This is a genomic window from Streptomyces sp. MI02-7b (assembly GCF_033793585.1).
Taxonomy (GTDB): domain Bacteria; phylum Actinomycetota; class Actinomycetes; order Streptomycetales; family Streptomycetaceae; genus Actinacidiphila.
Map to the genome: position 1 here is coordinate 227,641 of NZ_JARAWX010000002.1, position 112,484 is coordinate 340,124.

Sequence of the window (112,484 nt, forward strand, 5' to 3'; positions counted from 1 at the left end):
GGGCAACTACAAGAAGCTGCTCGTCGACAGCGGTTACATCAAGACCTCCGACTTGAAGTGACCCACGACGAGGGGCCGGGCGGAACACAATGTTCCGCCCGGCCCTCGTTGTTTTCCGTTGTGGGCGAGTGTCAGAAGATCACGTTGAGCAGACCGAAGTTCGAGAAGCCGCGGCCGTAGCCGAAGCCACCGCCGAAGCCACCGCCGTAGCCGCCACCGTGGCCGCCGAACTTGTGGCCCTTGCCGCCACCGTGGCCGCCGTGGCCACCGCGACCGCCCTCGCCGAAGCCGCCGCCGCCGAAGCCGCGGCCACCCTCGCCGAAGCCGCCGAAGCCGAAGCCACGACCGAGGCCCAGACCGCCGAAGCCGAAGCCGCGGCCGAGGCCGAGGCCGCCGAAGCCGAAGCCACGGTTCAGGCCGAGACCGCCGAAGCCGAAGCCGCCGCGACCGCCGAAGCCACCGAAGCCGAACCCGCGGCCGAAGCCGTTGCCAAAGCCATAGTCGTCAATGCGGATCACGCTGTACCCGAAGCCGTTGTTCCTGCCGTGACCACCACCCTTGCCGCCGAAGCCGCCACGGCCGCCTTCGCCGAAGCCGCCGCCGAAGCCGCCGAAGCCGCCGAAGTTGCCGCTGCCGATGTTCCCGCGGCCGAAGTTGCCGCTGCCGATGTTCCCGCGGCCGAAGTTGCCGGCACCCAGGTTGCCGCCGCCGAAGTTGCCGGCGCCGATGTTCCCGCCGCCGAAGCCGCCACGGCCGCCCTCGCCGAAGCCGCCGCCGCCGAAGCCGCCGCCGCCGTTACCGCCGCCGAAGCCGCCGCCGTTACCGCCGCCGAAGCCCTCGCCGCCGCCGCCGAAGCCGCCGCCGTTACCGCCGCCGCCGAAGCCGCCGCCGTTACCGCCGCCGAAGCCGCCGCCGTTGCCGCCGCCGAAGCCGCCGCTGAAGCCCTCGCCGCCGCCGTTGCCGCCGCCGAAGCCGCCGCTGAAGCCCTCGCCGCCGCCGTTGCCGCCGCCGAAGCCCTCGCCGCCGAGGTCGCCGCCGTCACGGGCGCCGAGGTCGTCGCCGCCGTTGTCGACCCCGTTGTCGGCGGGGTCGTCGCCGGCGAGGGTGTTGTCGGCCGGGTCCAGGTTGCCGCCGTTGTCGGCGGGGTCGAGGTTGCTGCCGTTGTCGGCCGGGTCCGCGGCCGGGTCGGCGGCCGGGTCCGCGGCGTCGAGGTTGCCGCCGTTGTCGACCGAGTTGTCGGCGGGGTCGACGTTCCCGCCGTTGTCCACCGCGTTGTCGGCCGGGCCGTCGCCGGCGAGGGTGCCGCTGTTGTCGGCCGGGTCGACATTGCCGCCGTTGTCCACCGAGTTGTCGGCGGCGTCGTCGTTCCCGCCGTTGTCGTCATCCTCGTCGAGCAGCCGCGTCTGGCTGCTGCTGTCGCGGAGCACCGTGTGGCCGGCGGCGGCGGCCGAGCCGGCGCTCGCGGCGATCAGGCCGGTGGCCAGGAGTCCGGTGGCGACACCGAGAGCGGTGCGGCGCGTCAGACTGGTTCGCATGAGGGTCCTCTCCTCGGACGCGTGGTCGGCGGCGGTCGCCGCCTCTGCGATCAGTCGTACGTCCCCCCGCCGGAGCCCGCCCGTCGAGCGGAGCGTCCGGGCGACAACGTGGCCAAGGAAGTGACGCACTGCCACGAGACGGAAGGAGCCTTCCTGACTCGGTGACAGCCTGGCACCGGCGCGGCTTGCCGCCCCGGCTCTCGGGGTCAACTGCCCTTCGTGCGAGGCGTACTGGACCTGCGGAACCGGCGTCAGGTCCGACGGCCGCCTCCCCCGTCCGGCGGCATGAGGGACCGTCTGTGCGATCAGCGGCCGCGCGCCGCGCCCCGCCGCAGCCGGCCGGTGATGGCACGGGCCCGTCGGTGGACCCGGGCGGACATCCCCTTCGAGGAGGGGGCGGCGGCGACCAACTGCTCCGACAGCCACCGGGAGCGCTGCTCTAGGTCCAGCTCGTTCAGCAGCCGGTCGATGTTGGCCAGCAGCGCCCCGTGCAGATCCCAGTTCTCCCAGCGCCGTTCGGTCTCCGCCCACAGCAGTGCCGCGATCCGGTCGCGCTCCTCCCGGCCGCGTCGCAAGGCGTCCTCCAGCCGTGCTTCCGCCTGCTCGGCGCCCGCGGTCACCTGGGCCGCGATCAGCCGGCCGTAGCTGTCGACGGCATCGGCCATGTCGGCGAAGAGTTCGTCCATCCCGTCGGCGAGTTCCTGGGAGAACAGCGGCTCCCGCGGCCCGCGCTCCCGCTCCATCTCGGTCAGGGAGCGGCACAGCGTCCGCATCAGGACCGTCGAGACCTCCAGGGTGTCCAGGCCGCTGCGCAGGATCAGCCGGGCCATCGCGCCCTCCGCCGGCCTGACCCGGGGGTTGAGCCGGGTGCCTTCCTCCGCCCGGCGCAGCGACGCGTCGAAGCGGGCGATCTCGTTGTCCAGCCGCCGGGCCTCCATCAGCCATGTACGGGCCCGTTCGGCGGTCGCGCCGGCGCGCAGTTCGCCACCCATACGGACCATCAGCAGCCGCATGTGCTCGGCCAGCTCGCGCACCGCCTCACCGGCCGGCTCGACGAACGCCGGCGGGGGCACGACCACGTTCAGCAGCACGCCCACGGCCGCCCCGACCAGCGTCTCCATGACACGGTCCACGGCTTCCCCGGACGGGGCCGGCACCGCCAGGATCAGCATCGCGCTGATCGCCACCTCGGCCACGAACTCGTCCACCCGGATGAAGTGCCCGGTCACCAGCGAGGCCAGGATGATCAGCCCGAGGCTCCACCACGTGAGCCCGATGAGCTCGCTGAAGCCCACCGCGATCAGCACGCCCGCCACCACGCTGAGCACCCGGCGGATGCCCGTCGTCACAGTCGTGTAGAGAGTGACCTGGACGACCAGCAACGCCGTCAGCGGGGCCGTCAGCGGCGCCGGGTTGGGCAGCACCCAGACGGCCACGGCGTACGACAGGACCGCGGCCACCGTCGAGCGCACCGTCTGCACGGCGATCGGGTCGCTGTTGAGCCGCACGAGGTCGGCGGCGCGTGGGGGGAGGCCGGCGGGCACACAGCCACTATCCCCGGCCGCACGGCCCGGGCAGCGGAGCGCGGACGGTGCGCCAGCGCGTGTTTCGAAAGTGCCGCCTCGAAGGGCGGCGGCGGCCGGGGCGGTCCGGCGTGGGCGCGTCCTCGGCCTTGTCGTCACCTTCCCTCCCCCGGCTGCCGCTGGGAGGTGCCCCCACCCCGCTGCGCCTGGCACGGCACTGCCCCGGCCGCCGGCCCGGGGGAGTTGCCGCACCGTCCGAGCGGCCCACGACGAGGGCGACTCTCCGCCGTGCGATGCACCGCACCCGGGGGCACCTCCCGGGGGTGGCCGGGAGACCCGCGGGGCCCGCCCTCCGGGCAGCCGGCGCCCATGTGACGACCGGGCCTAGCCCGCCGGTGTGAATCCCGTCCCCGACACGCCTTGGGAGCCGGGTCCCCGCCCCGGCACGGAGCTTCATGGTGCGGCGCGGAAGTTGTCCGATCCCGGCGAGCGAGGTGCAGGTGCCCATGGCGCGAGCGGTACGGCCGGTGCGCGGGAGCGGAGTTCTCGCCGCGGCGCGGGAGTTGTGCGCCGCGGGGGCCGGGTGCGGGGCCAAGACGGCCGTCCGTGCCGCCGTGCGGTGAAGGCGGGCGTCCCGCCTCCGCTGCCCGGGCCGCTGGCCGATCTGACGCCGCTGCTGGACGACTACGGCTACCTGGCGGTCGGCGTGCTCGTGCTCCTCGACAACTGCGGCGTCCCCGTGCCGGGCCAGACGATCCTGGTGGTCGCCGCCGCCTACGCGGGCACCGGGCGGATGGACCTCGCGGGCGTCGTCGCGGTCGCCGCGGCCGCCGCCGTGCTGGGCGACTGCCTGGGCTACCTGATCGGACGCAGCGGCGGGCGGGCCTTCGTGCACCGTTGGGGCCGCTACGTGCTGCTGACGCCGGCACGCTTCGCGCGCGGAGAGGCGTTCTTCGCCCGCCGCGCCGACCTTGTGATCGTCTTCGCGCGCTTCGTGGACGTCCTGCGGCAGACGAAGGGCATCATCGCCGGCACCGCGGGCATGCCCTGGTGGCGGTTCCTCGGCTGCACGACGCTGGGGGCCCTGCTGTGGGTCGGCGCCTGGGCGGGCATCGGCTTCGCGGCGGGCACCCGGCTCGGGTCGGTCTACTCCTGGGTCACCCGTTCGCAGGTGTACCTGCTGATCGCCCTGGGCGTGCTGCTCGCCGCCCTCGTGGCCCGCCGGCTCTGGCGCCGCCGTCGCGACGGCGGCCGGTGAACTCACCCCACGTCCGGGGGGAATTGCCCGGGGGTGGCTCAGACGACGCAGAACTCGTTGCCCTCGGGGTCCCGCAGCACCACCCCGTAGTGGTCCATCCCCGGCGTGGACAGCAGCCGCATCCGGGAGGCGCCCGCCGCGAGCAGCCGCTCCACCTCGGCGTCGACGCGCTCCTTGCGGGTCGCCAAGGGGACGTCCTCCCGGCGCCCGCCCACCTTCACGTCCAGATGCAGCCGGTTCTTCCCGGACTTGCCCTCGGGCACCTGCTGGAACCAGATCCGCGGGCCGGCCCCCTCCGGATCCACGATCGAGTCGCAGCAGTCGGAGTCGCCCAGCTCCTCCTCGGGGACGCCGATGCTCAGCCAGTACTCCCGCCAGGTGGGGAAGCCGGCGGGAGCGTCCTCCGGCTTGTACCGCAGCGCCGCGGCCCAGAAGCGCACCTGTGCCGCGGGGTCGGCGCAGTCGATCGTGAGCTGGAACGCGACCATGAACGGTCCCTCCCTGGAAGGCGACCGGCCCGAGCTGGTACCGGCACCCGCCATGTTGCCCCAGGGGACTGACAACGGCCGCCGGCGCCGGCGGGTCAGCCGGCGGACTCCAGGCGGAAACCGACCTTCAGCCCGACCTGGAAGTGGCCGACCTGCCCGTTCTCGAAGTGGCCGCGGATCTGGGTGACCTCGAACCAGTCCAGATTGCGCAGCGTCTCCGATGCCCGGGCGAGCCCGTTGCGAATGGCCGCGTCGACGCTCTCGTCCGACGAGCCGACGATCTCGGTCACCCGGTAGGTGTGGTCGGTCATGACGGTCTCCCTGGGCCGTGGGCGGATGGTTCCGGCTTCCTCCACCGTGCCTCACGGCCCGTCCCGCCGCGAGGGGAAGGACAGTGCCCGCGGGTTAGCCCGCGGCGGCGGCCGGGAAGGCGCCCTGCATGGCCAGGGCCAACGACGAGGTCGAAGCCCTGCTCCAGGAGTACGCCGACCTCGTCAGGATCACCGGTGGCGACGCCTTCAAGGCACGCGCCTACGAGAAGGCCGCCCGCGCCATCGGCGGCCACCACGAGGACGTCTCCCGGCTCGACGGCAAGGCGCTGCGCGAGATCCCCGGTGTCGGCAGGTCCGTCGCCGACAAGGTCGCCGAGTACCTGGGCACCGGCAAGGTCGCGGCCGTGGAGGGACTGCGCGCCAGGATCCCGGCGGGCGTCCGGGAGATGACCGCGATCCCGATGCTCGGCCCCAAGCGCGCGATGACCCTCTACAAGGAGCTGCACATCGCCTCCGTACCCGAACTGGCCGAGGCCATCGAGCAGGAGCGGCTGCGCGGCCTGCCCGGCTTCGGCCCCCGGACCGAGGAGAACATCCTGCACGGCATCGGCCTGATGCGGTCCTCCGGCGGCCGGGTGTCCCTGAACGTCGCCACCGGGCTCGCCGAGGAGGTCGTCGCGGCCCTGTCGGAGGTCCCCGCGTGCCGGCGCTGTGCCTACGCGGGCTCCCTGCGCCGTATGCGCGAGACGATCGGCGACGTGGACGTCCTCGTCGCCGCCGAGCGGTCCGCCCCCTTCATGGAGGCGTTCACCCGTCTGCCGTACGCCGCCGGGACCATCGCGCGCGGGGAGAAGAAGACCTCGATCCGTACGACCCGAGGCCTGCAGGTGGACCTGCGGGTGGTGCCGCCGGACTCCTGGGGCGCCGCGATGCAGTACTTCACCGGCTCCAAGGCGCACAACATCCGCACCCGTGCGCTCGCCGTGCACCACCGGCTCAAGCTCTCCGAGTACGGGCTCTTCGACGCGGGGACCGGCGAGCTGATCGTCTCCCGCACCGAGGAGGAGGTCTACGCGCGGCTCGGCCTGCCCTGGATACCGCCCACCCTGCGCGAGGACCGCGGGGAGATCGAGGAGGGGCTGGCGGGCGGGCTCCCCGAGCCGGTCGCCGAGCGGGACATCCGCGGCGACCTGCACACCCACACCGACCTCACCGACGGAGTGTCCGGCCTGGAGGAGATGGTCGAGGCCGCCGCGCGCCGCGGCTACGCGTACTACGCCGTCACCGACCACGCGCCCGACCTGTACATGCAGCGGATGACGGACGAGAAGATCCTCGCCCAGCGCGAACGCGTCCGGGCCCTGGACCGCGCCCACCGCGGCATGCGCGTCCTGCACGGCACCGAGCTCAACATCGGCCCGGACGGCGGCCTGGACTGGCCCGACGCCTTCCTTTCGGGCTTCGACCTGTGCGTCGCCTCGATCCACTCGCACTTCCACCAGGACCGCGCCGCGCTCACCCGGCGGCTGGTGCGGGCCGCGGAGAACCCCCACGTCCACATCATCGGCCACCCCACCACCCGGATGCTGGGCAGGCGCCCGGCCGTCGACGCGGACTTCGACGAGGTCTTCGCCGCCTGCGCGCGAACCGGCACCGCGCTGGAGGTCAACGCCCAGCCCGACCGGCTGGACCTCGGTGACGAGCTCATCCTGCGTGCCCGCCGGCACGGCGTGCGGTTCGCCGTGGACAGCGACGCCCACTCCACCCTCCACCTGGACTTCATGCGCTACGGCGTCGGCACCGCCCAGCGCGGCCGGCTCACCAAGGACGACGTGATCAACACCTGGCCCCTCACCCGGCTGCGCCGTTTCCTGCGCAAGAACGGCGATAGGCATCCGTGACCCCGCTCGGGGTAGGCGACGGACAACGGACCAGAACCACGGCCAGGACATCGAGGAGAGCACGATGCTGCTGCTGGGACTTCTGCTGATGGGCGCGACAGCCGCCTTCACCGGGCTCCTGATCTCGGACAACCTTTCCGGAGGGCCCGACTACACCGTGACGATGTTCGGAACCGACATCGCCACCCTGAACACCCTCGGCGTCTTCCTCGCCGGTATCGCCCTCGGCCTGGTGTTCTGCGTGGCCGCGGGCATGGCGATGGCGGGCGCCGGACGCTCGCGCAGCCGCCGTGCCGAGCTGCGCGCCCTGCGCCGGCGCGCGCGGGCGCACGAGGCCGCCGCGGCGACCCCGGCCGGCACCACGGACGCCGGGACCGCCGACACCACCACGACCACCACCGGGAAGACCACCACCGCTGTGCCCTCGCGCCGCAGTCGAATGCACCTGTTCGGGCACTGAGCCCGGCGCGCCGTCCGCGCGGCAGCCTCCGTGCGGCGGGCCCGTCGAAGATGCCCACCTGACCCGCTGCCCCCATCCTTGGAACGGGCGACGATCAAGGAGGCCAGGACGTGTCCACCACGAAGATCTGCTGCGTGGCCGGCGCACCCTGCTGGGTCAGTCTGATGGCGCGCGACCTGGACGTGGCGAAGGCGTTCTACGGGCCGCTGCTCGGGTGGACCTTCGAACCGGGCCCGTCGCGCTGGGGACCGTACGAACGGGCGATGATCGACGGCACCGAGGTCGCGGGCATCGGGGCCATCGCCCGCGACTGGGAGACCTCGGTCGCGTGGACGACCTACTTCGGCGTGGAGAGCGCGGACGCCACCGCCTCCGACATCCGCGATCGCGGCGGCACGGTCGCCGTCGGCCCGCTGGACTTCGACGCCGGGCGCCTGGCGCTCGTCGCCGACTCCATGGGCGCGGCGTTCGGCATCTGGGAGGGCGAGCAGGGCCCGCCGCGCAAGCTGCGCATGCACGGGGCGCCCACCTGGATCGAGCTGCGCACCCGCGACGCCTTTGCGGCCGCCCTCTTCTACGGCGAGGTCTTCCACTGGGACCGGCGCGGCCCTCGCTACATGGTGGAGTGGGAGAACGACCGCGTCGTGCTGTACGTGGACGGCCACAGCGTGGCGGGCATCCGCGGCGGCGGGGTCGAGGCGGCGGCCGACCCGAAGGTGCGGCCGCGCTGGCACGTCTTCTTCGCCGTCGACGACGTCGACGCGGCCGTCACCCGCGCCAAGGAACTGGGCGCCGAGATCACCGGCGAGCCCATCGACAGCGCCTACGGGCGCGTCGCCGGCATCCGCGATCCCGAGGGCGGGCTGCTGTCGCTGATCAGCGATCACCCCTGACCGGCCGGGAGCGCCATGGAGTGGTTCACGGCTCCCGAGTACTGGCTGAGCCGCGTCGTCATCCAGCGCGGCCTGGCCGTGCTGTACTTCGTCGCCTTCGCGGGCGCCGCGCACCAGTTCCGCGCCCTCATCGGTGAGCACGGCCTGCTGCCCGTGCCCCGGTTCACCGCCCGGGTCCCCTTCTCCCACGCGCCGAGCCTGTTCCACTGGCGGTACTCCGACCGCCTCTTCGCGACCGTCGCCTGGGGCGGTGCCGCGCTGTCCGCCGCCGTCGCCGCCGGGGCGGCCGACCTCGTGCCGCTCTGGGCGGCCATGCTGATGTGGACCGCGCTGTGGCTGCTCTACCTGTCCATCGTCAACGTCGGACAGACCTGGTACGCGTTCGGCTGGGAGTCCCTGCTGCTGGAGGCCGGCTTCCTCGCCGTCTTCCTCGGCAACGACGACACCGGCCCCCCGGTGCTCGTCCTGTGGCTGATGCGCTGGCTGCTCTTCCGCGTCGAGTTCGGCGCGGGCCTGATCAAGATGCGCGGCGACGCCTGCTGGCGCGACCTGACCTGCCTGGACTACCACCACGAGACGCAGCCGATGCCCGGCCCGCTCAGCTGGTTCTTCCACCGGCTGCCCCGGCCGGTGCACCGCGTGGAGACGGCGGCCAACCACTTCGCGCAACTCGTCGTCCCGGTCGCGCTGTTCACACCGCAACCGGTGGCGAGCATCGCCGCCGCGATCGTGATCGGCACCCAGCTCTGGCTGGTCGTGTCCGGCAACTTCGCCTGGCTGAACTGGCTCACCATCGTGCTCGCCGTCTCCGCCGTCGACGGCTCCCTGCTCGCCGCGCCCCCCGCGCGCGCCGCCGCCCCCGCGCCCGGCTGGTACGAGGGCCTGGTGCTGGCCGCCACGGCGCTGGTCGTCCTGCTCAGCTGGTGGCCCGCACGCAACCTGGTCTCGCGCGGCCAGATGATGAACGTGTCCTTCAACCGGCTGCACCTGGTGAACTCCTACGGCGCCTTCGGCAGCGTCAACCGCGTCCGCATGGAGGTCGTCGTCGAGGGCACCGACGCCGCGGAGCTCGGACCCGGCACCGTCTGGAAGGAGTACGGCTTCAAGGGCAAGCCCACCGATCCCCGCCGGATGCCCCGCCAGTTCGCCCCGTTCCACCTGCGCCTGGACTGGCTCATGTGGTTCGCCGGGATCTCCTCGGCCTACGCCTGGCCCTGGTTCCTGCCGTTCGTCGGCAAGCTGCTCGACAACGACCCCGGCACCCTGCGGCTGCTGCGCAGCAACCCGTTCCCGCACGCCCCGCCCACCCACGTGCGGGCCCGGCTCTACCACTACCGCTTCACCGACTGGCACACCCTGCGCACCACGGGCGCCTGGTGGGACCGCACCCTGGTGCGCGACTACCTCCCGCCGGTCGACCGCGACAGCCTCGGCCGCCACGGGTAGCGGCGCAGCCGTCAGCGGATCCGGACGCCCGCGCGGAAGACGGCGCGCACGTCGCGGAGCGCGGCGAGTCCGGCGAGGGGGTCGCCGCCGACGGCGAGGAAGTCGGCGTCGCTACCGGCCCGGATGCGGCCCTTGCGGCCGCCGACCCCGCACAGGGCCGCCGCCCGGCTGGTGACGGCCTTGAGGGCTTCCAGCGGGGACGCGCCGAGCGCGGTCAGTTGCAGCGGCGCGTACGGCAGGCTGTCGTGCGGCCGGTTGCACGCCGTGCCCGCGTCCGAGCCCACGGCGATCCGGGCGCCGAGCCGGATCAGGGCACGGTAGGCCGCGTGGACGGTGTCGGCGTACGCCCCCGGCTCCCTGACCGGCGTCATGCTGACGAAGGTCCCGCTCCCCGCGACGAGGGCCTGCAGCCGCAGTTCCTCGACCGCCCCGTGGCCGCCGAGGAACGACGCGTGCTCCAGGCTGTCCACTCCCGCGGCCAGCGCGTCCTCGATCGCCACCACGCCGTGGGCGTGCGCCGCCACCGGGAGGCCGAGGCGATGGGCCTCGTCGGCCACGGTCCGCAGTTCGTCGCGCGTGTACTGTGCACGACGCGGGTCCGAGCCCGGCGTGCGGACGTCCCCGCTCGCGACGATCGTCACCAGGGAGCACCCCCGGGCATGGCGCTCCCGCACGGCCTCGACCAGCGCGCGCGTGCCCACCGCCGCGCCGCCCAGGGCATGACCGTGGCCCCCGGGTGTGGTGATCGGCGGCCCCGCGGCGAGGATCTCGGGCCCCAGGCCGGGATCGGCGGCGGTCCGCTCCGCCAGGGCCGAGGCGAGGAAGCCGCGGTCCCCGACGTCCCTGACCGTGGTGACCCCCGCGTGCAGCGCCGTGCGGGCCGCTACGCGCATGCGCGCCAGCAGCCGCTCGTCGTCCGCCGCGACGAGCGAGCCCACCGGGTCCGGCCCCGCGTCCAACGCCAGGTGGGCGCGCACGTCGACCAGTCCGGGCAGGAGGCACACGTCGTCGCCCAGGTCGACCAGCGGCACGCCGGGCGGGACCGAGCCCGTCCGGTCCACGGCGAGGACCCGGTCGCGCCGGACCCGCACGGTCACCGGGCCGGACAGCGTGAAGCCGTCGAACATCCTTCCCGCGCGGAGGGCGTACGTGGCGGCCGGGGCGTCGGCACCGGTCCGGGGCCGTGCCGGGGAGGCCGGGGACAGGGGCAGGGTCATGTCGCCCCCTGCGTGCGGTGGTTCATGGAGTGGGGGGCCTCGCTTGCCTCGCGCACGAGGGCTGCCCCGCGCGGATTCGGATCCTGTTCGCCTGCCCTGTCGATGCTGACAGGAGCCGGGGCCCGCGGGCATCGGGAGGATGACCCATATTTTCCCGGCCCAGGAAGCCCGGGGCCGGGCCGCGGCTGAGGAGAAGTACCGACGCCCCGCGGGCCGCGCGCCCGCCCCGCGATCCACCGCGCGAAAATCCCCTGGAACGCGCCGCCCCGATCACCGAGGATGACAGCGACGGCCGGACGACCAGGGAGGGCGCGGTGACGACGGTTCCCGTCCTGGAGATCGCCTGCGACGAATCCGGGTCGGACGGCGAGAACCTCATCGGCGGCAACACCGACGTGTTCGCCCACGCGGGCGTACGGCTGGACCCCGCGGAGGCACACGCCTGCCTGCGCGTGATGCGCGACCGGATCCGCTCCCCGGCCGTGGAGTACAAGGCCAACCACCTGCTGCGCGAGAAGCACCGGCCCGTCCTGGAGTGGTTCCTCGGCCCGTCCGGACCGCTCCCGCCCGACGCCCGGGTCCACCTCACCGACAAGGCGTTCTTCGTCGTCCGCCGCGTCGCCGACGTACTGCTCGACGACCGGGACCAGGCCGCGCCGCTCTACGTCGAGGGCCGCCGCGCGCTCCCGGCCGCGCGGTGGCGCGCGTTCCTGGAGTCGGCCAACGACCTCGTCCGCACCCGCAACCGGGACGCCGGGCCGGCGCCCGTCGACGCCTTCTTCCGTACCCTCGACACCCTGCCCGGCACCGCCCTGGCCGCGCGGCTGCGGCACACCCGCCCCCGCGCCGAGGCGTTCCGGGCCCGCGTCCTGGAGGGGTCGCCGTCGGTGCCGGAACTGGACCCGCTGCTCCCGTCCCTGGCCCGTACCGTCGCGCACTTCGGCCGGTACGGACACCCCGTGTCCGTCGTCCACGACCGCCAGAACACGCTCACCGCCGAACGCGTCCGCCGGCTGGTGGCGATCCTGCCGCCGCCGTCCCGGCTCGCGTCGCTCACCCTCGTCGAGTCCCGGTCCGACCCGCGGGTGCAGCTCGCCGACTTCCTCGCCGGAGTGGCGCGCAAGATCGCCTCGGACGCCCTCAACGACCGCGCCGACGGCCCGCTCACCGATCTGCTCCGCCCGCACGTGGACCCGCACTCCCTCTGGGCCGACGAGCCCAGCCGGTCGCTGCTGCTCAGTCGCGCCACGGAGTCGGGCGGATCTCGAAACCCGTGAGGCCCTCGGGTTCCTCCTCGTGGACGCGGACCCGGTCGACGATCGCCAGGGGAGACCCTTCGTGGGCCCACTCCACCATCCGCCCGACCGCCTCGGCGGAGCCCTCGAAGACCGATTCCACCGAGCCGTCGGGCAGGTTGCGCACCCAGCCGCTCACCCCCTCCTCCAGCGCGGTGCGCCGGCAGGTGTCGCGGAAGAACACGCCCTGCACGTCGCCGGAGACGATCACACTGCGCCGGATCACGACGGCTCCACCCCGGAGACCGCCGCGGTGAAAGCGTCGGCGTCCAGGACCGCCGCGCCGCCCGGATCGTTGTTGAAGTAGACGAACACGTCGGAGTCCTTCGGCCAGGTGTCCGCGATGCGGTGGGCCCAGGTGGTGAGGGCCCGCGCCCCGTATCGCGGCCAGGGACGGGCGATGCCCTCATGGAACCGCACGTAGCCCCAGTCCGCCGTGCGCCACAGTGGCGTCGCCGGACGGGCCCGCCAGTCGGCCCAGCACAGGGCGACGCCGCGCCGCTCCAGCAGGGCCCGGATCTCCGGCATCCACCACGAGGGATGCCGCGGTTCGAGTGCCACCCGCACCTCCCGCGGGAAGCACCGCAGGCACCCGTCGAGCACCCGCCCGTCCGCGCGCAGGTTCGGCGGCAGCTGGAGCAGTACGGGCCCCAGCCGGTCGCCGAGCCCCTCGGCGTGCGTCAGCAGCCGGCGCACCGGCTCCTCGGGATCGCGCAGCCGCTTCATGTGGGTCAGGTACCGGCTGGCCTTGACCGCCATGACGAACCCGTCGGGGGTGTGCTCGCGCCAGGCGGCGAAGGTCTCCCGGGACGGCAGCCGGTAGAAGGCGTTGTTGCTCTCCACCGTCGGGAAGTGCCGGGCGTACTCCTCCAGCCACAGCCGCTGCGGGACCTCCGGCGGGTACAGGACCTCTCGCCAGTCCTTGTACTGCCACCCGGACGTTCCGACGAGCACGGGCATCGCGCGGTCCCTGCCGTTTGCTTGCTGGACACTATTCAGGGTAGGCCGTAAGGAGTCCCGCATGTCCCGCTCGCGGGGGTGAACCATGCACTTCACAGATCGCGCGGATGCCGGACGGCAGCTGGCCGGGCGGCTGCGGCATCTGGAGGACGACAACCCCGTCGTGCTCGGCCTGCCACGCGGTGGCGTCGTCGTCGCCTACGAGGTGGCGCAGGTCCTGCACGCCCCCCTGGACGTCATCGTCGTCCGCAAACTCGGCGTCCCCTACCACCGGGAGCTCGGCTTCGGCGCCATCGGCGAGGACGGCGCCCGGGTGCTCAGCGACGACATCGTGCAGATGAGCCATGTCTCCCCGGACGACATCGACACCGTCGAGCGGCACGAGGAGGCCGAGCTGTCCCGGCAGGCGCACCGCTTCCGCGACGGGCGGCCGCGCACCGAGCTGGCCGGCCGCACGGTCGTCCTCGTGGACGACGGCGTCGCGACGGGCGCCACCGCGCTGGCCGCCTGCGAGGTGGCGCGCGCCCGGGGCGCCGCCCGTGTCGTGCTGGCCGTGCCGGTGGCCGCGCCGCAAGCGATGCCCGCGCTGCGGGCCGCGGCCGACGACGTGGTGTGCCTGTCGGTGCCGGCCGTGTTCTTCGCGGTGGGGGAGTGGTACCACGACTTCTCGCAGACCGCCGACGACGAGGTCTCCGGGCTGCTGAAGCAGGCCGTGGCCAGAGGTCCGCGGACCACTGACGTCGAGGTGGAGACCGCCGGGGTCCGGCTGGCCGGCACCCTCACCATGCCCGCCGACGCCCGCGCGGTGGTGGTCTTCGCCCACGGCACGGGCAGCGGCCGCCACAGCCCCCGCAACCGCGCGGTGGCCGCCGCCCTGAACCAGGCCGGGCTCGGCACGCTGCTGTTCGACCTGCTGACCCCCGCGGAGGAGACCGACCGCGCCAACGTCTTCGACGTGGAACTGCTGGCCGACCGTCTCGCCGGGGTCACCCGCTGGGCCCGCCGGGAGAACCTGCCCGTCGCCTACTTCGGCGCGAGCACCGGCGCCGCCGCCGCGCTGCGGGCGGCCGCCCGGCCGGGGGCGGAGGTCTCCTCGGTGGTCTCCCGCGGCGGCCGGCCGGATCTGGCCGGCCCCGACCTCCGCACGGTGCGCGCACCCACCCTGCTGATCGTGGGCGGACGCGACGACGTGGTCCTGGAGCTGAACCGGCGCGCCCAGGCGGAGCTGACCTGCCCCAGCCTGCTGCACGTGGTGCCGGGCGCCACGCACCTGTTCGAGGAACCAGGCGCACTCGACGAGGTCGCACACCTGGCGCGCGACTGGTTCTCCGGTCACCTGCCTGCGACGCCGGGCCCGTGACCGTAGTCTGATGTGCAGGACTCGGGACGGCACGGGAGGACGCCCATGAGCAGTACGGTCACGATGCTGGACTCACTGCCGATCCACCACCGCCGAGTCTTCCTGGAGCACGCCAAGCGGGTGAGCTTCCCGCAGAGCTGGCGGATCTTCGACGAGGGCAGGTTCGCGGACCGCTTCTGGGTGGTGGAGTCCGGCGCCGTCTCCCTCGACATGGAGGTTCCCGGTCGCGGCCCGGTCTCCGTGGACACCCTCGGCCCCGGTGAACTGGTCGGCTGGTCATGGCTGTTCCCGCCCTACCGCTGGCAGCTCGCCGCGCACGCGCTGGGCACGGTCGGCGCCTACGAGTTCGTCGCGGCCGAGGTCCGGGAGCTGTTCAAGGACGACCCGGTGCTCGGCCAGGCCGTCGTGCTCGCCGCCGCCCAGACCATCGCGCAACGGCTGGGCGCGGCGCGCGCCCGGATGGTCGACCTGTACGGGCCCCGGCTGCAGGAGCACTCCTGAGCGCGTACCCGCGGTTCCCGCCGGAGCCCTGAGGGCACCGGAGGATCGGGGCCGTCCCGGACGCTCCGGCACGGGGGCGGACGTCCGGGTTCCGTATCGGCGCGCCCCGTGCGGTGCGGACGGCGCGGACGCGGGCCCGGCCCCTGGAGGGGCGGTCCCGCCGAGTCGCGATCCGGGGCGTTCCGGACGGGCGGGGCGTGCCGCGGCTGCATAGCCTGGCAGCGTGAGCCGCCATGAAGTCCCCGCCTCCCGCCCCGTCCTCGGGCCGGCGCGGGGCTGGCTGCACGCGCTCGGCGTCGTCGTCGCCGGCTTCGCGGTCATGCTGGTCGTCGCCGCGCTCGGGCTGTGGCTCGCCGGGGCCTCGGAGTTGCCGCAGGGCGCCTTCGTCCCGGTCATAGCGGCGACCGTGGTCATGGCGGTCGGCGGCCGGGTCGCCCTGGACGGCGGCGCGGGCTTCATCGCCGAGACACAGGCGGCCGTCGTCGTGGTCCCGCTGTCCGTGGCGCTGGCGGGGGCCCTGGTCGCGGCCTACGCGTTCCTGCGGCCCCTGCGGTCCCACGCCGTGCTGTCCGGCGGGCATCTGCTGCGCATCGTCCTGCGGACGGCCCTGTTGTGGGTCCTCGCCCTCCTGCTGATCGTCTACGGCGCCCGGCACAGCTTCACCCTCAGCGCGGGCAACGCGTACCTCGACGAGATCGCCCAGTTGCTGGGCACCACCCCGACCGTCGGCTTCCACGCCCTGGTCGGTACCACCGTGGGCCTCGGGCTGCTGTGGCTGCTGGTCGTCCTCCTGATCGCGCTGGCCGTCTCCCGGCGGGTCCCGCTGCCGCTGCGGCTCGCGCCGGCGCACGCCACGGTGCGGCCCGCCGTCCGCGCCATGGTCGCCGTGCTCCTGGTGTACGTCATCGCGGCGGCGATCGTCGCCCTCGTCACGGCCGACACCCGGATGGACGCCGGGGACACCCTCGCCGTCGTCTTCCTCGGGCTGCCGAACCTCGCCTGGCTCGCCTTCGGACTGGGCCTGGGCGCCAGTTGGCACGGCCATGTGAAGGGCGCCGTCGGACTGCCGATGCCGGAGCCGCTCGCGCGGGTCCTGCGCACCGGCGGCGACGGCGACGTCACCCTCGACCTCGCCTCCCTCACCCGGCAGGACGGCCGTGCCTGGTGGCTCCTCGTGGCCGCGGCCGTCGCCATGCTCGCTGCCGGATGGGCCGCGGCCCGCCGCGCCCCGCCGGGTGCCGGGCATCTCCGCAACGCGGTCCGCCTGGCGCTGACGGCCGCGGCCGCCATGCTGCTGATCGGCCTCCTCACCTGGATCGACGCCCACTACGGCCTGTCCCTCTTCGGTATCGGCGACCCCTCGGACACCGGCGGCCTCGGCGGCTCCGTCGTCCTCGTCCCGGACCTGGCCGCCGCCGTCGGCCTCGCCGCGGGCTGGGGCGCCGTCACGGGTCTCCTCGGCAGTCTCGTGGCCCGGCCGCGCCGTCGACGGGTCGGGTCGAACGGGGTCGGCGTGGCGCCTGGCCCGCCCGGCGGGCGGTCTTCGTGAGGCGGCTCACCGTCGCATGACGGCCGGTTCCTGCTGCCGCAGCAGTCGTACGACGATGTACGCCATGACCGCGGACAGGGCGGCCATCGCGCCCATGTCCAGCGCCCACACCCAGGGCTCGGGCCGGAACAGCGGGTCGGAGGTGATGCGTCCCGGCACCAGGGCGCCCAGATCGAGCGTGGCCGCCATCGCGGCCAGCCCCCAGCGCGCCGGCACCAGCCAGGAGAACTGCTCCAGTCCCGGTACCCCGTGCAGCTTCAGCAGCGCGCCGCAGAAGACGACCTGCACCAGGGCGACGAGCACCAGCAGCGGCATGGTCACCTCCTCCTTGCGCACCAGCGCCGAGACCACCAGCCCGAGCATCATCGAGGTGAAGGCCAGCAGCGCCGCGGCCAGGGTGAGCTCCAGCAGCGGGCTGGTGAACACCCCGCTGCCGCCGCCGGGTCTCAGCCGGACCCCGACGAGCGCGACCATCGTCAGGACGACCGCCTGGACGACCGTGATCGCGCCCAACACCGCGATCTTGGAGCAGAGATAGGCCGACCGGGACAGGCCGACGGCACGCTCGCGACGGTAGATCACCCGCTCCTTGACCAGTTCGCGCACCGCGTTGGCGGCACCCGTCAGCACCGAGCCGACGCACAGGATCAGCAGCACGTTGAGCGTGTTCTGCTGCGTCAGCGCGCCGCCGGCCAGGGCGCGCGCCATGCCGCCCATGACGAACGGCAGCGCGACCATGATCGCCAGGAAGGTGCGGTCGGCCGCGAGCGACGCCGAGTAGCGGCGCACCAGCGTCCACCACTGGCCGCGCCAGTGCTGGGGTTTGGGCGGCACCAGGGCCGGGCGCGGGGCGGGACCCGGCGGTTCCAGCTGGTCCATCGCGTCGGTGACGTACTCGTCGTGCAGCGCGGAGGACTCGTACTGGCCCGCCCAGTCCCGGCGCCGCTCGTTCTCGAACGCCTCGAAGGCCTCCGGCCACTGCCGGAAGCCGAAGAACGGCAGGGTCTCGTCCGGCGGTCCGTAGTACGCCATGCGCCCGCCCGGCGCCATGACCAGCAGCCGGTCGCAGACCTCCAGGCTGAGCACGCTGTGGGTCACCACGACCACCGTGCGGCCGTCGTCGGCGAGGCCGCGCAGCATCGTCATCACCGAGCGGTCCATGCCCGGGTCCAGGCCCGAGGTCGGTTCGTCGAGGAAGAGCAGGGACGGCTTGGTCAGCAGCTCCAGTGCCACGCTCACGCGCTTGCGCTGGCCGCCGGAGAGGGTGTGGACGGGCTGGCCCGCGCGGGCCTGCAGCCCGAGTTCCGCGATCACCTCGTCGACCCGGGCCTCCCGCTCCCGCTGCGCGGTGTCACTGGGGAAGCGCAGTTCGGCGGCGTACAACAGGGCCCGGCGAACGGGTAGTTGGAGGTGAAGGATGTCGTCCTGCGGCACGAGGCCGATGCGCTGCCGCAGGTCCGCGTACTCGCGGTAGAGGTCACGGCCGTCGTAGAGCACCGTGCCCTGGTCCGCGGGGCGCAGCCCGGTCAGCGCGTTGAGCAGCGTCGACTTGCCGGAGCCGCTCGGGCCCACCACGGCCAGCAGGCTCTTCTCGCCGACGGGGAAGGAGATGTCGTCCAGCAGCGTCTTGCCGCCGTCCTCCACCGTCACCGACAGATCGCGGACGCACAGCGCCACTTCACCGGTGTCGGTGAACAGCTGCAGCTTGTCGCCGACCAGCCGGAAGACCGTGTGGCCGACGTCGATGATGTCGCCCTGGTGCACCGTCGCCCGCTCCACCGGCTGGCCGTCCAGGTAGGTGCCGTTGTGGCTGTGCAGGTCGACGATCTCGTAGCCGCCGCCGGCCAGCGCCCGCAGTTCGGCGTGGTGCTGGGAGACCAGCAGGTCCTCGACGACCAGGTCGTTGTCGGCCGCGCGCCCGATGTGGATCGTGTGGTCGGGCAGCGGCCGCACCGACGTCGGCCGGCGGAAGGTCCCGGTGGCCAGCGGCGAGGCGATCGGCGGCGGCCGGTAGACCGGTGCGGCCGAGGCCCGGGTCAGCCGGGCCCAGGGGCCGGTCAGCGGATGCCCGAAGCGGACCACGCTGCCCGCACCCACGCCCCACTGGCGGACGTTCCTGCCGTCCGCGAAGGTGCCGTTGGTGCTCCCGGCGTCCTCCAGGACCCACTGCCCGGCGACCGTGCGAAGGACGGCGTGATGCCACGAGACCCGGGGGTCGTCGAGGACGATCTCGCCGTCCGGGTCACGGCCGACGCGGTACATCCTGCCCGGGACCAGGACCAGGCTGTCCCCGGCGGTCTCCAGCACGAGTTCGGGCGCGGAGGGCGCGAGTCGGCGCTCAGCCACACCGTCGATCGTAGTCGCGCCCGGCCCGTCGCGCCCGGCCGTACGGCCTCACCAGTCGGTCGGCGCGTAGTCCTTGAGGAAGACGCCGTGCAGGTCCTCGCCCAGTTCGCCGCGGACGATGGGGTCGTAGACCCGGGCCGCGCCGTCGATGAGGTCGAGCGGGGCGTGGAAGCCCTCGTCGGCGAGCCGGGACTTCTCCGGGTGCGGACGTTCGTCGGTGATCCACCCGGTGTCGACGCTGGTCATCAGGATGCCGTCGGTCTCCAGCATCTCCCGCGCGCTGGTACGGGTCAGCATGTTGAGGGCGGCCTTGGCCATGTTGGTGTGCGGGTGGCCGGGGCCCTTGTAGCCGCGGCTGAACTTGCCCTCCATGGCGGAGACGTTCACCACGTAGGTGCGGCGCGCGGGGGAGGCGGCCATGGCCGGGCGCAACCTGCTGACCAGGATGAACGGGGCGGTCTCGTTGCACAGCTGCACTTCGAGCATCTCGACCGGGTCGACCTCGCCGATCCCGCGGCTCCAGCTGTTCTCCGGGTCCAGGTCGGGCACCAGGCCGCCGGCGTCGATCGCGGTGCCCGCCTCGATCCGGGCGAGCGAGGCCGAACCGCTGACCAGTGCCAGTTCGGTCACCTCCTGGGCGCGCGCCGCGCTCTCCTGGCGCGGGCCGGGCAGGGCCGGCTGGGCGCCGCTCCCGAAGGTGCCGAAGACCTCGGAGGCGGGCAGCTCGCCGGCCGGCAGCGGCGCGGACTCCGCGGCCACCAACTCGGCGTACGCCTGCGGCGAGCGGCGCACGGTCTGCGCCGCGTTGTTGATCAGGACGTCGAGCGGGCCCTCGGCGGCGACCGCGTCGGCCAGCGCCACGACCTGGGCCGGGTCGCGCAGGTCGATGCCGACGACCTTGAGCCGGTGGATCCACTCGTCGCTGTCGGGCATCGCCTTGAAGCGGCGGATCGCGTCGGCGGGGAAGCGGGTGGTGATCGTCGTGTGCGCGCCGTCGCGCAGCAGGCGCAGCGCGATGTACATGCCGATCTTGGCCCGGCCGCCGGTCAGCAGCGCGCGCCGCCCGGTCAGGTCGGTGCGGGCGTCGCGCCGGGCGCGGTTGAAGGCGGCGCACGACTGGCACAGCTGGTGGTAGAAGGCGTCCACCTCGACGTAGCGCTGCTTGCACACGTAGCAGGAGCGCGGCCGCTGCAGGACGCCGGCGATCTCGCCGAGCACCGACGAGGAGGGCAGCAGGCCCTGCGTCTCGTCGTCGATCCGCTCCGCGGAGCCGGTCGCGGTGGCCTCGGTGACGAACTTGTCGTGGGCCGTCTTGGACGCCCGCCGCTCCTGGCGGCGGCGCTGCTTCACGGTCCGGTAGATGCCCGCCGTGGCCTTGCGGACGGTGATCGCGTCCGGGTGGTCCACGGGCAGCTCGTCCAGCTCCCGGAGGACGCTGAGGCACAGCTCCAGGCGTGCCGGGTCGATGCCCGGGACGCCCTCCCACGCCGTTGCCGTGCCTTGCTCGTTCTCGGTCGCCGTCATGCCCGCCGTCGTTCCCTGGTTCGTGTGTTCCCGCTGCTTCCTGGGGAACTGTACGAAACCTGGCGGCGCACGGCCAAAAAGGCGGCGGAACCGAGGACTTTGGTCCCGGGCTCCCGTCCCGTGCGGTCGCTGCGCGTGACCGCGCGCGGCCGGTGCGCGGCGGTCACTCCAGGGGCGCGGTGGCCTCGCTCTCGTACGCGTAGTCCCAGGGCTCGTCGGCCATGTGCTCCAGGCGCTTGTAGTACGCCGCGCTGTCCGGCCACGCCTGGTGCAGTCCCGCGTCCTGCACGGTGATCGCCATCGGGTCGTACAGGATGCCCTCGGGGGGCTGCCCCCCGGCTACCAGGGCGATGCCGAGTGTCAGACCGTCCCCGGGGCCGCCGTGGAGTCGGATCCTGGTGGTCATGGAGGTCACCTCCTCATCCCATGATCTCTCGTGATCGGCCGGCGGGGGAGGTTTGGTGAAGAAGCCCCGTCCCGACCGGCTGCGGGCGGACAGTGCGTGAAAGATCCGTTACCTTACGCTCCGGCCCGCTCCAACCCCCACGAGGAGCTCGCGTGCGCGCCTTCAGTCTGCCCGCGCTGGTGCCCGCGACCCATGTCGGCGGGCTCGCCGACGTGCTGTTCGAGGACGCGGCGCGGACGCCGGACGCGGTGCGGCTGGGCCGCAAGGCGGACGGGCGGTGGGTGGATGTGACCGCCGCCACGTTCCGTGACGAGGTGATGGCGCTGGCGCGGGGGCTGCTGGCGCACGGCGTACGGTTCGGGGACCGGATAGCGATCATGTCGCGGACCCGGTACGAGTGGACCCTCTTCGATTTCGCCCTGTGGACCATCGGGGCGCAGCCGGTCCCGGTCTACCCGACCTCCTCGGCCGAGCAGCTGCGCTGGATCCTGCACGACACGGGGGCGGTCGGCTGCGTGCTGGAGCACGAGGACCACGCGATGACCCTCGGCTCGGTGATCGAGCACCTGCCGGCCGTGACCCGGGTCTGGCAACTGGACGACGGCGCCGTCAAGCAGCTCATGGCGGACGGCGAGCGGGTCGCCGAGGACGTGGTGCACCGGCACCGCCTGGCGGTCACCCCGGACGCGGTCGCCACGGTGATCTACACCTCCGGGACGACCGGCCGCCCGCGCGGCTGCGTTCTCACCCACGGCAACTTCATGGCCGAGTGCGACAACGTGATCGCCCAGTGGCGGCCGATCTTCGAGACCGGCACCGCGGAGCCGCCGTCGGTGCTGCTCTTCCTGCCGCTGTCGCACGTGTTCGGCCGCATGATCCAGGTCTGCGCGGTCCGGGCCGGGGCGCGGCTGGGCCACCAGCCGGACATGTCGGCCGCGGCGCTGCTGCCGGATCTCGCCGAGTTCCGGCCGACCTTCCTGCTGGCCGTCCCGTACGTCTTCGAGAAGGTCTTCGACGCCGCGCGGGGCAAAGCCGAGGAGGGCGGCAACCTCGGTGCCTTCGACCGGGCCGTCGACGTCGCCGTGCGCTTCGCCGAGGCCCGCGAACGGCGCGCCCTGGGCACCGGTCCCGGGCCGAGCGCGGCACTGCGTGTGCTGCACCGGCTCTACGACCGGCTGGTGTACGCCAAGGTGCGCGAGGCGCTGGGCGGCCGGGTCCGCAACGCGGTCAGCGGCGGCTCGACGATGGGGCGGCGGCTGGGACTGTTCTACGAGGGCGCCGGCGTGACGGTCTACGAGGGGTACGGCCTCACCGAGTCCACCTCCGCCGCCACCGCGAACCCGCCCGGGAAGGTGCGTTACGGCACCGTCGGGCATCCGGTGCCCGGCACCTCGGTGCTGATCTCCGAGGAGGGCGAGATCCTGCTGCAGGGCCCGACCGTGTTCTCGGGCTACCTCGGCGACCCGCAGGGCACCGACGAGGCGTTGCGCGAGGGCTGGCTCGCCACCGGCGACCTCGGTTTTCTGGACGAGCACGGCTATCTGACCATCACCGGCCGCAAGAAGGAGATCATCGTCACGACCAGCGGCAAGAACCTCTCGCCCGCCGTCCTGGAGGAGCGCGTCCGCGAGCACCCGCTGATCGAGCACTGCCTGGTCATAGGCAACGACCGCCCCTTCGTCACCGCCCTGGTGACGCTCGACGGCGATGCGGCGGCGCGCTGGCTGCGGTTGCGCGGCAGGCCCCCGGCCGGGCTGCGGGAGTTGGTGCGCGACCCGGAGGTGGAGGCGGAGGTGCGGCGCGCGGTGTCGGCGGCCAACACGCGGGTGTCGAAGGCGGAGTCGATCCGCGCCTTCCGCGTGCTGGCCGCCTGTTTCACCGAGGAGGAGGGGCTGGTCACCCCGTCGCGCAAGCTCGTCCGCCGGGCCGTCGAGGAGGCCTACGCGGCCGAGATCGACGCGATGTACCAGCGTTGAGCGGCGCCCGGCATCACGGTTTGGGGAGCGTGCACCCCGCGAGGCCGAGGTCGAACTGGTTCCCGGTGGTCACGCACGCGCCGATGCCGTACGTCTCCTCGGCGTAGTTGATGCCCTGACGGACCGTCACGGTGCCGTTCTGGTCGACCTCGCAGGGGTTGTTGAGGGTGCACCGCGCACCGTCCTCGTTGCCCGTGTTGTTGATCGCCACGACCTTGCCGGTCGAGGTGTCGATCACGGGCGAACCGGAGGTGCCGCCGATGGTGTTGCACGCGGAGGTGTAGCGGACCGAGTCCTTCCAGGTCCAGTCGCCCTCCTTGAGCCGGTACACGAAGCCGTCGATGGCGCAGGTGTAGATGGTCTTCCAGTAGCCGGAGACCACCTTGATCGCGGCGCCCTGCACGGGATGGGCGGCGGAGAGCTCCAGTGCGGAGATCCCGTACGAGGACTGGATCTGCGCGTAGGTGCGGTTGAGCTGGTAGACCGATATGTCGGTGTCGGTCATCGTCGCGTAGGCGAGCTTGGTGGCCCGCAGCGTGGCGACGTTGCGGCCCGAGGCGTTGAGCAGTCCGAAGGTGCGGGTCGAGGACTGGTTGAGCAGCACCTCGCCGGGGTCCAGGAAGCCGCTGGTGAGGCAGTGACCGTTGGACAGCACCAGTGCGGGGTCGCTGGAGGCCGAGGCCGGGAAGCGGATGAGCGAGCCGGAGCAGTTGCTGAGCGACACCGTGCCGGCGAAGTTCACGGTGACCGCGGCGGGGGCCGCGGTCCGCACACCGGTGGCGTCCCGGCTCGTGGCCGAGGCGGGCGCGGTGGACAACCCGAGGCCGGCGACTGCCGCGAGAGCGGTCAGGACAGCCGCCAAGGCACCTCTGAGAGGTCGTTTCATGTGGGGGGTCCTCTCGAGACCGAAGTTCTTTCGGTTTTGGCATGCACATTGTCATGACTCGAGAGGGCCCGTACAAGAGGGCATGGCACGGCGGCGCCGCGGCGACGGACCTGCCGTCGCCGCGGCCCGGCAGCGCGGTCAGCGGCAGGTGTTGGGGTGGCCGAAGTCGACGACGAACCGCTCGGGGCCGTGCAGCCGCTTCGTGGTCCAGGACGGCTTCGAGGTGAACGAGGTGCCGAACGTGACGACGCCCTCGAAGTCACCTGTCAGGGCGAGGCCCTTGAGCTTCGGCAGCCTCAGGGCCGTCAGCCGGGGCCCCTTGTAGGTGTTCCCGCCCGCCGCGTTGTGGGCGGCGGCCGGCGACAGCTTGATCTCGACGAAGTACGTGCCCGCGAGCGGCACTTTCCTCCCCGAGTCGTCGTAGCGCAGTCGCGTGACGCGCTTGACGGTGGTGGGCGGCAGGGCGCCCTTGGCGTCGATCACGAGCCGGTCGTACGTGCAGTGCGTGGCCGTCCGGGCGTTCGTGATCCGGGTCGTGGCGTTCGTGGCGTTCGTGGCCTTCACGGCCGTGGTGCCGGAAGCGGCCGGGGCCGCCCCCGCCGAGGCGGAGGCGGGCACCGCGGCCACGGCACCGGTGAGCAGAGCCAGACCCGCGGCGGCTGCCGCGAGTCGGTGGTGTCGGCGCATGGCGTCCCCCATGGGAGCGACGGTTCCGGGAACCGGTTGTCGCTAGGGAAGACTCGCGGCCGGCTCGCTCGGTTGCACGACGGGGGAGGGGATGACGACCGGGGCCGTCACCTCGACCAGTTCGATCACCTCGACGGGTTGTGCCGATGCGACCGGTGCGAGCGGCGCGGGCTGCCGCGCGGCGGGCACCTCGGCCCGGTGCGCCGCGCCGTGCGCCGCCCGGGCGAGCGCACGCCGGTCGTGCCAGGTGCCCGCGGTGATCGGCGCGAGCACCGCCACCTCCGCGGTCAGGCCGCGGCCCGACACGACCCGGCGCACCGAGTCCATCAGCGTGTCCGCCCCGACGAACGCCGGGGCGGTGCTGCGCGTGCCGTCCGCCAGCCGGTAGTCGATCCGCAGGGGCTGCACGTCGGCACCCGCGTTCAGCGCGGCCTGGAACAGCGCCCCGCGGAAGCGGCCCTCCTCGCGGCCGCACCAGGTGCTCCCCTCGGGGAAGGCGACGACCGTCGCCCCGCCGCGCAGCGCCTCCGCCACCTCGGCGACGGTGTCCGGCAGGGTCCGGAACCGCTCGCGGTCGATGAAGATGGTCCGCCCGAGCACGCACAACGGGCCGATGACCGGCCAGCCCCGGATCTCCGCCTTGGCGACGTTGCGTCCCGGGATGACGGCGGCGATCAGCAGGATGTCCATCCAGGACACATGGTTGGCGACCACCAGCAGCCCCCGGCCGGGCTCGCGCGCCGCCGGCGGGGCCGGCACCCGGATCCGCATGCCGAACGCGGCCGCCACCGACCGCATCCAGGCGCGGACCAGGGAGTCACGCAGTGCCGGGGGGCACAGCGCGGCCACCGGAACGGCCAGGACGACACCGATCAGCAGCACCACGAGCGCGGCGGCGTAGCGCACCAGCCTGCTCAGCCGGCCCACCAGGGGAGCCTCACCGGTCACGCACTCCTGCGGGGTGCAGGGGGAGACCGGCGACCACCACGTGGCGGCCATCACGAGGACCCGAGGGAGCCGAGCGAGCCGAAGTGGCGCAGGTAACGCTCGTCCGTGCGCTCCAGCGAGAGCAGGATGAACAGGTCGGCGACACCGAACTCCGGGTCGTGGGCGGGCTCGCCGCAGACCCAGGCGCCCAGGCGCAGGTAGCCGCGGAGCAGGGCGGGCAGCGCGGCGCGGGCCGGGCGGGCCAGGCCCGTCGGGTCCCAGGGGCGGTGCGGCGTGACCCGGTACTCCTCGGGGGCCATGTACTTGGCCGAGACCCGGTCCCAGACGCCGGCCGCCGTCGAGCCGCCGTCGGCGAGCGGCACCGAGCAGCAGCCGGCCAGCCAGTTGTGGCCGGTGGTCGCCATGTAGCGGGTGATGCCGCCCCACATCAGCGCGACGACGGCACCGTCGCGGTGGTCGGGGTGCACGCAGGAGCGTCCGACCTCGACGAGGTCGTGCTGGATGGGGGCGAGCCGGCCGAGGTCGAACTCGGTCTCGGAGTAGGTGCGCCCCGCGCGGCGGGCGTTGGCGGGGGTCAGTAGCCGGTAGGTGCCGACGACGTCGCCGGTGTGGTCGTCCTTCACCAGCAGGTGGTCGCAGAAGGCGTCGAGGGCGTCGATGTCCAGGCCCGGTTCGGGCGTGTCCAGCACGGCTCCCATTTCCCCGGCGAACACCAGGTGCCGCAGACGCTGCGCGGCCCGCACCTCGGCCTCGTCCTGGGCGAGGCTCACCGAATAGCGGGGACGGTCGCCTACGTTGTCGACAACGGGCGCGAGTTCGTACGAAGCGGTCATGGCGCGATTCCCTGGTCAGGGGGACGGGGACACCCCTATCTGTCCCGTCGGCGCCTTGCCTTGGCATGTCCTCTGCGGAGCGTGGAGATGTGCGCTCGCTGAATCACTGGGGGTGCGGTGCCGGTCGGTGCCCGCTTCACCCGGAAAGCGCGCCCAAGCGGCCTTCGAGCAGCAGCAGGAGTTCGCCGAGGGTTTCGGCCAGCCCCTGGCGCGGGCCGTCCGGCAGGCCGGACAGCAATCCCTCTTCGTACGCGAGCTGTTCGGGCAGCAGGCGATCCACGAGCGCCAGGCCGGCGGGGGTCAGCCGCAGGTGCGAGACCCGGCGGTCCCGGTCGTCCGGGCGGCGGCCGATGAGGCCACGCTCCTCCAGCAGCTTGATCCGCTTGGTGATCGCCGCTCCCGAAGCGAAAGTTTCACGTGCCAGACGTCCGGGCGTCAATTCACCGCCGACGCGGCGCAGCGCGCAGAGGATGTCGTACTCCGGGCGGGTGAGGCCCTCGCGGTTCAGTGGCGCGTCGACGGCGAGCTGCAGGAGCGCGGTGCACCGGTTCAGGCGCCCGATCACGGCGACGGGCGCGAAGTCCAGCTCCGGGTGCACGTCCTGCCATTGGCGCAGCACCGTCGCGACGGCGTCCTCCACGCGCGATGTCCTTCCTCGGTCCGCCGGCGGCTCCGGCGGCGTCCGCATGATCGTACGCGTCGTCAAGCCGGGGTGACGGACCGGCCCGCGCCGCGGCAGCCGGCGAGAGCCAGGTGGCCGCGCCGTTCCGCGTCGGTGATCCGTTCCTCGGGCAGGGGGCCGCTCCACCACTCGCCGGAGGCGGTGTCGACGGCCTCGCGCAGTTCCAGCAGCGCCGCGGTGAGCCGGGGCTCCCGGGGCAGCCGGGCGGCGAGCTCGCCCTCCAGTCGGTCCAGGGCGGCGCCGACCCGCCGGCCGGCGTGCCGATTGGGCACCGCGAAGCACACCGCGAGCCCGGCCACCGCCCCGACGAGGGTGTCCACCCAGCGGTCGGTGACCAGCGGGCCCGCGGGGCGGGCGCCCGCGAACTCGGTCATGACCATGGCCATCGGCGTCACGAACGCACTGGCCAGCCAGTAGTTGCGGGCGATGGTGGCCTCAGCGGCGACATTGCAGGCCAGCGCGGTCGCGATCAGGGCCACCGCGCCGGTGGTCGTGAACGGCACGAGCAGGGTGAACAGCAGCACCCCGAGCAGATTGCCCACGACGCGCTGCAGCGCCCGCTGCCAGGACAGTGTGGTGTTGGCGGCGAGGACCGCGGCGGCGGTCACGACGGCCCAGTACGGACGGTCCACGCCGAGCGCCATCGAGGCCCAGCCCGCCACCGCGCTGCCGAGGCCGACCCGCAGGCCGATCGGCAGCAGGTGCCGCGCGGTCGGGCCGTGGGCGGGCGCCGGCCTCACGGGGACGTCCGTGCCGCCGGCGGCGCCCGGGTCCGGCAGGGTCCGTGTCGTGCGCAGTTCCCGGGCCCAGGCGGTCAGCCGGGGGGTGCCGTCGGGTCCGGCGGCCCCGGCGCGTGCCAGCAGGCGCTCCAGCCGCGCGCGGTGGGCGCTCGCCCCGGCGGCCCGCAGTGTGTGCCACGCGGCGTTCCCGGCGGCGGTCGCCGCGTGCCGGGCCCGTGCCGGGCTCCCGTCGCCCGCCAGGACGTGCGCCCGGGCCTCCAGCGCACGCGCCACGGCGGCGCGCTCGGGCCCGTATGGGCGCACCAGGGCGGGCGCCATGCCCACCAGCCAGGCGACCGCCCCGCCCAGTACCATCAGCCCCACGTGTTCCGGCACCTGCGCCGGGGTCTGCGGCGCGAACGCGGCGCTCGCCGCGACGAAGGTGAAGATCACGTTTCCCGGCGGCCCGACCCGCGTCGCGTCGCACACCACCTTGTGCGCCGCGGCGAGCGCGGCGGCGACGGCGACCCGCACCGCCGTCGCGTCGGTCAGCGCGGCCGTCGTCATGGCGACCGCGCCCCCGGCCGCCATGCCCAGCACGACCAGCGCGAGTGTCCGTGCCCGTGCCGCGTACGGCAGCCCGTGCGCGTACAGCGCGCACAGCCCGCCACCCGCCGCGTAGAGCACCAGATCGAGCCGTCCCAGGGCCAGCAGGACCCCCTCCACGATTCCCACGGCGACGACCACGCTGACGGCCCGGTGGTGCCAGAGGTCCTTGTCGGCACGGAGGCGGAGGGCGTCACGGAGGGGGTGGAGGACGGGAGGCATGACGATAAGTTTAGCAGGTGTTTTACTCGTGAAAGATATGGAGGGCGATGTGCGGCTGCCGCTGCTGCCGCAGAGCCGGCGCACGCACGAGGCGGCGGTCAGGTGCCAGGGCACTCGACCGCCGCCTCGGCTGCGGGATCAGGCCGGGAAGGCCAGCGAGAGCGCGAAGCGCGACTCGCTGTCGGTCCACCAGTGCTGGAGGGCGAGGCCCGCGGCGGCCAGCTCCGCGCGAACGCCTTCCTCGCGGAACTTGGCGGAGATCTCGGTGCGCATCTCCTCGCCGCGCGAGAAGTCGACCGTGAGGTCGAGCGCCGGCACCTTCACCGTGACGTTCCCGCGGGCCCGCAGCCGCATCTCGATCCACTCGTGCTCGCGGTCCCAGAGGGCCACGTGCTCGAAGTCGGCCGGGTCGAAATCGGCGCCGAGCTCCCGGTCGATCACGGACAGCACGTTCTTGTTGAACGCGGCCGTGACGCCCTGCGCGTCGTCGTATGCGGCCACGAGGGTCGCCTCGTCCTTGACCAGGTCCGTGCCGAGCAGCAGCGCGTCGCCGCGGGAGAGCAGGGCGCGGACGGAGCCGAGGAAACGGGCGCGCTCGTCCGGCAGGAGGTTGCCGATGGTTCCGCCGAGGAACGCCACCAGGCGCGGCCCCGGGGTCTGCGGCAGCGCGAGGCCGTGCTGGAAGTCGGCGACCAGGGCGTGGACGCTCAGCTCCTGGTGGTCGGCGAGCAGGGCCTCCCCGGCGCCGCGGAGCGCCGACTCGCTGACGTCGACGGGCACGTAGGTCAGGGGGGTGCCCAGGGCGTCGATGAGCAGGCGGGTCTTCTCCGACGAGCCGGAACCGAGTTCGACCAGGGTGCGGGCCCCGGTCGCCCGGGCGATCTCGGCCGCTCTGGCGGTCAGGATCTCCCGTTCGGCGCGGGTCGGGTAGTACTCGGACAGCCGGGTGATCTCCTCGAACAGCTCGCTGCCGTGGGCGTCGTAGAACCACTTGGGCGGGAGCTGCTTGGGGCTGCGGTTCAGCCCGTACGCCACGTCGGAGCGCAGGGCGGCCGCCGTGGCGTCCGCGGGCAGGGTGCGAGTGAGAGTGAAGGGGCTCACAGGTGCGGCTCCTTGAGCGGGATCAGCAGGACCTCGGTGGGATCGCCGTACAGCAGATGGCGGTCGGGCACCTCGGTCCAGCGGGGACTGTCGTCGTACGGCTCGGAGGCCACGACGACGCTGCGGCCGGGTTCCGCCAGATACCAGAGGGTGTCCCCCCAGGCAGTGGCGGCGATGGAACGGCCGTCGCTGAGAAGGAAGTTGAGCCGGGATTCGGGGGTCAGGGCGGCGAGCCGGCCGACGGTGTCGGCCAGCGCCTCGTCGGGGGGCGCCCCGGCTCTCAGCCGGTGCAGGGTGAGGGCCCAGGCCAGCGCGGAGTCGCAGCGTGCCTCCAGGGTCAGCAACTCCTCGGCCGGCAGCGAGCGGGCGGCCTCGGCCACCGAGTGCGGCCAGCCGCGCAGGGCGCCGTTGTGGCTGAACAGCCACGGGCCCGCCGTGTACGGGGCGGCGGCGGACTCGTCGGCGGCCGATCCCTCCGTGATGTCGCGGACCGCGCCGAGCAGCGCGCCGGACCGCGTCACCCGGCACACGTCCGCGAACGAGGGGTCGTCCCAGATCGGCCCGGACCGCCGGTAGCGCGCCGGGACCGGGTCGCCCGGCGCGTACCAGCCGAGCCCGAAGCCGTCGGCGTTGACCGTGCCGTACTTCTGGCGGCGCGGCGCCCACGACTGGCGGTACAGCGAGTGCGGGGGGTCGATCACGACGTCCCGCAACGCCACCGGCGGCCCGATGTAGGCGATGTGACGGCACATCAGGGGGCCGTCCCGTCCCCGGGGGCCGTCACGCCGTCTCCGGACGCGCGTCGCGGGCCGTGCGGAAGCCGGAGAAGATCTGCCGCCTGATCGGGTAGTCCCAGTTGCGGAAGGTGCCCCGGACGGCGACCGCGTCGGCGGCGAACGAACCGCCGCGCAGCACCTTGTGGTCGGAGCCGAAGAACACCTCCGAGTACTCCTTGTACGGGAACGGGGCGAAGCCCGGGTACGGCAGGAAGTCGCTCGCCGTCCACTCCCACACGTCGCCGATCATCTGCCGGACGCCGAGCGGCGAGGCACCGGCCGGGTAGCTGCCCACGGGGGCGGGCTGCAGATGGCGCTGGCCCAGGTTGGCCAGTTCCGGCGCCGGCTCCGCGTCGCCCCAGGGGTAGCGGCGCGAGCGGCCGGTCGCGGGGTCGTGCCGGGCGGCCTTCTCCCACTCGGTCTCCGTCGGCAGCCGGCGCCCCGCCCAGCGGGCGTAGGCGTCCGCCTCGTACCAGGACACATGCAGTACGGGCTCCGCGGCCGGCACCGGCTCCGTCACCCCGAAGCGCCTGCGCAGCCACGCCCCGCCCTCACGGCGCCAGAACAGCGGCGCGAACAGGCCGTGTTCCCGCACGTGCGCCCAGCCGGCCGGGGTCCACCAGCGCTCGTCCTCGTAGCCGCCGTCCTCGATGAAGGCGGTGTACGCGCCGTTGCTCACCGGCACCGTGTCGATGAAGAACGGCGGCACGTCCCGGCTGTGCGCGGGGCGCTCGTTGTCCAGCGCCCACGGCTCCGCGGAGGTGCCCATGGTGAACGGGCCGCCGGGCACGAGGACTTCGGCGGGCAGCAGGGCCGCGTCCGCGGGAGCGGGGGCGGGTGCGGGCGAGGTCAGCGCGGCGGGGCCGCGGCGCAGCTGGTGGGTGATGAGCATCGTCTCGTCGTGCTGCTGCTCGTGCTGCGCGATCATCCCGAAGGCGAACGCGGCGTCGGTCAGCCGGTTGCCGTGCAGCGGCGCGCGCTCCAGGATCTCCAGCACCCGCCCGCGCACGTCCGAGGCGTACGCGTGCGCCTCGGCGGGCGGCAGCAGCGGCAGCGTGGGCCGCTCGGAGCGCGGGTGCTCGAAGGCGTCGTAGATCGGGTCGATGTCGGGCCGCAGCGCCTCACGGCCGCCGACGGTCCGCAGCAGCCACTGCTCCTCCTGGTTGCCGATGTGGGCCAGGTCCCACACGAGCGGCGACATCAGGGGGGAGTGCTGCGCCGTGAGCTCGTGCTCGTCGACGCAGGTGGTCAGCCCGTGGGTGCGCTCACGGGCGGTGACGAGCGCGTCAAGCGCCCGCCGTCGCAGCGCCTCGGGGTCGAGAGCGGGTGCGGTCACGAGTGGCTCTCCTTGCGTTGGAAGGCGTCGAGCAGGTCGTCGGCGGGACAGCGGCCGCGCAGGACGAAACGCTCGGTGAAGTCGGCCACCACGGCCTGCACGGCGTCGCTCGCCCCGAGCCGGGGCAGGGCCTCGCGGGCCGCGGCGAAGCAGGTGACGGCGGTGGCGTGGAGTTCCGGGTCGGCCAGGGCGTGGCGGGCGGCGCGCCGCCACAGGGGGTTGCGCGGCGCGGGGCCGGGGCCGGCCGCGTCGGCGAGCGGCTTGACCGCGCGATAGGCGATCTCCGAGGCGGCGGCGTCGTCGAAGAGCGCTGTGGCGACGGCCAGCGGCACGATCCAGCCGTCCCGGCCGGACTGCGCGTCGATCATGCGCAGCTCCAGGTAGCCGCGCGGCCGCACGGGCGGGAACAGCGTGGACAGGTGGTAGTCCAGGTCGGCGGTGGTGGGCGGCCGGTGTACCCCGCTGCGGATCCACTGCCGGAAGGTGAGCCCCTCCGGCACCGTCCACGGCCCCTCGTCACCGCGGATGCACAGCACCGGCGCGTCGAGGGCGTACGCGGTCCAGGCGGCCCGCGGATCGGGGCCGGTCGTCTCCGGTGCCAGGGTGCGGCCGGGGTCGAGCGCGGCCCACACCGCCTGCCGGGTGGACTTCCAGCCCGTGGGACGGCCGCCGCTGAGCGGCGAATTGGCGAAGGCGGCGACGAGGACGGCGCCCAGCAGATGGGCCAGCAGCCAGCGTCTGCCGAGCCCGAAGGGGCCCGGCTCCGCGGTGCCGGAGTCCAGGCAGACCTGCACCGAGGCCGTCGAGCACATCATGGACCGTCCGGCGGGTCCGGACCGGTCGAAGTATGTCTCCATGGCCGCGTACCGCGGCTCGTCGAGCAGCCGGCGCGGCCGCCGCCACGGGTCGTGGCCGTGCCCGGCCAGCGCCAGGCCGTCCTGGCGGAGCCGGTGGCGTACGGAGTCGAGGTCCGCCGCCGCGGCATTCACGCACGCGGTCAGCGAGGTGGCGGGCAGCGAGCTGAGCTCCAGCTGTCCGCCGGGCTCTGAGGTGAGCCGGGAACGGAGGAACAGGGTCCGCAGGCCGTCCACGGCGGCGGTGAGCCGAGCGGGGCCGACCGGGCGGGCCGGGTCGTGCGGGTCGTGAAGGAACCATTCCAGTTCCACACCTATGTGGCGCGGCGGGCCGGTCTTGAAACAGATGCCCTGGATGTGGTCCTCCGCCGTTGTCTCGGTGATCGGTTCGGATGTCCCCATGTGGTGACTGGTGGCGGGCATGGCCTGTACCTCCCGTCGAAGGTGGTGGTGTGTACCTCGCGTCTACCGCGTGTCCGTACCACCTAAGCCGTTCGGCGCACACCGCTCAAGAGCGCCCCGACGAACGTCCGAGATACGTAAGGTCCGCCCGCGCCGGTGGGCGTTCCTGCGTTCCGGTCATCATCAAGGGTGGACCGGGCCCCCGATCCGCGCATCCGGAGCGGGTGTATGGGCAGGTCAGAGCCTTGGGGGCGGGATCTCGGCGATGGTCGCCCGTTTTCGGCCCCGGCGGACCGGGATCGGGGCGTCCGGCGTGGTCACCCCTCTCCGCGAGGGGCGGCACGGGCTCCGGCGCTCCGGGGGGACCCGGGATCCCCGCTGTCACGGGGGCGGCTTCCCCGGCGAACGAGGGGTGAGATCCAGCCATGCGATCAGACCGGGCGCGGACAGTGCGCCCACGCGGCCGGGCCGGCGACCGCCGGGGCGGCCGCCGGCCCACGGGGCCACGACGGTAGCGGCCATGGCGCACCCCCTGTGGGGACCGTGCCATGGCTGACGCTGTGTCAGATGTCAGATGTCAGGTGTCAGGACTTCGGGGCGGACTCGCCCTCGGCGATGGACTTCCGGACCTCGTCCATGTCCAGTGCACGGGCCTGCTTGATCAGGTCCTCCAGAGCCGGCGCCGGCAGCGCTCCCGGCTGGGCGAAGACCGCGACCTTGTCGCGGATGATCATCAGGGTCGGGATCGACTGGATCTGGAACGCGGCGGCCAGTTCCTGCTGGGCCTCCGTGTCGACCTTGCCGAAGACGAGGTCGGTGTTCTCCTTCGCCGCGGCCTCGTAGACCGGGGCGAACATCCGGCACGGGCCGCACCAGGACGCCCAGAAGTCGATCAGCACGAAGTCGTTGGCGGAGACGACCTCGTCGAAGTTGTCCTTGGTCAGCTCAACAGTGGCCATGCTTCCCTTACCTGCTTCCGGGGCACCGTCGGTCGGAACCCACTGACCCTAACCGAAGGCATGAGGCCGCTATTCCGTACGACGCGCCCGCCCACCGCCCGCGGGGGATGCCGGGTGCGAGAGGGGTCCGGGCCCGCGCCGCGGCAGGCCAGGGTGGCCGCGCATGCCGTGCCGGTCACCGGGGCCCGACGGCCTCGCCCACCCCCTGGTGGCCGGGGCCGAGGCCGGGGCGGGAGGGGGCCGCGCGGCGTCCTCCTCGTTCCCGAGCCCGACCGGGCAAGGCCGGGCAGGGCCGGCGAGGGCCGGCGAGGGCCGGCGGAGGTCACGCGGACCCCGCGCCGCGGACGGCGCACCGTCGCGACAGGCCTCAGGGCACGACCGTCACCGGCCAGCGGCCCGCCTTGACCAGGCGCACCGCCACCGATCCGACGATCCGGTGCCCGGCCTTCTCCGAGGCGCCGACGACGACCGCGTCGGCCTTGAGGTCGTCCGCCGCCTTCGACAGCCCGCTGAAGGCGTCGCCCTGGAAGGTGTGGAATTCCCAGCGGACGGCGAAGGCTCCGCGCAGCCTCTGCACGGCCTTCTCTATCTCCGCCTTGAGCTCGTCGGCGATCTCGGCGGTGGCCTCCGCGACCGGCGCGCCGAACGCCGCGCCGGTGGCCAGGACCGGCTGCACGTACACGATCGCCAGCAGTGACCCCTGCCGCCGCGCGAGCCCGGCGGCGTACGCGGCCGCCCGCCACGACGACTCGCTCCCGTCCACCCCGGCCACGATCACTTTCGGGCCGTCGGTGCCCCGTTCGAAGGGCCCTTTGTCGCTCACGGTCCGAGCCTACTGGCGCGACTGCCGCGCGCGGCGCACAGGGCGCGGGGAGTCCTGGGTCGTGGCCAAATGTCCGTCCGTCAGGCGCTGCAACGCGGTGACGAACACCGTCCGCTCGGCGTCCGGAAGGGCTTCGAGGACCTCCCCGTGCACCCGGGCGGTGATCTGCTGCCCGCGGGCGACCAGCGCGCGGCCTGCGTCGGTGACCGTGATGATCCGGGCCCGGCGGTCGGTGGGGGAGGGGTGCCGTTCGGCGAGCCCGGCCCGCTCCAGCTCGTCGACGGTGACGACCATCGTGGTCTTGTCCTGCTGGGAGACCTCCGCGAGCTGAGCCTGCGTCATCATGCCCGACTGCGCGTGCAGGAGCACGCAGTAACCGCGCGGGCTGAGACCGATCTCGCCGAGGGCGTTGGCCAGGCGGTTGGTGAGCGCGTGGCTGGTGTGCTGCAGCAGGCCGGTGAGGTCTGGCACGGCGGATACGGCGGGCTCGGAGGCCGGGGAGGTCATGATCCCCAGTCTAGTCAACAGCTCCCCAACGGGATGGTTCGTAACGCGGATGATTCGGCCCTTTAATCGTTCGGCACGGAGGCGATCCGTCCCTACGATGAGCGGGCATGACGCACTCGCCCCGTCGGCATCACGACGTCCCGGACAAGCCTTCCCTCGAAGGGCTCGAAGCGACCTGGTCGCGGCGCTGGGACGAGACGGGCGTACACCGCTTCGACCGTTCGCGGCCCCGCGAGGAGATCTTCTCGATCGACACGCCGCCGCCCACCGCCAGCGGCACCCTGCACATCGGCCATGTCTTCTCGTACACCCACACCGACACCGTCGCGCGCTACCACCGCATGCGCGGGAAGTCCGTCTTCTACCCGATGGGCTGGGACGACAACGGACTGCCGACCGAGCGCCGGGTGCAGAACGTCTACGGCGTCACCTGCGACGCGTCCCTCCCCTACGACCCGGACTTCACCCCGCCGGAACACCCCGGCGCGCGCCAGGTCCCCGTCTCCCGGCGGAACTTCATCGAGCTGTGCGAACGGCTCACCGCCGAGGACGAGCGGGCCTTCGAGGACCTGTGGCGCAGGCTCGGCCTGTCCGTCGACTGGACGCTGACCTACCGCACCGTCGGCGACCGTTCGCGCGCCGCCTCCCAGCGCGCCTTCCTGCGCAACCTCGCGCGCGGCGAGGCGTACACCGCGGAGGCGCCCACGCTGTGGGACACCACCTTCCGCACCGCCGTCGCCCAGGCGGAGTTGGAGGACCGCGAACGACCCGGCGCCTACCACAGGCTGGCCTTCCACCGCCCGGACGGCGAGCGGGTCGTCGTCGCCACCACCCGGCCCGAACTGCTGCCGGCCTGCGTCGCTCTGGTCGCCCACCCCGACGACCCGCGCTACCAGGCGCTGTTCGGCACGACGGTCCGCACCCCGGTCCTCGGCGTCGAGGTCCCCGTCCACGCCCACCGGCTGGCGGACCCGGACAAGGGCACCGGCATCGCCATGGTCTGCACCTTCGGTGACACCACGGACGTCACCTGGTGGCGCGAACTGCGGCTGCCCACCCGACCGGTGCTCGGCAGAGGCGGACGCTTCCTGCCCGACCCCCCGTCCGGACTGGACTCGGAGCAGGCCCGCACGGCGTACGCGCACCTGGCGGGCGCCACCGCCTTCACCGCGCGGGAACGCCTGCTGGGGCTGCTGCGCGCGAGCGGCGACCTCGAAGGCGAGCCCGAACCGGTCCTCCACGCCGTCAAGTTCTACGAGAAGGGCGACCGCCCGCTGGAGATCGTCACGACCCGGCAGTGGTACCTGCGCAACGGCGGCCGCGACGAGGCCCTGCGCGCCCGGCTCCTGGAGCGCGGCCGTGAGCTGCGCTGGCACCCGGAGCACATGCGCGTCCGGTACGAGAGCTGGGTCGGGGGACTCAACGGCGACTGGCTGATCAGCCGTCAGCGCTGGTTCGGTGTCCCGGTCCCCGTCTGGTATCCGCTGGACGCGGCGGGTGAGCCCGTCCACGACCGGCCCCTCGTCCCCGACGAGTCGGCGCTGCCCGTCGACCCCGGCAGCGACGTGCCCCCCGGCTACCGCGAGGAGCAGCGCGGCAGGCCGGGCGGTTTCACCGGTGACCCGGACGTCATGGACACCTGGGCGACCTCCTCGCTCACCCCGCAGATCGCGGGAGGCTGGGGTACGGACGACGAGCTGTTCGCCAAGGTCTTCCCGATGGACCTGCGCCCGCAGGCCCACGAGATCATCCGCACCTGGCTGTTCTCCACCGTGCTGCGCGCCGACACCGAGCACGGCACGCTGCCCTGGCGGCACGCCGCGATCTCCGGATGGATCCTGGACCCGGACCGCAAGAAGATGTCCAAGTCCCGGGGCAAGGCGATCACTCCGGGCGATCTGCTGGAGCAGCACGGCTCCGACGCCGTCCGCTATTGGGCGGCGAGTGCCCGGCCCGGCACGGACACCGCCTTCGACACCGGGCAGATGAGGATCGGCCGCCGGCTCGCCATCAAGATCCTCAACGCCAGCCGCTTCGTGCTCACGTCCGGCGCCGGCGCCGGCACCGCCACCGGGGGCGCGGCCGACCGGGCCGGTGGGGCCGAGGCGGTGACCACGCCGCTGGACCGGGCCCTGCTGGCCACGCTCGCGGACACCGTCCGCGCGGTGACGGACGCCATGGAGGAGTTCGACCACGCCCGCGCGCTGGAGCGCGCCGAGACCTTCTTCTGGCAGTTCTGCGACGACTACGTCGAACTCGTCAAGTCCCGCGCCTACGCAGGCGACGCCTCCGCCCTCGCCACGCTCTCCCTCGCCCTCTCCGTCCAACTGCGGCTCTTCGCGCCCTTCCTGCCCTTCGTCGCCGAGGAGGTCTGGTCCTGGTGGCAGGAGGGCTCCGTCCACCGGGCCCCCTGGCCCGACGCCGATGCCTTCGGCGCGGCTGCCGCCGACGGCGACCCGCTCGTCCTGGACACCGCGCGTGCGGCCGTCACCGCCGTTCGCAGGGCCAAGTCCGAGGCCCGGCTGTCCATGCGCACCGATGTCGCGGGGCTCGTCGTGACCGGCCCGGCGGCCGCCCTCGCCCGCTTCGCGCTCGTCGCCGACGAGGTCCGCGCGGCCGGCCGCGCCGGGTCGGTGGAACTCGCCCCGCCGTCCGGGGACGCGCTCGGGGTGGAAGTGCGCTTCTAGACGCCGCCGTGCTCTGTCCGTCCCCCCGTCCCGCCCTGCCCGCTACGGCACCGGGCGGGGCGGCCGCGGGCCCACGTAGTGGCCGCTGGGGCGCATGCGCAGGGGGCGTTCCCCGTACTCCTCCAGGGCATGGGCGATCCAGCCCGCCGTGCGGGCGACGGAGAACACCGTCTCGCCCGCCGCGGGAGGCATGCCGCAGGAGACCGAGAGCACGGCCAGCGCGAGATCGACGTTGGCGTGCAGCGGGGTGTCGCGGGACGCGGTCGTGACGACCTCGCGGGCGGCAGCGAGGGCCGGGCCGGCCTGGGGCACGTCCTGGAGCAGGCGGAAGAGCATGACCGCGCGCGGGTCCTCGCGGGGGTAGAGGCGGTGCCCCAGCCCCGGCACGTCCCGTCCGGCACGCAGGTGGTCGGCGACGACGGCGGCCGCGCTGCCCCGTTCCAGCACCTCCGCGAGCATGCGGTGGGCCAGTCCGCTCGCGGCGCCGTGCAGTGGGCCGTCGAGCGCGCCGAGGCCCGCCGAGACCACCGCGTACGGGTGTGCGCGGGCGGAGGCGGCGACGCGCGCGGCCAGCGTGGAGGCGGCCAGATCGTGGTCGATCAGCAGGACGAGGGCCGCGTCGAGCACCCGCAGTGACGCCTCGTCGGCCGGCCGCGCGGTCAGCCGCGACCACAGCCGCCACGCCGCCCGCCCCTCGCCGCGATGCTCCTGCCCGGCCGCGGGCAGCGCGTCGAGCAGCACGGGGATCAGCGTGCGCCCGACCCCCACCACCGCCTCGGGGGCGAGGTCGAAGCGCAGCGGGTCGGCGGCCGCCATGGCGATCACTGCCACCCGCAGCCGGTCCGTCGCGCCGCTGTGGCCGGGCAGCGCGGCCACCGCACGGCGGGCGGCGCTGAGGGCCTCCGGCGGCGAGGCGAAGCGTGTGCCGGGGGACATCACCCCGGTCCACAGCCAGTCCGCGGCCTCCTCGAAGCGGCGCCGTTCGGCGAGCGCGGTGGCGTCGACCCCGCGGTAGTAGTAGCGGTCGCCGTCGATGAGCGTGATGCCGGTCCGTACGGCGCCCACGCCGCTCCCGGCCCCGTCCTCGGAGGGGTGTTGCGCGGGGCGCCGTGTGCGGCGGACCAGTGCGTCGACCTCCCGGGCGTCGAAGGTGCTGCCCCGCCCGTCCGGCGCGCGGCGGCTGCCGAGCAGGCCGCGGCTGACGTAGGCGTACACCGTCTCGGGTTTCACGCCGAGCCGTTCGGCGGCCTGCCGGGTGGTGAGCCGTTCGTCGGTCGTCATGACTCCATCCCATCACACATTGATTCAATCAATATTGACGTGCATTGAATCAATGATGGATGGTCGAGTCACGTTCGAAGGAGGACACCACCGTGACCGTCATGCCCGTCACCCCCGACGTGCCCCGCGTACCCCGCGGACTCAAGGGCGTCGTCGTCACCGAGACCGCGCTCGGGGACGTCCGCGGCGCCGAGGGCTTCTACCACTACCGCCAGTACTCGGCCGTGGAACTCGCCCGGAGCCGGACCTTCGAGGACGTCTGGCACCTGATGCTGCTGGGTACGCTCCCCGACGCCGCCGGGCGGGCCGCCTTCGCCGCCCGCGTCGCGCCGCTGCGCCGGCTGCCGCGCGACATCCGGGACGCGCTGCCCGCCATCGCCCGCTCCGGCGCGCTCAGCGGACCGCTCGCCGGGCTGCGCACCGCGCTCTCGCTGCTGGGCGCGGCCGCGGGCTTCCGCCCGCTGTACGACATCGACGCCGAACGGCGGCTGGCCGACGCGCTGGCCGCGAGCGCGGCCGTGCCGACCCTGCTCACCGCCCTGTACCGGCTCGGGCAGGGACGGGAGCCAGTCGAGCCCCGTGACGACCTGCCCTTCGCGGCCAACTACCTGTACATGCTCACCGGAGAGGAACCCGACCCGGTGCGCGCGCGGGCGATCGAGCGGTACCTGATCTCCACGGTCGACCACGGCTTCAACGCGTCCACCTTCACCGGCCGCGTCATCGCCTCCACCGGCGCCGACCTCGCCGCGTGTCTCGTCGGCGCCGTGGGGGCGCTGTCCGGTCCGCTGCACGGCGGTGCGCCGAGCCGCGCGCTGGACACGCTCGACGCGATCGGCACCCCCGACCGCATCGACCCCTGGATTCGCGAACGCGTCCTGGCCGGCGACCGCATCATGGGCTTCGGCCACCCCGTCTACCGCACCGAGGACCCCCGCTCCCGGATGCTCCAGGAGATCGCCCGCGACTTCGGCGGCCCCCTGGTCGACTTCGCGCTCCAGGTCGAGGCCCGTGTCGAGGCGATCCTCGCCGAGCTCAAGCCGGGCCGCGAGCTGCACACCAATGTCGAGTTCTACGCGGGCGTGGTCATGGAACTGTGCGGGCTGCCTCGGGAGATGTTCACCCCGACCTTCGCCTGCGCCCGTGTCGTCGGCTGGTCGGCGAACATCCTGGAACAGGCGGAGGACAGCAAGATCATCCGACCGGCGGCGCGCTACGTCGGCCCGGTGCCGCCGCAGCCCGTGCCCGCGGTGTAGCGCCCGCGGCGGCGCGGGGGCCCGCACGCCCCGGGCACCCCGGGTACACCGCCGCCCGGGTCGTGCGCGCGGGTCGTTCCCCGCGCCGCGCGCCGGGCGGGCTTACGGTGCGGCACATGGCTCTGAGCATCCGCAACCAGATCGCCGGGAAGGCCGAGTCGGTGGTGACCGGCGAGGTCATGGCCGTGGTCACCGTGCATCTCGACGGCGGCGGCCCCGCCTTCACCGCCGCCGTGACCGCCGAGGCCGTCCGTGAACTCGGCATCATCCCCGGCGGCGGGGTGACCGTCCTGATCAAGGCGACCGAGATCTCGCTGGCCACGCCGCCGCTCCCCGGCGGCCTGACCATCCGCAACCGCGTCCCGGGCACGGTGACCGCGGTGACCCGGGGACAGGCGATGGCGACGGTGCGGATGGCGTTCGCGGGCGGCCGTGAACTCACCGCGGTGATCACCCGCGAGGCCCTCGAAGAACTCCGCCTGGCCGAGGGCTCCGAGGTCGTCGCCTTGGTGAAGTCGACCGACGTCGCCCTGTCGACCTAGTGCCGCATCGGGCAACGTTCGCCGAAGCGGGCGCAGGCCGCACGGCCGGGCGGTCTGCGCCCGCGCGGAACGACCACCCTCAGTACGCGGTGGCCACAGACCCGCCGCGGAGCGGGCCCCCCGCTTTCCGGGCCACTCGTTTTCCGGAACCGCCTCAGCCTGTCGCGCGCCCGCCGGGGAGCGGCCTAGCTCGCGCCCCGGCCCCGGCCGGCCGGCCTCCGGTCGACCGGCGTGATCGGCATCACCGTCTCCTCCAGGGTGCGGCGCGGACCGGACCAGGGCGCCGGGACCGCGTCCAAGAGGTACGCGAAGCGGTAGGCGAGATCCTCGTAGTTGACCCGCCATCCCCGGAAGTGCGGCCAGGCCTCCTCGGGGGTGCGCTCCAGCGGGTAGCCGTTCGCGGCGGCGTGCGCGACGGCCGCCGCGAAGTCCTCGTACGTCAGCCGGATCGACGTCTCGGGGGAGGGGTCCTGCTCGTACGGGATCCGCCAGATGTCGGCGATGTCGCGCAGGCACACGAAGCCCGCCCGCAGGGCGAGCCGTGCCTCGGCCTGGGGGCGGCCGGGGTTGAGGGCGAGCTGCAAGGCGGCGGCGTCCATCACCGCGAGGAGCGCGACCAGCCAGTTGCGGTTCGGCTGCGGCGAGCGGAAGCGGCTCAGCACTATGTAACTGGTGTGGCTCTCGCTGACCTCGGCCGCCCAGCGCTCCCAGTTGCGGAACATGTCCGCCAGGCTGTCGGTGACGCCGATCTGGGCGTAGCGCGCCAGGATCTCCGGCCCCCAGGGCGGGCTGCCGGCCCGGGCCTGCAGCAGGGTCACCTCGGCCTCGCGCCGGGAGTAGGCGGCGTACAGCGTCGGCAGGTAACCGATCTGCAGACCGATGGTGATGGGCCCGGTCGCCGCGGCGCAGAAGTCGATGACCGTCAGGTCCACGTGGTGACTGCTGGCGAAGCCCAGGGTGAACAGCGAGGACCCGGCCTCCCGCAGCGCGTCCAGGGCGTCGAGGTCGCTGGTGGAGGCCTGCAGCAGGGCGTATCCGGCCCAGAACGCGATCAGCCAGCTGACCAGGTTGAACAGGATGGACACCGCCGCCACCGGGGCGAGCACCCGGTCCTTGGCCTCGGGGGTGCGGCAGCGGTCGGCGACGAACTGGAACGGGAAGTGCACCACTGCGTGCACCGTCCGGGTGAAGCCGGATCTGGTCGGCCGGGGAATGACCAGGGTGCGCAGGACGGAGGAGAACGTCCCCCCGACGATCAGCGCACCGAGCAGGCCGTACAGGACACGCACTGGTCTTCCTTCCGGGGACGGGTCACAGCACCCGCCGGCGGACGAGGGCCGCGAGCACCAGCACGCCGGGCAGCAACGGCAACCATACGGTGACGATCCGGTACGCGAGCACCGCGGAGGTCGCCGCCACTCCGGTCGCCCCGGCGGTGACCAGCGCGAGGGCCAGCGCCACGTCCAGCGAACCGAGCCCGCCGGGCGTCGGCAGCAGCGAAGCGGCCGCGCTCCCGGCGAGGTACGCCAGGGCGACGTGCCCGGCCGGCACCGGCGCGTGCAGGGCACGGACGACCGCCATGAGCACCGCCGCGTGCATCACGGGGAAGGCCAGCGAACCGGTCCACAGTGCTGCCGCGCGCGAGGAACTGCCGTGCACGGCGCGGACGTCGGAGACCACCGTGCCGAGGAAGGAGGAGACCGTTCGGCGGACCTGGCGGACCGACAGCAGCGCCACGAGTACCGCGAACAGCGCGGCGCCGGCCGCCACGGCGAGCGCGGGGTGGGCCCGCAGGGGGACCACCTTGTGCAGGTCGAGCGCGTGCGGGAACACCGCCAGCAGGGCCGCGAGCAACGCCACCCGCACCACACAGGCCGCCAGCGCCCGTACCGCGAGCGCCGCCGCCGAACGGCTGGGGGACAGGCCGCAGCGGAGCAGGAACCGGAGGTTGACGGCGTTGCCGCCGAAGCCGGCCGGAAGGATGTGGTTGGCCGCCGAGGCCGCGAACTGCGTGGCCAGCAGCCGTCCCGCCGGGAGCTGTTCGAGGACCGCGCCCTGCTGGGCTGCGGCCGAGCAGACCCAGGCCAGGAGGGTCGCCGCACCCGCGGCGAGCAGCCACTCGCGGTCCGCGGAACCCAGCCGGTCGGTGCCCGCGTCGAAGGTCGGCCACTGGCGCAGCACGACGACGGCGACCAGCAGCAGTGGCACCACGGCGAGGATCTGACGCACTGGGATGCGCCGCACCATGCTCATCGCCCTTCCGGTTGGCGCGGTCTCCCGCGTCGCCGTGAGGCGCCCCCTCGCCCTGCACCGGCCGTACCTGTGCCCGACCATACGTGTCCGGGACCCGCACCGCTCATCCGCCGGGCCGACGACTGCCGCAGCGGCGGCGCGCCCGCGGCAACGTCCCCGCGGCAACGTCCCCGCGCTACCTTGCGCGCTCGTCCACGACGCGGCGTATCTTCCCGACCGAACGCTCCAGGGTCCCGGGATCGATGATCTCCACGGCCACCGTGACACCGACGGCCTCCTTCACTCCGCGCCCGATGGCCTCGGCCGCCGTCGCGCGCGCCTGCGGGTCGGCATCGGGCCGGGCCTCGGCGCGGACGGTGAGTTCGTCGAGCCGTCCGGTGCGGGTCAGGCGCAGCTGGAAGTGCGGTGCGACGCCCGCGGTGCGCAGCACGATCTCCTCGACCTGGGTGGGGAAGAGGTTGACGCCGCGAAGGATGATCATGTCGTCGCAGCGGCCGGTGATCTTCTCCATGCGCCGGAAGGCGGGCCGGGCGGTGCCCGGCAGCAGCCGGGTGAGGTCCCGGGTGCGGTAGCGGATGACCGGCATGGCCTCCTTGGTGAGCGAGGTGAAGACCAGTTCGCCGCTGTCGCCGGCGGGCATGACCTCGTCGGTGACCGGGTCCACGATCTCGGGGAGGAAGTGGTCCTCCCAGATGTGCAGGCCGTCCTTGGACTCCACGCACTCCTGCGCCACGCCGGGGCCGATCACTTCCGACAGCCCGTAGATGTCGACCGCGTCGATGCCGGCCCGCTCCTCGATCTCCTCGCGCATCGCCTCCGTCCACGGCTCGGCGCCGAAGACGCCGACACGCAGCGAGGTGGAGCGCGGGTCGACGCCCTGGTGCTCGAACTCGTCCAGCAGGGTGAGCATGTAGGACGGCGTCACCATGATGATCTCGGGGCGGAGGTCCTGGATGAGCCGCACCTGCCGCGCGGACATGCCGCCGGAGGCCGGGACGACCGTGCAGCCGAGGCGCTCCGCGCCGTAGTGCGCCCCCAGGCCGCCGGTGAACAGGCCGTACCCGTAGGCGATGTGCACCTTGTCGCCCGGCCGGGCGCCGGCGGCCCGCAGGGACCGGGCCACCACGTCGGACCAGGTCTCCACATCCCGCTCGGTGTAGCCGACGACGGTCGGCAGGCCGGTGGTGCCGCTGGACGCGTGGATCCGGCGAATGCGCGACTCCGGGACGGCGAACATGCCGTACGGGTACTGGTCCCGCAGGTCGGCCTTGGTGGTGAAGGGGAAACGGGCCAGGTCCGCCAGGGTGCGGCAGTCCTCCGGGCGGACGCCCGCCTTGTCGAAGGACGACCGGTAGAACGCCACGTTGTCGTACGCGTGCCGCAGCGTGCCCTGCAGGCGCCGCAGCTGCACGGCCTCCAGCTCCTGCCGGGACATCCGTTCGGCAGCGTCCAGAAACCCTTCGCCCGTGGCGCCCATGGCCCCCACCCTTCCCCAACCGATCGTTCGGTAGCCCTTGGCGGGACCAGTAATCCATCATCCGACCTGCACGTCAAGACACCCGCCGGACGCCTGTGGACAACCGGGTCGACAGGCCGTGGGGCTTCTGCTCCGGCGGGCCGCCACGGTCCCCGCCGCGCACCGGCCGCCGTCACATACCGACTGGTCGGTGTTCCGGGTTTTCGGGGATATCGTGATCCCGGACGACACGACGGACGTACCCAAGCGGAGGGAGTCGCGGTGCGCGCGATCCAGATCACCGAGTTCGGCGGGCCGGAGGTGCTGCGGCAGGTGGAGCTGCCCGACCCCGTGCCGGGGCCCGGGCAGCTCCTGGTCGAGGTCACCTCGGCGGGCGTCAACTACGCCGACACCCACATGGTCGAGAACTCCTACCTCTCCAAGGCCACCCTGCCGCTGGTCCCCGGGGCCGAGGTCGCGGGCCGCACTCCGGACGGCCGTCGTGTGGTCGCCCTGACCGACAACGGCGGCTACGCCGAGAAGGCCGTCGTCGAGGAGTACCTCGCCCACGACATCCCCGAGGGCGTCAGCGACGGGCAGGCGCTCGCCCTGGTCGTCCAGGGGCTCACCGCGTGGCACCTGCTCCGCACCTCCGCCCGGATGGCCGAGGGCGAGTCCGTCGTCGTGCACGCCGCCGCGGGCGGCACCGGCTCGCTCGCCGTCCAGCTCGCCAAGGCGTTCGGCGCGGGACGGGTCATCGCCACCGCCTCCTCGAAGGAGAAGCGAGACCTGGCCCTGGAACTGGGCGCTGACGTCGCGCTGGACGGAGCCCCGGAGGGCCTGAAGGAGCGCCTGACCGAGGCCAACGGCGGCAAGAAGGTCGACATCGTCCTGGAGATGACCGGCGGCCCGGTCTTCGACGCCTCCCTCGCCGCGCTGGCGCCCTTCGGCCGCCTGGTCGCCTACGGCCTCGCCTCCCGGGTCCCGCCCACGCCCGTGCAGGCCGCCCAGCTCATGGGCCGGTCGCGCGCCGTCGTCGGTTTCTGGCTGATGCACTGCCTGGGCCGCCCCGGCATGTACCGCGAGCCCATGGCCGAGCTGCTGGCGATGACCGCCGAGGGCCGGCTGCGGCCGCAGGCGGGCGGCGTCTACCCGCTCTCCGAGGTGGCCCGGGCGCACGAGGACCTCCGGGCCCGGCGCACTTACGGCAAGCTGACGCTGGACGCGGCACGCTGATCCCGTACTCCGGCCGCGCCGTCGCGACCCGCCCATCGGCGCCTCCGCGGAGGCACAATCGAAGCGGAGCACGACGCCGCGGCCGGCGGCCCGAGGACACGGGAGGGGCCATGGACAGGACCCGATTCGCCCCCGACAAGGGGCTGACCACGCGCATGGTGGTCACCATGTTCATGATCGGGCTGCTGTACGTCGTGTTCGTCGGCGCGCTCCTGGCCCTGCTGCGCGGCGCCTGGCCGCTGATCCTGATCGTGGCCGGGGGTCTGTTCATCGCCCAGTTCTGGTTCAGCGACCGGATCGCCGCCTTCAGCATGGGCGCCCGCGAGGTGACCCCCGAGCAGGCACCCGAGCTGCACGGCGTCGTGGACCGGATCTGCGCCCTGGCGGACATGCCCAAGCCGCGGGTCGCCATCGCCGACAGCGACGTGCCCAACGCCTTCGCCACCGGCCGGAACGAGAAGGCCGCTCTGGTGTGCGCCACGACCGGACTGCTGCGCAGACTGGAGCCCGACGAGCTGGAGGGCGTCATCGCCCACGAGCTCTCCCACGTCGCCCATCGCGACGTCGCGGTGATGACCATCGCGTCGTTCCTGGGCGTGCTCGCCGGCATGATCACCCGGATCGGGCTGTGGGGCGGCCTCGGCCGCAGCAGCCGCGACCCCGGCACGACCATCATCGTCATCCTGATACCGCTGGTCAGCGCCATAGTGTACGCGGTGAGCTTCCTGCTCACCCGGATGCTGTCGCGCTACCGCGAGCTGTCCGCCGACCGCTCCGCCGCGATGCTCACCGGACGCCCCTCCTCGCTCGCGTCCGCCCTCACCAAGGTCACCGGCCAGATGGCGCGCATCCCGACGGAGGATCTGCGCAAGGCGGAGCCGTTCAACGCCTTCTACTTCGCGCCCGCCCTCGCCGGCGGTCAGAGCCTGGCGCAGCTGCTGTCGACGCACCCCACCCTGGAACAGCGGCTGGCGCAGCTCGGCCGGATCTCCGCCGAACTGGGGCGGCGCTGATGGGGCTGTTCGACGCGCTCCTCGGCCGCAGCAAGCCCGTCAAGCCCGACCTGGACCAGCTCTTCGGGCTGCCGTCGGCCGCCGTGACCCTGGAGGCCGGTGCCGGATTCCGGCCGACCGGGGTCGGCTCCGTGTGCTTCGCCGCCGTGGAGGGCGGCGCCTTCGCGGAGGTCCAGCAGGACGTCCGCGCCCTGCTCGACCTCGACACCGGGCAGGGCGGCGTCCCCGTCGAGTCCACGCGGGACGCGTACGGCTACACCTGGCTCGTGGCACGCCACCCCGCGGACGACATGCCGACGCTGGTGGGCGACCTGCACGCGGTCAACTCGGCCCTGGAGAGCCATGGCTTCGGTCCGCAACTCCTCTGCTCGCTGGCCGGCTTCCGCGACGACTCCGGCCGCTCGCTGGCACTGGTCTACCTCTACAAACGAGGCACCTTCTACCCGCTGAGCGTCCGCCCCGGCGAGCAGAAACGCGACAACGCCCTGGAGTTGCAGGTGGCCGGGCTGCTCAAGAACGACCTGCGCGTGGAGGAGGACCTCAGCCGCTGGTTCCCCCTGTGGGGCGCGCCCGGCATGGGGGACTGACGGCCCGGCCGTCCCTCGCGGCCGCACGCCTGCGACACTGGGGTGGCCGCGTTCCTTCGCCCGCGAGGTGATTGCTTGACCACGGTGGCACTGCGTTCCCACGCACTGTTGCCTCGTCAGTACGACGACCGGAAAGTCCTGGTCACCACGGTGGATGCCTGGGGGAGAGCCCTTTGGCTGCTGTGCCCCACCGCGGACCTGGAACCGAACCCCTACGGACGGCCTCGCCCCCGGCCCCGGGGGTACCCGTACGAGGCCGTGCTCGTCATCAGCGAGGGAAAGGACGTGCGGGAGCGCGTCCTGCGCGACGTGACCCTGTTGCCCTCGGAAGTGGACGCCCTGCCCAATGGGCGGTTCGTCCTGCAAGGCCTCGATCCCCAGGGGGAGCGCAACGCCCGCATATACGGCCGTGACGGCCGTATGCGCCACAGCTTCGCCATGGGTGCCGTGGTGGAGTTCATGATGGCCGACCGCCGGAACAACCTCTGGAGCGCCTACGGCGACGAGGGGGTGTACAGCGATCCGATCAGTGCCGCGGGTCTCGTCCGCTGGGACAGTGGCGGCAATCGGCAGTGGGCCTATACGGCGCCACGGGGCGTCGAGTACATCGACAGCGTCTACGCCCTCAACGTCACCGACACGGTCGCCTGGGCGACCTACTACCCGACTTTCCCGTTGCTCGAGGTGCGGGCCAATGGGCGCTTCCACCTGCGGAAGAACCCGGTGGGCCATTTCTGGGGCATGGCCGTACGGGGCGACCGGATCTTGACCCTCGGCGGAGGCCCACGCGAACGTACGGACACGTTGCACCACCTCCTACTCACCGAGCGGCAGGCCGTTGTGGTGGGCGAGGCCCGGCTCACCATGCCCAACGGGGCGCCGTTCCGTCGGTACGCACGTCCCGTCGGCCGGGGAGAGCGCCTGTATCTGCGGGGCAGGTCCGCCCGGCAGTGGTACGTGGTGGAGGTGTGAACCGGGTCAGCGGCGGGTCGTGAACACGCCGATGCCGTTGGCGACCGCGCGTTCGACCCCGCCGGTGGGGTGGTTGCGCACGGTGACGCGGGGCGCGCCGGGGGAGCGGGTGACCAGGGTGGACGAGCCGCCGCCGTCGAGGTTGACGGCCGCGTCGGTGCCCAGCGCGTACATCAGGCCCGCCAGTTCACGGACCGTCAGTCCCGCGCCGCTCTCGGCGTTGCCGTCCAGGGCCATCAGGTACAGCGTCCGCCCGTCGTTGCCGAAGCCCGCGGCCGTGCGGGTCGCCGCCGTGCCGTTCTCCAGTCCCGCGAGCGGGGTGCGGTCGCGCAGGATGGGGTAGCCCCCCACGGCGAAGCGGAGGTCGCCCTGGCGGGAGACGGGCAGCAGCCGGCTCCGCACGACCACGGGCCGGCCCGGCACGAGCCCGCGCAGGGCGCGCGCCCCGTCCTCGCGACCGAGCAGGACGACCGTGCCCGGGGGGATCGCGCCGCGGCCCGGGGTGGTGGCCGTCCTCGTGACCCGGCCGTTCCTGACGGTGACTTCGTAGGTGTTCCTGCCGCACGGGTCGGCCCGGCGGACGTCGCTGCCGCAGACCGCCCGCCGCCGTGAGGCGGTGCCCCAGTCGGCGGTGTACGCGCCCACGCCGTTCTGCGGCAGCGCGTACTGGTTGAAGCCGCGCAGCGGGAGCGTGCTCCGGCCGGAGCGCACCGTGCCGACCAGGCGGAGCCGGTCGAGGCGGGCCTTGCGGTCGAAGCCGATACCGAGGACGTTCTCGGTCGTGGTGCCCGGTGGCAGCGAGGGGCCGAACCGCTGGCTCGACGGCACCGCGGACTTGAGCTGCCGGCCGTGGGCGACCGCGGGGCCCACGGGGGCACCCGTCGCCGGGACGCCCGGGTGCTGGGTCTCGCTCATGTGGAAGAAGTCCGCGTTGATCCCGGCCACGGCGTGCGCGGCGTCGGCCAGCCGGGACACCGTGCCGCGCCCCGCGACGGTACCCGGGTACAGCAGGTCCACGGACACGTCCCTCCGGCGCAGATCCACCGTCAGCAGGTGCCCGTGAGCGGTGCCGTGGGATCCCGCGTAGTCGAACCTGCGGTAGTCCACGCCCGGTGCCAGTGTCGTACGGGGCGCGTAGCGCACGCCCTTGCCGGTCGCCGCGACCGCGCCGCCGGCGCCCGCGAGGAGCGTGCCCAGCGCCAGGACCACGGTGATCGCCGGGCGTACCCGGCCCCAACGTCGGTTCATCGTCACCCCAGCTGGACGCCGTTCATCTGATGTCTGATGGAAGGTCAATCGTTTCCCGCGAGCGGCACGGTGGAGGTGCACCACGCCGCGCGAGCGCGAGATCGCGGCTGCGCACGGGGAGGACGGGTGACGAACCGCCCCGTCACCGCCCCCCGCGCGCGACGGCCGGCGGGTCAGCCGGGGAAGGCGTACACCGTGGTCGCGTGGGCCGCGGGCTCATCGGCGCCCACCGGGGTCATCTCGACGTCGATGAAGCCCAGTCGCCGGCCCAGCTTGGTGACGCGGGCGGTGACGAGGACGTCGGCGCCGATCACGGCGCGCTGGAAGGTCGTCGACTGCTGGACCGTCGTCATGGGACCGAAGCCGCCGCGCGCGGCGGACACGGCGATCACGGTCGCGGTGTCGGCGGCGGCCATCAGCGCCTGGCCGGACAGGCCGCCGCCCTCGCGGGCCAGCCGGTCCGACCACGGCAGCCGCAGGATCGCGTGGCGTTCACCGGTCTCCTCTACCGTCAGACCCAGATCCCGAACCCAGGGGGCGAAGTTGTCGGCCAGTACCTTGTCCGCCTCTGCGGTGGTGATCGTCACGCGCGACATTCTCCCGTTCACAACACGTCACCACCAGGGCGCGTACGGTCGCTTTCCGCGCCCTGCGTGCCCGCCCGTGCGCATCGGGACGGAGGTTTGGCCTCCCCGGTACATGCCGTTGCGCGTATATAGCCAACGAAGTATGTTCGAAGGGTGCCCCTTCCCTTCGACGTGCTCGCGGAACCGACCCGGCGGCGGATCCTGGACCTTCTGCTGGAGCGTCCCCGGCTGGTCGGCGAACTCACCGAGCGGCTGGGGCTGAGCCAGCCCGGCACCTCCAAGCACCTGAGAGTGCTGCGCGAGGCAGGCCTGGTGCGGGTGCGCGCCGAGGCCCAGCGCAGGTGGTACGAGCTGTGTCCCGAGCCGCTGCGCGAGGTCGACGCCTGGCTCACCCCCTACCGCAGCCTGTGGGGCGCCGGACTCGACGCGCTGGAGCGGCACTTGGACGCGATGCCCGACGAGACGGAGGAACCCCGATGACCGGTGAGGCCCCCGAGACCCCCGAGACCCTGACCACCGCGGCGGACGGCCGCACCGCCCTGCGGATGGTGCGCCGGCTCGCCCACCCGCCGGAGAAGGTCTGGCGTGCCCTGACCGAACCCGGACATCTCGCCCACTGGTTCCCCTCCGACGTGGAGATGGAGCTGCGGCCCGGCGGCAAGGTGCGTTTCGCCTTCCGGCACGGCGAGATGCCCGATCTCGACGGCGAGGTCACCGAGGTGGACCCGCCCCGCGTGCTCGCCTACACCTGGGGCGGCGATCTGCTGCGCTGGGAGGTGGAGCCCGCGGCCTCCGGGTCCGTGCTCACCCTCACCCACACCTTCGCCGACCGCCCCGGTGCCGCGAGCTTCGCCTCCGGCTGGGACACCTGCATCGCGGGCATCGACCCGGCCCTGGACGGCCGCCCCACGCCCCCGCCCGGCGACATCAACGCCAAGCACGAGCGCTTCGTGGCGGTGTTCGGGCTGGACCAGGGGACCGTTGAGGCCCTTGAGGCCGGTGTGCCCGCCGCGGACGGCGAGGAGGGCTGGCGGGTGCGCTTCGAACGGCAACTCACCCAGCCCGCCGCGACGGTCTGGCGCACCCTGCTCGGCAAGGTCGTCGCCCCCGAGGTCGGCGGCACCGTGCCCAGCGGCTTCGCGACCGGGGAATTCGGCCACGGCCCGGTGTCCGAGGTGCGGGCGCCGGTCCTGCTGGCCTACGCCTGGGACCAGGACGGCCGGTACGGGGGCACGGTGCGCTGGGAACTGACCGAGGGCACCGGCCACGGGGCCCGGCTGATCCTCACGCACACCGGCTCCGCGGAATTCGCCGGCCGGCGCTCCGCCGCCCTCGACGCCTGGCACGACCATGTCGAGGATCTCGCCAGGAGGCTGGCGGAGATGCCACGCTGACGCCATGGTGGCGACGACGCACGGCAACACGGTCGACGGAGTCCTGCGGCGCAGCGCGCGCCGCGTGCCGGAGCGGACGGCGGTGCGCTTCGCCGACCGGGCCTGGACGTACCGCGAACTGGACGACGCGGTCTCCGCGGCCGCGGCCGTGCTCCTGGCCGAGGGACTGCGGCCGGGCGACCGCGTCGCCGCCTACGGCCACAACTCGGACGCCTACCTGATCGGCTTCCTCGGCTGCGCGCGGGCCGGGCTGGTGCACGTACCCGTCAACCACCACCTGGCGGGCGAGGACCTGCGCTACCTCGTCGAGCAGTCCGGCAGCGCCCTCGTCCTCACCGACCCCGCGCTCGCCGGGCGGCTGCCGGCGGGCGTGCGCACCCTCGCGCTGCGCGACACGGAGCAGAGCCTGCTCGCCCGGCTCGCGACCGCCGCGCCGGCCGGCGACCTGATGCCGCCCGGCAGCGAGGAGCTGGCCCAACTGCTCTACACCTCGGGCACCACGGCCCTCCCCAAGGGCGCGATGATGACGCACCGCGCCCTGGTGCACGCATACGTCAGCGCCATCGTCGCGCTGGACCTGAAGGAGACCGACCGGCCGCTGCACTCGCTGCCGCTGTACCACTCGGCGCAGCTGCACGTCTTCCTGCTGCCCTATCTGGCGGTCGGCGCGGAGAACACCATCGTCGCGGCACCCGACCCCGTCACGGTCTTCGACGCGGTCGAGGCCGGCCGCGCCGACAGCCTCTTCGCGCCGCCGACGGTGTGGATCGCGCTCGCCAACCACCCGCAGTTCGCCACCCGCGACCTGCGGGCGCTGCGCAAGGCGTACTACGGAGCGTCGATCATGCCGGTCCCGGTGCTGGAGCGGCTGCGCGGACGGCTGCCGGACCTGGCCTTCTACAACTGCTTCGGGCAGAGCGAGATCGGGCCCCTCGCCACCGTGCTCGGACCGGACGAGCACGAGGGCCGGATGGACTCCTGCGGCCGGCCGGTGCTGTTCGTGGAGGCCAAGGTCGTCGACGACTCCGGCAAGGACGTCCCCGACGGCACCCCCGGCGAGGTCGTCTACCGCTCGCCGCAGTTGTGCGAGGGCTACTGGGACAAGCCCGAGGAGACCGCGGAGGCCTTCCGCGACGGCTGGTTCCACTCGGGGGACCTGGCGGTGCGGGACGCGCAGGGCTTCTTCACCGTCGTGGACCGGGTGAAGGACGTCATCAACTCCGGGGGCGTGCTGGTGGCGTCGCGGCAGGTGGAGGACGCCCTGTACGGCCACCCCGCGGTCGCCGAGGTCGCGGTCGTCGGTCTGCCCGACGAGCGGTGGATCGAGGCGATCACCGCCGTCGTCGTCGTGCGCGAGCAGGTGGTCGTCACCGAGCAGGAGCTGATCGCCTTCGCCCGGGAGCGGCTGGCCGGCTTCAAGACGCCCAAGCGCGTGGTGCTGGTGGACGGCCTGCCGCGCAACGCCAGCGGCAAGATCCTCAAGCGGGAGCTGCGGGACCGCTACGCGGCCGAACCGGCCGGCGAGGCGTAGAGCGCCGCCGGGGCCTCCGCGGCGGCGCGGGCGGGCTCCTCGCGGACCTCGGGCGGCGACGGCACCTGCGCCGTCGCCCTGGAGGCCGGCAGGGGGCGGGCAGGTCGCCGCCGGTCCGTCCGGTCCGCCGTCCGTCCGGCCTGTCCGGCCCGTTCGGCCCGCTCCGCGCCGTGGCCGGCGCCCCCGCGACGTACGCTCGACGTGCCGCCCGGCCGGGACACGAGCCCGGCCCGCGGCAGGCGGTCCGAGCCTGTGGAGGTGCCGGATGACGGAAGCGATCGAGGTCCGGGGGTTGCGGAAGGACTACGACGGGGTCCAGGCGGTCCGGGGCATCGACTTCGCGGTCGCCCGCGGCGAGACCTTCGGATTCCTCGGCCCCAACGGCGCCGGCAAGTCCACCACGATCGGGATGCTGTGCACCCTGGTCACCCCCACCGGCGGATCGGCCCGCGTCGCCGGGCACGACGTCGTGCGCGAGCGGGCGGAGGTGCGGCGCAGCATCGGGCTGGTCTTCCAGGACACCACCTTGGACGGTTACCTCAGCGCCGAGCAGAATCTCCGCTTCCACGCCGAGCTCTACGGCGTGCCGCGCTCCGCGCTCGGTCCGCGCATGGACCGGGTCCTGGACATGGTGAACCTGACCGAGCGCCGCCGGGGCAAGGTGATGACCTTCTCCGGCGGGATGAAACGGCGCCTGGAGATCGCACGGGGGCTGCTGCACTCGCCCCGCGTGCTCTTCCTGGACGAGCCGACCGTCGGGCTGGACCCGCAGACGCGCAGCTCCATATGGGACTACATAGGCGAGCTGAAACGCACCGAGGACGTCACGATCTTCATGACCACGCACTACATGGACGAGGCCGAGTACTGCGACCGGATCGCGATCATCGACCACGGCGCCGTCGTCGCCATCGACACCCCCGCCGCGCTGAAGGCCGCCGTGGGCGAGGACCGAGTCCGCTTCACCGCGGACGACGACCGCGTGGCGCTCACCGCGCTGCGCGACCGCTTCGGCCTGGAGGGCACCGTCAGCGAAGGGCAGCTGACCTTCAGCGTGCCCGCGGGCGAGGAGTTCGTGCCCAAGCTGTTCGACGGGCTCGGAGTGCCGATCCGTTCCGTGAGCGTGTCCCGGCCCAGCCTGGACGACGTCTTCATGGCGTACACCGGCAAGACCATCCGCGACGCGGAGGCCGGGGGCCGCGGCGCCGACCGGATGCGCGCCATGGCGGCGCGAGGGAGGCACCGGTGACGACCCCACCACCGGGCACCCCCGCACCCGTGCCCGCCCCGTCCACCGCCGTGGCGGCCGTCGCCGTCCCGCGCGGCGGGTTCGCCGCCGGGCTGCGCGCCGTGCGCGTGGTGTGGCACCGCGAGTTGCTGCGCTTCTCCAGCGACCGGCTGCGCGTCCTCACGGCGCTGATCCAGCCGCTGCTGTTCGTCTTCGTCCTCGGCACCGGCCTGGGCTCGCTCACCCGGGGCGTGCCGGGCGTGGACTTCAAGACCTTCGTCTACCCGGGCGCGCTCGCCATGTCCGTGCTGTTCACCGCGGTGTTCTCGGCGGGATCCATCGTCTGGGACCGGGAGTTCGGCTTCCTGCGCGAGATGCTGGTGGCCCCGGTCAGCCGGACCGCGCTGGTGATCGGCAAATGCCTCGGCGGCGCGACGACGGCCACCGCGCAGGGGGTGATCGTGCTGGCACTGGCGGGACTGGTGGGGGTCCCGTACGACCCGCTGCTGCTGCTCACGCTGCTCGGCGAGATGGCGCTGCTCGCCTTCACCCTGACCTGCTTCGGCGTGATGATGGCGGCCCGCATCACCACCTTCCAGGCCTTCATGGGCCTGACGCAGATGCTGCTGATGCCGCTGTTCTTCACCTCCGGCGCGTTGTTCCCGCTGTCGGGACTGCCGGGCTGGCTGGCCTTCGTCACCCGGGTCAATCCGCTGACGTACGCCGTGGACCCGATCCGGCGCGCGGTCTTCGCCCACCTGGACATCGGTGCCCGGGCGCGCGCCGCGTACGCGCCCGGCGTGACCTGGGGGAGCCACCACGTGCCGGTCTGGCTGGAGGTGTCTATCGTGGCGGTCTGCGGGGTGGTCATGCTGGTCGTGGCGAGCTGGGAGTTCCGGCAGGCGGACTGAGGCCCGGGGACGCTCAGAGCCGGTCGCGGACGTCCTGGAGGAAGTCGCGGGTGGGCTCGGCGGGCAGGGCCTGGGCGCTCATGCGGTCCAGTGCCTCGCGGAACTGGGAGACGTCCTCGCGGTCGTCGAGGTAGACGGCGCCGATCAGGCTCTCCACGTACGCGATGTCCGGCAGTTCGGGCAGCGGGAAACGGAAGATGTGGAACGGCCCGTACATCGCCGGGTGCGGGCCCGAGGCGAACGGCATGACCTGGAGCCGGACCTGGGGCATGCCGCAGGCCTCGATCAGCCGGTCGACCTGGCCGCGCATCACCTCGGCGCCGCCGATGGGGCGGCGCAGCACGGTCTCGTCGATGACGACCCACAGCAGTGGCGGCCGGTCGCGGACCAGCAGCGCCTGCCGCTCCATCCGCAGCGCCACCCCGCGCTCGATGTCGTCCTGGGAGGCGTGCGGGCGCCCGGCCCGCAGCACCGCCTCCGCGTACTGCGGTGTCTGCAGGAGTCCGGGCACATAGTGCGGTTCGTAGGCGCGGATGAGCTCGGCCTCGCCCTCCAGGCTGACGAAGGCGCTGAACCACTCCGGCAGCACGTCCCGGAACCGGTGCCACCATCCGGGGCGGTTGGCCTCCCGCGCCAGATCCAGGAAGTTCTCGATCTCGGCCGGGTCGGTGACGCCGTAGGTCTGGAGCAGCTTCTCGACGTACGGGATGCGCAGACCGACTTCGGCCTTCTCGATGCGGCGGATCGTGGCGTGGGTGACGTCGAGGGCGCGGGCGGCGTCCTCGTAGGAGACGCCGGCCTTCTCCCGGAGGTCCTGGAGGCGCTTGCCGAGTACGACACGCAGCACGGTGGGTGCACTCGACGGTCGCGCTTCGCTCACGAGAAATCCTCCAACCCCACTGATCCACGGGAAGTTTGGCATGGTGTCAGTGCGTTGCAAAGCATGTCGGCACCGCTTTGCACATTGCAGATTGCACCTTGCCATGCATTCGGGCAGGCGCGCATAGTAGCGGAGTGGCATCCTCCCATGACGCGTTCCTCTTGGCCGCGCAAGGCGCCGCGGTCGCCGAGGCGCGACGGCGCGTCAGGGCGCGGCTGCGCGAGTGGGGGATCGCCGAGGAGATCTGTGACGATGTGAGCCTGGTGGTGTCCGAACTCTTCACCAACGCCGTGCGTCATTCCGGCGGGGAGAAGGTGGCCTGCGCCGTCCGGGTCGAACGCGGCGTCGTGCGCGTGGAGGTGGCGGACCAGGGCATCGGTCTGACGGTTCCTCAGGTGCGGGTCGCTGACGTCGGCGAGGAGTGCGGACGGGGCCTGCTGCTGGTCGGCGCGGTGTCCCGGGCCTGGGGTGTGGTGACCGGCCAGGACGGCATGGCACGTGTGGTCTGGGCCGAGTTGGGGGCCACGACGGATCTTCCATAGGATCCGCCAATGATCATACGCAAACGGCTGGCGGCGGGACTGTGCGGTCTCGCGGCCACGCTGGCCACCGTGCTCTTCCCCGCAGCGGCACCGGCCGCCGCGGACGACGGGCCGGAGACGCCACGCGAGGCCCCCAAGGTCGAGCTCGTCCTCGACGTGAGCGGTTCCATGCGCGCCAACGACATCGACGGCAGATCCCGCATGTCGGCCGCCAAGCAGGCCTTCAACGAGGTCATCGACGCGGTCCCGGAGGAGGTGCAGCTCGGCATCCGCACCCTCGGGGCCAACTACCCCGGCAAGGACAAGAAGGTCGGCTGCAGGGACACCGCCGCCCTCTACCCGGTCGGCTCCGTCGACCGTACGGAGGCCAAGACCGCGGTCGCCACCCTCGTGCCCACCGGCTGGACACCGATCGGCCCCGCCCTGCAGGCCGCGGGCAAGGACCTCGCGGGTGGCAACGCCACCCGCCGGATCGTCCTCATCACCGACGGCGAGGACACCTGCCAGCCCCTCGACCCCTGCGAGGTGGCGCGGCAACTCGCCGCCGACGGAACCCACCTGGTGGTCGACACCCTCGGCCTGGTCCCCACCACCAAGATCCGTGAACAGCTGAGCTGCATCGCCGAGGCCACCGGCGGCACCTACACCGCCGTCGACCACGCGGACCAGCTCACCGACCGCATCAAGCAGCTCGTCGACCGCGCCGCGGACAACAACGTCGTCGTCACCCCGACCGCCACCGAGGGCGCCGGTTCCTGCACGGACGCCCCGCTGCTCGGCGCCGGCATCTACACCGACCGCGAGGAGTTCGCGGAGCACCGCTGGTACCGGGTGAGCGTCACCGACGGCCAGGAACTGCGCACGTCCGTCAGCGTCGGCGCCGACCGGGCCGTCAACCGCGACTACGGCGTGCTCGTCCGGGCCGTCACCCCCGGCGGCCGCGAACTCGTCCGCGGCACCGACGCCGGCAGCGGGCGCACCGACGTCATCTCCGCGGGCCTGCGCTACGCGTGGCCCGAGCGCGACGACGCGGACGCCGCCACCGCGCGCACCGTCTGCCTGGAGGTCAGCAACTCCTTCTCCGCGCCCGACGCCGTCAAGCGCACTCCGGGGCTGCCCGTGGAGCTGAGCATCGACCTGGTGTCCTCGCCCGACCAGCCCTCCGACGTCGCCTCCTTCGGCCTCGGCCGCGGCTGGTGGCTGCTGGGCCTGCTCGTCGTGACCGGCCTGGTCGCCGGCATCCTGTGGGGCTGGATCTCGCGCTGGCGCGTCGCCGTCTGGAGGACCAACTGATGCGTAGCACGCGTACGATCCGCGCGGCCGCGGCCGGACTCCTGCTCGGCGGGGCGCTGCTGGCGACCGGAGCGGGAACGGCCGTCGCCGACGACGCCACTCCCAGCCCGAGCTCGTCCGAGTCGTCGGGGACGGCGGAGACCGCCGCCGCGCCGGGAACGGGCTTCCGTACCGCCGGGCACATCGGGCAGGGCGTGACCTCCACCCCCGCCGGCGCCTCGACCGGCGACTACCTGTACTGGGTCACCCCCGCCAAGGCCGGGCAGATCCTGACGGTCTCCGCGACCGTGCAGCTCCCCGAGTCCGCCACCCGGCACGGCGGCCAGACCTGGCAGCTCGACCTGTACGACGGGCTCCGCCGCCACCAGGCGTGCACCGCGGGCAAGCCGACCGTCACCGCGGCCGCGGACGCATCCTCGGTGGAGCTCAGCTGCCGGCTGCGCACCGTCCGCGCGTGGTCGGAGGCCTGGGCCAACGACCCGCTGCCGGGCGCCTACTACATCCGGCTGACCGTGGTCCGCCTCGCCGACCAGGACCTCGGCCTGCCGGTGGAGGTCCAGCTCGGCACCGCCTCCAAGGACGCGGGCGGCTCGCAGGCCGTGGACGGCGAACTGGCCGCCCCGCTCACCCCGGTGGCCAAGGCAGGCGCCACCCTCGACCCCAACGCACAGCCCTCACCGGCCGTGACCGGGGAGAGCGACGAGAGCGCGGAGGACGCCGACCCCAGCGCCTCACCCGTGGCGGCCGGCCTCACCGAGCCCGACGGCGGCTGGGGCGGCGGCTGGTGGTCCGACCGCTGGATCTGGACCGCCGGCGGCGGTGTGCTGGGCGCGCTCGCGGGCGTGGCCGGGTACAACCTCACCCGCGGCCGGGGGCGCCGCCCGGTCGCGTAGCCGGCGACCCGGCCGACCCCGACCTCGACCCCGCCCCCGACGACGTCGACGACGCGCCGGTCCGGGACCGCGTGCAGCGGGTCCCGGACCGGCGCGTTCTCCTGTGCCGGCCGCGGAGCAGCGGCCGGACGGGAGGACACCGCCGCGGCGAGCAGGAGCGCGGCCCCCGGACGCGGGCCCCGCACCGCGCGAGGACCACGGCACGGGGCGCGCGAGGCGGGTGCCGGCGCTGTGGGCGAGGAGCAGACGCACCGTCCCGGCGCGCCCTCAGCGGGCGGCGGCGCACCGTGGTGTGTCCTCGTCATCATGACCGCTCCCGGTGTCGGGCGGCGTCCCCCCGCGGCCGGTCGCAGTGCCGCGACGTCCGTCGCGCCCTGGACCGACGCGGGGCACAGGGCCGTCGTACCGTCCGCGTCGGGGAGTTCCGGCGAGGCCCCGCGCTTCAGGAGCCGGCGGGCGCTCCCGGCGTCATTCGGCATCGCGGCCGGGACGAGGGCAGGGCTCGGCCTCCTACCGCGTCCGCCGTCGGCGGACGCGGATCACGAGCCGCCGCCCGCACCGGGGGAGCCGATCGGGAAGCCGATCCCCAGGCGGGCCACCCGGCCCTTCTCGCCCGCGGCCCAGCAGCCCAGGTCCGCCGCGCAGTCGACGGTGTCGAAGGACCCGGCGTCGAACGTGCGCCATGTCCTGCCGCCGTCCAGGCTCAGATCACTGCCCGTCGGCCCGACCGCGATCGCGGCGCGCGAGGAGTACGGCAGCCACGTCACGCCCGACCGGTAGGCGGCGGGCGGCCGTTCCGACTCCGTCCACGACGCCCCGCCGTCGCCCGTCACCGCGGAGGCATCCGGGGACGCCTGGTCCGCGCGGTAGTCCCCGCCGACCGCCAGCCCGTGCCGCGCGTCGCGGAAGGCCAGGGCGAAGACGCCCTTGGCCGGATCGCCGGCCGGCAGCGTGGACGCGGCCACCGTCCAGGTCAGCCCCCGGTCGCGGGAGTGCAGGACGCGCGCCGCGGAGGCCCCGCCCGTCGCCAGCCACACATCGTGCGGGCCACGGCTCACCAGGCACTGGCCGCTCGCCGCGAACGACGCCTCACCCGCGAGCGCGGGCGGCATGCCCGCGGACGGCAGTACCCGCCAACTGCGGCCGCCGTCAGCGGTGGACAGGAGGCGGTACCGGCCGTCGACCGGGTCGCTGACCGCGAGCCCGTGCCGGGTGTCGAAGAAGGTGACGCAGTCGTAGAAGGCCCGCGGATCGGTGTTGCGGAAGGCCTCCGACCAGGTCCGGCCGCCGTCCTCGGTGCGCAGTACCCGGGACGCCTCGCCCTCGCCGATGGCCAGTACGACCGCCCGGCGCGCGTCGAACGCCTCGACGTCCCGGAACTCCAGGTCCCGCGCGCCCGGCGGGGACACGTCCGCCCAGTGGCGTCCGCCGTCGACGGTCCGCAGCACCGTCCCCGCCGAGCCCGCGGCCCACGCCGTGCTCCGGCTCACCGCCGCCAGCCCGCGGAAGCGGGCCGTGCTCCCGGTCTCCTTGACCTCCCAGCGCGGGCCCGGCCCCGCCGTCGCCCGCGCCGGCACGGCACTGATTGCCGCCACCGCCGCTCCGCACACCAGAGCCGCCAGCACCCGCCTCGTCGTTCCCGTCCGCTTCATGGCGCGGGACCGTAGTCCACACCGTCCCCGGGGTCCAGACCGCCTTCCACGGCCGGCTGCCCCGCGGCCGACGTCGCGGCCAGGGCCCGTTCGGCGGCCTCCGTGGCACGGGGCGAGAGGCAGGTGCGGGCCAGGCCGGCGGCGCGGGCGGCGAGCCGGCGGGCGCCGTCGAGGTCGCCGGACAGGGCACGCGCGAGGGCGGCGTGCGCGGTGTGGAGGGCGAGGTCGCGGCGGTGGGACGGGGGCAGGAGGGGCAGGGCCTTGTCCAGGGTACGGGCGGCCTCGCCGGGATGACCGAGGTCGAGCAGCACCAGGCCGCTGTGGGCGAGGAGTTCGGCCTCGGCGTCGTCGCGGGCCGGGTCCAGCAGGCTGGCGGCCTCCTCCAGCGCCCGGCGGGCGGCCGGTTCCCCGCCCAGCCCCGCGTGCGCCCGGGCGCGGCACATGGCGAGCGTCGCGCGGACCGCGGGCGGAAGGGCGGGGAGTGCGTCCTCGGCGGCGGCCACGCCCGCGAGCGCGTCGTCATGGCGTCCGTTGAGCACTGCCTGCAGGCTCAGTTCGGCCCACAGCCGGGCCGCCTGCGGCGCGTCGCCGGCGGCGTGCGCGAGCCGGAGCCCGGTGAGGAAGTACCGCTGGGCGGCGCCGTGCCGGCCGGTGTCGACGGCTGCGCGGCCGCCCAGCCGGGTCAGCGCGGCGGCCGTCCGCAGGAGCCGGACGTCGTCGGCGGCCGCGAACGGCCCCTGGCGGACGAGTTCCAGAGCGATACGCAGATCGGCCTCGACGCGGTGCCGCACGGCGCCCCCACCGAGCCGCCCGTCGAGCCGGCACAGCCCGTGCAGGCCCCACTCCAGCCAGGCCGTGGTCTCCACGTCGAAGTCGGCCCCGGACGCGGCCGGTTCGGGCACGGCGTCCGCGAGCACCGCCCGGTTCCACTCCCCGATCGCGACGCGGAACTCCGGACCTTGCACGACCGGGCAGCCCCGCGGGTCACGCCCGCCGCTGTCGAGCAGGACCTCCAGTGCGCCGAGGGCGCCCGCACGGTCCCAGCCCAGTCCTTCCGGCAGGCCCGCCAGTGCCGGCAACCAGCCGGGCCACGGCCGCGCGTCCACGTCCCGCAGGGGCACGCCGAGCGCCCTGGCCAGGGCGCGCTGGCTGTCCCGTTCGGGCACCACGCCCCAGTGCTCCCAGCGCCAGACCTTCTCCCGCCGTGCCGCCATGGGCACGCCGAGAGCGCGCGCGTTCTCCGCGACGACCCTGGCGAGGTCCTGGTAGCTCCAGCCATGGCTCCGCCTGACGTACGCCAGGGGGTGCGACGGCGCGGGCGCGGTCTCGTCCGCCACCGAATGACTCCTTCGTTCCCGCTTCGTACGTTCGAATATCAGGCGTACGCCATCTTGCGCAGCCGTTCCCGACGAACCTGTCCGTTCCGTGCCCTGATGCACCGTTGACTGTGGTCGCGGCCGGTGGGCGGGGGAGCGTGGGACTACATCGAGACAACGGGGCCGCTCTTGAAGCGGACCTGCCTGTACCGGTTGGCTGTGCGTGATCAGCTGATCACCGGACGCCGAAGGGGAAGCCCCGACCCGGGCCGGACGTGTCGTGCGCGCCGTGGAGGCACCCCGAGGATGACTCCTCCACCCCCGTTCGGATTCTCCCGTTCCCGGGACGAACTGCGGTTCGATCCCGCGCTGGACGACGAACCGCTGGCCACCGCCCGTGCCGCCTTCGCCCAGGGCCGCTGGACCGAGGCCCGCACCCTGCTCGCCGAGACCGGGGACGCCTGGGACCGGCGCGGCCACCGCCTCGTCGTGCTCGGCGAGGGCCGTGCGAGCAGTACCTGGGCCCGCGAGTGGCAACTCGCCGAACCGGGCAGCCCCGACGCGGCGGCCCTGCTCGGCTGCGCCCTGGTCTTCCGCGCCGTCGACGGCAAGGAACGGCCGGAGACCGCGCGCGAGGCCTGCCTCGCCGCCGCGGCGCTGGCCCCCGCCGATCCGACGCCCTGGCTGTGCCTGCTCATCCTGGCCCGCCACACCGGCACCGACGACGACCGGATGCGCGCCTTCGACCAGGTGCGCGGCCGCCACCGCGACCACCACCACGGCCACCAGCTGATGGCCGCCTGCCTGGCCGAGCGTCCCCAGTCCCCGGCCGACGGAAGCCAGTTCCACGAGGTGTACGAGTTCGCCGAGTGGGCCGCCGGGGACGCCCCAGAAGGCTCCCCGCTGGCCGTCCTGCCGGTCGTCGCCCACGCCGAGCTCTACCGGGTGCTGGCCGCCGCCGGCACCGAGCCCGCCGACCCGGCGGAGTCGGAGCACTGGCGCGGCTGGCGCGCCCGGCAGGCCCTCAAGCGGGCCTTCGACTGGTGGCTGGAATGGGACGACCGCGACCATCCGCGGCTCTACCTGGACCTCAACTTCCTCGTCCACGCCCAGTACTTGCAGGGCCGCAACGCCGAGGCGGCGGCCCTGTTCAACCGGATCGGCGGCTATGCCACCCGCATCCCGTGGTCGTACCCCGACCGCGACCCCAAGAAGGCCTTCCGCGCCGCGCGCGAGGCCGTGCTCGGCCCCGGATCCCCTTAGGGACCGCCCATCGACGCACAGCACACCCAGTCACCCACGAGGAAAGGATCTGCCATGCTGACGGGCAATACCGGGATCAGCACGTTCAAGGGCGAGGAGAGAGCCCTGCGGGCCGACCGGCTCGGCCTGCCCGGCCTGCTGCTGTCGGTGGTCGCGGCCAATGCCCCGCTGATGGTCGTCGCGGGCGTCATGCCCACCGCCTACGGAGTGATGGGCATCGTCGGGCAGCCGCTGCTCTTCGTGATCCTCGGCGTGGTGCTCATCCTCTTCAGCGTCGGATACGCCGAGATGAGCCGCCACGTCCACAACGCGGGCGCCTTCTACGCCTACATCGCGCGCGGCCTCGGCGGCACCGCCGGCGCCGGTGCGTCGCTGGTGGCGCTCGTGTCGTACAGCGCCCTGCAGTTCGGCGTCTACGGCCTGTTCGGCTTCGAGATCTCCGGGCTGTGCGAGACCTACCTCGACCTCACGATCGCCTGGTGGATCCCGGCGCTCCTCGGTGTCCTCGTGGTCGGCGCGCTCGGCTGGCTGAAGATCGACCTCAACGCCAAGGTCCTCGGCGTCCTGCTGCTGATCGAGATCACGCTCGTCGTCGTCTTCGACGTCGCCGCCATCGGCCACCCCTCCGCCAAGGAGGGCCTGTCGCTGCACGCCTTCGACCCGTCGACGCTCAGCGGCGCGGGGCTCGGCACCGCGCTGTGCCTGTGCATCGCCGCGTTCGTCGGCTTCGAGCAGCCCCCCGTCTACGCGGAGGAGACCAGCCGGCCGCACGTGCTCGTCGCCCGGGTGACCTTCCTCGCCGTCACCTTCGTCGCGGTCTTCTTCGCCATCAGCTCCTGGGCGCTGAGCGTGGCCACCGGCCCGTCGCAGATCGTCGGCCAGTCGCAGAAGCAGGGTCCCGGGCTGCTGTTCGGCCTCAGTGAGTCGATCATCGGCGCCACCTTCACCGACGTCCTCCACGTCCTGTACGTGACCGGCATGTTCGCCTGCCTGCTCAGCTTCCACAACGTCGTCGCCCGCTACGCCTTCGCCATGGGCCGCGAGGGCCTGCTGCCCGCCGCGTTCGGCCGCACCAACCCCAAGAGCGGTGCCCCCGCCCACGGTTCGCTGCTCCAGACCGTCATCTCCCTGGTCGCCGTCGTCGCCTTCGCCGTCACCGACGGCAGCGCCGCCGCCGACCACGACCCGACCGCACCCGTGCTCAAGCTCTTCACCTGGGGCGGCAACGTCGGCGCCCTGGGCATCATCGTGCTGCTGGCCACCACGGCTTTCGCGGTCATCGGGTACTTCGTCCGGCGCGGCGCGCTGCGCACCCAGGCGCCGAGGATCGCCGCCTCCGCTGTGGCGGGTGTCGCGCTGATCGTCATCGCGGTCTACGCCGTCAAGGACTTCGACGTCCTGGTCGCCGGCGCGGGCTCCGCGGTCTCGTGGATCCTGCCCGGCGTCATCGGCGTCACCGTCGTCGGCGGCCTGGTCTACGGCCTGGTGCTGCGCTCCACGCGTCCCGAGCTGCACGCCCGCATCGGCCTCGGCAACGAGGCGTTCCGGATCGAGCAGGCCCGCGAGAACGCGGCCGACGCCGGCCAGGCGGAGCCCGCCGCCTCCTGACCCCGCCCGGCCCGTCGCACCCCGGCAGGGGAGCGGCGGGCCGGACGCGTGTCCGCATCCTGTCCCGTAGCGCAACGACTCACGCACACCGGAGAGTTGTCCCATGTCCTCCTGCTGCCACACCGACGCCGACACCTCCCCCGCCGCGCCGCACCCCCTCGACCCGCTGACCGCGGACGAGATCGCCGCGGCCCGCCGGATCCTCACCGAGGAGGGCAGGGTCACCGACGCGACCCGGTTCCCCCTGGTGCTGCTCGACGAGCCCGACCGGCACACCGCGGACGCCCACCGCGACGGCGACCCCGTCGTCCGCCGGCTGCGGGTCACCCTGCTGGACTCCCTGACCGGCGCCGCCGCCGAGGCCCTGGTGGACGTCACCGCGGGCGTCGTGGTCGCCCATCGCGCGCTCGACACCGATCAGGAGGGCCAGCCGCCGGTCACCTTCGAGGAGTACGAGATCGTCGAGGAGATCGTCAAGGCCGACCCGGGCTGGCGCAAGGCCATGGCGGAGCGCGGCGTCACCGACCTCGACCTGGCGATCGCCGCCCCGCTCGGCGCGGGCCCGCTGCGCTTCGAGGACCGTCCCGGCGCCCGCCTCATGCGCTCGCTGACCTGGCTGCGGTGCGATGCCGCCGACAGCCCCTGGGCACACCCGGTGGCCGGGCTGGTCGCCGACGTCGACGTCATCGGGCGCAAGGTCGTCCGCCTCATCGACACCGGCGCCGTCCCGATCCCGGCCGAATGCGGGCGCTACGAGGCCGAGTTCAACGGGCCGGCGCGCACGGACCTGCGCCCGCTGGAGATCTCCCAGCCCGAGGGACCGTCCTTCACCCTCACCGGCCGGCTGATGACCTGGCAGAAGTGGCGTTTCCGCATCGACTTCAACGGCCGCGAGGGCCTGGTCCTGCACCAGATCGGCTACGAGGACGGCGACCGGGTCCGCCCCGTTCTGCACCGCGCCTCGCTCGCCGAGATGGCCGTCGCCTACGCCGAGCCGGGCGAGGACCGCAACTGGGTCGCCTTCCTCGACGCGGGCGAGTACTCGCTCGGGCGCAACGCCAACGCCCTGAAGCTGGGCTGCGACTGCCTCGGTGAGATCGCCTACCTCGACGCCGTGCTCAGCGACGACCTCGGCAACCCCGAGACGCTGCCGAACGCGATCTGCATCCACGAGGAGGACTACGGCCTCCTGTGGAAGCACACCGACATCTTCAACGGCATGACGGCCGACAGCCGCCGCTCCCGCCGCCTGGTCGTCTCCTACATCACCACCGTGGGCAACTACGACTACGGCTTCTACTGGTACTTCTACCAGGACGGCACGATCGGCTTCGAGGCCAAGTCCACCGGCATCGTGCAGACCTCCGCCGTCGAGCCCGGCACCGCCGACGCGGTCGGCACCGAGGTCGCGCCGGGCCTGCTGGCCCCGTTCCACCAGCACATGTTCTGCGTGCGGCTGGACGCGGCGGTCGACGGGCACGCCAACACCGTCGAGGAAGTGGACGTCGTCCCCGTCCCGCACGGCACCGACAACCCCAACGGCAACGTCTTCACCACCCGGGTCACCCCCCTCGCGGACAGTGCGGAGGGCGGACGCCTCGCCGACCCGCTCGCCGGGCGACGCTGGCGGATCACCAACCCCGGCTCACTCAACCGCATGGGCAAGCCGGTCGCGTACACCCTCGTCCCGCAGCCCGGTCCGGTCGTCCTGGCCCAGCCCGACTCGGCCGTGGCCCGGCGCGCGGCCTACGGCACCAAGCACCTGTGGGTGACCCGCCACCGCCCCGAACGCCGCTTCCCCGCGGGCGACTACCCCAACCAGAACGCCGGCGGCGGCGGGCTGCCCCGCTGGACCGAGCCCGGCGAGAGCCTGGAGAACACCGAGCTGACCGTCTGGCACACCTTCGGTCCCACCCACCTGCCGCGGCTGGAGGAGTGGCCCGTCATGCCGGTCGACCACAGCGGCTTCACGCTCAAGCCCACCGGTTTCTTCGACCGCAACCCCTCGCTCGACCTCCCCAAGGAGACCCCGCGGGGCGAAGGGGCGCACTGCCGCACCGAGTAGCACGGGGCGCGGCCCCGCGGTCCGTGCGGACCGCGGGGCCGCGGCGTTCCGGGACGTCGACCGGTCAGGGGCGGCGGACCGGGACGTTGTCGTGGACCCGCTTGGGGTCGGTGACGGCGACCGGCTCGAGGATCTCCTCGATGCGCGCCATCAGCTCCTTCTCCAGGACGACACCCGAGGCCTTGGCGTTCTCCGCGACCTGCTCGGGGCGGGAGGCGCCGACGATGGCCGCCGAGACGTTGGAGTTCTGCAGCACCCATGCCACCGCCAGCTGGGCCAGGGAGAGCCCGGCCTCGGCGGCCAGCGGCTCGAGCCGCGCGACGGCGTCCAGCACCTCGTCGCCCATCCAGCGCGCGATCATGTTGGCGCCGCCCTTGTCGTCGGTGGCCCGCGAGCCCTCCGGCGGCTGCTGACCGCGCTTGTACTTGCCGGTCAGCACACCCTGCGCGATCGGCGAGAAGACCACCTGGCCGATGCCCAGCTCCACGCAGGTGGGGACGACCTCGCCCTCGATGACCCGCCACAGGGCGTTGTACTGCGGCTGGTTCGACACCAGGGAGATGCGCAGCTCGCGCGCGAGCGCGTGGGCGCGGCGGATCTGCTCCGCGGGCCACTCGGAGACGCCGATGTACAGGGCCTTGCCGGAGTGGACGACGTCGGCGAACGCCTCCATCGTCTCCTCCAGCGGGGTCTCCACGTCGTAGCGGTGCGCCTGGTAGAGGTCCACGTAGTCGGTCTGCAGGCGGCGCAGCGAGCCGGCGATCGACTCCATGATGTGCTTGCGCGACAGGCCGCGGTCGTTGCGGCCGGAACCGGTCGGCCAGTAGACCTTGGTGAGGATCTCGAGCCCTTCGCGGCGCTCGCCCTTCAGCGCCTCGCCGAGCACCGACTCGGCCCGCGTGCCGGCGTAGACGTCCGCGGTGTCGAAGGTGGTGATGCCGGTCTCCAGCGCGGCACGCACGCACGCCGTGGCGGCGTCCGCCTCCACCTGCGAACCGTGGGTGAGCCAGTTCCCGTAAGCGATCTCGCTGATGAGCAGACCGCTGCGGCCGAGATGGCGGTATTCCATGGGAGCGAAGCCTCCGTTGGCGTGTACAAGGCAGGGTGCCGGACCGGCCCGGTACGGACGCACCGCGGCCCGCCGGCGGCGCGGCGCCCGGGTGGGCGCCGGCTGCGGAATAGATGGTCAGGGCACTGTTCCCAGTGTTCTCCGATCATTACATGCCCGCTGCCGGCGCCCGGGACCGGTCCAGGCCATCGCGCTGCTTCGCCCGGGAGGGCGGCCCGGCGCCCTTCAGCGGAAGTCCGGGGTCCACAGCCGCACCGCGGAGAACTCCGCCCCGGGACGGGTGCGGGAGTACGCCGTGGTGCCGTCCGGATCCAGGAAGTCGATCGTGGGGCCGCCTCCGGCGCGTGGGCCGGACACGTGGCCGCGGGCGCGGATCCGGGTGCCGGTGGGCTGGCTGAGGTAGGCGCGGACGTCGTCGGCGCCGTCCACCTGCCGGTACTTGCGGGTCTCGGTGTCGAGCCGGTAGGCGCCGTTGGTGTCGGTGAACCACAGCGACCCCGGTTCGCCGTACACCGGTTGCAGATCGACGCCCTGCCCCTCGAAGTGGATCACGCTGTGCTCGGTCAGCATCGTGGCCGGGCCCCTGCCGGACAGCGCGTACCGCACCAGCCGCTCCTCGCCGATCGCCCACAGCGCGGCGCGCTCCGGGTCGTAGAGCACGCCGTGCGCCCTGGGCAGCGGGATGGTGAGGAACGGGCCGGACTGCTCGGTGTCGGCGTACAGCCGCAACCGGCCGGGCGCCGCGGAGGCCACCGCGATCACCCCGCCCGGGATGCGCTCGATGGCGCGCGGCGTGTCGGCCGGCGTGATCGTCTGCCAGACGATCGCCCCCGTGTCCTCGCGGACCATCGCCGCCCGGCCGCCGAGGGCGGTGACCAGCACGACCCGCCCGTACGCGTGGGTCCTGCGCAGGCGGACGTCCGACAGGTGCTGCCAGCTGGTGCCCGTCCCGCCGGGCGCCTTCCAGCGCCAGGCGACCGCGGCGTCCTGCGACCAGTCGGCGGCACCGGGGTCGAAGACGAGCACGTCGTTCCCGGTCTGCTCCGCGGTGGCGATGGGATGACTCGTGCGCGCGGCGTACCGCGTCATGTCCTGCCCCCGTGTCGTTGTGAAGCCAACGAATAACCGCAGGATAGCCACGCGACGCCCTGCCACGATGGGCCCTGTGACCGTACCGCGACAGAACATCCACGCTTCGCCCGTATGGGAGATCTCGCCGCTCGCCGTTGACGACCCGCTGTCGAGGGACCTGCTGTGGCGCTACTACGACGACATCGTCAGCCGCTACTACGGCAGGCCGATGACCCGGCAGGAGATCGACGACCTGCTCACCGAGGACACCAGTGACGACCTGGCCGGCCCCACCGGCCGGTTCCTCGTCGGCCACTACGGAGGAGTCCCCTCCGGCTGCGCGGGGGTACGGCTGCTCGCCCCCGGCGTCGCCGAACTGCGCCGCGTCTGGGTCGTCCCCGCCGCCCGCCGCACCGGCGGAGCCGCGTTGCTGGTCAGTGCGGCCGAGCGCGCGGCGGTGGAACACCTGGGCGCCGGCGTCGTGCGCCTGGACACCCGGGCCGACCTGGTCGAGGCGCGGTCGCTGTACGCCAAGCTCGGCTACCGCGAGATCGACGACTACAACGGCGACCGCTACGCCGGCCACTGGTTCGAGAAGACCCTGCCCCAGGACTCCGGCGCGGCTTCGCCCCCAGGCTCGCGGCGCGGCGGCCGGGCTCCGCAATAATGCAGCGGTAGTCCAGCCAGAAAGCAGGTCGCACATCGTGACGACAACGGTCTCGGTCGAGCGCAGGATCGCCGAGGAGCTCGGCGTACGGGAAGGGCAGGTCCACGCGGCCGTCGAACTCCTCGACGGCGGTGCGACCGTGCCGTTCGTGGCCCGGTACCGCAAGGAGGCGACCGGCGCGCTCGACGACGCACAGCTGCGCACGCTCGAGGAGCGGCTGCGCTACCTGCGGGAGCTCGACGAGCGGCGGGCCGCGATCCTGGAGTCCATCGAGTCCCAGGGCAAGCTCGACGACGCGCTCAAGGCGCAGATCCTCGCCGCCGACTCCAAGGCGCGCCTGGAGGACATCTACCTGCCGTTCAAGCCCAAGCGCCGCACCAAGGCGCAGATCGCCCGCGAGGCCGGTCTCGAACCGCTCGCGGACCGGCTGCTGGAGAACCCCGCCCTCGACCCGCAGGACGAGGCGGCCGGCTTCGTCGACCCCGACAAGGGCGTGGCGGACACCGCGGCGGCCCTGGAAGGCGCCCGCGCCATCCTGACCGAGCGCTTCTCCGAGGACGCCGACCTCGTCGGCGAACTGCGCACCCGGATGTGGGAGCGCGGCCGGCTGGTCTCCAAGGTGCGTGAGGGCAAGGAGGAGGCGGGCGCGAAGTTCGCCGACTACTTCGACTTCGCCGAGCCGTTCGGCAAGCTTCCCTCGCACCGCGTGCTCGCGATGTTCCGCGGCGAGAAGGAGGAAGTCCTCGACCTCACCCTGGAGCCCGAGGAGCCGGTCGAGGACGGCCCGTCCAGCTTCGAGCGCAAGATCGCCCACCACTTCGGCGTCACCGACCGCGGCCGCCCGGCCGACAAGTGGCTCGCCGACACGGTGCGCTGGGCCTGGCGCACCCGCTTCCTCGTCCGGCTCGGTCTCGACCTGCGCGTCCAGCTGCGCCAGGACGCCGAGGACGAGGCGGTGCGGGTCTTCGCCGCCAACCTGCGCGACCTGCTGCTCGCCGCCCCCGCCGGCACCCGCGCCACGATGGGCCTCGACCCCGGCTTCCGCACCGGCGTCAAGGTCGCCGTCGTGGACGCCACCGGCAAGGTCGTGGCCACCGACACGATCTACCCGCATGTGCCCCGCAACCAGTGGGACGCGTCCATCGCCACGCTCGCCCGGCTCGCGGCGGCCCATCACGTCGACCTCGTCGCGATCGGCAACGGCACCGCGTCGCGCGAGACCGACAAGCTCGCCGCCGACCTCATCAAGCGGCACCCCGAGCTGAAGCTGACCAAGGCCGTCGTCTCCGAGGCCGGCGCCTCGGTCTACTCCGCCTCGGCCTACGCCTCCGCCGAACTGCCCGACATGGACGTCTCGCTGCGCGGCGCCGTCTCCATCGCCCGCCGCCTGCAGGACCCGCTGGCGGAGCTGGTGAAGATCGACCCCAAGTCGATCGGTGTCGGCCAGTACCAGCACGACCTGTCCGAGCTGAAGCTTTCGCGCTCGCTCGACGCCGTCGTCGAGGACTGCGTGAACGGCGTCGGCGTCGACGTCAACACCGCCTCGGTGCCGCTGCTGCGCCGCGTCTCCGGCATCACCGAGGGCCTGGCCGGCAACATCGTCGCCCACCGCGACGCCAACGGCCCCTTCCGCACCCGCACGGCGCTGAAGGAAGTGGCCCGGCTCGGCCCGAAGGCGTACGAGCAGTGCGCGGGCTTCCTGCGCATCCCCGGAGGCGACGACCCGCTCGACGCCTCCAGCGTGCACCCGGAGTCGTACCCGGTGGTCCGCCGCATGAGCACCGCCGCCGGCATCGGCATCGGCGCGCTGATCGGCAACGGCTCGGTCCTGCGCGGGCTCAAGGCGGACGCTTTCGTCGACGACACCTTCGGTCTGCCAACCGTCACCGACATCCTCGCCGAACTGGAGAAGCCGGGCCGCGACCCGCGACCGGCCTTCAAGACCGCCGAGTTCAAGGAGGGCGTCGAGGAACTCAAGCACCTCGAGCCCGGGATGCTGCTGGAGGGCGTCGTCACCAATGTCGCCGCCTTCGGCGCCTTCGTGGACGTCGGCGTCCACCAGGACGGCCTGGTCCACGTCTCCGCGATGTCCAAGACCTTCGTCAGCGACCCGCGCGACGTGGTCAAGCCCGGGGACATCGTCCGGGTCAAGGTCCTCGACGTGGACATCCCGCGCAAGCGCATCTCACTGACGCTGCGCCTCGACGACGAGGCGGGCGCGGCGGCGGGTGCCGGGGCCGGGAACGGCAAGGGCAGCGGCGGCGGTGGACGCCCCGAGCGGGGTCCCCGTCCCGAGCGGCGCGGCGGCGGCACGCCCCGCCAGTCGCGCGGCGGCGGCGACAACCGCCCGGCGCCCTCCGGTGCCATGGCGGACGCGCTGCGCCGGGCGGGCCTGGACAAGGGGCTGGGCGGCGGAGGAGGCGGCCGCCGCGGCTGACATCGGCCGACGACCGCGTGAACGCGCGCCGGGGAGGACGGGACGACGCCCGCCCTCCCCGGCGCGCGGCGTACGGGACACGGGTCAGCGGCAGACCGTGCCCGCCGGCGGGAGGGTGCCGTGCAGGAGGAAGCGGTCGACGGCGCTGTCGACGCAGACGTTGCCCCGGTGGTAGCCGGTGTGGCCGTCGCCGACGCGCGTGAGCAGCCGCCCGGAGTCCAACTGCCGCGCCAGCGCGACGGACTGCGGGTACGGGGTGGCCGGGTCGCGGGTGGTGCCGATCACGAGGATCGGGGCGGCACCCCGGGCGTGGACGGGGCGTGCGGGCTGCTGGGACGGGACCGGCCAGTGCGTGCACATCACCAGCGTGTCGGCGAAGGCCCGGCCGAACTGGGGGGACGCGCCCAGGAACCGGGGCAGCGCGGCCGCCGCGCGGACGGCACTGAGCCGCGGGCCGATCGTGGAGCTCAGGCAACTGACCGCGAGCTGCGCCTGGTCGCCCTCCTTGGACGTCTCCTGGCCATCGGCGATGATCTCCTGGAGGTCGTGGGCGTCGCCCGTGCGCACTCCGCGCAGGGCGTCGCGGAGCCGGTCCCACGCGGGGAAGCGGAGGCCGTCCACGACCGCGGCGGTCAGGTCGTCGCCCGTGACCTCGTCGTCCTTGCCCTGCCGGAGCGGCGACCGGTCGAGCACGGCCCGCAGGGTGTCCAGCGTGCGGGCGGCCCCCGGCAGGCTGCGGCCGACCGGGCAGTCGGGGCGGGTCGCGCAGTCGGCGGCGAACGCCTCCCACGCGACCTGGTAGCCGCGGGCCTGGTGGAGCGTGGTGTCGAGCGCGCCGAGGGAGGGGTCGAGGGCGCCGTCCAGCACCACGTGGCCCACCCGTGAGGGGAACAGTTCGGCGTAGGTCGCGCCCAGGTAGGTGCCGTAGGAGAAACCGGCGTAGTGCAGTCGCCTGTCGCCGAGGAGCGAGCGCAGCATGTCCATGTCCCGGGCGGCGTCGGGTGTCCCGACGTACGGGAGCAGCCCCGCGACGTGCCGCTCGCACTCGCCGGCGGTCTTCCGGTACATGGTGTCCCACGCGTCGATCTCCGCCTCGTCGGGCGTGGGGGGCACGGGCGACTGCATGAAGGCGACCGGCCGGCCCGTGCCGCAGTCGACCAGGGTGCTGTGGCCGACGCCCCTGGGGTCCATCGCGACGAGGTCGTAGGCGCCGCGCACCGAGGAGGAGTACGCCGTGGCGGCCTTCCACAGGTAGTCCATCGCGGAGGCGCCGGGACCGCCGGGGTTGAGCTGGAGGGAGCCGAGCCGCGCGCCGCCGGTGGACCTCTTGCGGGTGGCCGAGACCAGGATGTCGCCGGCCTCGGGATGGGCGTAGTCCAAGGGCACGCGCATGGTGGTGCACTGGAATCCGTCGGCCCGGTCGCAGGGCCGCCACGCCAGAGTCTGCCCGTAGTAGGCGCGCAACCGCGATGCCGCGGCGGCCCCGCCGTCCGTCGCCGGGGCGCTGCCGGACGGTGCGGGGCGCGGTGCGGGAGAGGCCAGCGGCGGGGCGGCGCAGGCGGTGAGCAGCAGGGCGCAGGCGCCCAGTGCGACGAGGGTGCGCCGGGGGGTGCGGCCGGACACGGCGCCGGAGGGAGGGCTGGAGGAGGGGCCGGACGTGAGGCCGGTGGTGCGGGCAGCGATCATTGCCGGCGTTCCTTTCGCGCCCCGCCGAGCCGCGGGGCCAGTCGGGATTCGGCTGCGGTCCCCGGGGCGTGTGCCACCCGTCGCGCCGTGGCCGGGTCCGCTGCGAGGGGTGGCCCTGCGGTCCACCCGTCGACCCGGCTGCGTGACCAGCTCATCACGTGGCGTGTTCGGCGGACAGTTCGGCTACGCCGAACGCGTGAACGGGGCCGTGTGCCACGGCTGTCCCGCGCGGGCTCCGCGCGCCGCCCCCGGTGGGGGAGTCCCTTGGCAAAGCCCCTGTTGCGAAACGGAGTTGGCCGGGAATCTGCTGTTGGCATGACACTGCCAAGCGTTAGCGTCCGCGAGTGCCCTCCCTGCCGTGCGTCCCCCGTGTCCGTGTCCATGCGATGTGCGTCGTCGCGGCCGTCGTCGCCGCTCTCGCCGCCGTACTCCTCCCGGCGACGTCCGCGTACGCCGCCTCGGGCGGCACCGTCCGTGACGGCCTCAGCCGGCCCGACTACTCGTACGCCGACGCCATCCGCGAGGCGGTGTGGGTCGACACGGGACGCGACAGCGACGGCGACGGCCGGACCGACCGGGTGGCCGCCGACATCGTGCGTCCGAGGGAGGCCGCCGCCGCGGGCCGCAAGGTGCCGGTGATCATGGACGCGAGCCCGTACTACTCCTGCTGCGGGCGCGGCAACGAGAGCCAGACCAAGACCTACGACGCCCAAGGGCGCATGGTCCAGGCGCCGTTGTTCTACGACAACTACTTCGTGCCGCGCGGGTACGCGGTGGTCCTGGTCGACCTCGCAGGGACGAACCGCTCCGACGGCTGCGTCGACGTCGGCGGACCCTCGGACATCGGCTCCGCCAAGGCCGTCGTCGAATGGCTGGGCGGCCGCGCCACCGCGTACACCTCGCGCACCGGCACCCGGACCGCCGCGGCGGGCTGGTCGACCGGCGACGTCGGCATGATCGGCAAGAGCTGGGACGGCACCATCGCCAACGGCGTCGCGGCGACCGGGGTGAAGGGGCTGCGGACGATCGTCCCGATCAGCGCGATCAGCTCCTGGTACGACTACTACTTCCAGCAGGGCGCGGCCCTGTACGACTCCGGCCCCGACTGGCTCTCCGACTACGTCGAGAGCACCGGCGCCCGCACCCGCTGCGCCGCCGTGCAGGAGGCGATCGTCAACGGCGCCCCCCGCAGCGGCGACTGGACCTCCTTCTGGAGCGAGCGCGACTACACCCGGCACGCCGGCAAGGTACGCGCCAGCGTCCTCGCGGTGCACGGCATGCAGGACCTCAACGTCCGCACCAAGCACTTCGGGCAGTGGTGGCAGGCGCTCGCGGCCCACGGCGTGGAGCGGAAGGTGTGGCTGTCGCAGACCGGCCACGTCGACCCCTTCGACTACCGCCGCGACGCCTGGGTTGCGACCCTGCACCGCTGGTTCGACCACTACCTGCTGGGCGTGCGCAACGGCATCGAGATCGAGCCCGCCGCCGACATCGAACGCGCCCCGGACCAGTGGAGCACCGACCGTGCCTGGCCGCCGTCCGGCACCGAGCCCACCCGGCTGAGCCTGCGCCCCGGATCGACACCCGGCCTCGGGGTCCTCGGCCGCACGCCCGCCGCGCCCGGCAGCACCGAGGCCTTCACCGACGCCCCGCAGCGCGGCGAGGAGGACTGGGCCGCCGCCGCGGACACCGCGGGCCCGGACAAGACGGTCTTCAGCACCGGAACCCTCACCGGCGCGTTGCGCCTGTCCGGCAGCGGCACGGTCACGGTCACCGCCTCCGCGTCCACCACGAGCGCCCACCTGTCGGCGGTCGTGGTCGACCTCGGCCCCGCCACGATCCGGAACTTCCTCGGCGCCAAGGAAGGCATCACCGACCTCGCCACCCGTTCCTGCTGGGGTGCGAGCGCCCCCGGCGACAGCGCCTGCTTCCGTGACACGTCCGCGGACACCGTCGACGTGACCCGCACCGTGGTCAGCCGCGGCTGGGCCGACCTCGGGCACGCCGCCTCCGCCCGCCACGGCCGGCCCCTCGTCCCCGGGCGCGCGTACGCCGCGACCATCACCCTGGCCGCCACCGACCACGTCGTCCCGGCCGGGCACCGGCTCGCGCTGATCGTCGCGGGCACCGACGCCGGCCTCCTGGAGCCGCCCGGCAGCACCCCGGCCGTGACGATCGACCTCGCCCGCTCGTCCGCCTTGCTCCCGCTGTCCGGAAGCCTGCCCGGGGCAGCGCATTCCGGGCGGTGACGGAGGCGGGTAGGGTCGGCGGGTCAGCGATAGTTGTACAAGGAAGCAAAAGGCCCCGTGGACAGCACCAAGAACACCGCCGCCACCCCGATAGAGGACGCGGCCCGCGCCGCCGACGACGAACCCTGTGAACCCGAGCGCCGCAACGGCATGCGGCGCTGGCTCATGGACACCCGGCCCCTGCGGCACCCCGCCTACCGCCGCCTGTGGACCTCGACCACCGTGACCGCCGTGGGCAGTCAGCTCACGGCGGTCGCCGTTCCCAAGCAGATCTACGACATCACCGGCTCGTCCGCGTGGGTCGGCTACTCCAGCATCGCCGGCCTCGTCCCGCTGGTCGTCTTCGCCCTGTGGGGCGGCGCCGTCGCCGACAGCGTGGACCGCCGCAAGCTGATGCTCGTCACCAACATCGGCGTCGCCGTCACCTCACTGCTGTTCTGGGTGCAGGCCTTCCTCGGCGCCGGCTCGGTGTGGCTGCTCATGGTCCTGCTCGCCGCCCAGCAGGCCTGCGCCGGCATGAACGCGCCCGCGCGCAGCGCCGCCGTCGCGCGGCTCGTACCCCCGCAGGAACTGCCCGCGGCCGTGGCCCTCGGCTCGACCGTCATGCAGACCGGACTCGTGGTGGGCCCGCTGCTCGCCGGCGCCCTCATCCCCGTCCTCGGCCTGCCGACCCTCTACCTCCTGGACGCCATCGCGCTGACCGCGACCGTCTGGGCGGTCTTCCGGCTGCCCGCCCTGCCCCCGCTGGACAAGAGCGGTGCCGCGGTGTCCCGGCGCGGCGGCTGGCGCGAGGTCGGGGCCGGCTTCCGCTACATCACCGCGCAGCGCATCCTGCTCCTGTCGTTCGTGGCCGACATCCTCGCGATGGTCTTCGGCATGCCGCGCGCCCTGTTCCCGCAGCTCGCCGCGACCACCTACGCCCCCTGGGGCGAAGGGCTCTCCCTCGGCCTGCTCTTCGCGGCGATCCCCATCGGCGCGGTCGTGGGCGGTCTGTTCTCCGGCACCTTCTCCCGGGCCAAGCGGCACGGCCTCATGGTCGTCATCGCCGTGGCGGGCTGGGGCGTGGCCATCGCGGGCCTCGGACTCAGCGGCAGCCTGTGGTGGGCGACCGCGTTCCTGGCGCTCGCCGGCTTCGCCGACATGGTCTCGATGGTGTTCCGCAGCGCGATCCTGCAGTCGGTGGCCACCGACGACATGCGCGGCCGCATGCAGGGCGTCTTCACCGTCGTCGTGGCGGGCGGGCCGCGCGTCGCGGACCTGCTGCACGGCACGGCCGGTTCGGCACTCGGGTCACGGACGGCGGTCACCGCGGGCGGGGTGCTGGTCGTGGTGGCGATGCTGGGACTCGCGGCGGCGTTCCCGGTCTTCACCCGCTACCGGGGGGCGTGAGACCCGGAGTTGCCGAGTGCCCCGGTCCCGCTGTGGCGGACCCCGGCGGCGACCCGGCGACCCGCCCCGTCCGGGTCAGGACCAAGGGGGCGGTGCACCACTGCGAGCGTGGTCGGCAGCGTGCCGAGCCCGAGGTTACCGGGTGTGCCGCGCGATCCCCGCGGCAGGGGCGGGCGCGGCACCCGGATGGCGGCGGGAACCGTCAACCGGAGAACTCCCCCCGTACGGCCTCCGTGTGAGCGCCGAGGGCCGGCACTTCCCGCATCGGGCTCTCCCGGCCCGCGACCCCGACCGGTGGCAGCAGTCCGTGCAGCGGTCCGGCGGGAGAGCCGAACCGCCGCCAGCGCGAGCGCGCCGCGAGCTGCGGATGGTCGGCGAACTCCGGGACGGTGCGCAGCCGGGCGTTGGCGATCCCGGCCCGGTCCAGCAGGGCCATCGCGCCGTCGGCGGTGTGCCCGGCCAGGCACGCCTCCAGCTCCGCGGTGAGTTCGCCGTCGTGCGCGCGGCGCAGCGGGTTGTCGGCGAAGCGCGGGTCGCGGGTCAGCTCCGGGCGGCGCAGGACCTGTTCGCACAGTGCCACCCACTCCCGGTCGCTCTGCACGCTGAGGAAGACCACCGCGCCGTCGCCGCAGCGGTAGGGCCCGTACGGCGAGATCGACGGATGCCGGGCGCCGCTGCGCGCGACCGGCTCGCCGCCGTAGGCCTGCGAGTACAAGGGGTGGCCCATCCATTCGGCGAGCGCGTCGAACAAGGAGACCTCCAGGGCCGTGCCGTCGCCCGTCCGCTCCCGTTCGTACAGGGCGGTCAGGATCCCGGCGTACGCGTACATGCCGCCCGCGATGTCGGCGACGGAGATGCCTGGCCGCGCGGGGGCCTCCGGGCCGCCGGTGATCGACAGCAGCCCTGCCTCGCACTGGACGAGCAGGTCGTACGCCTTCTTGTCGCGGTAAGGGCCGTCCGGCCCGTAGCCGGAGATGTCGCAGGTGATCAGCCGGGGGTCGCGGGCGCGCAGTGCCTCCGCGGCGAGCCCGAGCCGCCCGGCCGCGCCCGGCGCGAGGTTCTGCACGAAGACGTCGGCGCGGGCGACGATCCGGTCCAGCAGCGCGCGGTCCTCCGGCTGCTTGAGATCGAGCACCACGCTCTCCTTGCCCCGGTTGCACCACACGAAGTACGCGGACATCCCGCGGACCGTGCGGTCGTAGTCGCGCGCGAAGTCCCCGCCGGGCCGCTCCACCTTGATGACACGGGCCCCGAGGTCGGCCAATTGCCGGGTCGCGTACGGCGCGGCGACGGCCTGCTCCAGGGCGACGACCGTGATGCCCTCCAGAGGCTGCATGCGCGGTTCCTTCCGCGGGCGTTGGGTCGGCAGGGTGAACGCGTGCGTCGATCAGCCTAGTGAGCTGCGGGGGTGCGCGCCCGGCCCGGTAAGGAGGGAGGAGTACGCATCCGGAGGAGCAGCGCATGCCGCACATCGCAGGGCGACCTCCTGGCCGGTTCCGGCCCGCGGGCCGTCCGGTGCTCTTCGTGGCGCTGGCGTGCCTGCTGCACGCGCTGTGCGGCCTGTGGGGACCGGTGCCCGTGGTGCCGCCCGAGCGGACGGCGGCCGTGGCCGCCGTCACCGACGGGGCGGGCACGGAGACGCACCACCACCCGGCGCATGTCGCGCGCCGCGCCGCCCCGCACGCGGGTCCCCAGCACCGCGGTGCCGCTCCCCAGAACCACGCCTCGGCCGCCGCCAGGGGCGCGGCCGCCCCGGACCCCGTGGCCTCCGCCCTGTCGGGTCCGGCCCGGCACACCTCTCCGGCCGGACCCCCCGGCCACCTGCACGCCGTCCTGCGCTGCTGACAGCGCCCGGCCGCCGCACCGCACCGCACCGTTCCGCACTGCGCCGCGCGGCCTGCCGCCATGCCCCGCACCAGGACGAACACCGCAGGAGAAGCACCATGCCCGTGGACATCTACGCCGCCCTGGGCGCGCTCGTGCGCGCCGAGGCCACCCGCGACCAGGAACGCAGGCCCGAGGCCCCCGACTCTGCCCCGGCCCCCGCCGCCGGGGACGCGCCGGACGGCCCGCGGACGGCCGACGCGGGAGCGCCGAAGGCCCAGGAAGACCCCGGGGTGGGCGAGGACTGACCCCGCTCCGGCCGGGAACCGCCACGGCGCGCGCCGCGTTCACCCTTGTGAGCGCGGCGCGCTGCCGCGGACGGAGGCGGGGAAGATGTCTAATCGCGCGAAGTACGTCGTCGGCGGCCTGGCGGTCGGCCTGGTGGCGTTCTGGGTCCTTGCGGCGTTCCTCCCCAACTGGATCGCCCTGCTGATCGTCCTCGGCGTCCCCACGGCCGCCTACCTCACCCTCGACCCCTCCCAACGCCGCCGCCTGCGCCGTGCCGGCCGCAAGCAGATTGGCCGTTAGGCAGGCGTCCTACCGGACACGCGCCCGGTGAAGGGACGGAATGCGAGCCGGAGACCACATCGGGTGGGGCAGGGACTTCCCGGTCACCCATCTACTGGTCCGTGAGGACGAGGACGGCGTCGAGCGCCTGTGGGGGCGGTGCGCCGGAGTCGACGGGTTCTTCGCCGACCGGGTGCCGCCGCCGCGGGAGATCCTGACGTTGCGGGGGTGCCGCCCCGAGGGTGCGCTGCGTGAAGCGCTCGACGATCTGGACGGCGGCGGTCGCGCCGGCCGGCTGTTCCGCGATCTGCTGGTCGAGGTCTGGGACGAGCAGCGGCCGGTGCAGTGGCTGACCCTGACCGACGCCGTGATCATCGCGCGTCTGCCCGGGCGGACCGACCCTGCGCTGGTGGATGTCGTGGTCGGGGCCTCGGTCGAACAGGACCCCGCGGAGAGCCGCGAGGTACCCAAGGCCCCCCGTTTCGAGTTGCACGCCAACGGTCCCGTGGGGACCTGCCTCAGCGTGGACGGCCTGTTCGACGACCGTGACGGTCCGCCGAGCGTGCCGATGGAACTCCTCGGTTGCGAGCCCGCAGAGCCCCTGCTCGCCGCCCTGCGTCGACCGTGTCGATCGCAGGGGACGTGGGTGGAACTGTGGGCCCTGGACCGCGCCGGCCGCAGGATGTACCACCATCCCCTGCTGCTGGACATCGCCCGGTCACGGCCGTCGGTTCTCGGCGGCACCCTCGTCGACATCACGCTGGCCGACGGCGGCCAGGACCGCCCTCCACTGCTCGCGCGTCCGGTCTGGGAGACCTGGTACCGAGGAGTGCCGGCGATCCCCAACCAATGGGCCCGCTACGGCAATGAGGGCAGGAACGCGTGGCTGCGGCTGACCCTCGGCGGTTACGTCGGCGGGGAACCGGACCGGTCGGGCGGAGTCCATCACCTGGACGGGCGGCATGTGACCGACGTTCCGGGGCTGCACTGCGCGATGGCCGAGGCGATCGTCGGGCCGGGCGGCTACTACGGCTGGGGAGGCGATGCCCTCGACGACTGCCTGACCGGCGGGTTCGGCGTGACGCCGCCCTTCACGTTGATCTGGCACGACGCCGCCGTCGCCCGCGAGGCGCTGGCGGACGTCGTGTCCGGCCCGGCCGGAGAACTCGGCTACTTCGAGGACATCGTGCACCTCCTGAGGAGGCGCGGGGTGACCGTCGTCCTCGACTGACTCCCGCGCGTCAGGTCACGGAGCCCGCCGCGGCTCCCGTCGCGAGGTCGGGGCCCCAGCGGTCGAGGGCGGCCTGGAGGTCGAGGGGGAGGGGGCCGGCGGCTTCCTGGGCGGCGGGCCAGTCCTCGCGGGGGACGCGCCACATGATCTCGAACTCGTTGCCGTCCGGGTCCTTGGCGTACAGGGACTTGGACACCACGTGGTCGCTGGCGCCGACGAGCGCGCCGCGTCCGGTCAGCGCGCGGGCGGTGTCGGCGAGTTCGCCGAGGGTGCCCACCTCCCAGGCGAGGTGGTAGAGCCCGACCCGGCCCTGCTCGGGGCCCGGCGCGTCCGGGCCGATCGCGAACAGCCCCAGGTCGTGGTCGTTGAGGGTGTCCCGAGCGCTCAGGAAGGCGGCGCGGCCGGGGATCTCCACGTCGACCTCGAAGCCGAACACGTCGGTGTAGAACTCGACGGACCGGGCGACGTCACGGATGTAGAGCACGGCGTGGTTGAGACGGCGAACAGGCATGAAGCCAGCGTAGGTGCATTTCCTTGAAGTCTCAATAAATAAGGAGGCTAGGCTGATCCAGTAGCCCGGACGAAGGGAGCGCGTCCCGTGACCGTCACCGCCACCGGCACTGTCGTCGCCGTCAGCCGCGACGAGGGACACCACTTCAGCAAGCCGACGCGCGAGAGCATCCGCCTGCTGGCCGGGCTCGGGGTCGAGGGCGACGCGCACCTCGGGGTGACGGTGCAGCACCGCTCCAGGGTGGCCCGGGACCCGACGCAGCCGAACCTGCGTCAGGTCCACCTGATCCACGGCGAACTGCACGACGAACTGCGCGCGGCGGGGTACGAGGTCGCCCCCGGCGAGCTCGGCGAGAACGTCACGACCCGCGGCATCGACCTGCTCGGCCTGCCCGTCGGCACCCGCCTGCGGCTGGGCGGCGAGGCGGTCGTCGAGGTCACCGGACTGCGCAACCCGTGCCTGCAGATCGACGGGTTCCGCAGCGGGCTGCTGAGCCAGGTCGTCGGCCGTGACGAGCGGGGCAGGGTCGTCCGCAAGGGCGGCATCATGGGCGTCGTGCTGACCGGCGGCGAGGTGCGGCCCGGTGACCGGGTCGGCGTCGAGCTGCCCGAGGGGCCGCACCGCCGGCTGGAGCGGGTCTGATCAGCCCAGCGCGCAGGAGTTGACCACGTCGCCGCCCGCCGGACGCGGGACCGTCCGGTCACCGGGCGGGGTGCGCCCGTGTTCCACCCAGGCCGTCAGCGCGCCCAGGGCCTCGCGGTAGCAGGGCAGGACCGGCCGCAGCCGGTCCGGATGGCTGTCGTACAGGCCGTCCACGTGGTTGCCGTCCGCCACCCGGTAGTAGCGGTGCAGACGGCCGCGTCCGGCGCCGTCGATCATGCGGTCGTACACGTCGGAGTCCGCGGCGATCGGCAGGAGCGTGTCCAGGGTGCCGTGGAGGGTGATCATCGGTTTGCCGATCCGGCCCGTGAGCGCGACCCGGGCGACGGCGCGGTGCACGGCCGCCGGCCGCGCGGCGTAGTCGTAGTCCGCGTCCGAGGCGCAGGGCGCCAGGATCTCGGGGACGGTCGCTCCGGCGCTCGCCCCCGGGCATGCGGGGTCGTAGGAGGGGTCGAACTCGGCCCGGTACGTCTTCTGCGTAATGCCCCAGTACGCCTGCTGGTGGTACGGCCACAGGAATTCCGAGCCCGGCGCGAAGCCCGCCGCGAGCAGGTCCGCGTCGCCCGCCCGGCCCTGCGCGCGGGCCACCGTCACCGGCAGCGACGTCAGCAGGTTGGGCCCGTCCGCGGTCCAGAGCGTGCCCTCCCAGTCCACGCCGCCGTCGTACAGCGCCGGATGGTTCTCCAGCTGCCAGCGGGTGAGGTAGCCGCCGTTGGAGATGCCGGTCATGTACGTGCGCCGCGGCGCGTGGCCGTACCGGCCGGCGACGGCGGCCTTGGCCGCCACGGTGAGCTGGGTCGTGCGCCGGTTCCACTCGGCGATCGCGTCGCCCGGACGACGGCCGTCGGTGTAGAAGTCCGGGCCGCTGTTGCCCTTGTCGGTCGCGGCGAATGCGTAGCCCTGCGCGACCGCCCAGTCGGAGATGAGCACGTCGAGCGAGTACTGCTTGCGGGTGCCCGGCGCGCCCGTGACGATCAGGCCGCCGTTCCAGCGGTCGGGCATCCGGAGCACGAACTGCGCGTCGTGGTTCCAGCCGTGCGTGGTGTTGAAGTGCGAGCTGTCCGGGAAGTAGCCGTCGACCTGGACGCCCGGTACGCCCGAGGGGCGCACGGTGCCCGCGGCGGACAGCCCCGCCTGGTCGGCGGTGTCGGTGTACGGGGTGCCGGCCAGGCCGGTGGTCGTCAGGTCCGGAAGGCACGCGCGCTGCGCGAGGGCGGCGCCGGGAACCACCACCCGGTCCAGCCGTGCGCAGTGGCCGGCGGTCGCGGTCCGCGCTTCCGCGGGCACCGCCGCGGTGCCCAGCAGGAGGGTCGCGGCGGCCAGCAGGGGAACGCTCTTCGGGACACCTCTGGTGAGGCCTCTCCAGGGGCGCATGGTGCCTCCAGGGCACGTCGGGGTCGGTTGCCGCCACATCGTGTCCGCCGCCGCGCGCCCGGACCATGGCGTCGCCCCACGTGCGCGGGACCCTGGTCATGGGTGCAGGTGACACGGGTCACGGAGCGTCGTCACGCGGAGCAGTACTCTTGGCCCATGCTTCTGCTCGTGCGCCGCCGACACGTGGACTTCGTCCGCGTCACGAGCATGTCCTGTCGCCGCAGCGGCTGAGCCCCGCCACTCGTCTCCCTCCCTTCACCCGGCCCCGCGCCACCGCCCCGACAGGGCCCCGCGCGGAGCGTTCGGCCACCGCCGTCGCTGCCGGGCCACACCCTGCGGAAAGACACATGACGCTCCAGCTCCCCGTGATCGACCTGTCGGCCGCCGACCGCGGCCCCGAGGCCCGCGCCCGGCTCCACCGCGACCTGCACGCCGCCGCCCACGACGTCGGCTTCTTCCAGCTGACCGGCCACGGCGTCACCGCCGAGGAGACAGCCGCCCTGATGCGCGTGATCCGCGCGTTCTTCGCCCTCCCCGAGGCGGACCGGCTCGCCCTCGGCAACCTCAACTCCCCGCACTTCCGCGGCTACACCCGTATCGGCGACGAGCGCACCGGCGGCAGCCGGGACTGGCGCGACCAGCTCGACGTCGGCGCCGAGCGGCCCCGGCACGTCCCCGCACCTGGCGAACCGCCGTACTGGTGGCTCGAAGGCCCCAACCAGTGGCCCGCCGGTCTTCCCGAACTGCGCGAGCGCTCCCTGCGCTGGATCGACCGGCTCAGCGGCGTCGCGCACCGCCTGCTGCGCGAACTGCTGGCCTCCATCGGTGCCCCCGAGGACTTCTACGACGACGCCTTCGCCGACGAACCGCACCTGCACCTGAAGCTGGTCCGCTACCCCGGCACCGCTCCCACCGGCGACGGCCAGGGCGTCGGCGCGCACAAGGACTACGGTTTTCTGACCCTGCTACTGCAGGACGAGGTCGGCGGCCTCCAGGTGGAGCGTGCCGACGGCCGCTTCCACGACGTCCCGCCGTTGCCCGGCGCCTTCGTCGTCAACCTCGGCGAGCTCCTGGAAGTCGCCACCGACGGCTGGCTCAAGGCCACCAACCACCGCGTCGTCAGCCCGCCCGGAGCGCGCGAGCGCTTCTCCGTCCCCTTCTTCTACAACCCGCGGCTCGACGCGCGGATCGCCCCGCTGCCCTTCGCGCACGCCCACCACGCCCCGGGCGCCACCCAGGACCCGGCCAATCCGCTGTTCGCCGAGTACGGACGCAACGAGCTCAAGGGGTGGCTGCGCGCCCACCCGGAGGTCGCGCGGCGTCACCACCCGGACCTCGTCGCGGCCGAGGCGGCGGCCGCCCACTGACCCGGCGGGCGCGGCCGTCCGCGGTTACCGTGCCTGTATGGGGAAGGTTCCCGCGGAGGACGGCACGCCGCAGATCGCCACGCTGCAGATCACCACGCCGCCCCAGTGGTTGCGGCTGCTGCCGGTCGTCCTGCTGGCCGCGCTGATCGTGGCGCAGGGCGTCACTCCGGGCCACGTGGAACTGGACGCGTACTACGCGGCGGTCTCCCCGCTGGCCGCCCTCACCTACGGGGTGCTGGGCACGGCCGTCACCGCGGTCGCTGTGGTCGTGGTGATGGCGCTCCCGGTCGTCGGCTCGGGCACGCTCTTCGGCGCCGAACAGGGCGCCATCGTGCTGATCGGTGTCCTCAGCGTGGTGATCGCGGGGGTGGGCCGCCGCTTCCGGGGGCGGTTGGTGGAGGTGGGCTCGGTCGCCGAGGCCGCCCAGAACGCCGTACTGGCACCCGTGCCGCCCCAGGTCGGTGCGGTGCGCTGCGCGGCGCTGTACCGGGCGGCGCAGCGCGGCACCCTGGTGGGCGGCGACCTGTTCGACGTGCGGGACGGACCCCACGGTGTGCGGGCGCTGATCGCCGATGTGCAGGGCCACGGACTCGCCGCGGTGTCGACGGTCGCCTCCCTTCTCGGCGCCTTCCGCGAGGCGGCGCTCGACCAGCCGGACCTGAGGAGCGTCGCCGGGCGCCTGGAGCGGCGTCTGCTGCTGGACGCCGACGCGAACGGCGAGCTGTTCGCGACCGCGTTGCTGCTGGAGTTCCCCGCCGGCGGAGCGGCGGTGCGGCTCGCCTGCCACGGGCACCCGCCCGCCCTGCTGCTGCGCGACGGCGCGGTGGAGGAGCTGAGGGCCGATCCCGCGCCGCCCCTGGGCACCGGACTGCCGGGCCTGCCGCGGCCCGTGACGGTGGAGGTGGAACTGCGGCCGGGTGACATGATCCTGGCCTACACCGACGGTGTGACGGAGGCCAGGAACGCGTCCGGGGTCTTCTACCCGCTCGCCGGCCGGCTCGCCGCGCGCCTGGCCCTGGGAGCCCACCCCTCGCCGCGCGACGTGGTCGACGCGGTCTGGGAGGATCTGACCGGCTACGCGGGTGTGGTCGGCGACGACGTCGCGCTGCTGGCGCTCACCTCCGCGCGGCTCCAGTCGTAGTACCGGGTCAGCCCTTGCGCGCCAGCGGCCGGCCCTGCAGCCGGGCCGCCTCGGCCCGGATCGCCGGAAGGGCGGCGTACAGGGCGTTGCCGGGGCAGTCGGTCATGAAGGCGTCCCGGTGACCGGCGATGACGTGGAAGACCGCGCGCTTCCCCTTGCGGAAGCGGCTCTTGTCGTTGCTGGACACCAAGGTGACCTTGGAACGGGGGTCGATGCCGGAGATCCCGAGCTTCCAGGCCGCGAGCCGGGCGATGCCGTCGGTCAGCGCGTGCGTCACGCTGCCGGGGGCGTCGAAGGTGCCGACCGCCGCGACACCGATGGTGTCCTGGTTGAAGCCGACCGCGTGCGCGCCGGTCACCGGCTTGCCCAGGCCGCCGGCCCGGCCCTCGTAGATCGTGCCGCACTTGTCGACGAAGAAGTTGTAGGCCACGTCGTCCCAGTGCTTGCCGCGCACATGGCCGGTGTAGATGTTCCGGATGATGCGGGGCACGTCCTTGCAGGCGTAGCCGTTGCCGCTGTCCGTGTGGTGCAGGAAGACCGCTTCCACCGCGTGGCCGTAGTGGGGCGCCTCGTGGCGCAGCGACTCGTCCGCCCCCCAGGAGGCCCGGGTGACGATGCGCGGTTCCGCGGCGGGGTAGGCCGGGACCCGGTGCATCGTGACGCGGTCGGTGAGATTGGGGAACGGCTCTACCTGCGGGGTCGGGGCCGGGCGGGCGTACAGGACGGGCGGCGAGGGGGAGTGGACGACGGCACGGTGCACGCCCCACGCCGTCAGGGCGACGAAACCCATCGCTCCGGTACCGGCGACCAGGACGGTCGTCGTGCGGCGGGACCGGCGCACGGCCCGGTGCGCGCCCTTGATGTGGCGCTGCGGCCCGTCCGACCCCTGGCGCGACCCGCGGGTTCCGTGGTGCGAGCCCGTGGCCGCATGCCTTGACTGCATAAAGGAACATCAGCCCATATGCGCGAACGGGCCGGAGAGGACACGCCGCGTACCGCCGCCGCCTCACCCGGATGCCCGCCGGGAGGCCGCGGGGCGCACGGGCGCCCCCCGCCCCCGCAGTCAGTAGTAACGGCGCATCAACTCCCCGGCCCATGCCGGTTCCACGACCTCGCCCCGCGGTGCGAACCCGGTCATCCACGGCTTGATGTCGAGCACCGGCGTGCCGTCCACGGCGTCGAGCCCCCGCACGTGGACGTCCAGTCCCTCGACGCGCAGCAGCTCGCAGCGCGAGACGCCCAGCCGGTTGGGCCGGTCCTTGCCGCGCTGGGCGAAGATGCCCGTGCGGGGCCACGCGGTGTTGCCGCGGGGGTGGCGCGCCCCGGTCTGCTCCCGCTCCGGCGGCACACGGTCGAAGCGGTAGACGACCTCCAGGTGCGAGAAGGCGTCGAGCCCGAACAGCGCCTCGGGCCCGAATCGCCCGGCGTCCAGCCGGATCACCGCCTCCACCCCGCCCCAGTCGTCGTCCTCGACGGCGGCGCGCCCGCCGCTCACCCGGCCGACGGAACGGACCTCGATCACGGACATGCCCGCTCCCCTTTCGCTCACTATGCGAGACACGGGTATCACTTGGTGGACGATCCTGTCTAGTGTGAGGTCATGCCGAGGGAATGGGACGCGACCACCTACGACGCACTTCCGCTGCCGCACGAGCAGTGGGGAAAGCGGACGCTCGGCCGGCTCGCCGCGTCCGGCCCCCGCCGTGAAGCCCGCGTGCTCGACCTGGGCTGCGGGACCGGCCGCGACACCGCCGCGCTGCTGGACCTCCTCCCGGACGGGTACGTCGTGGCCGTCGACGGTTCGCTGCGCATGCTCGACCGGCTGCGGCAGCGCCTGGCCGGCCGCATGGACCGGGTCGAGGCCGTCCACGCGGACATCACGCACGGGCTGCCGCTGCGCGAGCCCGTGGACGCCGTCGTCAGCGTCGCCACCCTGCACTGGATCCCCGACCACGCCGCGCTCTTCGGTGAGATCGCCCGCGTCCTGCGCCCCGGCGGCACCTTCGTCGCCGAATGCGGTGGCCCGGGCAACATCGCCCACGTCTCCGCGGCTGTCGACGACGTCCTCGGGACGCGGCCCGCCGTCTGGCACTTCGCCGGCGTGGCCGAGACCGAACAGCGGCTGCGCGACGCCGGGTTCACCGACATCGACGTCGCCCTCGCGCCCGACCCCGCGCGCCTGGCGGCCGGGGACCAACTCCTGTCCTACCTGGCCGTCGTCGTTCTGGGCGGGCAACTGGAGCGCCTTCACGAGGACGAGCACGAGGCCTTCGTCCGGGCCGTGGCGGAGCGCCTCCCGGAACCGGTCGTGGACTACGTGCGGCTCACGATTACCGCGACACGCGGCCGTTCCGGCGCGCCGGGGGTGTAATTCGCTTGCGGTGCCGGGGGACGACGGGAACCATCGCCCCTGCGCCGCCCGGCACCGGCGCCCCCGCGACCGTGGACGACGACCGCCAGGGACGGGGACCCAGGAGAACTCCCGAGGAGAAGTCCCCGCTCTGTACACGCACTTCGACCACCTTCCTTTCCCGGCCCGGATGCGGGCCGTCGCGGAACACGCCCGGTCCCTCGACGAGGACGGCTATCGCGCCGCCCGTGCCGCTCTCGCGGACGGGGACCCCGACGAGCGGCACTTCGCGCTCTTCCTGGCCGTCGTCCGGCGCGACGTCGACGCCGTGGCCGCCGCGCTCGAAGACCCCCGGCTGCGACGCCGCGCCCTGGCGGCGGCCATCCGGCTGCCCGTTCCCGACGCCGCGTTGGCGCGGATCGCGCTGAGCGACATCCGCGGTGTACGTCGGGACGCCTACCGTGTCCTGCGGCTGTCCCGGCGCCGTGAACTCGCCGCACGACTGCTCCCGGAGGTCCGCGAGCGGTACGGGGACGCCGAGGCGGCGCAACTGCTGCCGGCCTGTCCGCCGTCCACGGTGGGGGAGTGGCTGCCCCGGCTCGACGCGCCCGCCGGCGTGCTGTCGTCGCTCGCCCGCACCGCGCCCCGAGCGGTCGCCGAACACCTGGTCCGGGCAGCGGCGCAGGCCGAGGGCGCCACCCTCGCGCGGTACCGGTTCGTCCAACGCCACGTGAACCTCGCGGAGTCCGTGGCCCGACGCGACCCCGGAGCCGCGCTGATCCTCGCCGAGAAGGCGCCGCGCGTCATGACCGGCGAGGCCGTGGTCGCCGCCCTGCGCCGGCCCCGGGACCTGCTCGCCGCCGTCCGCCGAGCGGGCCTCACGCACCTGCCTCTCGCCGACGGACCGTTGCCCAGGAGCGTCCGCCGCGCACTGCGCGGACTGGCTCCGGAGGAACTGGCCGCCCTCGCCGCGGTGTGCCGCATCCAGGATGACGAGCACCGGGACCTGACGGAGCCCGTCACCGCCGACCCCCTGCTGGCGCTCGTCCCATCGGACGCGCGCCTGCGGCTGGTGCGCGAACGCGTGCCCCACGGAAACCGGCACAGGGTGCCGGTCAGCGCGGTCGCCGCGCTGGACCCCGAGGATCGCGCCGAGTTCGTCCGGGACCTGCGGGTGGGTCCGGGGCGCGGGCGTGACAACCGGCTGCGCCTCGGCGTCCTCCTTCCGCCGGCCGAGGCCGAATCCCTCTACCGGGGTCTGGCCGACGACTTCGACTTCCACCAGAGGAGTTCCGCCTGGCCGGGACTCCTCGCCGCCGCGGCCCAGCACGGCGACCCCGCCGGGTACGCCCGCGTCTTCACCATGTGTGAACGCGCCTGGCACGACATGTACGTCGTACGCCAGGCGGCCCTGGAACAGGCGGCCAACGCCCCCGCCCGGCTGCTGGCGGCCGTCCCGTACGCGGCCTTGCGGGACGCGGCCCGGACCACCGTCCAGTCCCACGACTCGACTCCCTACACGCTCCGGGCCGCCGAACGGCTCCTGCGGCGGGCGGCAGTGGCGGCCGCGACGCGGCACGACCACGAACGCGCTGCGGCTGTCGCACTGCTGCTCGCCCAGATCGTCGCGGACACCCGGTTCCCGGGCCACGGGACGCCACTGGACGTCGACCGGTCCGCCGCCCGGGCGATCTGGGCCGCGGGCCACCAGAGCGGCGGCACCCGGAACGCCCTCGGCATCGCCGCCCTCCTGGAGCGCCATATCGCCGCGTTGCCCGGCTGCGACGACTTCCTCGCCCGTACGGCTCTGGAGAGCGACGATCCCGCCGTCGCCGCCCGCGCCGCCGGCGTCTGGCTCGCCGACCCCGCGACACGGGAAGCACGTGCCGCGGAACTCCTGCGATCCGGCAAGCGGTTCTCCGCGGTCCCGCGCCTGGAGGAGACGGTGACACGCCGCCGCACCGACCTGCTGGAGAGCCTGCCGGCGGCCGCCGCCGTGCCGCCGTGGCTGCCCAGGACGCCCTGGACCGCCGAAGGACGCTGGCTGCCCCCACAGCGGGCGCTGATCGCACAGCACTTGGAGCGCGTGGCCGCCGACGACGACCTGCCGCTCAGGCAACGCACCCGCGCGGCCTCCCAGTTGCGCGACGCCACAGTCCTCGGGCGGCTGGCCGAGGGGGAGGTTCCCCAGCCCGTGGCGGCCGCCGCCCTGGCCTCACTCGGCCGGATGGCCGACCGCGCCGCGCTCGCCCCGCTGCTGGAGTACGCCGGCACCGGCGGCGTGCGCGGCAGGGCCGCGATGGCGGCGCTGCGCCGGCTCCTCGACGGAATTCCCGACGCCGAGGCGGTCGAGTGGCTCGGCGGGATCGCCCGCGACCCGCGGGCACCCGTCGGCTCGCGGAAGGAGGCGGCACGGGCCCTGGGCGAACGCCCCGGTGAGCAGGCGTTCGGCGCCCTGCTGGCCGCCTGGGACGTGCCCGGCCAGCACCACGACGTGCTCGCCGTGCTGGCCGTTCCGCTCAGTGCCGCCCTGGAGCGGCCCGGGATCGCCGCCCGGCTGCGGTCCCGGATGGGGCACGCGGCGGTGCGGCAGGCCGTCATCGGCGGCCGCCGGGACGCCGTCCCGGCGGCGGAGGCCCACACGCACTTCCTGGCCGCCCTGGTGAGAGAGGGAGGCGACCCGGACGTCGTGGAGGCCGCCTGCGGCGCACTCAACACGGTCGTCCGCGAGCACCGCGCGGACGAGGTCGTCGCCGGAGCGCTCGCCGCCGCGCTGTGCGACCCGGCGCGGCTCCCTGACGAGCGGTACAACGCCGGGTACGCGCTCTCCGGGGCGGCGGCGCGTTCGGGGACGGCCGCCGCCGCGCTGCGCGACGCGCTCGGCGCTCTGGCGGGCGGCCGGGCGGAATTGCGCCTCCTCGACCGTCTCGCGGCCAATCGCCACCACCCGCGCACCGCGGTGGTGGACGGCGTGTACGCGGACGCACTGGAACGGGCGGGACTGGGCCGCGCCGCCGCCCGCGCGGCTTTCGACGCCGCGATCGCGGCGTTGCGTGAGGGGGACACCGGCCCGGATCGGTGGGACCGCTGCCTGCGACTGGTCGAGCGGCACCCGTACGCCCTGTCCCTCGACGACCGGCGTCCGATGACGCTCGGCGCCGACGACGGCTCCACCCTCCGAGCCGTCCTCGAAGTGGCCCGCGCCCTGGGTGAGCGTCCCGGCACACCGGCCGGACTGGCCGCGGTGCTCCTGGTCCGCTCGGGCGGGGAGGCCACCGGGTGGACGGGACCGTGGCGGGACCAACTTGACGCCCTCAAGGCGCACGCCGACCCGGACGTCGCGCAGGCGGCACTTGTCGCGGAGCTGAGGCGCCCGGCCGGGTGACGGGCGCCTCGGAAGGCGGGCCTAGTCCGGCGGCAGGGGCACCGCCGGCGCCTGCGGCGACTGCAGAAGCACGTTGTGCACGTAGTCCTCGACCGCGGCGTCCAGTCCGACGTCGCCCTGGGCCCGCTCCGACATGAACCAGCGGTGCTCCAGCAGCTCGTGGTAGACCTGCGCGGTGTCCATGCCGCGGCGCAGCTCGCGCGGGACGGCGCGGACGGTCGGGCGGAAGACGTCGCGGACCCAGCGGTGGGCCAGCACCTCGGGACGGGCGCCGAGCGGGTCGCCGGGGGCGTAGTCGTCCTGGGTGGCCATCCAGGTCTCCAGGTCGTTGAGGAGGCTGCGGGCCTGGTTCTCCTCGGCGTCCAGGCCGGTCAGGCGGAGCAACTGGCGCTGGTGGTGGCCGGCGTCCACGACCTTGGGCAGGAAGGTGACGTGGTCGCCGTCCGGCGACTTCTGGATCTGCATCTCGGCCACGTCGAAGCCGAGTTCGTTGAGGCGGCGGATGCGCCGGTCGATGTAGTGCCGCTTGGTCACCGGGTAGACCGACTCGCGGGTGAGCTCGTGCCACAGTTCGTCGTACCGGTCGGCGATGGCCTGGCCGAAGGTCACCGGGTCCACGGACGGGTGCAGGGAACCGCCCGCCTCCAGGTCCATCAGCTCGCCCGCGATGTTGACCCGGGCCACCTCGATGTCGTACTCGCGCTGGCCGCGCGAGAGGTTGGCCTGGATCTGGCCGGTCTCGGCGTCCACCAGGTACGCCGCGTACGCGCCCGCGTCGCGCCGGAACAGGGTGTTGGACAGCGAGCAGTCACCCCAGGCGAAGCCCGCCAGGTGCAGCCGGACCAGCAGGACGGCGAGCGCGTCGAGCAGGCGGTTGACGGTGCCCGGCCGCATCGTCGTCTCGAACATCGAGCGGTACGGCTGGGAGCCGCCCAGGTGCCGGGTGATCAGGACGGGCTCCAGCGGAGCGCCGCGGTCGTCCGTGCGGCCGGTGACCACGGCCAGCGGGTCCACCGCGGGGATCCCGATCCGGTCCAGGTCGCGCAGCAGCCCGTACTCGCGCACGGCGGCCCACTCGCCGACCTCCTTGACCGCCACCACCTCGTCCCCGGCGAGCGCGAAGCGCACCACGTGCCGGGAGATGCCGCGGGGCAGGGCCACCAGGTACTCCTCGGGCCACTCCTCCAGCGGCACGTTCCACGGCAGGTCGAGGAGGGTGGCCGGGTGCTCCGGGGAGGTCGCGGTGATCTGGAGGTCCATGACGCACAAGTGTGCGGCACAGGGGTGGCCGCGCACGATACCGGGGGCGTGCGCATACGCTGCGGTCATGACGGAACGGCTGGTGGTCATCGGGGGCGACGCGGCGGGCATGTCGGCGGCGTCCCAGGCACGCCGACGGAGGGGCCCGGGCGACCTGGAGATCATCGCCTTCGAACGCGGCCGCCGTACCTCGTACTCGGCGTGCGGCATTCCCTACTGGATCGCGGGGGACACCGACGGGCCCGACGAGCTGATCGCCCGCTCGCCCGAGGAGCACCGGGCCCGCGGCATCGACGTGCGGCTCGGCACCGAGGTGCTCGGCATCGACATGGACGCGCGCCGGGTGCGCACCCGCGACACGTCCGGCCACGAGGGCTGGACCGGTTTCGACCAGCTCGTCATCGCCACCGGGGCCGTCCCCAAGCGGCCCGACATCCCGGGGATCGACGCCGACGGAGTGCACGGGGTGCAGATCCTCGATGACGGCGAGGAGATCCTCGGCTCGCTCGACGACGCCCCTGCGCGGCACGCGGTCGTGGTCGGCGGCGGGTACATCGGCGTCGAGATGGCCGAGGCCATGCTGCGGCACGGACTGCGCGTCACCCTGCTCGAACGGGCCGAGGAGCCCATGTCCACCCTCGACCCGGACATGGGGCACCTGGTGCGCAAGGCCCTGGAGGGGCTCGGCATCACCGTGGTCACCGGCTCCGCCGTGCGCGAGGTGCTGACCGGCGCCGGAGGGCGGGTCCGGGCGGTGGCGACCGACCGGGGCGAGTACCCGGCCGACGTCGTCGTGCTCGGGCTCGGTGTGGCGCCCAACACCGCTCTCGCGCGGGAGGCCGGACTGCGCCTCGGGGAGCACGGCGGGCTGCTCACCGACCGCGCGATGCGGGTGCGGGGCGCCGACGGCGTCTGGGCGGCGGGTGACTGCGTGGAGGTGGTCAACCTGGTGTCCGGGGGGATGCAGCACATTCCGCTCGGTACCCACGCGAACAAGCAGGGCCGGGTCGTCGGCACGAACATCGGTGGCGGCTACGCCACCTTCCCCGGTGTCGTCGGCACGGCGGTCAGCAAGGTCTGCGACCTGGAGATCGCCCGCACCGGGCTCAAGGCGTCGCAGGCCGACGCGGCCGGCCTGCAGTACGTCACCGCCGTGGTGGAGTCCACCAGCAGGGCCCGCTACTACCCGGGTTCGGCGCCGATGACCGTCAAGGCCATCGCCGAGCGCGGCACCGGGCGGCTGCTGGGGCTCCAGATCGTCGGGCGCGAGGGCGCTGCCAAGCGGGTCGACATCGGCGCGGTGGCCCTGACCGCGGGCATGACGGCCGAGCAGGTGACCGCGCTCGACCTCGGCTACGCCCCGCCGTTCTCGCCGGTGTGGGACCCGGTGCTGGTGGCGGCGCGCAAGGTCGCGGGCAAGGTGCACGACGATCCGCGCGAGGGCCCGCGGGCGGGCTGAGCCGGGCCCGGGCGCCGACGGGCTCAGCTGGGGCGGACGGCCAGCTTGTCCAGGGCCTCCAGCAGCTTCGGCAGTTCCGGTCCGCGGCCGACCGGGAGCACCTCGCCCGGCTCCTCGTCGAGCAGCACGAAGGCGACGTCGTCGGTGCGGGCCACCAGGCTCCAGTCCGTCCCGTCCACGCGCAGTGTCCGGACTCCCTCCCCGGCCGCGGTCGACCGTATGCGGCCGGGCGGCGGCGGGGCGTTCACGTACTCCGCGGCGGCGGTCAGAGCCCGGCGTACGCCGGGATGGAGGCCGCCGCCCGTGGGCGGGCCCGGCTCCGCCCCCTGATCCTCTGTGGCCTGTTCGCCGCCCGTCCCACCGGTTCCGGCGGGGTCGCCCAGCTGCTCACGCCAGGTGCGCCACTGCAGCGCGATCTCGTCGGCGCCCATGCGCCGCTGCGCCGGCCCCCAGTGGTCGCTGTCCGGCGGCGAGAGGGGGCGTCCCGCCTCCTTCTCGTCGGGGTCGTGGGGTGCGGCGACCCCCGGTGCGGCGACGGCCACCGGCAGCGGCCAGCCGGGCAGGGCGGCGATCACCGAGTGCTCGTCGGGGGACAGGTCGTACTCGAGCCCGCAGTCCCATGCGGCCAGGGCGCAGGCCACGAGAGCGGTGTCGTCGACGGCCACGGTCCACCGGGCGCCGGTCCCGTCCTGCCCGAAGATCAGGCCGTAGCCGTCGGCGACCGCTTCGAGGCCGAGCTCGGCGCACGCCGCCGGGTAGTCGTCGGCCAGGACGCTCGGGAACTGCGCGGGCGTCAGCATCGCCGCCGTGAGAACGAACAGCGCGTCGTCGTCCGTCGCGGACACGGGCATCCCCTTCCGAGTGGTTCTCCGTGGTGGGCGCACCCTAACCAGCCGGTGAGACCCGCGTCGAGAGCGGGGTCGCGCCTGTGGAAAACCCTTCACCGGCCGGGACACGGGCCGCCGCCCCGCCACCGCGGCCAACTTCCGCACCCTGTACGGCGGCTGCCTGCACGGACGCGGTACCGGCGCTTCCGCTTCGCGGGTGCGCCCTGCCGTCCGGGGTTCGGGCCTAGCCGTCGCCGAGCTCCGCGAGCGTGCCGCGCAGCCACGTCAGCTCCGCCTTCGTGGTCGCCCGGGCGATGGTCAGTACGCCGCGCCGGAACGGGTCCTCGACCTCCTCCGCGCGCAGCGGCCGGTCGCCCTCGTAGAAGAACCCGGAGGGCTCCTCGAGGAACGCCATGCGGCGCCGCAGCACCGCGGCCTGGGCGGCCCGGTCGTCCAGGTGCCGGAGGAAGGCGAGCACGGTGAACCAGCGGTTCTCGTCCGAGATGTCGAGGCCGGAGGGTTCGGCGAGCCGGCGGCGGAGTTCGGCGCGGCCCTGGTCGGTGAGCGTGAGTTCGTGACGGGGGGCGGCGACCGCGCCCGGACGGGTCTCCCGTTGCAGCAGGCCGGCCTTCTCCATCCGTTTGATGGCCGGGTAGAGCGTGCTCTCCGCGACGGGTTTGACGTGCCCGGTCAGCGCGGCGATGCGCTTGCGCAGTTCGTAGCCGTGCAAGGCGTCGTCGAACAGGAATCCCAGGATCGCGAGCTCCAGCATGCGGTCATTCTCCACCATCCACGGGGTACATCGTGTTGGTAATACATCGGTGGCGATGTATGGTCTCCGTCATGCAGCAGACACGGTTCACCGAGGGCGGCGCGCACATACGCTGGACGGAGTCGGCAGGCGAGGGCCCCGCGCGGGTCTTTCTGCACGGCCTCGGAGCGGCATCCGCCGTCTACTTCGCGCACATTGCCGGGCACCCCGCGCTGGCGCGGCACCGCTCGCTCCTGGTCGACCTGCCCGGCTTCGGCATCAGCGACCGCCCGGCGGACTTCGGTTACCGACTGGAGGACCACGCGGACGCGGTCGCCGCCGCCCTCGACGCCGCCGGTGTGACCGGCACGGAAGTGGTCGGCCACAGCATGGGCGGGGCCGTCGCCATTGTGCTGGCCGCACGCCGGCCGGACCTGGTCGCGAGCCTGGTACTGGCGGAGGCGAATCTGGACCCCCGCCCGCCGGAGACGGCCGGCAGCAGCGGCATCGCCGCCTTCACGGAGGAGGAGTTCGTGCACGGCGGGGCCTTCGAGCGTGTCCTGGAACGCGTCGGACCGAAGTGGGGCGCCACGATGCGGCTCGCGGATCCCGTGGCGCTGCACCGCAGTGCCGCCGGTCTGATACGGGGAACCGAACCCACGATGCGCGCGATGTTGCTCGCCCTGACCGTTCCGCGCACCTACCTGATCGGAGAGCACAGCGGGGAACTCGCCGGGCACCAGGGGCTGGTGGCGGCCGGGGTGTCGGTGGTGACCGTCCCCGGCGCCGGTCACAACATCATGTTCGACAACGCCTACGCCTTCGTCGAGGCCATCGCCAGGAATTGGTCGTCGCAGTCCGTGTAGCCGGTCATGGTCCAGCCGGACCCGTCGAGCAGGGGCCGCAGGTTGGGCTCGGCGCGCAGGTCGTCGGGTGTGAGCCGGCGGCCCTGCCGGGCGGCGAGGGCCGCCCGGCCGATGGGGTGGAAGAGGGCCAGCCGCCCTCCGGGCCGGGTGACCCGGGCCAGTTCACGCAGGCACGCACCGGGGTCCGGCAGGTGGCCGATGAGCCCGGCCGCGAAGACGGCGTCCAGGACCCCGCCGCGCAGCGGCAGGCGTGCGCAGTCGGCCAGTACGAGGGCGCCGTCCGCCCCGCGCCCCGCGCGGACCGCGGCGGTGAGCATCTCGGGGGTCAGGTCGGCGCCGACGACCGTCCCCGACGGGCCCACCGCGCGCCGCAGGAACGGCAGCGCGCGTCCCGTGCCGCATCCGGCGTCGAGCACGGTCTGCCCGGGGCGCAGACCGAGTCGCGTCACCGCCGCCTCGTACGCGGGACCGTCGTCGGGGAAGCGGGTGTCCCAGCCGGCGGCCCGGGCGGCGAAGAACTCACGCACATGGGCGGGGTCGGAATGCATGTCGGACACCTCTGGTGGGAGCCGCGGACGGGGCAGCGCAATGGGCGGGGCATCATGGTCGCATGCTCACGCTGCGTTCCGTCGTCCTCTTCATACTTGCCGCGCTCCTCGAGATCGGAGGCGCTTGGCTGGTGTGGCAGGGCCTGCGCGAACACCGCGGCTGGGCCTGGATCGGCACCGGGGTGATCGCGCTCGGCCTGTACGGATGCGTCGCGACCTTGCAGCCGGATGCCGAATTCGGCCGCATTCTGGCTGCCTATGGCGGCGTGTTCATCGTGGGCTCGCTCGCCTGGGCGATGGTCGCGGACGGTTACCGGCCGGACCGCTTCGACGTCGTCGGGGCGCTGGTGTGCCTCGTGGGCGTGGGGGTCATCATGTACGCACCGCGCGGCTCCTGAAACACCTCCCCTCTGTGCAGGTTCGGCCGCTGGGCGATCGTTCGGGACCGCGCGGGGAAAGCACCCTGTCAATTAACGCAGGGTTCCGTCATGGCCGAGGGCCGGTGCCGCCCCCGCACTAGCGTCCGGTGGCCATGGGACACATGGACCACGCCGCCTTCGGCTGGCTGACGCCGCTGCTCTCGTACGCCATGGCGTGCGTCGGCGCGGCCCTCGGACTGCGCTGCACCGGCCGCGCCCTGGCGGCGACCGGCCGCTCCCGCCGCAACTGGCTCCTCACGGCCACCAGCGCGCTCGCCACCGGCATCTGGACGATGCACTTCGTGGCCATGCTCGGCTTCCGCGTCAGCGGCACGGAGATCCGCTACAACGTGCCGCTCACTGTGCTGAGCCTGGTGGTCGCCCTCCTGGTCGTCGGCCTGGGCGTGTTCGCCGTCGGCTACGGCAAGGGGCGTCCCGTGGCCCTGGCGGTCGGCGGGCTCACCACCGGCCTGGGCGTCGCGAGCATGCACTACCTGGGGATGGCGGCGATGCGCCTGCACGGCGGGGTCTCCTACGACCCGTGGACGGTGGCCCTGTCCGTGTCCATCGCGGTGGCCGCCGCGACCGCCGCCCTGTGGGCGGTGCTCACCGTGCACCGGCCCGTGATCGTCGCGGGGGCGTCGCTCGTCATGGGCGCCGCGGTGAGCAGCATGCACTACACGGGGATGCTCGCCGTGCGAGTGGACGTGCGCCCGTCCGCCGCCGAGTTGGGCGGGGCCGGGGCAACCGCCTTCCTCTTCCCGCTCATCGTCGGTCTCGGCTCGTACCTCTTCCTCACCTCGGCCTTCGTCGCGCTCTCCCCGACCGCGAGGGAACGCGGGGCCTCTGCGGCCGCCACGCGATTCGGGGAGGGCGCCGCATGACCCCTCAGCGCGGCCGCCGTGCGCACGCCGGTCTTCCCGCCGACGAGCGGCCGCAGCGGACCTCCCTGCCGGGCCTGCGGCCCAGAACAGTCCGCGCGAAGATCGTCTGCCTCCTGATGGTGCCCGTCGTCTCCCTGATGGCGCTGTGGGCCTTCGCGGCCGTCACCACGGCGCAGGACATATCCCGTCAGTTCCGCGCACAGCGCGTTGCAGAAACGATCCGCGAACCGGTCATCACCACCATCACCGCATTGGAGGCCGAACGCCGTGCCGCGGGGCACTACATGGCCGATCCGAGGGACGCGACCGCGGCCGAGCTGAAGCGCCGCTCCTCGGAGACCGGTCACGCCGTCGGCAGGCTACGGCTCGGCAAGGATCACACCGTGGCCGACGGGACCGGTCTGCCCGGTCAGGTCGCCGACCGCGTACGCGCCTTTGTGGGCGCCGTGGACGGGCTCGACGCGCTGCGCCCCGGCGACACCGCGCCGCGCGCCGACTGGGGCAGGGTCTACCAGGCCTACACGGACGCGATCGCGGACGCTTTCGCCATCGCCGCCGCCATCGCCGACTCGCCGCAGTCCCGCGTCGCCCTGGACATCGGCCGGGCAGCGGAACAACTGGCCTGCGAGGACGCCCTGCTGTCCACCGCCGCCCTCGACCACGACCTGCCCCTCGCGCGCTACGGGGACGTCAGCGGGTCCATCCGGGCCCGCCGGTTCCTCCTCGCCACCGCCGTTCCCGGGTTGACCGGCGAGACCCGACGCGCCTGGGACCGGCTCAGCGGTTCGGAGGAGTACGCGGACCTGGCGGTGGTAGAGGACGCCGTCCTGGCGGCCGGCCCCGGCAAAGCGGCGGCCAACGCGGCTCCGGCCGCCGTCTGGAACCGGGCCGCCGGGCGGGTGTCCGGCGGTCTGGCGGCGATCGCGGTGGGCACGGCTCCCTCGCAGGAGCCCGTCCTGCACAGCCTCCTCAGCCGGTCGGGCGTGGCCGTGCTGCTCGGACTGATCGCCGTCGTCGCCTCGCTGCTCATCTCCGTGCGCATCGGCCGCGGCTTGGTCGTCGAACTCGTCGGACTGCGCAATACCGCCTTCGACCTGGCCAGGCGCAAACTGCCGCGTGCCATGCGGCGGCTGCGCGCAGGGGAGCCGATCGACCTGGAGGCCGAGGCCCCGCTCGGGAGCCATGGCAGTGACGAGATCGGGCAGGTCGCCGAGGCCCTGGCCACCGTGCAGCGCTCGGCGCTGCGGGCCGCCGCCGAGCGCGCGGAACTCCTGAGCGGCGTCTCCGGGGTCTTCGTCAACCTCGCCCGCCGCAGCCAGGTGCTGGTGCACCGCCAGCTCGCCCTGCTCGACACCATGGAGCGGCGCACCGAGGACCCGGCGGAACTGGAGGACCTGTTCCGGCTCGACCACCTCAGTACCCGGATGCGGCGCCACGCGGAGGGCCTGATCATCCTCTCCGGGGCGGCGCCCGGCCGCGCCTGGCGCAAGCCGGTACCGCTCGCCAATGTAGTGCGTGCCGCGGTCGCCGAGGTCGAGGACTACGCACGCGTCGAGGTCCGGCGGCTGCCCCGGACGACCGTGGTCGGGGCGGCGGTCGCCGACCTCACCCACCTGGTGGCCGAACTGGTCGAGAACGCCACCCAGTTCTCGCCGCCGCACACCAAGGTGCGCGTGTACGGCGAGCAGGTGGGCAACGGCTTCGTCCTGGAGGTGGAGGACCGCGGGCTCGGCATGGGCGCGGAGGCCATGGCCGAGGCCAACCGCCGCATCGGGCAGTCACAGGCGCTCGACCTCTTCGACAGCGACCGGCTCGGCCTGTTCGTCGTGAGCAGGCTCGCCGCCCGGCACGACGTCAAGGTCGCGCTGCGCCCCTCGCCGTACGGGGGAACCACCGCCGTCGTCCTGCTGCCCAGCGCCCTGCTGGAGACCGGCGCACAGGAAGCCGACGCCTTCAAGGCGCTGGGGACGAGGAGAGCGGCACCGACGGTCCACGGGAACGGCATCTTGGCCGAGGAGCGGGCGCCCGCGGTGGCGGCGTCGTCGCGTGGCAGCGACGACGCACCGCCGCGCGGCGTCGTGCCCCACCCGGTGCCGGAACGCGAACCGGCTCCCGAGCCGACGGCCCCGACCGCCCCTGCCCCCGTCGCGCCTGTCCCCGTCGCGGCCGCCCCCGCCCCCGCCCCCGCGTCGGCCCCCGCCACGGCCGAGTCGACGGCCGCCGGGGACGGCGCCCTCCCGCGCCGGGTGCGGCGGGCCAGCCTCGCCCCGCAACTGCTGGAGCGGCCCGCTGCGGAGGACGCCTCGGCCCCGGGGCCGAAGCGGGAGGTGCGCGAGCGCTCGCCCGAGCAGGCACGCGCGACTCTGGCGGCCTATCGCAGCGGCTGGATCCGCGGTGGGGGCACCCTGCCGCGCGAGGACGGAACCGACGCGGAGAGGGCCGAGCGGCGTCCCCTGCGGGCCGCTCCGCCGCCCGGGCACGGTCGCGGCCACGGCGGCCCGCGTACGGCCCCGGAGAACGGCGACACCGACACCGGCCGTACCCCCGGCAGGGCATCCCGCGAAGGAGAACACGGATGATCGACGCATCGAACCGGTCCGGTGAGCTGGACTGGCTCCTGGACGACCTCACCGACCAGGTCACCGAGGTCCGCCATGCCGTGGTGCTGTCCGGTGACGGACTGGCGGTGGGCGCCTCACGCGGCCTCAGCCGCGAGGACGCCGAGCACCTGGCCGCCGTCGCCTCGGGCTTCCACAGCCTCGCCAAGGGCGCCGGCCGGCACTTCGACGCCGGGCAGGTCCGGCAGACCATGGTCGAATTCGACCACGGCTTCCTGTTCGTGGCCGCCGCGGGCGAGGGATCCTGCCTCGCGGTGTTCACCACGGCCGGTGCCGACGTCGGCATGATCGCCTATGAGATGGCCAGGCTCGTCAAGCGCGTCGGCGAGCACCTGCACACACCGCCGCGCCTCGGTGCCGCCGGCCCGGTCGCCGGCTGACCGGGCCGACGGGTGATGAACGGCGGGTACTCGCGTCGTCCCGGCGACCACTGGTACGACGACGAAGCCGGGCCCATGGTGCGGCCGTACGCCCTGACCGGCGGGCGGACCCGGCCCGGTACGGCCGGCGCGGGACTGGACCTGATCGCCCAGGTGATCGCCGAGCCCGGTGCGGCCGACGACCCGTCGCTCACCCCGGAGCACACCGCCATGCTCGCGCTGTGCCGGCGCAGCGCCCAGTCGGTCGCGGAACTCGCGGCCGAGTCCGACCTGCCGGTGGGCGTCGTGCGCGTCCTGCTCGGCGACCTGCTGGCGCTCGGCTGCGTACGGGTCCGCGGCCCGGTGCCGCCGGCGCAACTTCCTGACGTGAGCATTCTGCGAGAGGTGATCAATGGACTCCGGGCACTCTGACACGGCGCCCATGGCGCTGAAGATCCTCATCGCCGGTGGCTTCGGGGTCGGCAAGACCACACTGGTGGGGGCCGTCAGCGAGATCCGGCCGCTGCGCACCGAGGAACAGCTCACCGAGGCCGGCCGGGGTGTCGACGACACGGGTGGGGTCGAGCGCAAGACCACCACCACGGTGGCGATGGACTTCGGCCGCATCACCATCCGGGCGGGCCTGTCGCTGTACCTGTTCGGCACGCCGGGGCAGGACCGCTTCTGGTTCCTCTGGGACGAGCTCGCGCAGGGTGCGCTCGGCGCGGTCGTGCTGGCGGACACCCGCCGCCTGGAGGACTGCTTCCCCGCGGTGGACTTCTTCGAGCACCGGCGCATCCCCTTCGCGGTGGCCGTCAACCGCTTCCCCGGAACACGCGACCACGGCCCCAAGGACATCGCCCGGGCCCTCGACCTGGAGGACGGCACCCCTGTGCTGATGTGCGACGCGCGGGAGCGGGCGTCGAGCAGGGACGTGCTCGTCGCGCTCGTGGAGCACGCGGGGCGGATGCACGCCGCACGTCTGCTGGACTCCGTGAGCTGACGGCCCGTCGGCGGGCGGGCACCCTAGCAGACCGGTGCGGTGGAAAAATGGATAACGCCGTGCATTGAGAGGCTTCTGAGCGGGGTGCGTACGAGTGGGCAGGCGGGGCGCACGGCCCCCGAGCCTCTATCGCGCTAGGAGTTCAGATGCACAAGCGGATCGGTGCCGCGGTCGCCGGAACGGCCGCTGGCCTTCTCCTCGTCACCGCCTGCGGCAGCGGGTCGTCGTCCGGTTACGGCCAGGCGAGCAACGTGGCCCCCGCGGCCCAGCAGCAGAACGTGGCCCAGTCGGCCCAGCCGGGTGCCTCCACCACGGGCGGGTACGGCTACGACGACCCGTCGGCCGCGAGTCCTTCCGCGAGCTCGGACGACGGTTACGGCTACGGCGACGACAACAACGGCTCCGGGGACGACGCGGAAGAGGCCTCGGACAAGAAGTGGCCGGTCCTGTCGGTCGTCAACGACGCGAAGCTGGGCGACATCCTGGTCGACTTCAAGGGACGGACCCTCTACCGCTTCGACAAGGACACCGACTGGCCGATGGTGTCGAACTGCACGGGCGACTGCCTGAAGAAGTGGCCGCCGGCCAAGGCCGTCTCCAAGGCGGAGGCCGAGGCCGCGGGCCTCAACCCCAAGCTCGTGAGCACCTACACGCGGCCGGACGGCACCAAGCAGCTGTCGTACAACTGCTGGCCGGTGTACTGGTACAGCGGCGACACCAAGGCCGGCGACACCAACGGTCACGGTGTCGGCGGCACTTGGTGGGCCGTCGCCGCGAACGGCAAGAAGGCCAACGGCGGCAAGCCGGTCAGCTGAACCGGCGTGGCCGGCCCGCCCCTGGCGTCAGCCGGCCACGTCGGCCTCGGCGAGCACCTTGTCGATCCGCACCCGCACGAGCAGCTCGCCGGGCACACCGTTGCGCTTCCCGTACTCCACCGCCCGCTCTTCCCCCATGTAGCGGGCCGCGATCCGGGTGGCCCACTCCAGCAGCGGGCCGGGTTCCTCGCTCACCTCGGCACGACCCTCCAGAACCACGTACGAGAACGGCGGCCGGTCGTCGTCCACGCAGAGGGCGATCCGGCCGTCGCGCGTGATGTTCCGTCCCTTGGCGGTTCCCGCACCGGTGTTGAAGAACAGATCGTCTCCGTCCAGCAAGAACCAGATGGGGGCGATGTGCGGCCGCCCGTCCGCGCGGACCGTCGCCAGCTTGCCCGTCCGCGTCCCGGCGGACACGAAGGCCCGCCACTCTTCCTCGGTCATCCTGTGTCCCATGGCCCCATCCTGCCCCGGCAGGGCGCCGAAGGGGCGTTCAGGAACCGCTGGACGGGTGCGCTGCCACCGCCTCCTCGTAGAGCGGCCCGTCGGTGCGTCCCCGGCGCAGCAGGCGGCGCCAGTGCACGGGGTCGTACTCCTGGGGCGACGTCGTCGCGAGGAAGTCCTCCAGCACGGAGACGAAGCGCTCCGGCTCGTCGTGGTGCGGGAAGTGCCCGGCGTCATCGAACAGCTCCAGGCGGCTGCCGGGCATCGCCGCGTGCGCCTTGACGGCGTGACGCACCGGGATGACCCTGTCGTGCTTCCCCCACACGATGAGGGTGGGCAGCCCGGCCGTCAGGTAGCTGCGGTCCATCATGGTGATGACCTGGCCCCGCAGGTCGACTCCCGCGCGCAGGGTGCGCAGGAACGCCTGACGGGCCTCGCCGCTGTCCAGGGCGAGGCAGCGTTCCAGGACGTAGTCGAAGTCGTGCCGGCCCAGCCCGAGGCCGCCGGTGCGCCGCAGGACGGGCGCGACGAGTCGCAGGGCGCGGCGGACCGGCGGTGAGGTGGCCAGCGGCAGGGCCACTTCCGATCCGGGTCCCGCGGCGAGTCGCAGCAAGGGGTGCACCTCGGGCCCGAGGCCTCCTCCGCCGACGATCACCAGCCGCTCGCAGCGCTCGGGGAATTGATAGGCGAACTGCATGGCGACGCCCGCCCCCAGCGAGTGGCCGACGACCGAGACCCTGTCCACGTCGAGCACACCGAGCAGGTCCCGCATGCCGCAGGCGTAGGCGGCGACCGCGTAGTCCGCGCGGGGGCGCTCGCTCTCCCCGTGACCCAGGAGGTCGGGCGCGATGACCGTGTGGTGCCGGCCCAGCCGGTGCAGGATGTGCGACCACGTCTCCGAGGTGTCGCCGAGCCCGTGGATCAGCAGCAGCGGGGGCCCGCTGCCGCCCACCCGGAAGGCGCGGCGGTAGCCGTGGATGTCGCGGTGGACCAAGGGGATGTTCCCCGCACCGTCCTCCGCCTCTGGGACGGGACCGATGACGCGCCGCACCGCGTGTCCCCGTTCCATTTGTCCAGGGTGCGGCGCGGGCGTTTCCGCGGCAATGCCGGATCGTTAGCGTGGCGTGAACACGCATCCGGCCGATTCGACGGGATTCGACGGCGGGCGGCCGCCCCGGGCTGTGACATGTCACAGTCGCCGCCTGTCAGGGGGCCTCCTTCGGCGAGACTGTGCCCTTCCGTATCGAACCCATGGTCGACCGAGGACCTGACGCATGCGCCTGCGCCCCCGCACCATCCGCACGCAACTCGTGGCACTGCTCCTGGTGCCGCTCCTGTCGCTGGCGGGTCTGTGGACGTACAGCACCTACACCTCGGTACGCGGAGCCTTCGCCCTCATCGGGATCGCCGAGACCTACCGCTACTACGGCACCCCGGCCGACGATCTGGCCCGCGCGCTGCAGGTGGAACGACGCCTCGCCGTCACCTATGTCGCCTCCGACGGCGCACAGGGCGGCACGGAGCTCGCCCGGAGCGAGAGGGACACCGACCGGCTGCTCGCCGTCGTCCGCGAGCATGCGCGCGAGCACGCCCGCGGCGCGCCGCTGGACCGGGTGCAGAAGCAGCGGCTGACCGAACTCGTGACCGCCGCGGAGGATCTGCGGCCGCTGCGTGCCGAGGTGCGGCAACGCGGTTTCGGCTGGTCCATGGCACTGCACCGGTACTCGGCTGTGATCGACCCCACCTTCCGGTTGCGCGGCGCTCTGGCCGCCCTGCAGAGCGGTGAGGTGGCCCACCAGGGCGGCCTGGTCATCGAACTCGTGCGCGCGAGGGAGTTGCTGTCCCGCGAGGACGCCATGATCAGCGCCGTCCTGGCGGGGCAGCGCATGTCCGTCAGCCAGTACCGCGAGTTCATCAGCACCGTGGACGGCCGCAAGCTGCTGCATTCGATCGTCGACCCGGAACTGACCAAGGCGGCCAAGGAGCGTCTCGACCAGTTCGGCGGCGGCAGCGTCGCCTGGTCGCTCGACTCCATGGAGACCGCTGTGCGCTCCGCGGGCGCCGCGGACGTCGGGAACGTCGTCGGGCTCGACCGCTGGCGCGTCAACGCCGACCGCGCCCTTGCCGAGCTCAGCACCATCAATCTGGAGGCCGCCCGGGAGATCGGCGACCAGGCGCGCGACGACGGCATGAGCGTCCTCCTCAGGACCGGAGCGGTCAGCCTCGCCGGCCTGCTGGCGGTCGTCCTGTCGCTTGTCGTCTCCCTCCTGATCGGCCGTGGCATCGCCCGCCGGCTCACCCTGCTGCGCAACGAGGCGCTGGAGCTTTCGGGGACCCGGCTCCCCGAGGTACTGCACCGCCTGCGCTCCGGAGAGGAGCTCGACAAGGGAGCCGTGGCCCGCGCCGCCCCCGAACTGCGCCTGGGTGCCGACGAGATCGGTCAGGTGGGAAGGGCCTTCAACACCGCGCAGCGCGCCGCGGTGCAGGCGGCCGTCGACCAGGAGCGGATGCGCCGCGGGGTGTCGGCGGTCTTCACCAACCTGGCCCGTCGCAGCCAGGTGCTGCTGCACCGTCAGCTCACCCTGCTCGACAGCATGGAACGCCGCTCGCAGGACCCGGCCGAGCTCGACGACCTCTTCCGTGTCGACCACATCGCCGTCCGCATGCGGCGGCACGCCGAGGGCCTGCTGATCCTCTCCGGCAACGCCCCGGGCCGCGCCTGGCGGCGCCCGGTGCGGCTCGCGGAGGTGGCCAGGGCGGCGGTCGGCGAGGTGGAGGACTACCAGCGCGTGGTCGTACGGCGCATGCCCAGGGTGGCGCTCGTCGGCTCCGCCGTCGCGGACGTGCTCCACCTGCTCGCCGAACTCATCGACAACGCCACCGCGTTCTCCCCGCCCGAGAGCAGGGTCGAGGTGCGGGGCGAGGTGGTCGGCGGCGGCTACGTCCTGGAGATCGAGGACCGGGGCCTCGGCATGAGCGCCGAACGCCTGGCCGAGGCCAACAGTGCGATGGGCGAGGCCGCCGCAGGCACGGACCTGCCGGAGACGGACCGCCTCGGGCTGTTCACGGTCGGACGGCTCGCGGCCCGCCAAGGGGTGCGGGTCGCGTTGCGCCGCGGCCGGTACGACGGCACCGTGGCCGTGGTGATGATCCCGCAGGCCGTACTGGTCGACGGTTCGTCGGACGACGCCGAGACCGGGGAGCACGTGCTGCGGCCCCGGTCGGTGGCGGAGCCACCCGGTGGCGACCGCGCCGACAAGTCGCCGCGCACACCGCGGCCCCGCCGCGGGCCCTCGAGGCCCAAGGAGGACGGGCGCACCGGGGCGGGCTTGCCGAAGCGGGTGCGGCAGGCCAGTCTCGTAGCGCAACTCAGGGAGGACTCCGTGCACGACAGCCCGGCAGAGCCGCCGGCGGGCGGAACGCAAAGGGAACGATCTCCGGAAGAGGCTCGTTCCACCATGACGGCGTTCACGCGCGGCCTCGCCCGCGGCCGTGACGCCGCGACACCGCACGGGACTGCGGAGAACGGGGGCAACGGGGGATGACCGTGAGCAGTGGACTCACCTGGCTGATGGACGACCTGACGGAACGCGTGCCGCACGTCCGGCACGCGCTCGTGCTCTCCAGCGACGGTCTGGTGACCGGCGCGAGCACCAGCCTGGACCGCCCGACGGCCGAGCACCTGGCCGCCGTCTCGTCCGGGTTCCACAGCCTCGCCAAGGGCGCCGGCCGGCACTTCGAGGCGGGCGGCGTGCGGCAGACGATGGTCGAGTTCGACGACGGCTTCCTCTTCGTCACGGCCGCGGGCGAGGGCAGTTGCCTGTCGGTGCTGAGCGGGGTCCAGGCGGACGTCGGCCAGATCGCCTACGAGATGACCCTCATGGTTCACCGGGTCGGTGAGCACCTCGGTGTTGCACCGCGCCGGCACGACGCGGCGGCTCCCGGGGAGTGATGACGCATGACGCCGAGCCCGCCGGAGGACGAGGGCGCGCTCTGGTATGACGACGAGGCCGGTCCGATGGTGCGCGCCTACACCATCACCGGTGGCCGCACCCGGCCGGACTCGGACGGCGACGTCGACCTGATCGCCGTCATGGTCGCTGCCGGAACAACGCGTCCGGGCCATGCCGTCCATACCGCCGCTGCCACCGTGTCCGAGGACGGCCTCGACGACGAGCACCTCACGCTGCTCGACCTGTGCCGCGACGGCCCGCTCTCGGTCGCCGACCTCGCGTCGGAGGCCGATTTGGCCGTCGGCGTGGTCCGGGTGCTCCTCGGCGACCTGCTGCGCGAGGGTCACCTGCGGGCGATCCGCCCCGTGCCGCCGGCCGAACTGCCGGACGTCGGGGTGCTGCAGGACGTCATCAACGGGCTGCGGGCCCTGTGAGGCGGCCGTCCGCGGCGGGATGTCGGTGCCCGGACGTACCGTGACGTCATGTCCGAGATCACGTATGTCCGGGGCGACGCCACCGACCCGGTGGGCGAGGGCGTGAAGCTGATCGCCCATGTCTGCAACGACGTCGGTGGATGGGGGAAGGGCTTCGTGCTCGCGGTGTCGGCCCGTTGGCCGGAGCCGGAGGCGGCCTACCGCCGCTGGTACCGCGAACGCGCCGCGAACGACTTCGCGTTGGGCGCCGTCCAGTTCGTCGGCGTCGGACCACGGCTCTGGGTCGCCAACATGATCGGCCAGCACGGGGTCCGGCGGGGCGGCGAGGGCGTGCCGGTCCGGTACGAGGCGATCGACGCGGGCTTGGCGGCGGTGGCGGACCGGGCCGCCGGGCTCGCGGCGTCCGTGCACATGCCGCGGATCGGCTGCGGTCTCGCGGGCGGGAGTTGGGCCCGCGTGGAGCCGATGATCGTGGAGCGGCTGGTGCGCCGCGGGACAGCTGTGACCGTTTACGACCACGGAGCGTGACAGAGTTATCCACAGGCCCGAGCGGGCCGTCGGCCTCCTGTTCTATCGTGGTGACTGTCAGTGACGAACGGTCACGCAAGGACGGGGGATCGACATGGGTGTGCAGGAGCTTGTCGTCGCGGAAGCACTCGGCGTGCGACGCGCGCGGGAGGAACTGGGCCTGGACCCGGCCGAATTCGAGGTCGCGCTGCAGGTCGGAGAGATCCGCACGACGTCCGCGGCCGGCGGCCGGCGGCGTGTGGTGCGCAAGGACGTGGAACGGCTGCGGTCCGAGGAGGGTTTCCCGGAGACGCTCAGGGAGCGGCTGCGACTGGTCGGCAGCGTGGAGGGCGGTGAGCTCATCGGCATCACGCGCGACCGGTTCACCAGACTCGCCAAGGGCGGTCTCATCCGCCCCGTGCGGTGGTACGTGAACCGCTACCGGGCCGTCGTCTGGCTCTATCTGGCTGAAGAGGTGCGGCAATTGGCGGTCGCCCGACCTTCCCTCCTCGCGGGCCGTCTGCCGACCGCACTGCGGGACGCGCTGGACGAGGGTGAGGACCACCGCCCCCGCGGCTGGCGGGCACGGCGGGTGGAGGAGATGGTGCGGGATGCCACCGACGCCTGGGGCGAGGCGGCCGCCTGGGCCGCCTTGCTGGGCCCGGAGGCGGCGGCGCGGGCGGTGCCCGATCCGCACGAGCGGGCGTATCTGCGCCGCCTGCGGCCGGGCATTCCGCCAGGGAACACCGGCACCCACGTGGCGCGCGAGATGATCGACGCCATCGTCGTGGCGGACCGTCCCGACGAGGTCGCCTTCGCACAGGTCTCGCTGTCCGACGCTCTGCTCCGGGCGCGCGCCGCCCGGCCGGCGCCCCGGCCGGGGAACGAACAGGAGCCCGCCCTGGCGGTCTTGGTGGCGCCGCCGGATCCGGCAGCGCCACCCGGTCCCACCGGGCCGCCTCAGCCGCCCCCGCGGGCCACTAGGAGCCGTTGGCGCCGGCTGCTGGGGCTGGGGGCGGCCTGAGCGGCTCGTCGCCGGCGGTGGGACAACCCGGCCGTCACACCTGGCGGTTCTCGGCGCTGATCATCCAGGCGTGCTCTTCGAGGGTGTCGATGATCGAGTGGAGGAGGTCCGCGGTGGACGGGTCCTCCGCGTCGATGCCGTCGTGCAGGCGCCGCATGGTCGCCGTCGCCGCGTGCAGGCGTGTCGTGATGAAGTCCACCACGGCCGCCACGCTCAGCTCCCCCTCGGGGAACCTGGGCAGGGTGGTGGTGGCCGCGACGGTGTCGGAGCGCCCGTCCGGGACGGCATGGAGGGCCCTCATCCGCTCGGCTATCGTGTCGCTGGCCTCGCGGGCGTCGTCCACGATGTCGTCCAGCTGTTTGTGCAGGTCCCGGAAGTTGTGGCCGACCAGGTTCCAGTGGGCCTGCTTGCCCTGCAGGTGCAGTTCGACCAGCTCGACGAGGATCGCCTGAAGGGCCTCCGACATCTGCCGGGACGCCGTGAACCCTACGGCCGCTTCGTGCTCGGAGAGACGCGCAGTCGGTGGGACAGTGTGCGACGTCATGTCTCTGCTCCTTGGGTAGAAATGCCTTCCCCGGACATCGAGCACAGAGGAAACGTGCGGGTGCCCTGAACGATGTGCCGGCGAGCGGGCGAGCGGCTGCTCGGCGCCGGTGCCCACACACGCGAAGTGACGGACGATCTTCCTCACTGCCCCTGGACAGGCGCCCCTGCCCTTCCTACGGCAGATGCCCCTGGGAGGAGGCAGAACTCGGCATCGCCCTCACGCCACCATGATGTGCACGGCACCCGGGGATACGCCATTCGGAGGAGGAACGGCCCCGAGGTCAGTCCGTGTGCCTCCGGAACAGCCCTTCCTGGACCACCGAGACCAGCAGCCTGCCCTCGCGGTCGTAGATGCGTCCACGGGCCAGCCCCCGGGCGCCGGTGGCGACCGGGGACTCCTGGTCGTACAGGAACCACTCGTCGGTCCTGAACGGCCGGTGGAACCACATGGCGTGGTCCAGCGAGGCCATGTCGAAGCCGCGCGGCCCCCACAACGGCTCGATCGGCACCCGTACGGCGTCCAGCAGCATCATGTCGCTGGCGTACGCGAGGGCGCAGGTGTGCACGAGCGGATCGTCGCCGAGCGGACCCACGGCGCGCATCCAGACCGCGCTGCGCGGCTCGGCGCCCTCGATCTCCTCGGGGGTCCAGCGCAGCCGCTCCACGTAGCGGATGTCGAACGGCTGCCGGCGGGCCATGCGCTCCAACTGCTCGGGCAGGCCGCCCAGATGCTCCCGGATCTCGTCGCCGAGGGTCGGCAGGGTCTCCGGGTCCGGGACCTCCCGCATCGGCAGCTGGTGCTCGAAGCCGGGCTCCGGCAGATGGAAGGAGGCGGTCAGAGTGAAGATCGTCCTGCCCTGCTGCACCGCGACCACCCGGCGGGTGGTGAACGACTTGCCGTCGCGCACCCGCTCCACCTCGTACACGATCGGCACACCCGGGCGGCCCGGGCGCAGGAAGTACGCGTGGAGGGAGTGCACGGGCCGGGTGCCGTCCGTCGTGCGGCCGGCGGCGACCAGCGCCTGGCCCGCGACCTGCCCGCCGAAGACCCGCTGGATCCGTTCGTCGGGGCTCTGCCCGCGGAAGATGTTCTCCTCGATCTTCTCGAGGTTCAGCAGGTCCACCAGCCGCTCGGCCGGGTTGGTCATCGGGCGTGCTCCTTATGTGCCTTATGTGCCTTATGCGCCTTCGGGGCCGAGGCGCGGGTTGGCGCGGTGGTGCGTATCGCCGGCGCCGCAGGCTCTGCGGTCACAGCGTGCCCACCGCCGTCACCTTGACCACCGCGCGGCCCTCCTCGTCGGAGGCGGTCAGGTCGACGTCCGCCGAGATGCCCCAGTCGTGGTCGCCGGAGGGGTCCGCGAAGGTCTGCCGCACCTTCCACAGGGCCTCCTCGGGGCGCTCCTCGATCTGCAGCAGCTTCGGGCCGCGCGCGTCCGGCCCGGTCCCCAGATCCTCGTACTCGTCCCAGTAGGCGTCCATGGCGTCCGCCCACGCGTCCGCGTCCCAGCCGGACTCGGCGTCGAGTTCTGCCAGTTCGGTGTAGTGCTCCAGGGCGGCCAGCTCCACCCGGCGGAACATCGCGTTGCGCACCAGCACGCGGAAGGCCCGGGCGTTGGCCGTGACCGGTTTGACCTGGTCGGCGCGCTCCTGCGCCTCCTCGGCGGTCATCTCGGCGGGGTTGGCGAGCTGCTCCCACTCGTCGAGCAGGCTGGAGTCGACCTGGCGGACCAGCTCACCCAGCCAGGCGATGAGGTCCTGCAGGTCCTCGGACTTCAGGTCGTCGGGGACGGTGTGCTCCAGCGCCTTGTAGGCGCTCGCCAGGTAGCGCAGCACGATGCCCTCGG

General features: G+C 73.6%; 105 protein-coding genes (2 of these 105 only partly in view). 56 read left to right on the forward strand and 49 right to left on the reverse strand.

The features are described 5' to 3' along the window. Window positions 1-61, forward strand: partial view of a multiple monosaccharide ABC transporter substrate-binding protein gene (chvE, locus tag PV364_RS03245; RefSeq protein ID WP_319658054.1) — the 3' end only. The gene continues 1,040 nt to the left of window position 1, outside the view; only the last 61 of its 1,101 coding nucleotides appear in the window; its start codon lies off the left edge, out of view; the stop codon is at window positions 59-61. Window positions 62-131: 70 nt separating this feature from the next. Here the strand turns inward: chvE and PV364_RS03250 are convergent, their stop codons facing one another. Together PV364_RS03250 and PV364_RS03255 are read right to left on the reverse strand one after the other, a co-directional pair. Then, a complete protein-coding gene (locus PV364_RS03250; protein WP_319658055.1) occupies window positions 132-1,535 on the reverse strand; it encodes a hypothetical protein in 1,404 nt (467 codons plus the stop codon). 305 nt (window positions 1,536-1,840) lie between these two features. Beyond that, entirely contained in the window at window positions 1,841-3,079 is a 1,239-nt protein-coding gene (locus tag PV364_RS03255) for an FUSC family protein (protein ID WP_319658056.1), read from the reverse strand. 598 nt (window positions 3,080-3,677) lie between these two features. Here PV364_RS03255 and PV364_RS03260 point away from each other — a divergent pair. After that, the gene (locus tag PV364_RS03260) at window positions 3,678-4,316 is read left to right on the forward strand and encodes a DedA family protein (protein ID WP_319658057.1); all 639 of its coding nucleotides are present in this window, start codon (window positions 3,678-3,680) and stop codon (window positions 4,314-4,316) included. A gap of 38 nt (window positions 4,317-4,354) precedes the next feature. On the opposite strand, the gene PV364_RS03265 is transcribed toward PV364_RS03260, so the two are convergent. After that, window positions 4,355-4,804, reverse strand: a complete 450-nt coding sequence (locus PV364_RS03265) for a VOC family protein (protein WP_319658058.1) — start codon at window positions 4,802-4,804, stop codon at window positions 4,355-4,357. Window positions 4,805-4,899: 95 nt separating this feature from the next. Then, window positions 4,900-5,115, reverse strand: coding sequence for a dodecin (locus PV364_RS03270; RefSeq protein WP_319658060.1), 216 nt, complete (start codon window positions 5,113-5,115; stop codon window positions 4,900-4,902). 128 nt (window positions 5,116-5,243) lie between these two features. On the opposite strand from PV364_RS03270, the gene polX reads away from it, so the two are divergent. From polX to PV364_RS03290, 4 genes are all read left to right on the forward strand, one after another. After that, window positions 5,244-6,977: a DNA polymerase/3'-5' exonuclease PolX gene (polX, locus tag PV364_RS03275; RefSeq protein WP_319658061.1), complete on the forward strand. Its 1,734-nt coding sequence runs from the start codon at window positions 5,244-5,246 to the stop codon at window positions 6,975-6,977. Between the two features lie 64 nt (window positions 6,978-7,041). Then, a complete protein-coding gene (locus PV364_RS03280) occupies window positions 7,042-7,437 on the forward strand; it encodes a hypothetical protein (protein ID WP_319658062.1) in 396 nt (131 codons plus the stop codon). A gap of 110 nt (window positions 7,438-7,547) precedes the next feature. Beyond that, window positions 7,548-8,330: a VOC family protein gene (locus tag PV364_RS03285; protein ID WP_319658063.1), complete on the forward strand. Its 783-nt coding sequence runs from the start codon at window positions 7,548-7,550 to the stop codon at window positions 8,328-8,330. A gap of 15 nt (window positions 8,331-8,345) precedes the next feature. Next, the gene (locus tag PV364_RS03290) at window positions 8,346-9,776 is read left to right on the forward strand and encodes a lipase maturation factor family protein (protein WP_319658064.1); all 1,431 of its coding nucleotides are present in this window, start codon (window positions 8,346-8,348) and stop codon (window positions 9,774-9,776) included. Window positions 9,777-9,787: 11 nt separating this feature from the next. Here PV364_RS03290 and PV364_RS03295 read toward each other — a convergent pair whose 3' ends face one another. Continuing rightward, window positions 9,788-10,993: an amidohydrolase family protein gene (locus tag PV364_RS03295; RefSeq protein ID WP_319658065.1), complete on the reverse strand. Its 1,206-nt coding sequence runs from the start codon at window positions 10,991-10,993 to the stop codon at window positions 9,788-9,790. Window positions 10,994-11,307: 314 nt separating this feature from the next. On the opposite strand from PV364_RS03295, the gene PV364_RS03300 reads away from it, so the two are divergent. Next, on the forward strand, window positions 11,308-12,270 hold the full coding sequence (locus PV364_RS03300; protein ID WP_319658066.1) for a DUF3800 domain-containing protein: 963 nt from the start codon (window positions 11,308-11,310) through the stop codon (window positions 12,268-12,270). On the opposite strand, the gene PV364_RS03305 is transcribed toward PV364_RS03300, so the two are convergent. Together PV364_RS03305 and PV364_RS03310 are read right to left on the reverse strand one after the other, a co-directional pair. Then, window positions 12,230-12,514 carry an acylphosphatase gene (locus PV364_RS03305; protein ID WP_319658067.1) on the reverse strand — a complete coding sequence of 95 codons (285 nt, stop codon included), beginning with the start codon at window positions 12,512-12,514 and terminating at the stop codon, window positions 12,230-12,232. The two genes, PV364_RS03300 and PV364_RS03305, sit on opposite strands and share 41 nt — an antisense overlap. Further along, window positions 12,511-13,248: a DUF72 domain-containing protein gene (locus PV364_RS03310; RefSeq protein ID WP_319658068.1), complete on the reverse strand. Its 738-nt coding sequence runs from the start codon at window positions 13,246-13,248 to the stop codon at window positions 12,511-12,513. Before PV364_RS03310 ends, PV364_RS03305 begins: the two co-directional genes overlap by 4 nt. Before the next feature lie 85 nt (window positions 13,249-13,333). Here PV364_RS03310 and PV364_RS03315 point away from each other — a divergent pair, with 85 nt between their 5' ends. The 3 genes from PV364_RS03315 to PV364_RS03325 all read left to right on the forward strand — a co-directional run bounded on the left by PV364_RS03315 (window position 13,334) and on the right by PV364_RS03325 (window position 16,658). Further along, window positions 13,334-14,608, forward strand: a complete 1,275-nt coding sequence (locus PV364_RS03315) for a phosphoribosyltransferase (protein WP_319658069.1) — start codon at window positions 13,334-13,336, stop codon at window positions 14,606-14,608. A gap of 45 nt (window positions 14,609-14,653) precedes the next feature. After that, a complete protein-coding gene (locus PV364_RS03320) occupies window positions 14,654-15,109 on the forward strand; it encodes a cyclic nucleotide-binding domain-containing protein (protein WP_319658070.1) in 456 nt (151 codons plus the stop codon). A 223-nt stretch (window positions 15,110-15,332) separates the two neighbouring features. Beyond that, the gene (locus PV364_RS03325; protein WP_319658071.1) at window positions 15,333-16,658 is read left to right on the forward strand and encodes a streptophobe family protein; all 1,326 of its coding nucleotides are present in this window, start codon (window positions 15,333-15,335) and stop codon (window positions 16,656-16,658) included. A gap of 6 nt (window positions 16,659-16,664) precedes the next feature. Here PV364_RS03325 and PV364_RS03330 read toward each other — a convergent pair whose 3' ends face one another. From PV364_RS03330 to PV364_RS03340, 3 genes are all read right to left on the reverse strand, one after another. Further along, window positions 16,665-19,004 carry an FHA domain-containing protein gene (locus PV364_RS03330; RefSeq protein WP_319658072.1) on the reverse strand — a complete coding sequence of 780 codons (2,340 nt, stop codon included), beginning with the start codon at window positions 19,002-19,004 and terminating at the stop codon, window positions 16,665-16,667. Window positions 19,005-19,052: 48 nt separating this feature from the next. Further along, window positions 19,053-20,528: an SDR family NAD(P)-dependent oxidoreductase gene (locus tag PV364_RS03335; RefSeq protein ID WP_319658073.1), complete on the reverse strand. Its 1,476-nt coding sequence runs from the start codon at window positions 20,526-20,528 to the stop codon at window positions 19,053-19,055. Between the two features lie 163 nt (window positions 20,529-20,691). Continuing rightward, on the reverse strand, window positions 20,692-20,934 hold the full coding sequence (locus PV364_RS03340; protein WP_319658074.1) for a hypothetical protein: 243 nt from the start codon (window positions 20,932-20,934) through the stop codon (window positions 20,692-20,694). 152 nt (window positions 20,935-21,086) lie between these two features. Between PV364_RS03340 and PV364_RS03345 the strand changes: the two genes are divergently transcribed. After that, window positions 21,087-22,910 carry an AMP-dependent synthetase/ligase gene (locus PV364_RS03345; protein ID WP_319658075.1) on the forward strand — a complete coding sequence of 608 codons (1,824 nt, stop codon included), beginning with the start codon at window positions 21,087-21,089 and terminating at the stop codon, window positions 22,908-22,910. A 13-nt stretch (window positions 22,911-22,923) separates the two neighbouring features. Here the strand turns inward: PV364_RS03345 and PV364_RS03350 are convergent, their stop codons facing one another. The 13 genes from PV364_RS03350 to PV364_RS03410 form a co-directional block, all read right to left on the reverse strand. Then, on the reverse strand, window positions 22,924-23,796 hold the full coding sequence (locus PV364_RS03350; protein WP_319658076.1) for a serine protease: 873 nt from the start codon (window positions 23,794-23,796) through the stop codon (window positions 22,924-22,926). 138 nt (window positions 23,797-23,934) lie between these two features. Then, window positions 23,935-24,483, reverse strand: a complete 549-nt coding sequence (locus PV364_RS03355) for a hypothetical protein (protein WP_319658077.1) — start codon at window positions 24,481-24,483, stop codon at window positions 23,935-23,937. Window positions 24,484-24,525: 42 nt separating this feature from the next. Next, window positions 24,526-25,482, reverse strand: a complete 957-nt coding sequence (locus PV364_RS03360) for a lysophospholipid acyltransferase family protein (RefSeq protein ID WP_319658078.1) — start codon at window positions 25,480-25,482, stop codon at window positions 24,526-24,528. After that, window positions 25,482-26,264, reverse strand: a complete 783-nt coding sequence (locus PV364_RS03365) for a GNAT family N-acetyltransferase (RefSeq protein ID WP_319658079.1) — start codon at window positions 26,262-26,264, stop codon at window positions 25,482-25,484. The genes PV364_RS03360 and PV364_RS03365 overlap by 1 nt, the downstream gene beginning before the upstream one ends. Before the next feature lie 136 nt (window positions 26,265-26,400). Further along, window positions 26,401-26,952, reverse strand: a complete 552-nt coding sequence (locus PV364_RS03370) for a MarR family winged helix-turn-helix transcriptional regulator (RefSeq protein ID WP_319658080.1) — start codon at window positions 26,950-26,952, stop codon at window positions 26,401-26,403. A gap of 14 nt (window positions 26,953-26,966) precedes the next feature. Beyond that, on the reverse strand, window positions 26,967-28,493 hold the full coding sequence (locus PV364_RS03375; RefSeq protein ID WP_319658081.1) for an FUSC family protein: 1,527 nt from the start codon (window positions 28,491-28,493) through the stop codon (window positions 26,967-26,969). A gap of 138 nt (window positions 28,494-28,631) precedes the next feature. Continuing rightward, a complete protein-coding gene (egtD, locus tag PV364_RS03380) occupies window positions 28,632-29,594 on the reverse strand; it encodes an L-histidine N(alpha)-methyltransferase (RefSeq protein ID WP_319658082.1) in 963 nt (320 codons plus the stop codon). Further along, window positions 29,591-30,346, reverse strand: a complete 756-nt coding sequence (gene egtC / locus PV364_RS03385; RefSeq protein WP_319658083.1) for an ergothioneine biosynthesis protein EgtC — start codon at window positions 30,344-30,346, stop codon at window positions 29,591-29,593. Before egtC ends, egtD begins: the two co-directional genes overlap by 4 nt. A gap of 28 nt (window positions 30,347-30,374) precedes the next feature. After that, window positions 30,375-31,706 (reverse strand): ergothioneine biosynthesis protein EgtB, encoded by a 1,332-nt coding sequence (egtB, locus tag PV364_RS03390; protein ID WP_319658084.1) that lies wholly within the window; start codon window positions 31,704-31,706, stop codon window positions 30,375-30,377. Continuing rightward, window positions 31,703-32,983 carry an ergothioneine biosynthesis glutamate--cysteine ligase EgtA gene (gene egtA / locus PV364_RS03395; RefSeq protein WP_319658085.1) on the reverse strand — a complete coding sequence of 427 codons (1,281 nt, stop codon included), beginning with the start codon at window positions 32,981-32,983 and terminating at the stop codon, window positions 31,703-31,705. Before egtA ends, egtB begins: the two co-directional genes overlap by 4 nt. A gap of 563 nt (window positions 32,984-33,546) precedes the next feature. Continuing rightward, complete coding sequence (trxA, locus tag PV364_RS03400) at window positions 33,547-33,921, reverse strand: thioredoxin (RefSeq protein WP_319658086.1); 375 nt, start codon at window positions 33,919-33,921, stop codon at window positions 33,547-33,549. A gap of 367 nt (window positions 33,922-34,288) precedes the next feature. Further along, window positions 34,289-34,744: a universal stress protein gene (locus PV364_RS03405; RefSeq protein ID WP_319658087.1), complete on the reverse strand. Its 456-nt coding sequence runs from the start codon at window positions 34,742-34,744 to the stop codon at window positions 34,289-34,291. 9 nt (window positions 34,745-34,753) lie between these two features. Then, window positions 34,754-35,251 (reverse strand): MarR family winged helix-turn-helix transcriptional regulator, encoded by a 498-nt coding sequence (locus tag PV364_RS03410; protein ID WP_319658088.1) that lies wholly within the window; start codon window positions 35,249-35,251, stop codon window positions 34,754-34,756. A gap of 107 nt (window positions 35,252-35,358) precedes the next feature. Between PV364_RS03410 and valS the strand changes: the two genes are divergently transcribed. Next, a complete protein-coding gene (gene valS / locus PV364_RS03415; RefSeq protein WP_319658089.1) occupies window positions 35,359-37,938 on the forward strand; it encodes a valine--tRNA ligase in 2,580 nt (859 codons plus the stop codon). 42 nt (window positions 37,939-37,980) lie between these two features. On the opposite strand, the gene PV364_RS03420 is transcribed toward valS, so the two are convergent. Further along, window positions 37,981-39,219 (reverse strand): citrate synthase, encoded by a 1,239-nt coding sequence (locus PV364_RS03420; RefSeq protein ID WP_319658091.1) that lies wholly within the window; start codon window positions 39,217-39,219, stop codon window positions 37,981-37,983. 101 nt (window positions 39,220-39,320) lie between these two features. Between PV364_RS03420 and PV364_RS03425 the strand changes: the two genes are divergently transcribed. Both PV364_RS03425 and PV364_RS03430 read left to right on the forward strand, forming a co-directional pair. Next, window positions 39,321-40,475 (forward strand): citrate synthase, encoded by a 1,155-nt coding sequence (locus tag PV364_RS03425; protein ID WP_319658346.1) that lies wholly within the window; start codon window positions 39,321-39,323, stop codon window positions 40,473-40,475. A 116-nt stretch (window positions 40,476-40,591) separates the two neighbouring features. Then, window positions 40,592-41,017: a TOBE domain-containing protein gene (locus PV364_RS03430; protein ID WP_319658093.1), complete on the forward strand. Its 426-nt coding sequence runs from the start codon at window positions 40,592-40,594 to the stop codon at window positions 41,015-41,017. Between the two features lie 185 nt (window positions 41,018-41,202). Here the strand turns inward: PV364_RS03430 and PV364_RS03435 are convergent, their stop codons facing one another. From PV364_RS03435 to paaK, 3 genes are all read right to left on the reverse strand, one after another. Beyond that, a complete protein-coding gene (locus PV364_RS03435; protein WP_319658094.1) occupies window positions 41,203-42,306 on the reverse strand; it encodes a hypothetical protein in 1,104 nt (367 codons plus the stop codon). A 22-nt stretch (window positions 42,307-42,328) separates the two neighbouring features. Beyond that, window positions 42,329-43,270, reverse strand: a complete 942-nt coding sequence (locus PV364_RS03440; protein WP_319658095.1) for a lysylphosphatidylglycerol synthase transmembrane domain-containing protein — start codon at window positions 43,268-43,270, stop codon at window positions 42,329-42,331. A 175-nt stretch (window positions 43,271-43,445) separates the two neighbouring features. Further along, window positions 43,446-44,747, reverse strand: coding sequence for a phenylacetate--CoA ligase PaaK (paaK, locus tag PV364_RS03445; protein ID WP_319658096.1), 1,302 nt, complete (start codon window positions 44,745-44,747; stop codon window positions 43,446-43,448). A gap of 261 nt (window positions 44,748-45,008) precedes the next feature. Between paaK and PV364_RS03450 the strand changes: the two genes are divergently transcribed. The 4 genes from PV364_RS03450 (at window position 45,009) to PV364_RS03465 (ending at window position 48,534) form a co-directional block, all read left to right on the forward strand. Continuing rightward, window positions 45,009-45,962, forward strand: coding sequence for an NADPH:quinone oxidoreductase family protein (locus PV364_RS03450; RefSeq protein ID WP_319658097.1), 954 nt, complete (start codon window positions 45,009-45,011; stop codon window positions 45,960-45,962). A 110-nt stretch (window positions 45,963-46,072) separates the two neighbouring features. Further along, complete coding sequence (gene htpX, locus PV364_RS03455) at window positions 46,073-46,975, forward strand: zinc metalloprotease HtpX (RefSeq protein ID WP_319658099.1); 903 nt, start codon at window positions 46,073-46,075, stop codon at window positions 46,973-46,975. After that, entirely contained in the window at window positions 46,975-47,562 is a 588-nt protein-coding gene (gene pspAB, locus PV364_RS03460) for a PspA-associated protein PspAB (RefSeq protein WP_319658100.1), read from the forward strand. Before htpX ends, pspAB begins: the two co-directional genes overlap by 1 nt. An 84-nt stretch (window positions 47,563-47,646) precedes the next feature. Beyond that, entirely contained in the window at window positions 47,647-48,534 is an 888-nt protein-coding gene (locus tag PV364_RS03465) for a hypothetical protein (RefSeq protein WP_319658348.1), read from the forward strand. Window positions 48,535-48,540: 6 nt separating this feature from the next. Here PV364_RS03465 and PV364_RS03470 read toward each other — a convergent pair whose 3' ends face one another. Together PV364_RS03470 and PV364_RS03475 are read right to left on the reverse strand one after the other, a co-directional pair. Then, window positions 48,541-49,782, reverse strand: a complete 1,242-nt coding sequence (locus PV364_RS03470; RefSeq protein ID WP_319658101.1) for a phosphodiester glycosidase family protein — start codon at window positions 49,780-49,782, stop codon at window positions 48,541-48,543. A gap of 173 nt (window positions 49,783-49,955) precedes the next feature. Beyond that, a complete protein-coding gene (locus PV364_RS03475) occupies window positions 49,956-50,369 on the reverse strand; it encodes a PaaI family thioesterase (RefSeq protein WP_319658102.1) in 414 nt (137 codons plus the stop codon). A 153-nt stretch (window positions 50,370-50,522) separates the two neighbouring features. Between PV364_RS03475 and PV364_RS03480 the strand changes: the two genes are divergently transcribed. The 5 genes from PV364_RS03480 (at window position 50,523) to PV364_RS03500 (ending at window position 55,433) form a co-directional block, all read left to right on the forward strand. Then, complete coding sequence (locus PV364_RS03480) at window positions 50,523-50,849, forward strand: metalloregulator ArsR/SmtB family transcription factor (protein WP_319658103.1); 327 nt, start codon at window positions 50,523-50,525, stop codon at window positions 50,847-50,849. Continuing rightward, window positions 50,846-51,763: an SRPBCC family protein gene (locus PV364_RS03485; RefSeq protein WP_319658104.1), complete on the forward strand. Its 918-nt coding sequence runs from the start codon at window positions 50,846-50,848 to the stop codon at window positions 51,761-51,763. The genes PV364_RS03480 and PV364_RS03485 overlap by 4 nt, the downstream gene beginning before the upstream one ends. A gap of 4 nt (window positions 51,764-51,767) precedes the next feature. Then, window positions 51,768-53,294 (forward strand): fatty acyl-CoA synthetase, encoded by a 1,527-nt coding sequence (locus PV364_RS03490; RefSeq protein WP_319658105.1) that lies wholly within the window; start codon window positions 51,768-51,770, stop codon window positions 53,292-53,294. 265 nt (window positions 53,295-53,559) lie between these two features. After that, window positions 53,560-54,543 carry an ATP-binding cassette domain-containing protein gene (locus tag PV364_RS03495; protein WP_319658106.1) on the forward strand — a complete coding sequence of 328 codons (984 nt, stop codon included), beginning with the start codon at window positions 53,560-53,562 and terminating at the stop codon, window positions 54,541-54,543. After that, window positions 54,540-55,433, forward strand: coding sequence for an ABC transporter permease (locus tag PV364_RS03500; protein WP_319658107.1), 894 nt, complete (start codon window positions 54,540-54,542; stop codon window positions 55,431-55,433). The genes PV364_RS03495 and PV364_RS03500 overlap by 4 nt, the downstream gene beginning before the upstream one ends. Window positions 55,434-55,446: 13 nt before the next feature. On the opposite strand, the gene PV364_RS03505 is transcribed toward PV364_RS03500, so the two are convergent. Next, window positions 55,447-56,355 carry a helix-turn-helix domain-containing protein gene (locus PV364_RS03505; RefSeq protein WP_401974212.1) on the reverse strand — a complete coding sequence of 303 codons (909 nt, stop codon included), beginning with the start codon at window positions 56,353-56,355 and terminating at the stop codon, window positions 55,447-55,449. 92 nt (window positions 56,356-56,447) lie between these two features. On the opposite strand from PV364_RS03505, the gene PV364_RS03510 reads away from it, so the two are divergent. From PV364_RS03510 to PV364_RS03520, 3 genes are read left to right on the forward strand one after another with little or no spacing between them, the layout of a single operon-like run. Beyond that, window positions 56,448-56,855 (forward strand): ATP-binding protein, encoded by a 408-nt coding sequence (locus tag PV364_RS03510; RefSeq protein WP_319658109.1) that lies wholly within the window; start codon window positions 56,448-56,450, stop codon window positions 56,853-56,855. A 9-nt stretch (window positions 56,856-56,864) separates the two neighbouring features. Beyond that, entirely contained in the window at window positions 56,865-58,148 is a 1,284-nt protein-coding gene (locus PV364_RS03515; protein WP_319658110.1) for a VWA domain-containing protein, read from the forward strand. Further along, entirely contained in the window at window positions 58,148-59,041 is an 894-nt protein-coding gene (locus PV364_RS03520) for a hypothetical protein (protein WP_319658111.1), read from the forward strand. Before PV364_RS03515 ends, PV364_RS03520 begins: the two co-directional genes overlap by 1 nt. Before the next feature lie 539 nt (window positions 59,042-59,580). On the opposite strand, the gene PV364_RS03525 is transcribed toward PV364_RS03520, so the two are convergent. Beyond that, window positions 59,581-60,693 (reverse strand): oxidoreductase, encoded by a 1,113-nt coding sequence (locus PV364_RS03525; protein ID WP_319658112.1) that lies wholly within the window; start codon window positions 60,691-60,693, stop codon window positions 59,581-59,583. Further along, the gene (locus PV364_RS03530) at window positions 60,690-62,030 is read right to left on the reverse strand and encodes a hypothetical protein (protein ID WP_319658113.1); all 1,341 of its coding nucleotides are present in this window, start codon (window positions 62,028-62,030) and stop codon (window positions 60,690-60,692) included. Before PV364_RS03530 ends, PV364_RS03525 begins: the two co-directional genes overlap by 4 nt. A 285-nt stretch (window positions 62,031-62,315) precedes the next feature. On the opposite strand from PV364_RS03530, the gene PV364_RS03535 reads away from it, so the two are divergent. From PV364_RS03535 to PV364_RS03545, 3 genes are all read left to right on the forward strand, one after another. After that, the gene (locus PV364_RS03535) at window positions 62,316-63,272 is read left to right on the forward strand and encodes a hypothetical protein (protein WP_319658114.1); all 957 of its coding nucleotides are present in this window, start codon (window positions 62,316-62,318) and stop codon (window positions 63,270-63,272) included. A gap of 54 nt (window positions 63,273-63,326) precedes the next feature. After that, window positions 63,327-64,880 carry an APC family permease gene (locus PV364_RS03540; RefSeq protein WP_319658115.1) on the forward strand — a complete coding sequence of 518 codons (1,554 nt, stop codon included), beginning with the start codon at window positions 63,327-63,329 and terminating at the stop codon, window positions 64,878-64,880. Window positions 64,881-64,983: 103 nt separating this feature from the next. After that, window positions 64,984-66,945 (forward strand): primary-amine oxidase, encoded by a 1,962-nt coding sequence (locus tag PV364_RS03545; protein WP_319658116.1) that lies wholly within the window; start codon window positions 64,984-64,986, stop codon window positions 66,943-66,945. Between the two features lie 64 nt (window positions 66,946-67,009). On the opposite strand, the gene PV364_RS03550 is transcribed toward PV364_RS03545, so the two are convergent. Further along, the gene (locus PV364_RS03550; RefSeq protein ID WP_319658117.1) at window positions 67,010-68,014 is read right to left on the reverse strand and encodes an aldo/keto reductase family protein; all 1,005 of its coding nucleotides are present in this window, start codon (window positions 68,012-68,014) and stop codon (window positions 67,010-67,012) included. Window positions 68,015-68,239: 225 nt separating this feature from the next. After that, window positions 68,240-69,103, reverse strand: a complete 864-nt coding sequence (locus PV364_RS03555; protein WP_319658118.1) for a DUF6528 family protein — start codon at window positions 69,101-69,103, stop codon at window positions 68,240-68,242. Window positions 69,104-69,170: 67 nt separating this feature from the next. On the opposite strand from PV364_RS03555, the gene PV364_RS03560 reads away from it, so the two are divergent. Both PV364_RS03560 and PV364_RS03565 read left to right on the forward strand, forming a co-directional pair. Further along, window positions 69,171-69,752 (forward strand): GNAT family N-acetyltransferase, encoded by a 582-nt coding sequence (locus tag PV364_RS03560; RefSeq protein WP_319658119.1) that lies wholly within the window; start codon window positions 69,171-69,173, stop codon window positions 69,750-69,752. A 37-nt stretch (window positions 69,753-69,789) separates the two neighbouring features. After that, entirely contained in the window at window positions 69,790-72,189 is a 2,400-nt protein-coding gene (locus PV364_RS03565; protein WP_319658120.1) for a Tex family protein, read from the forward strand. Window positions 72,190-72,273: 84 nt separating this feature from the next. Here PV364_RS03565 and PV364_RS03570 read toward each other — a convergent pair whose 3' ends face one another. Beyond that, entirely contained in the window at window positions 72,274-73,875 is a 1,602-nt protein-coding gene (locus PV364_RS03570; protein ID WP_319658121.1) for an alpha/beta hydrolase, read from the reverse strand. Between the two features lie 386 nt (window positions 73,876-74,261). On the opposite strand from PV364_RS03570, the gene PV364_RS03575 reads away from it, so the two are divergent. Both PV364_RS03575 and PV364_RS03580 read left to right on the forward strand, forming a co-directional pair. Beyond that, window positions 74,262-76,124 carry a Xaa-Pro dipeptidyl-peptidase gene (locus PV364_RS03575; protein WP_319658349.1) on the forward strand — a complete coding sequence of 621 codons (1,863 nt, stop codon included), beginning with the start codon at window positions 74,262-74,264 and terminating at the stop codon, window positions 76,122-76,124. Window positions 76,125-76,214: 90 nt separating this feature from the next. Next, window positions 76,215-77,513: an MFS transporter gene (locus PV364_RS03580; RefSeq protein ID WP_401974418.1), complete on the forward strand. Its 1,299-nt coding sequence runs from the start codon at window positions 76,215-76,217 to the stop codon at window positions 77,511-77,513. A 202-nt stretch (window positions 77,514-77,715) separates the two neighbouring features. Here PV364_RS03580 and PV364_RS03585 read toward each other — a convergent pair whose 3' ends face one another. After that, on the reverse strand, window positions 77,716-78,849 hold the full coding sequence (locus PV364_RS03585; protein ID WP_319658123.1) for a CaiB/BaiF CoA-transferase family protein: 1,134 nt from the start codon (window positions 78,847-78,849) through the stop codon (window positions 77,716-77,718). Window positions 78,850-78,974: 125 nt separating this feature from the next. On the opposite strand from PV364_RS03585, the gene PV364_RS03590 reads away from it, so the two are divergent. The 4 genes from PV364_RS03590 to PV364_RS03605 all read left to right on the forward strand — a co-directional run bounded on the left by PV364_RS03590 (window position 78,975) and on the right by PV364_RS03605 (window position 81,135). Further along, window positions 78,975-79,358, forward strand: coding sequence for a hypothetical protein (locus PV364_RS03590; RefSeq protein ID WP_319658124.1), 384 nt, complete (start codon window positions 78,975-78,977; stop codon window positions 79,356-79,358). Between the two features lie 98 nt (window positions 79,359-79,456). Continuing rightward, the gene (locus PV364_RS03595) at window positions 79,457-79,645 is read left to right on the forward strand and encodes a hypothetical protein (RefSeq protein WP_319658125.1); all 189 of its coding nucleotides are present in this window, start codon (window positions 79,457-79,459) and stop codon (window positions 79,643-79,645) included. 85 nt (window positions 79,646-79,730) lie between these two features. After that, window positions 79,731-79,925 carry a hypothetical protein gene (locus PV364_RS03600; RefSeq protein ID WP_319658126.1) on the forward strand — a complete coding sequence of 65 codons (195 nt, stop codon included), beginning with the start codon at window positions 79,731-79,733 and terminating at the stop codon, window positions 79,923-79,925. 40 nt (window positions 79,926-79,965) lie between these two features. Further along, window positions 79,966-81,135, forward strand: a complete 1,170-nt coding sequence (locus PV364_RS03605) for a barstar family protein (protein WP_319658127.1) — start codon at window positions 79,966-79,968, stop codon at window positions 81,133-81,135. A 10-nt stretch (window positions 81,136-81,145) separates the two neighbouring features. On the opposite strand, the gene PV364_RS03610 is transcribed toward PV364_RS03605, so the two are convergent. Further along, window positions 81,146-81,646: a VOC family protein gene (locus PV364_RS03610; RefSeq protein WP_319658128.1), complete on the reverse strand. Its 501-nt coding sequence runs from the start codon at window positions 81,644-81,646 to the stop codon at window positions 81,146-81,148. A gap of 87 nt (window positions 81,647-81,733) precedes the next feature. Here PV364_RS03610 and PV364_RS03615 point away from each other — a divergent pair, with 87 nt between their 5' ends. Then, window positions 81,734-82,288, forward strand: coding sequence for an MOSC domain-containing protein (locus PV364_RS03615; RefSeq protein WP_319658129.1), 555 nt, complete (start codon window positions 81,734-81,736; stop codon window positions 82,286-82,288). Here PV364_RS03615 and PV364_RS03620 read toward each other — a convergent pair whose 3' ends face one another. Further along, complete coding sequence (locus tag PV364_RS03620; protein WP_319658130.1) at window positions 82,289-83,680, reverse strand: tannase/feruloyl esterase family alpha/beta hydrolase; 1,392 nt, start codon at window positions 83,678-83,680, stop codon at window positions 82,289-82,291. Window positions 83,681-84,027: 347 nt separating this feature from the next. On the opposite strand from PV364_RS03620, the gene PV364_RS03625 reads away from it, so the two are divergent. Together PV364_RS03625 and PV364_RS03630 are read left to right on the forward strand one after the other, a co-directional pair. After that, the gene (locus PV364_RS03625) at window positions 84,028-85,047 is read left to right on the forward strand and encodes an isopenicillin N synthase family dioxygenase (protein ID WP_319658132.1); all 1,020 of its coding nucleotides are present in this window, start codon (window positions 84,028-84,030) and stop codon (window positions 85,045-85,047) included. A 37-nt stretch (window positions 85,048-85,084) separates the two neighbouring features. After that, window positions 85,085-86,188 carry a PP2C family protein-serine/threonine phosphatase gene (locus PV364_RS03630; RefSeq protein WP_319658133.1) on the forward strand — a complete coding sequence of 368 codons (1,104 nt, stop codon included), beginning with the start codon at window positions 85,085-85,087 and terminating at the stop codon, window positions 86,186-86,188. Between the two features lie 7 nt (window positions 86,189-86,195). Here PV364_RS03630 and PV364_RS03635 read toward each other — a convergent pair whose 3' ends face one another. Next, window positions 86,196-87,131, reverse strand: a complete 936-nt coding sequence (locus PV364_RS03635) for a peptidoglycan recognition protein (protein ID WP_319658134.1) — start codon at window positions 87,129-87,131, stop codon at window positions 86,196-86,198. Between the two features lie 120 nt (window positions 87,132-87,251). Then, window positions 87,252-87,716 (reverse strand): SAM-dependent methyltransferase, encoded by a 465-nt coding sequence (locus tag PV364_RS03640; RefSeq protein ID WP_319658135.1) that lies wholly within the window; start codon window positions 87,714-87,716, stop codon window positions 87,252-87,254. Between the two features lie 72 nt (window positions 87,717-87,788). Between PV364_RS03640 and PV364_RS03645 the strand changes: the two genes are divergently transcribed. Beyond that, window positions 87,789-88,559, forward strand: a complete 771-nt coding sequence (locus PV364_RS03645) for a class I SAM-dependent methyltransferase (RefSeq protein WP_319658136.1) — start codon at window positions 87,789-87,791, stop codon at window positions 88,557-88,559. A gap of 169 nt (window positions 88,560-88,728) precedes the next feature. Beyond that, window positions 88,729-91,923: a hypothetical protein gene (locus PV364_RS03650; protein WP_319658137.1), complete on the forward strand. Its 3,195-nt coding sequence runs from the start codon at window positions 88,729-88,731 to the stop codon at window positions 91,921-91,923. 21 nt (window positions 91,924-91,944) lie between these two features. On the opposite strand, the gene PV364_RS03655 is transcribed toward PV364_RS03650, so the two are convergent. After that, a complete protein-coding gene (locus PV364_RS03655) occupies window positions 91,945-93,183 on the reverse strand; it encodes a DUF4032 domain-containing protein (RefSeq protein ID WP_319658138.1) in 1,239 nt (412 codons plus the stop codon). A gap of 67 nt (window positions 93,184-93,250) precedes the next feature. Here PV364_RS03655 and PV364_RS03660 point away from each other — a divergent pair, with 67 nt between their 5' ends. After that, entirely contained in the window at window positions 93,251-94,642 is a 1,392-nt protein-coding gene (locus tag PV364_RS03660) for an FAD-dependent oxidoreductase (RefSeq protein ID WP_319658139.1), read from the forward strand. 23 nt (window positions 94,643-94,665) lie between these two features. On the opposite strand, the gene PV364_RS03665 is transcribed toward PV364_RS03660, so the two are convergent. Further along, a complete protein-coding gene (locus PV364_RS03665; protein ID WP_319658140.1) occupies window positions 94,666-95,493 on the reverse strand; it encodes a hypothetical protein in 828 nt (275 codons plus the stop codon). A 220-nt stretch (window positions 95,494-95,713) separates the two neighbouring features. After that, window positions 95,714-96,241, reverse strand: a complete 528-nt coding sequence (locus PV364_RS03670; RefSeq protein WP_319658141.1) for a PadR family transcriptional regulator — start codon at window positions 96,239-96,241, stop codon at window positions 95,714-95,716. A 71-nt stretch (window positions 96,242-96,312) separates the two neighbouring features. On the opposite strand from PV364_RS03670, the gene PV364_RS03675 reads away from it, so the two are divergent. Then, window positions 96,313-97,086: an alpha/beta hydrolase gene (locus PV364_RS03675; protein WP_319658142.1), complete on the forward strand. Its 774-nt coding sequence runs from the start codon at window positions 96,313-96,315 to the stop codon at window positions 97,084-97,086. Here the strand turns inward: PV364_RS03675 and PV364_RS03680 are convergent. Then, the gene (locus PV364_RS03680; protein WP_319658143.1) at window positions 97,035-97,634 is read right to left on the reverse strand and encodes a class I SAM-dependent methyltransferase; all 600 of its coding nucleotides are present in this window, start codon (window positions 97,632-97,634) and stop codon (window positions 97,035-97,037) included. The two genes, PV364_RS03675 and PV364_RS03680, sit on opposite strands and share 52 nt — an antisense overlap. A 62-nt stretch (window positions 97,635-97,696) precedes the next feature. Here PV364_RS03680 and PV364_RS03685 point away from each other — a divergent pair, with 62 nt between their 5' ends. The 7 genes from PV364_RS03685 to PV364_RS03715 all read left to right on the forward strand — a co-directional run bounded on the left by PV364_RS03685 (window position 97,697) and on the right by PV364_RS03715 (window position 103,732). Beyond that, a complete protein-coding gene (locus tag PV364_RS03685; protein WP_319658144.1) occupies window positions 97,697-98,032 on the forward strand; it encodes a YnfA family protein in 336 nt (111 codons plus the stop codon). A gap of 134 nt (window positions 98,033-98,166) precedes the next feature. Next, complete coding sequence (locus tag PV364_RS03690; RefSeq protein WP_319658145.1) at window positions 98,167-98,937, forward strand: MHYT domain-containing protein; 771 nt, start codon at window positions 98,167-98,169, stop codon at window positions 98,935-98,937. Next, window positions 98,934-101,516 (forward strand): ATP-binding protein, encoded by a 2,583-nt coding sequence (locus PV364_RS03695; protein WP_319658146.1) that lies wholly within the window; start codon window positions 98,934-98,936, stop codon window positions 101,514-101,516. The genes PV364_RS03690 and PV364_RS03695 overlap by 4 nt, the downstream gene beginning before the upstream one ends. After that, on the forward strand, window positions 101,513-101,935 hold the full coding sequence (locus PV364_RS03700) for a roadblock/LC7 domain-containing protein (RefSeq protein ID WP_319658147.1): 423 nt from the start codon (window positions 101,513-101,515) through the stop codon (window positions 101,933-101,935). Before PV364_RS03695 ends, PV364_RS03700 begins: the two co-directional genes overlap by 4 nt. Before the next feature lie 15 nt (window positions 101,936-101,950). Next, window positions 101,951-102,346 (forward strand): DUF742 domain-containing protein, encoded by a 396-nt coding sequence (locus PV364_RS03705; protein ID WP_319658148.1) that lies wholly within the window; start codon window positions 101,951-101,953, stop codon window positions 102,344-102,346. Beyond that, a complete protein-coding gene (locus PV364_RS03710) occupies window positions 102,327-102,917 on the forward strand; it encodes a GTP-binding protein (protein WP_319658149.1) in 591 nt (196 codons plus the stop codon). Before PV364_RS03705 ends, PV364_RS03710 begins: the two co-directional genes overlap by 20 nt. A 146-nt stretch (window positions 102,918-103,063) precedes the next feature. Then, window positions 103,064-103,732: a hypothetical protein gene (locus PV364_RS03715; RefSeq protein WP_319658150.1), complete on the forward strand. Its 669-nt coding sequence runs from the start codon at window positions 103,064-103,066 to the stop codon at window positions 103,730-103,732. A 27-nt stretch (window positions 103,733-103,759) separates the two neighbouring features. Here the strand turns inward: PV364_RS03715 and PV364_RS03720 are convergent, their stop codons facing one another. Next, window positions 103,760-104,188, reverse strand: coding sequence for a PPOX class F420-dependent oxidoreductase (locus tag PV364_RS03720; RefSeq protein WP_319658152.1), 429 nt, complete (start codon window positions 104,186-104,188; stop codon window positions 103,760-103,762). Between the two features lie 37 nt (window positions 104,189-104,225). Next, window positions 104,226-105,245, reverse strand: coding sequence for an alpha/beta hydrolase (locus PV364_RS03725; RefSeq protein ID WP_319658153.1), 1,020 nt, complete (start codon window positions 105,243-105,245; stop codon window positions 104,226-104,228). Window positions 105,246-105,450: 205 nt separating this feature from the next. Here PV364_RS03725 and PV364_RS03730 point away from each other — a divergent pair, with 205 nt between their 5' ends. From PV364_RS03730 to PV364_RS03750, 5 genes are all read left to right on the forward strand, one after another. Beyond that, window positions 105,451-107,721, forward strand: a complete 2,271-nt coding sequence (locus tag PV364_RS03730) for a nitrate- and nitrite sensing domain-containing protein (RefSeq protein WP_319658154.1) — start codon at window positions 105,451-105,453, stop codon at window positions 107,719-107,721. Next, a complete protein-coding gene (locus PV364_RS03735) occupies window positions 107,718-108,128 on the forward strand; it encodes a roadblock/LC7 domain-containing protein (protein ID WP_319658155.1) in 411 nt (136 codons plus the stop codon). The genes PV364_RS03730 and PV364_RS03735 overlap by 4 nt, the downstream gene beginning before the upstream one ends. Before the next feature lie 6 nt (window positions 108,129-108,134). After that, complete coding sequence (locus tag PV364_RS03740; RefSeq protein ID WP_319658156.1) at window positions 108,135-108,563, forward strand: DUF742 domain-containing protein; 429 nt, start codon at window positions 108,135-108,137, stop codon at window positions 108,561-108,563. Window positions 108,564-108,611: 48 nt separating this feature from the next. Then, complete coding sequence (locus tag PV364_RS03745; protein WP_319658157.1) at window positions 108,612-109,091, forward strand: macro domain-containing protein; 480 nt, start codon at window positions 108,612-108,614, stop codon at window positions 109,089-109,091. Window positions 109,092-109,185: 94 nt separating this feature from the next. Continuing rightward, window positions 109,186-110,094 (forward strand): DUF6397 family protein, encoded by a 909-nt coding sequence (locus PV364_RS03750; protein ID WP_319658158.1) that lies wholly within the window; start codon window positions 109,186-109,188, stop codon window positions 110,092-110,094. Between the two features lie 34 nt (window positions 110,095-110,128). Here the strand turns inward: PV364_RS03750 and PV364_RS03755 are convergent, their stop codons facing one another. From PV364_RS03755 to PV364_RS03765, 3 genes are all read right to left on the reverse strand, one after another. Then, complete coding sequence (locus PV364_RS03755; RefSeq protein ID WP_319658159.1) at window positions 110,129-110,638, reverse strand: DNA starvation/stationary phase protection protein; 510 nt, start codon at window positions 110,636-110,638, stop codon at window positions 110,129-110,131. A 283-nt stretch (window positions 110,639-110,921) separates the two neighbouring features. Then, window positions 110,922-111,788, reverse strand: coding sequence for an acyl-CoA thioesterase II (locus PV364_RS03760; RefSeq protein ID WP_319658160.1), 867 nt, complete (start codon window positions 111,786-111,788; stop codon window positions 110,922-110,924). 100 nt (window positions 111,789-111,888) lie between these two features. Next, window positions 111,889-112,484, reverse strand: partial view of a DEAD/DEAH box helicase gene (locus tag PV364_RS03765; RefSeq protein WP_319658161.1) — the end only. Its footprint extends 1,918 nt past the window's final position; the window shows 596 of its 2,514 coding nt (coding positions 1,919-2,514); the start codon falls outside the window, past its right edge; its stop codon occupies window positions 111,889-111,891.

Excerpts from the sequence above, each read along its gene's own strand:
- PV364_RS03295 (WP_319658065.1), bottom strand. The coding sequence starts at position 10,993 with ATGACCCTGCCCCTGTCCCCGGCCTCCCCGGCACGGCCCCGGACCGGT.
- PV364_RS03660 (WP_319658139.1), top strand. The coding sequence starts at position 93,251 with ATGACGGAACGGCTGGTGGTCATCGGGGGCGACGCGGCGGGCATGTCG.
- PV364_RS03520 (WP_319658111.1), top strand. The coding sequence starts at position 58,148 with ATGCGTAGCACGCGTACGATCCGCGCGGCCGCGGCCGGACTCCTGCTC.
- PV364_RS03350 (WP_319658076.1), bottom strand. The coding sequence starts at position 23,796 with ATGAAACGACCTCTCAGAGGTGCCTTGGCGGCTGTCCTGACCGCTCTC.
- PV364_RS03630 (WP_319658133.1), top strand. The coding sequence starts at position 85,085 with ATGGGGAAGGTTCCCGCGGAGGACGGCACGCCGCAGATCGCCACGCTG.
- PV364_RS03610 (WP_319658128.1), bottom strand. The coding sequence starts at position 81,646 with ATGCCTGTTCGCCGTCTCAACCACGCCGTGCTCTACATCCGTGACGTC.
- trxA (WP_319658086.1), bottom strand. The coding sequence starts at position 33,921 with ATGGCCACTGTTGAGCTGACCAAGGACAACTTCGACGAGGTCGTCTCC.
- PV364_RS03485 (WP_319658104.1), top strand. The coding sequence starts at position 50,846 with ATGACCGGTGAGGCCCCCGAGACCCCCGAGACCCTGACCACCGCGGCG.
- PV364_RS03425 (WP_319658346.1), top strand. The coding sequence starts at position 39,321 with ATGCCCGTCACCCCCGACGTGCCCCGCGTACCCCGCGGACTCAAGGGC.
- PV364_RS03420 (WP_319658091.1), bottom strand. The coding sequence starts at position 39,219 with ATGACGACCGACGAACGGCTCACCACCCGGCAGGCCGCCGAACGGCTC.
- PV364_RS03360 (WP_319658078.1), bottom strand. The coding sequence starts at position 25,482 with ATGGCCGCCACGTGGTGGTCGCCGGTCTCCCCCTGCACCCCGCAGGAG.
- PV364_RS03555 (WP_319658118.1), bottom strand. The coding sequence starts at position 69,103 with ATGACGCGGTACGCCGCGCGCACGAGTCATCCCATCGCCACCGCGGAG.
- PV364_RS03515 (WP_319658110.1), top strand. The coding sequence starts at position 56,865 with ATGATCATACGCAAACGGCTGGCGGCGGGACTGTGCGGTCTCGCGGCC.
- PV364_RS03355 (WP_319658077.1), bottom strand. The coding sequence starts at position 24,483 with ATGCGCCGACACCACCGACTCGCGGCAGCCGCCGCGGGTCTGGCTCTG.
- PV364_RS03250 (WP_319658055.1), bottom strand. The coding sequence starts at position 1,535 with ATGCGAACCAGTCTGACGCGCCGCACCGCTCTCGGTGTCGCCACCGGA.
- PV364_RS03645 (WP_319658136.1), top strand. The coding sequence starts at position 87,789 with ATGCCGAGGGAATGGGACGCGACCACCTACGACGCACTTCCGCTGCCG.
- PV364_RS03625 (WP_319658132.1), top strand. The coding sequence starts at position 84,028 with ATGACGCTCCAGCTCCCCGTGATCGACCTGTCGGCCGCCGACCGCGGC.
- PV364_RS03270 (WP_319658060.1), bottom strand. The coding sequence starts at position 5,115 with ATGACCGACCACACCTACCGGGTGACCGAGATCGTCGGCTCGTCGGAC.
- pspAB (WP_319658100.1), top strand. The coding sequence starts at position 46,975 with ATGGGGCTGTTCGACGCGCTCCTCGGCCGCAGCAAGCCCGTCAAGCCC.
- PV364_RS03540 (WP_319658115.1), top strand. The coding sequence starts at position 63,327 with ATGCTGACGGGCAATACCGGGATCAGCACGTTCAAGGGCGAGGAGAGA.
- PV364_RS03265 (WP_319658058.1), bottom strand. The coding sequence starts at position 4,804 with ATGGTCGCGTTCCAGCTCACGATCGACTGCGCCGACCCCGCGGCACAG.
- PV364_RS03430 (WP_319658093.1), top strand. The coding sequence starts at position 40,592 with ATGGCTCTGAGCATCCGCAACCAGATCGCCGGGAAGGCCGAGTCGGTG.
- PV364_RS03575 (WP_319658349.1), top strand. The coding sequence starts at position 74,262 with ATGTGCGTCGTCGCGGCCGTCGTCGCCGCTCTCGCCGCCGTACTCCTC.
- PV364_RS03560 (WP_319658119.1), top strand. The coding sequence starts at position 69,171 with ATGGGCCCTGTGACCGTACCGCGACAGAACATCCACGCTTCGCCCGTA.
- PV364_RS03600 (WP_319658126.1), top strand. The coding sequence starts at position 79,731 with ATGTCTAATCGCGCGAAGTACGTCGTCGGCGGCCTGGCGGTCGGCCTG.
- PV364_RS03640 (WP_319658135.1), bottom strand. The coding sequence starts at position 87,716 with ATGTCCGTGATCGAGGTCCGTTCCGTCGGCCGGGTGAGCGGCGGGCGC.
- PV364_RS03655 (WP_319658138.1), bottom strand. The coding sequence starts at position 93,183 with ATGGACCTCCAGATCACCGCGACCTCCCCGGAGCACCCGGCCACCCTC.
- PV364_RS03670 (WP_319658141.1), bottom strand. The coding sequence starts at position 96,241 with ATGCTGGAGCTCGCGATCCTGGGATTCCTGTTCGACGACGCCTTGCAC.
- PV364_RS03700 (WP_319658147.1), top strand. The coding sequence starts at position 101,513 with ATGATCGACGCATCGAACCGGTCCGGTGAGCTGGACTGGCTCCTGGAC.
- PV364_RS03675 (WP_319658142.1), top strand. The coding sequence starts at position 96,313 with ATGCAGCAGACACGGTTCACCGAGGGCGGCGCGCACATACGCTGGACG.
- PV364_RS03740 (WP_319658156.1), top strand. The coding sequence starts at position 108,135 with ATGACGCCGAGCCCGCCGGAGGACGAGGGCGCGCTCTGGTATGACGAC.
- PV364_RS03605 (WP_319658127.1), top strand. The coding sequence starts at position 79,966 with ATGCGAGCCGGAGACCACATCGGGTGGGGCAGGGACTTCCCGGTCACC.
- PV364_RS03590 (WP_319658124.1), top strand. The coding sequence starts at position 78,975 with ATGCCGCACATCGCAGGGCGACCTCCTGGCCGGTTCCGGCCCGCGGGC.
- egtC (WP_319658083.1), bottom strand. The coding sequence starts at position 30,346 with ATGTGCCGTCACATCGCCTACATCGGGCCGCCGGTGGCGTTGCGGGAC.
- PV364_RS03735 (WP_319658155.1), top strand. The coding sequence starts at position 107,718 with ATGACCGTGAGCAGTGGACTCACCTGGCTGATGGACGACCTGACGGAA.
- polX (WP_319658061.1), top strand. The coding sequence starts at position 5,244 with ATGGCCAGGGCCAACGACGAGGTCGAAGCCCTGCTCCAGGAGTACGCC.
- PV364_RS03680 (WP_319658143.1), bottom strand. The coding sequence starts at position 97,634 with ATGCATTCCGACCCCGCCCATGTGCGTGAGTTCTTCGCCGCCCGGGCC.
- PV364_RS03665 (WP_319658140.1), bottom strand. The coding sequence starts at position 95,493 with ATGCCCGTGTCCGCGACGGACGACGACGCGCTGTTCGTTCTCACGGCG.
- PV364_RS03375 (WP_319658081.1), bottom strand. The coding sequence starts at position 28,493 with ATGCCTCCCGTCCTCCACCCCCTCCGTGACGCCCTCCGCCTCCGTGCC.
- PV364_RS03750 (WP_319658158.1), top strand. The coding sequence starts at position 109,186 with ATGGGTGTGCAGGAGCTTGTCGTCGCGGAAGCACTCGGCGTGCGACGC.
- PV364_RS03335 (WP_319658073.1), bottom strand. The coding sequence starts at position 20,528 with ATGACGGCGACCGAGAACGAGCAAGGCACGGCAACGGCGTGGGAGGGC.
- PV364_RS03690 (WP_319658145.1), top strand. The coding sequence starts at position 98,167 with ATGGGACACATGGACCACGCCGCCTTCGGCTGGCTGACGCCGCTGCTC.
- PV364_RS03585 (WP_319658123.1), bottom strand. The coding sequence starts at position 78,849 with ATGCAGCCTCTGGAGGGCATCACGGTCGTCGCCCTGGAGCAGGCCGTC.
- PV364_RS03490 (WP_319658105.1), top strand. The coding sequence starts at position 51,768 with ATGGTGGCGACGACGCACGGCAACACGGTCGACGGAGTCCTGCGGCGC.
- PV364_RS03685 (WP_319658144.1), top strand. The coding sequence starts at position 97,697 with ATGCTCACGCTGCGTTCCGTCGTCCTCTTCATACTTGCCGCGCTCCTC.
- PV364_RS03470 (WP_319658101.1), bottom strand. The coding sequence starts at position 49,782 with ATGAACCGACGTTGGGGCCGGGTACGCCCGGCGATCACCGTGGTCCTG.
- PV364_RS03570 (WP_319658121.1), bottom strand. The coding sequence starts at position 73,875 with ATGATCGCTGCCCGCACCACCGGCCTCACGTCCGGCCCCTCCTCCAGC.
- PV364_RS03535 (WP_319658114.1), top strand. The coding sequence starts at position 62,316 with ATGACTCCTCCACCCCCGTTCGGATTCTCCCGTTCCCGGGACGAACTG.
- PV364_RS03280 (WP_319658062.1), top strand. The coding sequence starts at position 7,042 with ATGCTGCTGCTGGGACTTCTGCTGATGGGCGCGACAGCCGCCTTCACC.
- PV364_RS03315 (WP_319658069.1), top strand. The coding sequence starts at position 13,334 with ATGCACTTCACAGATCGCGCGGATGCCGGACGGCAGCTGGCCGGGCGG.
- PV364_RS03620 (WP_319658130.1), bottom strand. The coding sequence starts at position 83,680 with ATGCGCCCCTGGAGAGGCCTCACCAGAGGTGTCCCGAAGAGCGTTCCC.
- PV364_RS03370 (WP_319658080.1), bottom strand. The coding sequence starts at position 26,952 with ATGCGGACGCCGCCGGAGCCGCCGGCGGACCGAGGAAGGACATCGCGC.
- paaK (WP_319658096.1), bottom strand. The coding sequence starts at position 44,747 with ATGGGCGCCACGGGCGAAGGGTTTCTGGACGCTGCCGAACGGATGTCC.
- PV364_RS03705 (WP_319658148.1), top strand. The coding sequence starts at position 101,951 with ATGAACGGCGGGTACTCGCGTCGTCCCGGCGACCACTGGTACGACGAC.
- PV364_RS03710 (WP_319658149.1), top strand. The coding sequence starts at position 102,327 with ATGGACTCCGGGCACTCTGACACGGCGCCCATGGCGCTGAAGATCCTC.
- PV364_RS03695 (WP_319658146.1), top strand. The coding sequence starts at position 98,934 with ATGACCCCTCAGCGCGGCCGCCGTGCGCACGCCGGTCTTCCCGCCGAC.
- PV364_RS03310 (WP_319658068.1), bottom strand. The coding sequence starts at position 13,248 with ATGCCCGTGCTCGTCGGAACGTCCGGGTGGCAGTACAAGGACTGGCGA.
- PV364_RS03730 (WP_319658154.1), top strand. The coding sequence starts at position 105,451 with ATGCGCCTGCGCCCCCGCACCATCCGCACGCAACTCGTGGCACTGCTC.
- PV364_RS03545 (WP_319658116.1), top strand. The coding sequence starts at position 64,984 with ATGTCCTCCTGCTGCCACACCGACGCCGACACCTCCCCCGCCGCGCCG.
- PV364_RS03495 (WP_319658106.1), top strand. The coding sequence starts at position 53,560 with ATGACGGAAGCGATCGAGGTCCGGGGGTTGCGGAAGGACTACGACGGG.
- PV364_RS03650 (WP_319658137.1), top strand. The coding sequence starts at position 88,729 with ATGCGGGCCGTCGCGGAACACGCCCGGTCCCTCGACGAGGACGGCTAT.
- PV364_RS03550 (WP_319658117.1), bottom strand. The coding sequence starts at position 68,014 with ATGGAATACCGCCATCTCGGCCGCAGCGGTCTGCTCATCAGCGAGATC.
- PV364_RS03365 (WP_319658079.1), bottom strand. The coding sequence starts at position 26,264 with ATGACCGCTTCGTACGAACTCGCGCCCGTTGTCGACAACGTAGGCGAC.
- PV364_RS03505 (WP_401974212.1), bottom strand. The coding sequence starts at position 56,355 with ATGCCAAACTTCCCGTGGATCAGTGGGGTTGGAGGATTTCTCGTGAGC.
- PV364_RS03635 (WP_319658134.1), bottom strand. The coding sequence starts at position 87,131 with ATGCAGTCAAGGCATGCGGCCACGGGCTCGCACCACGGAACCCGCGGG.
- PV364_RS03340 (WP_319658074.1), bottom strand. The coding sequence starts at position 20,934 with ATGACCACCAGGATCCGACTCCACGGCGGCCCCGGGGACGGTCTGACA.
- PV364_RS03720 (WP_319658152.1), bottom strand. The coding sequence starts at position 104,188 with ATGGGACACAGGATGACCGAGGAAGAGTGGCGGGCCTTCGTGTCCGCC.
- egtA (WP_319658085.1), bottom strand. The coding sequence starts at position 32,983 with ATGCCCGCCACCAGTCACCACATGGGGACATCCGAACCGATCACCGAG.
- PV364_RS03440 (WP_319658095.1), bottom strand. The coding sequence starts at position 43,270 with ATGAGCATGGTGCGGCGCATCCCAGTGCGTCAGATCCTCGCCGTGGTG.
- PV364_RS03745 (WP_319658157.1), top strand. The coding sequence starts at position 108,612 with ATGTCCGAGATCACGTATGTCCGGGGCGACGCCACCGACCCGGTGGGC.
- PV364_RS03715 (WP_319658150.1), top strand. The coding sequence starts at position 103,064 with ATGCACAAGCGGATCGGTGCCGCGGTCGCCGGAACGGCCGCTGGCCTT.
- valS (WP_319658089.1), top strand. The coding sequence starts at position 35,359 with ATGACGCACTCGCCCCGTCGGCATCACGACGTCCCGGACAAGCCTTCC.
- PV364_RS03760 (WP_319658160.1), bottom strand. The coding sequence starts at position 111,788 with ATGACCAACCCGGCCGAGCGGCTGGTGGACCTGCTGAACCTCGAGAAG.
- PV364_RS03410 (WP_319658088.1), bottom strand. The coding sequence starts at position 35,251 with ATGACCTCCCCGGCCTCCGAGCCCGCCGTATCCGCCGTGCCAGACCTC.
- PV364_RS03725 (WP_319658153.1), bottom strand. The coding sequence starts at position 105,245 with ATGGAACGGGGACACGCGGTGCGGCGCGTCATCGGTCCCGTCCCAGAG.
- PV364_RS03290 (WP_319658064.1), top strand. The coding sequence starts at position 8,346 with ATGGAGTGGTTCACGGCTCCCGAGTACTGGCTGAGCCGCGTCGTCATC.
- PV364_RS03320 (WP_319658070.1), top strand. The coding sequence starts at position 14,654 with ATGAGCAGTACGGTCACGATGCTGGACTCACTGCCGATCCACCACCGC.
- PV364_RS03595 (WP_319658125.1), top strand. The coding sequence starts at position 79,457 with ATGCCCGTGGACATCTACGCCGCCCTGGGCGCGCTCGTGCGCGCCGAG.
- htpX (WP_319658099.1), top strand. The coding sequence starts at position 46,073 with ATGGACAGGACCCGATTCGCCCCCGACAAGGGGCTGACCACGCGCATG.
- PV364_RS03525 (WP_319658112.1), bottom strand. The coding sequence starts at position 60,693 with ATGAAGCGGACGGGAACGACGAGGCGGGTGCTGGCGGCTCTGGTGTGC.
- PV364_RS03755 (WP_319658159.1), bottom strand. The coding sequence starts at position 110,638 with ATGACGTCGCACACTGTCCCACCGACTGCGCGTCTCTCCGAGCACGAA.